The organism is Micromonospora sp. NPDC047707, assembly GCF_040704235.1.
Lineage (GTDB): Bacteria > Actinomycetota > Actinomycetes > Mycobacteriales > Micromonosporaceae > Micromonospora.
The window spans coordinates 110,730-222,065 of the sequence record NZ_JBEYSU010000006.1 but is presented as its reverse complement, the minus strand read 5'-3'; the positions used below and the strand labels follow the sequence as shown (position 1 = coordinate 222,065).

Genomic DNA, 111,336 nt, shown 5'->3' with positions numbered 1-111,336 from the left:
TGCACCGCCACGTGCAGGTACGGGCGGCGCAGGGTCAGCGTCACCTGCATCGGGGTGTGCGCGTGCCGGACCACGTTGCCGACCAGCTCACTGAGCACCAGCGACGCCGGCCCGGCCGCCCCCGGCACGTTCCACCGGGCGCACGCGTCCCCGACCAGCTCGCGGGCCAGTCGGCAGGCCTCCGCCACCGGCTCCAGCCGGGTGCGCAGCCGGGGCGCCACGGCCCGCCGGGCCTCGTGGGTCGCCTCGGCGCAGTCCTGCCGTACCGGCAGCACCCGGGCCAGGGTCGACTCGGCCAGCCACCTCGCCGCCTCCGGCGGCGGGGCGCACACCACCATCGGGACCGCCGGCCAGTCGGCCGCCCGGCGCGCGGTGGTGGCGAAGACCGACAGGGCCAGCCGGTCGCGGACGGTGACACCGGCCAGGTCGACCACCAGCGCGTCGGGCTGTGTGGACAGACACCGGTCCAGCACCGTACGCACCGCGCGCATGCTGCCCAGATCGAGACCGCCGTACAGCCGCACGACCGTCACCGGCGCCCAGTCGCGCACCTCACAGGTGATCCGGCTCGGCATGCGGCCCTCGCCTCCCGTCCGTCGGAACCTGCGAACTACCCGCGCCTGAGCAGGGCGAAACCGGACCGAGACCGGGGTCACCGGGCGCGTCGTTCACCGGCGGGCGCGGCGCGGGGCCAACGTGCCCAGCGCGACCATCCCGGCGCCGAGAACCAGGTGCAGCCAGTCGTCGGCGTTGTTCACCGGCAGGAAGTTCGCCGCGCTGCCGTGGTCCACCGCCAGGCCGTACAGCCACAGCACCAGGTAGATCGCCCCGCCGCCGACCAGGTACATCCGGGCGGTCGGGACCGACCGGGCCAGGACCAGCCCGGCCACACCGAACAGCAGGTGGACGAGGTTGTGCAGGACGGACACCTCGAAGACGCCGAGCAGCCGGGCCCCCGACTGGTGGCCCGCGATCCGGAGGTCGGCGAAGTTCTCGGTGACCCCGGGCACGAAGCCGAGCAGACCGCTGACCAGGAAGACCACGGCGATGGCGAAGGCGGCCCGGCGCACCGGCGGCTGGTCCTCGGCCGGGTTCCGCCGAGCGCGCGCGTGGGCGGGCGGGACCGTCACCGGTGGGCGGTACCCGTCACACCGGGGCCGAAACGCCCCTGGCCGCCCCCTGCGGTGGGGACGGCCGGGGGCGGCGCGTCAGGCGGGTTGCAGCCGGGGCGCGGTGGCGAGCTGGCGGACCTGCTCGTACAGGGCCACGTACCGCTGCGCCATCGTCGCCGGCGTGAACCGGGCGGCGGCCTCCCGGCGGCACTCACCCTCGTCGATCAGGCTCGCCGCGAGGAGCAGGTCCCCGAGTTCCTCCTCGTCGGTGGTGAGCAGCCCGGTACGGCCGTGGTCGATCAGCTCGGGCAGGCAGCCGCGGGCGGTCGACACCACCGGCGTGCCCAGGGCGAGGGACTCGACCACCGCCGTACCCCCCGGCTCCTCCCACCGCAGCGGGAAGAGCGCAACGCGGGCGCCGGCCAGCAGGTCGTCGCGTTCCTGCCCGGCCACCGTGCCGACCCAGCGGACCAGGTCGCCGTCGACGTGCGGGGCCACCTGCTCGAGGAAGAACCGCACGTCCGGGTTCTGCCGGGCCTCCTCGCCGGCCGCGGCCAGGTCCTCCGGCCGGTGGTACGGCCCGACCGGGCCGGCGAGCACCAGCGGGACCCCCACCCGCTGCGCCACCCGGGCGCCCAGATCCTGCCCCTTGCCGGGGTTGATCCGGCCCAGGACGACCGCGTAGTCGCCCTTCGGCGCGGCGGGCCGGCGGTCCGCGTCCACCGCGAGCGGCGTGGACAGGTGCACGTGCCCGACCGAGTGCTCCCGCAGCGCGCGCGGCGCCCGGGCCAGCTGCGAGGCGGACACGCCGTTGACCCGGACCCGGTCCCCGCCGTCGACGTTGCCGTACAGCTCGGGGTGCTTGGCCAGGTCCCAGTGGAGGGTGTGCAGCGCCGGTGGGGCGTCCGGCCCCATCGCGGTGAGCGTGGCCAGCCCGACCGCCTCCACGTGGTCGTGCACCAGATCGATGTCGTCGCGGGCGTGCAGCTCCCGCACCACGCCGTTCAGGTGCGCCTGGGAGATCCCGCAGACCTGGTTGTACGGGCGTTGCAGCGCGTGGAACTGCCCGTCGGGGAAGACGGAGAGCATCTCGTCGACCGGGAGGGTGCTGGTGCCGACCGAGGCGAGCACGACGCGGACGCCGAGCCGCCGCAGCTCCGGCACCAGGGTCGCGATGACGTTCTCGATGCCGCCGTAGCCGGGCGGGGGCACGGACAGCCAGGGGCCGGCGTTCATCAGGACGGTGAGGCTCATGCGCGGTCCCTCCCCTCGGCGGGGGTGTAGGGGCCCCGCGCTCCACCACCGACCGGGCGGTGCGCCCGGCTCGTCACGCCGCCGCCATCCGGCGCCGGGGGACCCGGTGCCGCAACTCGGCCAGGGGCGGACGTTCCTCGATGGACACGTCCGTGACGACGATCTCCCGGTCCAGGTTCGGAAGGGCCTCCGACCCGCCGCGCCGGAACTGGGTGAGCAGCTCCACGGGGAACGCCCCCGGCGCCGCCCACCCCCGGCGCTGGAGCCGGGACCAGGCGGTGAGCAGGATCTGCGCGGACATCCGGCCCAGGGCCGCGGTGTCCTGGTGCCGGTGCTTGCGTTCACCGAGATCGACCTGGGCGAGCGCGTCCAGGCCCACCAGGTCGAGCAGGTCGATGAGCATCGCCGTCTCGACCCCGTACCCGGAGACGAACGGCACCCGCTCCAGCACGTCCCGGCGACCGGCGTACTCACCGGCCAGCGGTTGTACGAAGCCGGCCAGCTCCGGCCAGAACAGGTTCAGCAGGGGGCGGGCCATCAGCTCGGTGACCCGGCCCCCGCCGTCGGCCTCCACACCGGTCTTTCCGACCAGGGGGCGGTGGTAGAAGCCCTTGACGAAGTCGACCGACGGGTCGGTGAGCAGCGGGCCGATCAGCCCGGTCACGAAGTGCGGACGGAACTCCCGCAGGTCGGCGTCGACGAACGCGACCACGTCGCCCTCGGCGGCCGCCAGCCCGGCCCAGAGCGCGTCGCCCTTGCCGGTGAGTCGCGGCAGGCCGCGGGTCATCGCGTCCTGGCTGACCACCTCGGCGCCGGCGGCCCGGGCGACCTGGGCCGTCCGGTCGGTGGACCGGGAGTCGACCACGATGAGCTCGTCGACCAGGGCCACCCGGTCCACGAGGTGCTCCCGGATCGTCGACACGATGGCACCGACCGTGGCCTCTTCGTTGCGGGCGGGCAGCACCACGCTGACCCGGGTGTCTCCCTTGGCGCGCAGCAGGCGCCGCGCCGGCCAGTCGGCGGCCGACGTCGTCCGGTAGGTGGCCCAGGCCTCCACCACCGGTGAGACGATCGTTTCCGAATTCCGCACAGGCACCCCCTGATCGTGGCGGAAAAACCGGTACTGGTTTTCCCACTACCTCCCTCGTGCTAACCGGATCATGCCTAACAGGATGATCACGCAAGTGCTGACGACGCGTTCCCGGGGGATGAACGTTTGATTGCGCCCACCCGGGGGGAGAGCTGGCGCGGGACACTGAAACGTCGTGGAGAGGCGTGATGAGATGCGCACGTGCCGGGTGGGACTGATCGGTGCCGGCGGGGTGGCACAGCGCCACGCCCGCGTGTTGAGCGGGTTCGACGACGCCGAGCTGCTCGGGGTGACCGACGTGGTGCCGTCCGCGGCCGCCGCCCTGGCCGGCACGTACGGCGTCCCGACCTTCACCGGCGTCGCCGACCTGCTGGCCGCCGGCCCGGACGCGGTGTACGTCTGCGTCCCGCCGTTCGCCCACGGGCCGGCGGAGGAGGCGGTGATCGCCGCCGGCGTGCCGATGTTCGTGGAGAAGCCGGTGGCGGTGGATCTCGGCACCGCCGAGCGGATCGCCGCCCTCGTCGCCGAGCGGGGCCTGCTCACCGGCGTCGGGCACCACTGGCGGTACCTGCCGGTCGTCGAGCAGGCCCGGGAGTTGCTCGCCGGACGTCCGGTGCGGATGGTCGCCGGGTCCTGGCTGGACAAGGTGCCCCCGGTGGCCTGGTGGTCGCGGCGCGACCACTCCGGCGGGCCGGTGGTCGAGCAGGCCGCGCACGTGCTGGACCTGGTCCGCGTCCTGGTCGGCGAGGTCACCGAGGTGACCGCGTACGGCAACGGCACGCCGCCGCCGGTCGACGGCGCCGACATCGACTCGGTGACCACCGCCGCGCTGCGCTTCGCCTGCGGCGCCGTCGGCACCCTCACCGCAGCCTGTGTGCTCGGCTGGAAGCACCGGGCCGGCCTGGAGATCCTCGCCGACGGGCTCGCCCTGGCGCTGACCGAGGACGGCCTGGTGGTCCGCGACGCCGACGGCGAGCGGGTGTTCGCCGCCGACCCGGACGCCGCCCGGGTGGCCGTGGACCGCGCGTTCGTGGACGCCGTCCGTGGCGTCGGCGACGACGTGCGCGTCCCGTACGCGGAGGCGCTCGGCACCCAGCGGCTCGCGGTCGCGGTGGCCGACTCCGCCCGCGCCGGCCGGACGGTGCGGCTGACCGCCCCGGACACCACGCCGACCCTGGTGGCCGGGGTGAGCGTCGATGCGTGACCGGATCGTGGCCGTCACCGCCCCCGGGCAGGTGGAACTGGTCGAACAGGACGCCGCCCCCCTGTCGGAGGGCACCTTCCGCGTGGAGACCCTCTACAGCGGCGTCTCCGCCGGCACGGAACTGAGCTTCGTCAAGGCCACCAACCCCTACCTGAACGTGACCTGGAACGCCGACCTCGGCCTGTTCGAGCCCGGTGCGGCGAGCACCCCGTACCCGGTGACCCGGCTCGGCTACATGCAGGTCGGGCGGGTGGTGGAGAGCGCCACCCCGGCCGTCGCCGTCGGCACCGTGGGCGCCATGACGTACGGCCACCGCACCGGCTACGTCGCCGACCCGGTCAAGGAGCGGTTCGTCCCGCTGCCCGACGACCTCGACCCGCTGCTCGGCGTGTACGTCGCCCACATGGGGCCGATCTGCGCCAACGGCATCCTGCACGCCGCCGCCGACGTGCACGGCACCGACGTGCGCTCGCTGGACGACGGGGTGCGCGGCCGGCGCGTCGCGGTGGTGGGCAGCGGCGTGGTGGCGCTGCTCACGGCGCTGTTCGCCAAGCGGCACGGCGCCGCTTCGGTGGTCGTGCTCGACCCGACGCCGCAGCGCCGGGCGGTCGCCGAGGCGCTGGGCCTGGAGACGCTCGACCCCGAGGCGGACGACCCGGCGGTGGTGCTGAAAACCCGGTGGGCGCACACCGCCGGGGACCGGGGCGCCGACGTGGTCTTCCAGTGCCGCGGCCAGGCCTGGGCGATGCAGCTCGCACTGCGCCTGCTCCGCCCGCAGGGCACCGTCATCGACCTGGCCTTCTACCAGGCCGGGGCGGACGCGGTCCGGTTCGGCGAGGAGTTCCACCACAACGGGCTGTCCCTGCGCTGCGCCCAGATCGGCCGGGTGCCCCGGGGGCTCGCCCCCACCTGGGACCGGGAGCGGCTGAGCGCGGAGACGATCGACCTGCTCCGCGCGTACGGCGAGGAGATCCGCAAGCACCTGGTCTCGGCGGTGGTGCCGTTCGACGAGGCGCCGGCGCTGCTGACCGATCTGGCCGACCGCCGCCGCCAGGAACTCCAGGTCGTCTTCACCTGCTGACCGACCCGACCCGCTCCGCTCCGCGATCGTGCACCCTCGGTCGCCGGTTCGGGCGCCGTGCGGCGTGTGCCGGGGCGGTAACCGCACGATCGCGGAGATTCGGGGACGGCGGCGACACCCGGGCGGGCGGGGACCCAAGAGATCGGTCCGGTCGCGTACCGTTGCCGCTCATGGGTGTGTCGCAACGGTTGAAGAGCAGGTTCCGCCGGTTCCTCCAGCGGCCCGGCACGACGGTGGAACTGGGGCCGCTGGAGAAGCTGCTGCCCGCCATCGAGGCGCGCGAGGAGGAGCTGCGGGCGCTCGACGACGCCGCGCTGACCGAGGCCGCCGGCAAGGCCGAGGGCTACGAGGAGATCTGCGCGGTCGGCCGGGAGGCCGCCCGCCGCGGGCTCGACCAGCGGCCGTACGACGTGCAGCTGCTCGGCGCGATGGCGCTGCTGTCCGGCAAGGTCGCCGAGATGGCGACCGGTGAGGGCAAGACCCTGACCGCCACGATCGCCGCATACGGGCACGTCCGGGTGGGCAACGGACCGGTGCACGTGCTCACCGTCAACGACTACCTGGCCCGCCGCGACGCCCAGTGGATGGAGCCGGTCTACACCCTGCTCGGCCTCACCGTCGGCTGGGTCAACGAGGCCTCCACGCCGCAGGAGCGGCGCGACGCCTACGCCTGCGACGTCACCTACGTCTCGGTGAGCGAGGCCGGCTTCGACTACCTGCGCGACCAGCTGGTCACCGACATCGACGACCGGGTGCAGCCGCCGCTGCGCACCGCGATCGTCGACGAGGCCGACTCGATCCTCATCGACGAGGCCCGGGTGCCGATGGTCCTCGCCGGTGCCGTCGCCGGCGAGCAGGACCCGGTGCACACCGCCGCCGCGCTCGTGCGCGGCCTGCGCAAGGGCAAGCACTACACCGTCGCGGAGGACGGCCGCAGTGTCGCCTTCACCGCCGCCGGCCTCGCCGCCGTGGAGGCCAAGCTCGGCATCGACCTGTACCACGAGGAGAACGTCGCCCAGCTCTCGGCGGTCAACGTGGCGCTGCACGCCCACGCCCTGCTGCACCGCGACGTGGACTACATCGTCCGCGACGGCACGGTCGAGCTGATCGACGAGATGCGCGGCCGGGTCGCCCAGCGGCGCCGCTGGCCCGACGGTCTCCAGGCGGCCGTGGAGGCCAAGGAGGGCCTGGACGCCACCGCCGAGGGGGAGGTGCTCGGCACGATCGCCGTCCAGGCGTACATCGGGCTCTACCCGACCGTCTGCGGGATGACCGCCACCGCCGTGCTGGTCGGTGACCAGCTCCGGGAGTTCTTCGGCCTGGAGGTGGCGGTGATCCCGCCGAACACCCCGTGCATCCGCGAGGACGAGTCGGACCGGATCTACGCGACCCGCGCCGAGAAGGAGGAGGCGCTGATCGACGAGATCCGGCGCAACCACGAGCGCGGGCGGCCGGTGCTGGTCGGCACCCTCGACGTCAAGGAGTCCGAGGGGCTGGCCGCCGGCCTGAACGCGGCCGGCGTGCCGTGTGTGGTCCTCAACGCCAAGAATGACGACGAGGAGGCGGCGATCATCGCCGAGGCCGGCGTCTACGGCGCGGTGACCGTCTCCACGCAGATGGCCGGCCGGGGTGTCGACATCCGCCTCGGCGGCAGCGACCAGGCCGACCGGGACCGGGTCGCCGAGCTGGGTGGCCTGTACGTGATGGGCAGCGGCCGGCACGACAGCCGCCGGGTCGACGACCAGCTGCGCGGGCGGGCCGGCCGGCAGGGCGACCCGGGTGGCTCCGTCTTCTTCGTCAGCCTGGAGGACGACCTCGTCGTCCGGCACGCCGGGGACACCGTGCCGGCGTCGCCCCGGATGAACGCCGACGGCCTGGTCACCGACCCGCAGGTCGACTACGCCGTCGAGCACGCCCAGCGGGTCGCCGAGGGCGTCAACCACGAGATCCACCGCAACACGTGGCGCTACAGCGTGGTGGTCGAGCAGCAGCGCAAGGCCCTCGCCGAGCGCCGTGAGCGGCTGCTGACCACCGACGTCGCGGCACTGATGCTGCTGGACAAGGTGCCCGACAAGGCCGGCGAGATGGACGAGGACCTGCTCGCCCGGGTCGCCCGGTCGATCGCCCTCTTCCATCTCGACCGGCTCTGGGCGGAGCACCTCGCCGAGCTGTCCGAGGTCCGCGAGGGCGTGCACCTGCGGGCCCTGGGCCGGCTGGACCCGCTCGACGAGTTCCACCGCGCCGCCGTGCCCGCGTTCAACGACCTGGTGCCGGAGATCGAGCGGCGCACCATCGAGACCTTCACCGAGACCGAGTTCGACGAGACCTGGGTGCCCGACGAGGCCAAGCTGGTCCGGCCGAGCGCCACCTGGACGTACCTGGTCCACGACAACCCGTTCGGCTCGGAGCTGGACCGGCTCATCGCCTCCGTGGGCCGCCGGCTCAGCTCCGGCTCCCGATAGTCGCGCCCTGGGTGCTCTTCCGGTGACGAGTGACACCGGAAGAGCACCCTTTTGCGCCGTTTCGACACCTGGCACCGGGGTAGTAGCCCGGGTCCGGGGAGAGTCGGGAGAGATCAGGACCATGGAACAGGGAACGGCCCCGGTGGGGCGCGCGGTGTCGCGCGCCGTCGCGACGGGGGCGGAAGACCGGTGAACCTCGAGATGCGGGAGCCGGTCGCGGAGACGCTCGGCGTACTGGAGACCGCCGCCCTGCTGCGGGAGCTGACCGCCGGACTGATCGGCGTCGACGACTTCGACGAGGCGCTGAACGTGCTGGTACGGATCGCTTGCGACGCGGTCGCGGGAGTCACCTGGTGCGGGTTCACCGCCCTGCGCGCCGGGGAACCGGCCGGCGTCGCGGCGTCCGACGCCCGGCTCGCCGGTCTGGACGACCTGCGCCACGGCCCGGACTCGCCGGCCATGGAGGCGATCCGGCGGCGGGAGATGGTGGTCTCCGAACACCTGGGCCGCGAGTCGCGCTGGCCGGACTGGACGGCGCGGGCCCGTGAGCTCGGCGTGCGCGGGGTGATCTCGGCCCAGGTCGACGTGGACGAGCAGGTGATCGGCTCGCTGAACCTCTACGCCGGCGCCACCGACGCGCTCACCCCCCGGCACCAGCTCATCGCCATGCTGATCGCCGAGCACGCGGGGCTGCTGCTCGCCGCCGTACGCGACCGGGCCCGCTCGGCCGCCGAGGCCGGCCAGTTGGACGCCACCGTGCTCGGCGACGGGGTCGTCGGCCAGGCGATCGGCGTGATCATGACCCAGCGGGGCTGCCGGGCCGAGGAGGCCCTGGGGGTGTTGCGCAGCGCCGCCACCTCGCTCGCGATCCCGCTGCGCGAGGTCGCCGAGCGGCTGGTGAGCACGGTCTCCCGCCCCCGGGAGAGCTGACCGCGTCGTTTCGCCCCGGGTGCGCCCGGGTAGCACCCTTGACTGGTGACGTGACGCGACCTGGGGAGAAGCGATGCAGAGCCGGCTGCGGGTGCAGGGGCACCCGATCCAACCGATGCTGGTGACGTTCCCGTTCGGGCTCTTCGTGAGCGCGACGGTGTTCGACCTGACCGACGTGATCGGGGGGCCGGCGTTCCTCGGTGAGGTGGGGTACTGGACGGCCGTGGCGGCGCTCGTCGCCGCCGCGCTGGCCACCGTCGCCGGCATGATCGACCTGTGGGACGTGCCGGGCGGGGGCACGCGCCGGACGGCCGCGACGTTCAACCTGGTCAACGCGGCGATGGCCGGCCTGTTCCTGATCGCCTGCCTGATCCGGGCGGACGCGCCGCAGCGGGGTGCCAGCGTCGTACTGCTCCTCACCGAGCTGGTCGCCCTCACCGTGGGTGGGTACGGCGTCTACCTGGGGGCTCGCCTGATCCGCCAGTTCGACGCCGGCCGTGCCGAGGCCACCACTCTCGACGCCCTGCACGGCGTCACCGGCTCCACCGTGGAGATCGTCCGTCCGCGGCCGTAGGCGGAATGGTCCGGGCACATCCGGACACCGCGATGCCGGCGGCACGGAGCCGGTCACCTGATCGGGTGGACGGACCGACGAACTTTGCCATGGCACCTGTCGGCTTCCAGGGATTCGGAGATCGTACGAGCCGGAGCCGAAGCCGGAGCCGGAACCGGAACCGGAGCGTTTGACTCCGTCTGAACCAACGGCAGGGGCGCCACCCTCGGCACGAGAAGGAGTGTCATGGCTAGGACCATTCTCATCACTGGTGCTGGCTCTGGCTTCGGAGAGGGCGCCGCCATCGGCCTGGCCAACGCCGGCCACGACGTCATCGCGACCGCTCAGATATCGCCACAGGTCGCCCAGCTACGGGACAAGGCCGAGGAGCTCAACCTCCAGAATCTGCGGGTCGAGAAACTCGATCTGCACGATCCCTATGACGTGGCGTACGCCCACACCTGGGACATCGACGTCCTGGTCAACAACGCTGCCGTCGGAGAGTGTGGACCGATCTCAGAAATTCCCCTGGACCTGGTCCGGCGTACCTTCGAGACCATCGTGTTCAAACCACTGGCCCTGACCCAGGGCTTCGTCAAGCGCTGGGTCGCTGAGAAAAAGGCCGCGAAGATCGTCTTCACCTCGTCGATGGGAGGCCTGTTCACCCCTCCCGGTTACGGGGCCTACACCTCGTCGAAGCACGCTCTCGAAGGCATTGCCGAGGCACTGCGTCAGGAGTTGGAGCCCTTCGGCATCAAGGTCCAGACGATCAACCCGGGTCCCTACCTCACCGGATTCAACGAGACGATGGCCGACACGCCGTTCCGCTGGCTCGACGACTCGAAGAACTTCACGAAGCGTGCGGACATGCGGGCGTTGTTCGACAGCATGCTCGGGAAACCGGAGGGCCGGCTCGACCCAGCGGAGCTCATCGACGCGATGGTCAGGATCGTGCCCTCGGATGAGGGAAAGTTCCGCAACGTGATCCCCCGGTCCGTCGAGGAGTTGGTGAAGAAGGATCAGGCCGAGAGGTGGCAGGCGCGCATCTGACCCGAGACACTCCAGCGGGTCATCCAGCGGGCGGGCACGGAACGACGCTTACGCCTGGTGAGCGTCGCCGTGGTGGGCGGCCAGGACGTCCTCGCCGAAGTCGCTCGCCGGGCGGCGGAGCACGGTGTGGGCGTGGTTGCCGTCGTCGGTGGTGTTGTCGTACTCGATCAGCAGGTCGTCGCCCTGCACCCGGTAGTAGTGGCGCTGCCCCGGACGGGTGGGCCCAGCCCACGCGAAGTGCAGCGGTGTGCCGGCGAGGCGGCGCGCCTCCCGGATCGCCAGCTCCGGCGGGAGCCGGTCCAGGTAGAGGGCGACGAGTTGGTCGAGCAGGGCCCGGCCGGTGGGACCGAGCCGGTCGGCCGGCACGCCGAGCGGCCCGACCGGGGCGTCGACCCGGGGCCGGGTGGCGCTGACGATGTCGGCGGGCGCCTCGTCGGCGACGATCGCCGCGGCCCGGCCGGCGGGGCCGATCGCGTCCAGGAGGGCCCGGCCGAGGTCCTCCTCGGGACCGAGGGGACGTGACACCGGGTGGCCGGCCCACCGGACGGCGGCCGGGTTCGCGCCGAAGAAGACGGGTGCGGGGGAGACCTGGTCGTCCACCACGGTCATGCTGACCGACAGGTGGTGCCCCTCGACCCGCCACGCCCACGCGTCGTCGCGGGCCGGGTCGCCGAAGACGGCCACCCAGTAGTCGTCGCTGTGCCGCCCGCGCCGCCACCCCTCGGCCCGGTCGAGCACCTCCTCGAGCGCGATGATCGCCATCGCCTGCGCGTACGCCGGCGGGCTCAGCGCCGTCGCCAGCAGCCGGTGGGCGGCCTTGCGGGCGGTGCGGTCGAGGTCGGCGAGGCACACGCCGGGCCGGGGGCGCGGCCGGTACTCCAGCCAGCGCCGCGCCGCGACGTCGTCGAACCGGTGCGCCGCGCCGCCCCGGGCGGGCCCGTCCAGGGCGGCGAGCAGCGCCGTGCCGGCGGTGCGCATCTGCTCGGGCAGCGGATCCTCCACCGCCCCTGTATACCGGGCGGCGCGGGCGCCCGCCGGCCGACCGGGCGACCCGTCCGGCCCGGCAGGTGCCCCTGCGAAGGATGGGATGCCGCCTCCCCGACGGGGCGCGCGTCCTCGTCGCTCACAGCTACTGAATCGTTCGGAAACCTAACCGGTCCGAGCCGTGCCTCGGCCCGTCGCGGTTGTCACACCCCCGGTACGCGGAGCGTCCAAATGGGAGCGCAACCAGGCCTCCGACCTCGGCATGAATCACGTTCGTCAACCACGCTCCGTGACCGCCTCCGGCGAATGTGAACCGGGTGGGCACCCCCCGTATCGGGTCATCTCGGCGACTCTGCTGTAATCATCAGGCCTCGTACGCAGAGCGAGCATTCGGCTCCGATGTGTTCGTCAATTGTCACATTCATGCAACGCAGCCGCCCCTTGACCCCCGCACGGGCGCCGGGAAGCATCGATGAAGCGGCGTCCCGGGCCGTGGGGATATACCCGGACCAGCCAAGGAGGACCATGTCGGTCAGCCCTGCTTCGTCGCGCGCCGGATGGCATACGTCCCAGCCGGCTGTTCCCGGTCGACCCCCGGGTGGCCAGCGCCGTCCCGCGAACACAGCCGCGCCGGTGCTCACGGTGACCCTGTCGATCCCGCTGGCCAACGAGGAGGCGCTCACACCACCGGCACGCCGGCTGCTGGAGGCCGCGCGGGAGCTGCTGGAGCGGGGCGAGGGCACCATCACCGCCGCCGGTTCCAACGGCGTCGAGCGCCGGCCCGACCCGGTCCCCGCCGGCCGGTCCCCGGGCCGCCAGCTCGCCCCGACCATCCCCACCCTGCACATCCTCGCCTCGTCCCGGTCGGTGCTGCGTGACGGCGAGCCCCTGCCGCTGACCCGCCTGGAGTTCGACCTGCTGCTGCACCTGGTCGCCCACCCCCGCCGGGTCTTCACGCGGCTCCAGCTGCTCAACGCCGTCTGGGGTTACGAGCACGCCGGCGTACGCACGGTGGACGTGCACGTCCGCCGGCTGCGCGGCAAGGTCGGCGTGGACGTCCCGCTGGTCACCACCGTCTACGGCGTCGGCTACCGGCTCGCCGACGACGCCCGGGTCACCATCGACCGCAGCGGCTGAGCGACCGTCCGGCCCGCGCCGCCCCCCGGCGCCGCGGCGGCCGACCGGGCACGATGGTCGGCGTGCGTGTCCGTCCGATCTCGCCCGAGCATCTCGTCACCGAGCTGGCCGACCGGCTCGCCGGCACTACCACGGCCGCCGGCCGGTTGCGGGTGGCCGTCGACGGCCCGCCGGCGGCCGATCCCGACGCCCTGGCCGGTGCGCTGGTCGACCCGCTGCGCGCCCGGGGCCGTCCGGTGCTGCACGTGCGGGCGGCGGACTTCCTGCGGCCGGCCTCGGTGCGACTCGAACAGGGCCGCACCAACCCCGACGCGTACTACGAGGGCTGGGTCGACGAGGCCGGGCTGCGCCGGGAGGTGCTCGACCCGGCCGGCCCGGACGGGTCGGGGCGGGTCCTGCCCTCGCTGTGGGACGCCGACGTCGACCGCGCCAGCCGCGCCGGGTACGTCGAACTGCCCGAGCGCGGCGTCGTCCTCGTCAGCGGGTCGCTGCTGCTCGGCGGTGGCCTGCCCTTCGACGTCACCGTGCACCTGGCGCTCTCCCCGGCCGCCCTGGACCGGCGCACCGGCCCGGAGCAGCGGTGGACGCTGCCGGCGTTCGCCCGCTACGCCGACGAGGTGGCCCCGGCCACGTTCGCCGACGTGGTCGTCCGGGTCGACGACCCCCGCCACCCCGCGCTGGTCGACGTGGCGGCGGGGCCGGTCTGAACGGCGCCGGCCCGGCGGACGCCGGGCCCGGAACGTCACGAACCGGCCCGGAGATCCGGCGAAGTCGCCGGTTTGATCCACCGGACCCCGGGGTATTCGCCCGGCTCACAGAGCACGGGTGATCCGCCCGCGCGGGCGACGACCATGCCGGGGCCGGTGGCCCCGGTGGACCGTGAGTTTCGGAGAAAGGCAGGCAGCGATGCTCGTCCACGACACGGTCGGCACGGGCCGATCCCAGGCGGAGGTCGACCAGATCCGGCAGTCCCTCCGGGCCCGCTACGACGAGCTCACGGCGGAGTACGAGCAGGCCGTGCTGGACAGCCAGGTCCTGCGCCTGGTCGAGGTGGGCGACACCGCGGGCGACGACCAGGCCGACAGCGGCACCAAGACGGCGGAGCGGGACACCGCGCAGTCGCTGCTGCGGACCATCCTGGACCGTCGGGCCCAGTACGAGCACGCCCTCACCCGGCTGGACGAGGGCACCTACGGGTTCTGCGAGGGCTGCTCGGCCCCGATCCCGGTGGAGCGGCTGGAGATCTTCCCCTCGGCCACGACCTGCGTGACGTGCAAGCAGACCCGGGAGCGCCGGGCGGCCTGACCTGCGGGTGTTGCCGGTCGGTCCCGGGCGCGGTGGACTGCACCCATGGGTGACATCAAGGTGGGCACCGCCTCCTGGACCGACCGTACGCTGCTGGACTCCGGCTGGTACCCGCAGACCGCGGACACCCCGGAGAAGCGCCTGGCGTACTACGCCAAGCAGTTCCCGCTCGTCGAGGTGGACGCCACCTACTACTCGCCCCCGGCCGAGCGGACCGCCCGGCTGTGGGCCGAGCGCACCCCGGCCGGCTTCACCTTCAACGTCAAGGCGTTCAGCCTGCTCACCGGCCACCCGACGAAGGTCAGCTCGCTCTACAAGGACCTGCGGCCGGAGACGGAGAAGCGGAACGTCTACCCGGACGACCTCGCGCCGCAGGCGTACGAGGAGGTCTGGACGCGCTTCCTCAGCGCCCTGGACCCGCTGGTCGAGGCGGGCAAGCTCGGCGCGCTGCTGTTCCAGTTCCCGCCCTGGTTCACCATCAAGCGGGACAACAAGCAGTACCTGCGCGAGGTGGCGGCGCGCTGCGCGCCCCTGCGCCCGGTCTTCGAGTTCCGGCACGCCTCCTGGTTCGACGGTGCCAACGCCGACGAGACCCTCGCCTTCCTGCGCGGGCACCGGCTGCCGTTCGTGTGCGTGGACATGCCGCAGGGGCACCGCTCGTCGGTGCCCCCGGTGCTCGCCGCCACCGCGGACCTCGCGGTGGTGCGCTTCCACGGGCACAGCGACAAGTGGACCAGCACCGACATCCACGAGAAGTTCGGTTACCGCTACTCCGACCGGGAGCTGCGCGACTGGGCGCCGAAGCTGCGTGAACTGGCCGGTGAGACCGAACGGACGCACGTCCTCATGAACAACTGCTACCGGGACTTTGCCCAGACCAACGCTAGTACGCTGCAAGGCCTACTGAGCAGCTAAAACGCTGATCGTTCGGCCGAACTGCCCACTAGCATGACGCTCCTAGTTCCGATAACGTACGCCCCATGACGTCACCAACGCAACATCCGCACCAGGATTTCGCGCTGCTCGGCGAGTCGTGGGAGCTGTCCCTGAACGCCGACGGGTACGCCGCCAACACACTGCGGGCGTACCCCAACGCGCTGCGGCAGCTGGCCGTGTGGCTGGCCGCCAGCCACCCCGGCGTCGGGCCGCTCGACGTCACCCGCGACCAGATCCGGGCGTGGATCGTCCACGTGCGCGACTCCAGCTCGACCGGCACCGCTCGGTCCTGGTTCGCCGGCGTCCGGCACTTCTTCCGCTGGCTGGTCGCCGAGGGCGAGACGGACCGCGACCCCACCGAGGGCATCCGGACGCCACCGCCGAACCAGCCGACCACGCCGGTGCTGCCGCTCGACGACGTGCGCGCGCTGCTGGGCACGTGCACCGGGAAGGACTTCACCGACCGGCGCGACGCCGCGATCATCTACGTGTTCCTCGACGGCGGGCTGCGCCTGGCCGAGGTGACCGGGTTGGCCGTCGACGACGTGCACCTCCGTGAGCGCGCCCTCGTCGTTCGCGGCAAGGGCAGCAACCGATCCGGGCCGCGGATCCGGCACGCGACCCTCAGCGTCAAGGGCACGCAGTCCCTCGACCGGTACCTACGCGAGCGGCGCCGGCACCCGCACGCCGAGCGGCCCGCGCTGTGGCTCGGCGCCCGCGGCCGGACCGAACTGTCCGCCGACGGCGTCGAGCGCGTGCTGCACCGCCGGGCGGCCGAGGCCGGCATCGGGCCGATTCACCCGCACGTGCTACGGCACACGTGGGCGTCGCAGGCCCGCGCGGCCGGGCTGTCCGAAGGCGACCTCATGGTGCTCGGCGGGTGGCGGTCGCGGCAGATGCTCGACCGGTACGGCGCGGCCGTCGCCGGCGAGCGTGCGGCCGAGGCGTACCGGCGCCTGGCGTTGGGAGATCGGCTGTGAGCTGGGCCGATGACGAGGAGTACCGGCGCTCACTGCGGCAGCCCGAGGACGAAGAGCTGGCCGAGGTGGCCGAGTATCGGCGAGCGAAGGGGGTCCGGTTCGTGGCGGACGTGACTGAGGACCTGCCAGCGCCGAACAACTCGGCGGCCCGGGACGCGCTCGAACCGATTCTGAGGATGAGGAAGGGGCTGGCCCGCACCCGCGTGCTGGACGTGGTGTGCCGGAGGGACCACCGTCTCGCCGAGGTCCTGCGTACTGCGAACGGCCTCGTCGTCCGCGGTGACGGCCCCGCCACCCAGCTCCAGGTCGAGCGGGTGGGGGGCGACTCGATCCCGGACCCCGACGGCGGCGGCTGGATGTCCAGCAGTTGGTCATACGACTGGCAGAAGACCGTCCGGGCGAGCCGGGCACGACAAATCTGCCTGTTCCTCGACGATCTGCTGGGTCGCACACAGTACGAGGGCCAGCGCGAGTACGTGGTCGCCCGGATCGTTGTGGTGCAATGCCGCTGCCGCGCGGCGCGGATTTCGGGGGAGTGGCTGAACGAGCAGATCGAGGCAGGGCGCCGTCGAGTGGTGTTCGAATAGCGTTCGAACGTCGTGCTAGATTGAAGATCCACGCTCGCGCACCCGGGAACTGCTGCGCGTTGTCGGATTGGGGCACCGGCCAGGACCGAAGAGGTCAGGTCAACTGTGCCCAGAGGACATTCTCGTCTCACCCCTGAGCAGCGGCGCATCCGAGCGCAGATCGCCGCCAACACCCGCTGGTCGAAGGAGGATCCGACCGCTGCTGCCGAGAAGGCGCAGGCCGGTCTCCTGGAGAAGTTCCGCCGTGAGGTAGACCCGAACAACGAGCTGCCCGAAGCCGAGCGTGAGCGTCGCGCCCAGGCGGCCCGGCGCGCCCACATGCAGCGCCTTGCCCTCGCCTCGTCGAAGGTGCGGGCCGCCAAGCGGGGTGGCGGTGACAGTGCAGCCGCATGAAGAAGCCCCCCGACCGGGCGGATCGGGGGGCCAGGAGACGGCCGGCGAGCACGTCACGACCACGGTACAGCAGCCCGACGCCACGGTCACGCGCCGCGGCGGCGACCCGGTCATCACCCGCCGGCGCAACGCCCGGGCCGTCGACGACTTCCTCGATCAGATGGGGTTCAGGCTCACCCCGGCCGACGTCCTCAGCCTGACCGTCCCGCCGCCCCTGCCCGACGTTGCAGCGTGCGGCGGACCGCACGCTGGCCCGTGCGACCACTGGCGCACCTGCACCGGCATGAGCCTAACCGTCGCCGAGCGGGACGCAGCCGGCGCCCAGCACCCATGGCGGCTGGTCGCGTGATCGACGCCCTGGCGATGGCCGCCCGGTACGCCCGGGACGGCTGGTCCGACGACGACGCCGCAGCGAAATTCGGCGTCGACGTCGGCCAGCTGCGCCGGCACCTCGCTGCGACGGTTGACGCCGCAGCGAGCACCGGGCAGGCAGGCGCCGCCCCCCAGCACAACGGCCACCGCCACGGAGACGCCGTCGCAACCGTGCTCGGAGAGGCCACGGTTGACGAAGAGCGGCACGCCCCCGCTGAGCTGTCGGTGGTGGCGACGCTGCCGGACGCATTCTGGTCAGCCCGGCCGCTCTTCGCCACCATTCGGCAGGCTGCCCACGCTGTGGGTCGCGGCGCGGACGGCGTGCTCGGCGCAGTCCTCGCCCGGGCCGCCGCCATGGCCAGCCATGAGCTGCGGTTCGACTTCGGGCTGGGGCCGGGCAGCCTGAACCTGTTCGTCAGCCTCGTCTCGCCGTCCGGCGGCGGCAAGTCCAGCTCCGCCGCCGTGGCCCGCCGACTCATTCGCACGCCGGCGTACCTGACGCCGGAGAGCTTCCCGGACGGCATCGGGATCGGCACCGGCGAGGGCCTGGCCGAGATCTACATGGGCATGGTCGAGCGGGAGACCGGCGAGATTCACAAGCGCGGTCCGCGCAAGGGCGATCCGGTGACGGAGAAGGTTCGTACGCAGGTGCGGCACAACGCGTTCTTCTTCATCGACGAGGGCGAGACGCTGTCGAAGATGATGCGGGAGCGTCAGGGCACCACGATCGGCGCCGCGATCCGGACCGCGTGGGTGGGGGACGCGCTCGGCCAGGCCAACGCACGGCAGGAGACGACCCGGTTCGTGCTCGCCGGCTCGTACTCGATGGGCATGGTGGTCGGGTATCAGCCGGAGGTCGCCCAGGCGCTGCTGGCCGACAGCGGGCCGGGCACGCCGCAGCGGTTCCTGTGGCTGGCCACCGTCGATCCGAGCATTCCGGACGACTGGCCCGACCAGCCTGAGCCGCTGAGCCTGCCGCTCGCGGACGTCTTCGGCCGGCCGGCCACGGGCACGATCGGCTGCCCGAAGGAGCTGCGCGCCGAGCTGCGTCGTGACGTGACGCTGTTCAACCGCGGCAGGATCGCGCGGACCGCGCTCGACGCCCACGTGGTGCTGATGCGTTGCAAGCTGGCCGCGCTGCTCGCGGTCCTGGACGACAGGATGCGGGCCACCGCCGAGGACTGGGAGCTGAGCGGGATCATCTGGGCGGCCTCGTGCGCGGTGCGGGACCGCCTCGTCGAGATCGGCCGGGAGCGGGCCGCCGAGGACGCCCAGCGCCGCCGGCAGGACTACGTCGAGCGGGAAGAGCTCGCGCACCTGGCCCGGGAGATGGCCCCGGCGAAGGTGGAGCGGGTGGCCCGGTTGTTGGCAGCGTGGATCCACGACGACGGCGCGGCGACCGTTGGCGCAGCCCGGCGCAAGCTGGCCAGCCGCGACCGGCCGCTGCTCGATGCCGCGCTCTCGCTCGCCCTCGCCAGGGGGCTGCTCGTGCAGGACGGCAGCGTACTGATGCCCGGCGATGCGAGGCCGGCATGAGTGCGGCGTGGACGGGCGGACGGATGTGGACATGTGGACGTGTCCACATGTCCCCCCGGTATTCCTATCTTGAAAGTCACCCCGTTCCCTTCTCTTCTCTATCTATATATGCAGGTCAGCGGGCAAATGTGGGTGTGGCTGCCTGCCTACTATTCGTCACTCCTTCCGCCGGCGTCCCCCCGTGATGTGGACAGCGTCCACATGTCCACATCACGCCCATCGATGGTATGGGCCTCAGAGACGACCCGGATTAGCCCCTTGACGAGTAGGAGGCAAGGACCGTGACTCACCACTGGCGCACGATCGACTTCCGGCCGGCCCCGCCCGGCTGGCACATCGTGCATCTCACCGACGAAGACCTCTACCGGCACGCGCTGCCCGGCTGGCTCATCCAGGAGGACGACGGCGGTGACCGCCGAGTCGTGATCGGCGGCGTCGACGAGGACGGCGAGGTGAGGCCGGCGTTGATCGGCCTGTGGAACGTCAGCGCCTGGTACGTCGCCGGCCCGGACGATCCGGACCCGACGCGGGAAGAGGTCGAGCAGGAGCGGGCCCGCCGGCGAGGCGAGGCGGCGAAGGCGGCCGAGCGCCGCAGTTCGGCGACGTGAACGACCTGCGCGACGTGGCCGACGCCGAGCGCGGCGACTGGCAGGCCCGCCTCGAGGCCGCCGTCGCCGAGACGCTGCGCCGCCGCGCCGAACGCCGACGCATCCGCGAAGAGCACCAGGCCGCGCGAACCGTCGGCCTCGTACACCGCAACCGCGCCCGCCTCGCCCGGGCCCGTACCGCACCGGGAGGTGCCACCATGCCCACCACCCCGAACACCGTCGGTGACGTGCTCACCGTCGACGTGTCGGACCTGCCCGACGCCGACCTGGCCAGCGTCGCCGGCGCGCTCGCCCGGGTCGCCGGGTTTCGCACCCTCAACACCGCGGCCGTGCTTATCCTCGGCCAGCTGGCCCAGCAGGCCCGCACCACCATCGAGGCCCGCCGCGACCGGAGCCGGCCATGACCGCGACCGATGGCGTGCCCGTGCTGATGTGCCACGTCGACGACGAAACACCGTGTGCGACTTGCCGGGGTGTCCTCGACAGCACCACCATCGTCGTGGGACTCAACGGCCGAGGGGCACTCTGCCACCAGTGCGTCGACGCCCTGCCCGGCGGGCCGGCGTTGCGCCGCCTCGCCGCCGGCCTCGAGCACATCGACAGCGCCGTCTTCGCCGTCCCGGAAACACTGCGGCCGGACCTGCTGGCCGTCGCCCACGACGTGCTCGAGCAGATCGCCGTGTGGCACCGCCCCCGGGAGGAGCCGGCCGCCGGCGGCGAGCAGTCGGCACGGCCGACCCCGGCGTGCTGCGTCGAGTCCGGGCACCCCGACGGCTGCCCCCAGCACGCCCAGGCCGTCGCGGTGCTTGACCCGCGCCGCGCCCGCCGGCGGCGCCGCCTCGACCCCGGCCCAGCGACGGCGCCACCGGACGGGCCGGACGCGGCATGAACCTCGATGACCAGTTCGCCGAGATGGCGCAGCTCGCCCACGCGGCGCGGCAGGTACTCGCCGCGGCGCAGCGACCCGACCTCGACCAGCTGATCGGCCCGATCCTCGACCAGATGGAGGCGATCGTCGCCCGGCGCGGCGGTGAACGGGAACTCGAACACGTCCTGGAAGACCTCAGGTTCGCGTGGACCGTGATCACGGGCGGAGCGATCACGTGACGGTCAACGTGGGGGCGCTGCACGCCGCGGCGATCGGCGTCGCGACGGAGCTGACGGTCGGCGAGTGCGACCTCGACATCGTCGCCGCCCTGGTCGCCGACGTGCCCGACGAGATCGGGTTCCGACTGATCCTGCTGATCAGCACGTTCATCGACATCTTCCACGCCGCCGGCCCGGAGGCGCTGCACGCCGCCGGCGTGCACGCCGCACGCCTTCAGCTGGAGGACGGCGGATGACGGGTGTGGTGCCGCCCGGATCGGTGCTGCTCGACCCTGCCGATACCGCCACCGCGGCGTGGGCGATCCGGGAGGCGATCCGGGCGTTGGCCGTCGCGGGGCAGCCGGCACCTGTGCGTCTGCTCGCCCTCGCGTCGACGCTGTCTGCGGCGGCTGCTGCTACCGCCAGCGCCGCTCGCACCGACCCGGAAGCCGCCGCAGGATCGGACGCAGACGTGGAGGTGGTGCCGGTGAGCGAAGCAGCCGAACTGCTCGGGCTGTCCGAGTCCCGCGTACGGCAGCTGATCGCCGGCGGCGACCTGCCCGCCCGCCGCGCCGGCCGGCGGCTGCTGCTCGTCGACCGGGCCGCCGCCGCTGCGCTCGCCGCCTCCCGCACCAGCGAAGGAGCCTGACCATGCCCACCCACTACCCGGACGGAACACCGATCGGCACGCCCACCCGCGGACAGGTACCCAGCCGCCCGCCCGCCCGTCCGACGGCCACACGCCCGGCCTCGCCGGCGACGCCCACCCCGCCGCCCCCGCCGCCGGCGCTCCTGGCTGCGCTGCACGGCCAGGTTGACCTCGCCGCGTACGCGATGGCCGCCGCGGCCGCGAAGCCGTGGCGCGACGGCGACCCGATCACCTGGGCGGTGGCCACCGGCCGGATCACCGTCGAGGGTGCCGAGAAGTGGCGCACGTACGTCCACGCGGACCCGGACGTCGGCCTGCCGGTCCTCGCCGCGCTGGAGCCGGTCCTCGACCCACGCCTGACCGCGATGGCCGCCGCGCTCACCACGAGCAGCGCCGACGAGGACGAGGTCGCCGAGTTCGACCACCTACAGCCGCCCGCCTGGCGCGTGCGGCAGCCCGAAGAGGAAGACGTCTCCGAGTTCGACCACCTGCACCCGCCACACCAGCGGCAGCGCCAGCCGCAAGACACCCTCGACGCCGAGCTGGCCGAGTTCGACGGCCTCTTCCCGCCGCACAAGCGGTACGGGGGCGAGCGGTTCGGCCTCACTGACGACGACTACCAGGCCCGCCTCGGCGGCCACTGACCCGGCGAGACCCCGACGATGATCCCCGCCAGTGTCGCCCCGTCGGCCGCGCCCGCTGCCGGGTCCTGGCCGCCTCCGCCGGCGCCGGGCGACCGGTACCGTGACGTCCCGGTCCGGGACGGCGACCGCGTAGAGCGCCGGCCGCTGCGGTCGGTGCGGTTGTGGGGCTGCGACGTCCTGGTCGACGAGGACGGCCGGGTGCGCTGCTACGGCTGTCACCGGCTCGTCGACCCTGCCGAGCTGCTGCCGAGTCCGAACCGGCGGCACGGCGTCGGTCTGCTGTGGGAGAGCGCACTGTGACCGACGACTACGCCACCGACGCCGTGGCCGGCTGGCCGCCCGCGCCGAGGCCACACGACACGTACCGCGACCTGCCGGTCAACGTCGACGGCCACCTGCGGATGCGGACCCTACGGAAGGTGCTGCTGTGGGGCGGCAAGGTCCACGTCGACGGCGCCGGCCGCGTCCACTGCCCCGGCTGCAACGAGCTGGTCGACGCCGTCGAGCTCGGTCAGCCCGGCAACCCGCACCGCGTCGGCCTGCCGTTCCGCGACGGCACCGCGGCCGTGCCCCCGGCCGCGTTCCTTCCCGTCGACCAGCTCGGCCCGCTGTTCGCCCGCATCGACGCCGCCCTCACCGACGGCTGCTCCATCGGGCAGGCCATGGAGTTCACCGGCACCAGCGAGGAACAGGTACGGCGGGTCAAGGCCATCCGCGACCGCAGGCAGGCACCACCGCCGAACAACCGGGCGCCGCAGCCGTGGGAAACCGGGTGGTGACCGTGGACGGCCAGGCGCCGCCGGTCGTCGACACGTACGCGCTGCGGCTCGGCGGCGGCCGGATCCTGCTCTCATCCCGGCAGGCGTGCCTCGACGTGCTGCGCTCCCTCCAGGCCGCCGTCTCCGCCGCCCACCGCACCGGCCTGCGCCCACCCCCGCGGATCATCGAACTGATCGCCGCCCTCGAGGCCGAACTGACCGACGCCGCTACCGCCAGCGGAAGCGCGGAAGTTCCCCGGGAGCCGGGCGTGCCACCGTCGGTGCTCCCAACCGAACCGGCGGACACGAAGGAAGCGGCCCGCATGCTCGGCGTCACGCCCCGCCAAGTCCGCAACATCAGCCACCGTCTCGACGGCCGCAAGGTCGGCGGGACATGGGTGTTCGACCGCGACCTGGTCGCCGCTGAGGCCGCCCGCCGGCGAGACAGAGACGAGGTACCCGCATGATCGTCCACCCGAGCCGGGGCCACGACCCCGAGATGCTGCGCCGCGTCATCGCCGCAGCCGCCAACCGTCCGCTGCCGCCCCGACGCCCGGCGACCGCCGCCGAGATCGCCGCCGCCGGCCGCGCCGCCGACGAAATCCCGCGCACCCCCGTCGACGCAGGCCCGCCGCCAGTGAGCCCGCCGCCAGTGAGGAGCCAACCTGTGAGCATCGACTTCGCGGCCATCAAGGCGGCCAACGCCGCCGTCTCCGCCGCCCCCGACGTACGGAAGATGGCCGACGGCCTGGGCGTCGACCTGCGCACCGTGCAGCCGCGGCCCGGCCAGACTGCCGTCGACATCGACGACGTCAAGGCCGCCTACGGTCGCCGCACCTCAGCCAGCCGGCGGGGCAACCCGACCCCGCCCAACGCCGCGGCGGCCGGCCCGTACACCGGCAGCGACGGCACCCTGCCGGCGTTCACCGCGTCCGGTCTCGACCCGAAGGTGCTGCGCCGGTACCCGGCGCCCGTCCGGCCGGCCATGGCCGCCGTGCCCAGCCTCGCCGAGGCCTACGCAATCGGCCAGCGGTACGTCGGTCTCACCGACGACGAGGCCCGCCAGCAGCTCGCCACCGACGCCAGCATCCCCACCGAGATCGCCTACGCCTGGACCGACCCCGACCACGTAGAGGCCGGCGGCGTCAGCGCATCGCAGACGTACCAGCCGGACACGACGTTCGCCAGCGCCGAGCAGATCCGCATCGACGGCGAGCACCGGCACCGGGCCCGGATGAAGGCGGAAGCGGAGGCGCGCGGCGACTTCTACACCTACCGGAACTGGTGACCAAGCGGTGGAAGGCGCGTCAACGTCACCCGAACCCCAGCCGGCCACGGCAACGGCGGGGTTGCACGCGGGAACGAAGCCGGGGAGCCGTCACCTCCTTTCCGCGGCCCTGATCCGAGCTGCGCGCCAGAACCGCACCGGCACCCGGGGGCCCGCGGCGGCCCAACGCCTCCGCCCGGGCCCCCACGCCGGCCCAACGCTCCGAAAAATCTGGACATCAAGGGCCCACCTGACCGCCGGGGTCAGGGTCTCTCTCCCCGGAACGGCCCCGGGCCCGTTTTTGATCACGCCGCCCGGTCCGTCCATCCATGCCACGGCCCTGGCCGGAAAAAAAATCCTGACCCCGGCGGTCAGGTGCGTGTCGAATGTCCGAATTTTCCTGGGGTTGGAGGGTCGGTGGCCGGGGCAGCCTCGGCCGGGTGGTCCGCCGGCGCCGACTGGTCCGGCTGGGCCGCGTCCGAAGGGTTGGTGACCGGGTGGCGGCGAGGGGTAAGAAGCTGTCGGACGCCTACCTGGAGCTGCGGGCGGACGACAGCAAGTTGTCCGGGGACGTCAAGGTCAAGGCGACGAAGGCGGCGAAGGGGTTCGGGGCGCAGCTGAACAACGCGCTGAAGGCGCTGAACCTCGACCCCGTCGACGTCAAGGCCTCCCCGGCGGAGGCCCTCGCGGCGATCGAAGCGACCCGGACCCGGCTGCGGCAGATGTCCGACGAGGCCGAGTCGGTGGAGATGCGGGTCCGCACGGAGCGGGCCCTGACGCAGCTGGAGCGGTTCCGCAAGCAGCTCGGCGCGGTCGCCGACGAGCCGGTGAAGGTGGAGGCGGACCCGTCGCCGGCGCGCCGGCAGATCGACCAGCTGCAGAAGCGGCTGACTGCGCTCGGGGTGGACCCGCCGGTGACGATCGACGCCGATCCGCAGGCCGCGTTGGCGGCGATCCGCCGCGTCGACCAGCAGCTCGAAGAGGTGTCCCGCAAGGCGACGTCCGTGCAGGTGCGGATGGATGTCGAGTCGGCCCGGGCTGATCTCGGCAAGCTACGCGAGCGGGTCACCGTGCTGGGCGAGGAGGGCGCGGAGGGGTTCAGCGCGCGGTTCGCCGCGCGGGTGGGTCCGCTGATCGCGTCGATGCCGCTGTCGGCTCCGATGGCCGCTGCGGTGGGTGCGGCTGGGTTGGCGGCGGCGCCGTCGCTGGCGGCGATCCTGTCCGGTGCGGTGGTCGGCGGGGCGGGCGCGGGTGGCATCGTCGGTGGTGCTGTGCTGGCGGCTCGGGATCCGCGGGTGAAGGCGGCCGGCGCGGAGCTGGGCGCGTTCGTGCTCGGTGATCTGGAGCGGCGGGCGTCGTCGTTCACGCCCGACGTGCTGGACGCGATCGAGGACATCCGGCGCGGCTGGATCAGCTTGGGTCCGGACCTGTCCCGGATTTTCGCGTCGTCGCGGTTCATCGACCCGCTGGTTGACGGGGCGGTCTCCGGCGGGCGGAAGCTGGTTGCTGGGCTGGCCGACGCGGTCGACGAGGCCGACCCGGTAATGGACGCGCTGGGGCGCAGTTTCGACGCGGTTGGCGACGCCGCCGGTGAGGCGTTCACGCAGCTGGCGCAGGACGCCGACGAGGGTGCGTCCGCCATCGATGACCTGACCATGGCCGTCACCCGGCTGATCCAGACGGCCAGCGCCATCACGCACGCCGGCGCCACCGTGAAGGGCTGGACGGAGGAGGTCGACAAGGCGGTCGATCGGGGCCGCTACTGGATCGAGGACAACTCGTACCTTGCGGAGGCGCTGGGCAAGGTTGGGGTCAAGTTGGACCTGACCGCGGATGGTTTCAAGGCGGGCACGCCGCAGGCCGAGGCGTACCGCAAGGCGACGTTGGGGACGGCGGAGGCCGCGGATTTCGCGACGTTGAAGGCGGCCGGCTACACCGATGCGCAGATCGCGGCGGCGGACGCGTCGGGCCGGTATCGGCAGCAGCTCGACGACGCCCGGGCGGCTGCGGAGCGGCTCGGCGGCGCGCACGGCATGGGCGCGCAGTCGATCGAGGAGTTCCGGCGGAAGCTGGAGGAGCTGAACACCTACATGTCGGGCAACATTTCGGCGAACCTGGCTGCTGAGCGGTCGCAGAACCGCTTGGAGGAGGCGATCGACCGGGCGGCCGATGCGGCGAAGCGCAACGGTGACGGCATCGACCGGAACATCCCGAAGCAGCGGGCCAATCGGGAGGCGCTTGTCGGTATCGCCGACGCGGCGTTGCAGGCCGCGGAGGACATCTACGCCAACACGAAGTCGCACGACCTGGCGGCGGTGGCCACCGAGCGCGGCCGGAAGAAGTTCTTGGAGACTGCGGCCGCGATGGGCGTCGAGAAGGGCGAGGCCAAGAAGCTGGCCGACCAGTTGTTCGGCATCCCGAAGGAAGTCGACACCCGCGCCGACTTCCACCCGGACAACGCCGGCGTGAAGGCGTGGAAGCAGACGCTGTCCGGCATCGACCGTGACATCTTCATTCGCGCCCACTTCGACCTGATCAACGACCGTGAGGTCGCCATGGCCCTGCGGCTGGGGCGGCTCGAGGACGGCGGTCCGGTCGAGGGCGAAGGGCCGAAGGGCAAGGACAGCACGCTGATCTACGCCGCTCCGGGCGAGCACATGCTGACCGCCGCCGAGGTGGACCGGATGGGCGGTCATCAGGCGGTGTTCGCGTTCCGGCGGCAGTTGATGACGGTCGGCTCCGCGGCGGCGGTCCCGGGCGCCGTCCCCCGGTACGCCGACGGCGGCCCGATCGGCTCGGCCAGCGTGCAACGGACGGCGATGCCGGGCTGGACGCCGCCGGTGTTCTACGGGGCGGGGCGGCAGGCAGCGTCGATGGAGGCGCTGTCGGCGAACCTCGGTGCGATGTTGGTGGAGATGCGCGCGCTGCGCCGGGACGTGCAGCAGGGGGCCGTGGCGACGGGCCGCGCGGTCGGCCGGGAGCTGACCGGGGCGACCGAGCACGCGCTGACCAAGGCCCGGCTGCGGTAGATGGACGAGGGGCCCGCCGGCGACTGCCCCGCCAGGCGGGCCCTCGGGATGCTGGGTGCCGAATCCGCCGCTGCGCGGCGGTTCACGGGCTTCGGTTGCCGGCACACTAGCGGCGCCGACCACGAAACGTGCCGACCCGAGGTACCGTCCGAAGTGGCGGGCCCGCCGGGTAGAGGCCGGCGCGTCCGCCACCCAGCCTCTACCTGGGGAGCGGTCATGACGGAACCTTCCTTCCCGCAGCGCATGAGACAGCTACGCCGTGATCGAGGCCTTTCCCTGCGCGACCTGGCGAAGCTGACCTTTCACGGCAAGACGTACCTGCACGAGCTGGAGAACGGGATCAAGCCACCGACCACGCAGGCCGCGCAGCGCGTCGACGACGCCCTCAACGCCGGCGGGGAGCTCGTCGCCCTGGCCGCGCTGCGCCCTACGATCCCGCGCCGTGACTTCGTCGCCGCCGCCGGCCTGGCCGCCGCGCTCCCGCACACCCTGCTCGCTCACGGCCGGCACGTCGGCGCGGCCACACCGGGCCGGCTGGCCGAGCGCACCGCCCGGCTGCGCCGCCTCGACAACTACCTCGGCGGCGCCGACACCCACCGCACGTACGCCGCTGAGGTGGAGTCCACGACCCGCCTCGTCCAGGACGGCTCCTACACCGAGGCGACCGGCCGGCATCTGCTGGCGGTGCTCGCCGAGCAGGCACAGTTGGCGGGTTGGGCGGCGTTCGACGCCGGGAACCACGGCGAGGCCGAGCGTCTGTACCGGGTCAGCCTCGCCGCCGCCGGCGACTGCGACGACCAGGCGCTGACGGGCAACGGGTTGGCGTTCCTGGCCTACCAGCAGCTGGCCCTCGGCCAGCTGGCCACGGCCACCGCCGCAGCCTCCTGCGACGCCGCCGGCACGTCTGTGACACCGGGAGTGCGGGCGTTGCTGCACCTGCGCGCCGCGTGGGCGTACGCGGTCGCCGGCGACGCGTCGGCCGCCGACCGGCACCTGGGCGCTGGCACCACCTGCCTCGCGGAGCATGACGACCGGCCCGAACCTGACTGGGTGTACTGGGTGGACCGGACCGAGGGCGAGATCATGACTGGCCGGTGCTGGACGGTGCTGCGCCGGCCGGTGCGGGCGATCCCGGTCCTGGAGGCGGCACTGGCTGGGTTCGACGACACGCACGCCCGGGACAAGGCCCTGTACCTGTCGTGGCTGGCGGACGCCTACCTGGACGCGAACGAAGTCGAGCAGTCGTGCGCCACGGCGGCGGCGGCCGTCCGCTTGGCCGGTGGCGTCGGGTCGGTCCGCCCGGGGCAACGCGTCGACGCGCTGCTTACGCGGATGGAGCCGCACCGGCAGATGGTGTGCGTCGCCGAGTTGCGGGCCCTTGTTGGTGAGGCGGTCACACGTCGGCGACTGTCCGAGTGATCCACGACAGGTAGCCGGGGGATCCGCGCAGGATCGGCACGGCGGTGACCTGCGGGTTGTCCCACGGGTGATCTTCACCCAGCCAGGATTCGATCGCGTCGTACAACTCGGCGGTCGTGTAGAAGATGACCTGCCACTCTTCGCCTTCGCCGAGTTCACCACGGTGCCAGAACACGCTGCCAACGGGTCCGACGACCTGGGCGCTGGCGGCGAGCCTGCCGGCCACGCCGGCGCGGGCCAGCTTCATCGCGTCGTCGCGGGACTGCACGGCCGTCGACACCTGCACGTAGTCGCTCACCCGCCACACCCTAGCGGCGCCTGCTGTCCGCGGACAGAGGCGGACACGTCGCGGACGACGGGTGTCTAGACCCTGATCAGTGGTCGCCGAAAGCTGGGGTGGACGGGGCCGGCGCCCATGCCGGCTCGGTGGATCTCGGGGAGGGCGACCCGATGGCGAGCACCATCCTCCGGCTGTGCCGGACGATCCTCGACTGGCCACCTGCCGCGCCGGGCCGGGCCGTGAAACCGGGGACGGGGCAGCGGATCCAGGAACGCGAGCACGCTGCCGCCCGGCGGCGGCTGCTGGAGCAGGCCCGCCGGAACACCGCCGAGTACCGGTACCCGAGGCGGACCTCGTGACCGCCCGACCGGCCCGCGCCGCCCGCGCCGCCGCGGTGCTCGACGAGCGCATCGACGGCGACGCTCACCAGCCGTCCCGGCCCGGCTGGGACTGCATGGGCTGCGGACAGGCGTGGCCGTGCGCCCCGGCGAAAGTCCGGCTGACCGAGGCGTACGGCCCGGACCGGGCTGGCCTCACCGTGTACATGGGCGCCCTCTACGCCCAGGCCCTCGACGAGCTGCGGCTGTTCCCGGCGTGGGAGCTGTACGGCCGGTTCGTCGTGTGGGCCCGCACCGCACGTCCGGTCGCCACCCGGGCGGCCGGCTGAACACCATCATGGAGAGCACCGTGGAGAAGCTGAAGTTCGTCCGCCCGAACCGTTGCGACAACAGCGGCCCGAACTGCCTGGAGGTCGCCATCACCGCCGACGGCGGCCGGGTCCTGCGCAGCTCGCAGCGGCCCGCGGAGCAGATCACCGTCGACGCCGACGAGTGGTCGGCGTTCGTCGGTTCGGTTCGCGCTGGCCAGACGTTCTGAGCATGGTGAAGCGGCCGGCCCCGGGCGAGGGGTCGGCCGCTTCCGTAGTTGTGGCCGGGCGCGCCGACGTTCGGCGCTGGCCGCCCAGGTGACCGCCGACACCTAACCTGATGCCGTGCTACCTCCCACCATGCTGGCGTACCTGGCGACGTGGCCGTGGCAGCTCGGCGATGTCGCCACATGGCTGTCCGCCTTCGCGAACGTCGCCACCGTGATCCTCGCGCTGGCGGCGGCGGTCGTCGGTTACCGCGTCTACAAGGTCGAGTCCGGGCGCGACGCCCGGGCCGAGCTGGACCGCCGCGAACGTGCTGCTGACGAGCGGCGCAGTCAGGCGGCGCTGGTGTCCGTCTGGTACGGGCGAAGCGACACGCCCATGCGCGACGTCGGCCCCTGGCCCATCTACGTCTGGGGCGGATGGATCGCCAACGCCTCCTACTCGCCGATCTACGACGTGCGGGTCGTCTTCCATCGGCCCGCCGTGGAAAACGTCACCCCCGGCGGCTCCTGGACGGGCGACGTGATCAAGGTCGTGCCGCCGCATCGAGGCGAGCTGTTCGTACGCATCGGTGATGAGGCGCCAGAGGACCTGACCGACAGCGAGGTGCAGAACGACTTGGACGTCAGCCTGGAGTTCCGTGACGCGGGCGGACGGTACTGGCTACGCGACCGGCACGGCTACCTTCACGAGCTGCCCGGCCCCGGGACGCAGGACGGTAGGGCCGGGCCGCGACGCTGACCGCCACCGGGCGGTTGGCAGATCAGACAGAACCGGGGCCACCGAACGGACGGGAACGCGCGCCGTGGCCCGCAACGGTCCGCGACGCATCGACGGCGGGGAGTACGGTGCCCGCCATGACCGAACCCGCCACCGCCACCCCGACACCGGCCCCGTCCCGGAACCGTCGCCTGCTGATCGCCGCCGGCGCGGCGGTCGCCGTCCTCATCATCGCCGCCGCGGCGTACCTGCTCGGGCGAGGCACCTCCGGCACCGAGCAAACCGCCACGGCATCGGCCACCAGCCCCACCGCGGCCGCCACGACCGGCCGGCCCGCCGCCATCGAGGTGGAGTGCACCAACATCGACCGCGCCCACAACGCGTGGGAGGGCCCGAGCCTCGCGACCACCGCCGCCGAGTTCGCCGACTTCAACGAGCTGGACGCGAAGATGGCGATGGACGACGGCAAGACCTATCTGGACGCGGTGAGCGGCTACACCGACCAGCCGTCGAAGGAACTGGCGACGGCGATCGCCCAGTACAACTACGAGCTGTCGCTGGTGAACGTCCAGGTGGTGATCGGAGACGGCGTCAGCGCCGAGCAGGCGTCCAAGACGGCGGACGCTGTCACCAAGGTCGTCCAGTCGTACAACGCATGGAAGGCCGCCACCTGCGGATGACCTGCGCGGCACGTTCGGCGGTCAACGTGAACGGGGGGCCCGTCGGCGGGGCTAGCGCGCCGACGGACCCCCCTGATCGCGCAGAAAGTCTGCGCGATTCGGCACCCAGGTGCCGAATTCTGCAAGCGTCTGCCGAATCCGTGAGCGGCTCACGGATTCGGCAGACGCAGGTGCGTAATCCGCCGCCCGGCGGCGGGTTTCAGCCGCCCGCCGCCTCGTTGAGATGCCGCCGCGCTGTCCGGGCGGACACCCCTGCCTGCCGCGCCACCTCAGCCACGCTGGCCGCCGGAGCAGCCTGCCGGGCGGCGAGCACCCGACCAGCCGCCGACGGACGTCCAGGACCGCTGGCCGGAGGGGTTTTGACCGCCCCACCGTCCGGGCTGTCCGCCCCGACGTCCGCCTGGCCGACCTCGGCGTGCCGGCCACCGCCGGACAGCATCTCCACCACCAGCAGCAGCGCCAGCGCCGGCCACGCCGAGATCACCCGCGCCACCGGATCCGGCGGAGCGGCGAGCACGTTCGCCACGATCGACGCCACCACCCCGACTACGAACGACACCCGGGCGGACAGCCGCGGCCGGCGGTCGGCCGCCCGGTCGTCGGCGGTGACCGCGCTCGCGACGATCAGCATCCCGTCGACGGACACCGGCAGCAGGTTCGCCAGCAACGGGCCCTGTCCGTGCTCGGCGGCCAGGTCCCGCATGTGGCTGTAGGACGCGATCGCGGCCACCCCGGCAACGACCGCCGCCGAGGCGACCCGCGCGGCCCGGGTGACGATCACGGCGTCCCTCCCGCCAACTCCTCGGACCGGCACGGCCCGCACCGGCCCGCCCGCTGGCCGCGATGCCGTGCGCACTGCCCATCCCGCACCGGCAGCGCCGCACCGGCCGCCGCTGCGGCGGCGGGCGCCGTAGGCGTGCCGGCGGCCACCTCGACGAGCAGGTGACCGCCCACCTCCAGCCGGCGGATGATCCGGCGCACGGTCCGCTCGTCGAGCCGGGCCTTGCGCGCGAGGGTGCCCAGCGACGGCCACGCATTGGCGCCGTCGTCGGCCGCGCAGTCAGCGATCGCGAGCAGCACCAGCCGCTCGGTGCCGCCGACCGGCGAGTGATCCCACACCCACGTCATGACGCGGACGCTCACGCATCACCATCCCGTCCGCGCAGCCACCGCTCCACCTGGTCGACGAGCTGCCCGCCGTCGACGTCGGCGAGCGGCGTCACGCCGGCCGCGTCCGCGACCTCGAGCAGACCGTCGGCCAAGTCCTCGCGGCCGGCTTCACGGCTCAGCTCGGCCAGCGGCCCCGGGTCGCCCTGCTCAGACGCCAGGATCGCGTCGATGATCCGCCGCAACTGCCGGTCGCGGTTCTCGCTCGCCTGCTGGGCGTCGGCCTGGCCGGCCTGGTAGCCGATGTCGAACGCGTCGTCGGTGGCCCGGTCGACATGCCGGCGGCCCGCGGTGCGGGACCGCTGGCCCGGCCGCCGTACGGCCGGCTGAGGCCGCCACCACCGCTCCCTGCGGCTCACCGGGCCACCTCCGCCTCGAAGGCGTCCAGCAGACGCCGCAAGGCGCTGCTGCGCCGCCGCGCCGCCCGCCAATGCCGGTTGGACTTCTCGTGCTCGCCGAAGCCGGCCCTCAGCCCGGCGCTGTGCTCCGACTCCGCCAACCGCATGGCCATCTTGTCGACGGCGCTGCGGAGCGTGGCCACACGCAACCGCCGCTCGTGTCGCCGGTCGGCGGCCGTCTGCCGGCTCACCACCGGCCCCCGTTCCGGCGACGCACGCTCTCGGTGATCAGCCGCATCCGGTTCGACAGCACGAACCCCTGCGACACCGACAGCAGCATCCGCACCGCCACCGGCTCGGCCGCGCCGGCGTCGCTGACGCTCGTGATCCGCACCTGCGGCAGGGCACCGTCGTCGAGGGCCTGGACCAGCGCGACGTCGACGATCGTCGCCTCCGGCCGGTTCGTGTCGATCTCGACCCGGTGGGAGCTGTGCTCGCCGCGCCGCTCGCAGCCGTGACGGTCACACCAGCGCGGGTGCTGGTCGTCGCCGGCGAGGTTGCCGGTAGGGAAGAGGTGGACGTGCCCGCACTGCCGCTCGACGTCGGGGGCGAGGGGCACCGGGTAGGCGTTGAAGCCAGCGGCCCGGAGCGCGGCGAGGGTGTCGGTGGCGTGGTCGGTGCAGACGTACGCGGCGGCGTCGAGCGAGCCGCCGTCACTGCCGTCGACGGCCGGCGAGTACACCTCGACGCGGACGCCGGCCGGACGTTCGCAGGTGGGCAGGGGGAACGGTACGGTGACCATGGGTCGCCTCCACTCAGGCGATCAAGTCCCCGGGCGGTGCTGTAATCACCGTTCCGGGGGCGACTTATCTGGGACTACGGACTGTGATGTCCGGTTGGGCGTGTCCCGATAAACATGCGGATGCCGCTGCTGTTTGATCTCCCCTTTCGCTGGTAAGCATGCCGCTAACCGCTTCACAGACAACTGCTACCGGGACTACGCGCAGACCAACGCCGCCACCCTCGCCCGGCTGCTCGACGCCGGATCATCCTGACCGGGTGAGCCGGCCTCACCCCGCGTGGCGGAAGCATGGTGGGTGCCTCGTGGTCGTCGGTCCGGCGACCGCGGATCCGACACGGAGGTGGCGTCATGACCACTCGGGTGGTGGCGGACCGGCGACATGGGGGCGTCCTGCACGTCGTCGGTGCGACCGGTGACAGCCGGCGGCCGCGGGCCGGCCGGGCCAGCCCGGTCCGGCAGTGGCGCGGTCCGGCGGGGCCGCCGCGGCGGGACGATGACGGACGGTGGGAGACCGACGTACGGGGGTGGAGAGATGGCTGAGCAGCTGCAGTCCGCGATCGACGCTTCGACGGAGAAGACGAACCTGATCCTCAAGGGCATCGAGAAGGAGTACGGCTGGCCGAAGGAGCAACGCAACCAGTCCTACTGCGCACTGCGTACAACGCTGCACCTGCTGCGCGACCGGCTGCCGGTGCAGGAGAGTGTGGAGTTCGCGGCGCAGTTGCCGTTGGTGCTCCGCGGGATCTACTTCGACGGCTGGAAGCCGATGGACGTGCCGGTCAAGCTGAACCGCGACGACTTCCTCCTCGAGTTCCGGAAACAGTTCACGTACGACATGGAGGGCAGCGCGGAGCACCTCGTCCAGGTGGTGCTGAACTCCCTGCGCCAGCACGTGACGAGCCCGGGGCAGTGGGACGACGTGAAGGACAACATGCCGAAGGACCTGGCCCGGATGATGCCCTGACCGTCGCACCCCGACGGCTCGCCCCGCACCGTGGGGCGGGCCGTTCGCGTCCGGCCCCGCGAGTCGCGGTACCGCCGGCCGGAGGTGCCGACCAGGATCATGCCGCCCCTACCAGAGGTCGAAGCGGAACACCTCGAAGGCGGCGCCGTAGCGGACGCCGAGGCGGGTGCCCACCGGGCGGTTCAGGCCCTCCAGGAACTCCTCGGCGTCGAAGCTGCCGTCGCCCAGCCCGGTCAGGTACACGTGGTGCGCGCGCAGCGACGCGACGCCCTTGTCGAAGGTGTCGGTGACGTCCACCCCGTGTGCGGCGAGGGGCGACGCCGCCGCCCACACCTGCCGCACGCCGTTCCACGGCTGCACCCCGTCGACCAGTTGCTCCGGGAAGACCCACCGGTTGCCGGCGTCCCGCACGGCGTCGAGCACCGCGCGGCCGGTCGCGATGTGGTCGGCCTGGTTCAGCGCGTACCCGCCGTCCCAGGTGTCCCGGAAGTTCGTGGTGAGCACGATCTCCGGGCGGTGCCGCCGGATCACGCCGGCCAGTTCCCGGCGCAGCGGCACCCCGTACTCCAGGATGCCGTCGGGCAGGCCGAGGAACTCGACCGTGTCGACCCCGACCAGGGCGGCGGACTCCCGCTGCTCGGCCTCCCGGACCGCCCGGGCGCGCTCCGGCGGCATCCCGTCGATGCCGGCCTCGCCACTGGTCACCAGGCAGTACGCGATCTGCTTGCCCTGACCGGTCCAGCGGGCGACGGCGGACGCGGCGCCGAACTCCAGGTCGTCGGGGTGGGCGACGATCGCCAGCGCCCGCTGCCACTGCTCGTCGAGCGGCTCCAGCGCCGGGACGTCGGTCGGGTCGGTCATCGGCACCTCCTCGGTCCGCACCATCCTGTCACCGTCGCCGCCCGCCCACTGCCCACGACGGGCGGGGCCGACCGGATACCGGTCCGGGGTGCGAACCGCGCGTGCCGGACACTCCGGACGTCTACCGTGTGGTTAGAGAAGATCGGGCGTGGGGTACCACCCGCTGCACGACGGACCCCGGCGCACGGCGGGGCGGCACATCCGAGGGAGCACCCATGGCACTCAACGACGACGACATGACGACCACCGGCGGTGGCGGCCTCGAGGGTCCCGCCGACGGCGGCGCCACCCCGGGCCACCAGGACGGTGGCGCCGACGGGGCCGCCGACCGGGGTGTCGAGCGGGGCGCCGACGAGGGCGCGGACCAGGGCGCCGAGGGGCCGGCCGACGGTGGCGCGACCCCGGGCCAGCAGGACGGTGGCGCCGACGGCGGCGCCGAGGGGCCGGCCGACGGTGGCGCGACCCCGGGCCACCAGGACGGCGGCGCCGACGGCAGCGCCTCCTGAGCGGCACGTCATGACGCACCTCGACCCGCCGGGCGGCCTCGGCCGCCCGGCGGTTCCGTCCACCGCCGTAGGGCCTGGGTCGACCCAGGCCCTGGCCCGCTGCGTCTCGGTCGAGCCGGCGAAGTTCGCCGCCGCCCACTGGGGACGCACCCCGCTGCTGTCCCGCGCCGACGAACTGCCCAGTCCGCACGGCTTCACCGACCTGCTCAGCCCCGCCGACGCCGACGAACTGCTCAGCCGGCGCGGTCTGCGTACCCCGTTCCTGCGGGTCGCCAAGGACGGCGCGCTCGTGGCGGCGGCGCGCTACACCGGCGGCGGCGGCGCGGGCGCCGAGATCGGCGACCAGGTCCTCGACGAGAAGATCCTCGACCTGTACGCCGGCGGTGCCACCCTGGTGCTCCAGGGCCTGCACCGCACCTGGCCCGCCGTGATCGACTTCGCCCGCGACCTCGGTCTCGCCGTGGGGCAGCCGTTGCAGGTCAACGCCTACCTGACCCCACCCGGCAGCCAGGGCTTCGCCACCCACTACGACACCCACGACGTCTTCGTGCTCCAGGTCGACGGACGCAAGCACTGGCGGATCCACCCGCCGGTGCTGCCCGACCCGCTGGAGAAGCAGCCGTGGGGCGGCCGCGCCGACGAGGTCTCCGCCACCGCGGACGGCCCACCCGCGCTCGACGTGGTGCTCGCCCCCGGCGACGCCCTCTACCTGCCGCGCGGCTGGCTGCACAGCGCGCAGGCGCAGGAGTCCAGCTCGCTGCACCTGACCGTCGGCGTCCGGGCGCTGACCCGGTACGCGCTCGTCGAGGAACTGCTCGCCCTCGCCGCCGAGGACCAGCGACTGCGGGCCACCCTCCCGTTCGGTGTCGACGTGTCCGATCCGGACGCGATCGAACCGGAGCTGACCGAGACCGTGGAGGCGCTGCGGGACTGGCTGCTGCGGGCCGACCCGGCGGCGGTGGCCGGCCGGCTGCGGCAGCGGGCCTGGCCGGCCGCCCGACCGGCCCCGATCCGGCCCCTCGCCCAGGCCGCCGCGCTCGACGCGCTGGGCCCGGACAGCCGCGTCACCCCGCGTCCCGGCCTGCGCTGGCAGCTCAACCCGGTGGGGGAGAAGGTGGCGCTGCGGGTGTTCGACCGCACGATCACCCTCCCCGGCACCTGCGAACCGGCCCTTCGGGCGCTGCTCGCCGGCGAGGTCACCCGCGTCGGTGACCTGCCCGGGCTGGACGACGACGCCGACCGGGTCACCCTCGTCCGCCGGCTCCTCCGCGAGGCGGTCGCCGTTCCGGCCTAGACGCCGGGACCCGCGTCACGGGGTCAGGGCCAGCAGCAGGACCGTCGTCACCAGGCCGGCGACGACGACCACCGCCGCCGGTCGGGGGCCGAGGACCGCGTGGCGGCGGTCGGCGAGCACCTTCGCCGGCACCAGGCCGGCCAGCGGCCCGAGCAGCGTCACCACCAGCGCAAGCACCGGCAGCCCGACCGCGAGGTCACCGCCGTACCGGTCGCCCGCCGCCCGCGCCGCGGTCCCCAGGGCGTACGCGACCAGCGCGCCCACCACCCCGCAGAGCGCCAGCAGCGGGTTCACCGAGCCCGGCAGCTCGCCGGGTTGCCCGGTACGGGCCAGCAGGTCCCGCACCGCGGCCAGCATCGGCACCGGGTCCCCGGTGGCACCCGCCACCGGGCCCGGCGGCCCGCCCACCCGGCGCGCCCCGATCCGGCCGCGCAGCTCCTGCCACAGCACCGTGGCCTCGGCGTCGACCCGCTCCTGCAGCTCGCGGGCCGCCGCGAGCTGCCGTTCGGCGCGGTGCACCTGGTCCCCGGCGTCGGCCACCGCCCGTCGCGCGGCGGCGCACTGCTGGTCGTACCAGGTGTGCGCCTCCGCGCGCTGCGCCGACACGCGCTCGATCAGCTCGGCGAGCCGCCGGACCTGCGCCGTGTACGACTCGCTCGTCACCGGTTCGTTCACCGCTCCGGCCCGTACGGGATGATGGTCTGACCGGTGCGGTGCACCGCACGGTCGAAGAAGAGGCCCCGCCACGGGCGGGGATACCAGTCCGGCCCGCCGGTGCCCGGGTACAGCGACGAGCCCAGCTCCCCGCCGTGGGCGTCCAGCGCCACCCACGCCCCGATCTGGTCGGTGCGCGCGGCCGGCCCGCCGAGGTCGGCGCGCATCCGCGCCACGCCCCGCCACCAGGCCAGCACGTGGGTACGCCGTTCCGGCCCGTCGTGCAGGATCCGGCGCAGCTGCTCCAACCCCGTCCGCCCGCCGACCCGGGTGGCGAGCGCGCCGGCCGCGGCGTCCACCGCGTACAGCAGCAGGTAGTGCGGGGTCCCGGCGGCGCCCGCGGGGCCCAGCCCGGCGGCGGTCTCGGCCATCAGCTCGGTCACGCTCTCCTCGTCGTACCAGGCGGCGTCGTCGGCCAGGTCCTCGTAGAGGGCCCGGGCGGCGGGGTCGGCGTCCGGGTCCAGGCAGGCGATGGAGAACCGCGCGGACCCGGGGCGGTGCTGGCGGGCGAGGGACCGCGCAGCGGCGTCCAGCACCGCGCACGCCTCGTCGACCCGGGTGCCGAGCACGGCCAGGTTACGGCCGGGCGCGCGGGGCAGTCGCAGCGCCGCCGAACGGGCCTGCACGTCGATGATCTCGCCGAGCAGTGCCACCGGCGCCCGCAGCGTGCCCGTCTCCGGGGCGGACAGCGCCCGGAAGTCCGGCGCGTCGGCCAGCCGGGGGATCGCGTCGCCGTCGAACAGCCGCGCCGGCGCGGCGTCCGGCGGGCGCATCCGCCACAGCCGGTGCTGCAGCTCGCTCCAGGTCTCCCAGTCGCTCGCCGACGGGATACGGGCGACCTCGTTCCCCTCGACCAGGCCCGACTCGGCGTTGACGACGGCGTGGTGGCGGGGCAGCGACTGCGCCGCGTCGTTGCGTTCGGCGAGGATCCGCAGCGCCTTCGGCAGGGCGATGCGCAGGGTGAACTGGGCGACCAGGGCGGGTCGCCCCCACAGCGCCTCGATGCCACGGACGTCCTGCGAGGCGAGCACCAGGTGGATGCCCTGGGAGCGGCCCCGCCGGGCCAGGTCCTCCAGCAGGTCGGCGGCCTCGCGGGCGACCGCGTCCCGGCCGGCCAGCAGCATCTGGAACTCGTCGACCACCGCGACGATCCGCGGCCAGTGCCCGGTCGGGTCGACCGCGCGCAGCTCCGCCAGCTTGGTGACCTCGTGCTTCTTCGCCGCGTCGGCGCGGCGGCGCAGCTCCTCGGCGAGGAAGCGCAGCAACGCGAGGCCGAACTCCCGGTCGGTGTTGACGTTGATGCCGACCAGCCGCATGTGCGGCAGCCAGCTCGGGTCGCGCCGGCCCTGCGCGAACCGGGCGAAGGACACCCCCTCCTTGAAGTCCAGCAGATAGAACTCCAGCTCGGCGGGGGAGTAGCGGGCGGCGAGCGCGCCGATCCAGGCGAAGATCAGGTTCGTCTTGCCGGTGCCGGACGGGCCGCCGATCAGGGCGTGCGGCGGGTAGTCGCCGAGGGTCAGCAGCACCGGCCGGCCGTGCGGGCCCTCGCCGATCGGCGCGGTCAGGCCGGTCGCCGAGTCCTCCCGCCACATCCGCTCCGGCGGCGGGAGCAGATCGGTGAAGGGTGTCGGCGCCGGACCGGCGTTGACCCGGGCGGCCACCTCGCGGCAGGTCTCGGTGACCAGGCTCGCCGGGGGCGGTGCGTCGAGGTCGACCGGCGGGGCGGCCGCCAGGTCGGCACGGCCCGGCTCCACGCGGATCCGGGTCACCGTGCCGTCCGGCGGCAGCGCCAGACCACGCACCACCAGGTGTACGCCGCACGCCGCGCCGGTGCGGACCACCCGGTCGAGCTGGCCGCGCTCGTGCCGGGACGGCTCCTCGCCGCCGAGCAGCACCGCCACCCGCCACGGCTCCGGCCGGCGTCCGGTGGCGGTGGCCAGCTCGCGCAGCGAGGCGTACTCACCGGCGAGCACCGTGGAGTTGATCCGGCGGATGTGCTCCACCAGGTCGTCGAGCAGCCGGCCCAGCCCGCCCGGGCCGACGGAGGTCAGCAGACCCGCCGTGCCGAGCGGGGCGAAGCCGGCCAGGCCGCCGCCCAGGTGTTCCGGGTCGTACGCGGTCAGCCGGACCGCGCCCGGCTCGGCGCGGCCGACCGCGCGCAGCAGCAGCGCCGACACCACGGCCTCGCTCGCCGCCCGGTCGTCCCCGGTCAGCTCGACGTGACCCGCGTCCAGCAGCGGCACCAGCGCAGGCACCGGGTCCGCGCCGGGCACGGCGAGCGTCCCCACGCGCAGCGCGCCCGGCGGCTCCGCCCGGCCGGCGGGGGTCGGCCGCCACCGCGCCCACTCGGCGGACGCGGCCCCGGGCGACTCCCGCCCCGCCGCCTCGGCCGCCCGGCGGGTCAGCTCGGCGATCCGGGCGGCGTGCCGGCCGTCGATCTCGGCGAGGCGGCGGTCCCGCTCCGCGCCGACCCGCTCCGGCACGGCCGCCGCGGCCCGCCGGACCCGGGCCAGCCGGTCCCGCTCTGCGGCGAGTTCCGTCTGCGCCGCGGCGACCCGGGTGCGGGTGGCGCCGAGGGCCTCGCCGAGCGTGCGCCGGACCCGGGCGGCGAGCTGCGTCCGCCGGTCAGCCATCGACGTCCCGTCGGATCGGCGTCCGCCAGGCGGGCGTGCCCGCCGGGCCGGGACGACCGGCCGCCGGTGGCGCGGTCCGCCGTACGTCGGCCGCCCGCTGCTGAGCGGCGGCGACCCGGGCCCGGGCGGCGGCAGCCTGCTCCCGGGCCGCCCCGGCGCGGCGCTCCCACTCGGCGTCGGCGGCCCGGTCGCGGTCCGCCGCGGTCCGCCGCCGGTCGTCGTCCGCCACGTCCCGCGCCCGCGCGTCCTCGGCCCGGCGCTCCCGCTCGTCGGTGGGCGGCAGCTCGCGGCCCAGTCGGTCGAGCAGGACGCCGGCGAGCACCCCGGCGGTGACCGCCGGGTCGGCCGCGTGCGGCCGCTCGCCGTCGCCGCGGCGCGGCGGGGGCATCCGGCAGACCCGGGTCAGCAGGGTGTCGAGCACCGGCGCCGGCAGCCCCGGCAGCAGGTCACGCACCCGCCCGTCCAGCTCGCGTCGCAGCCGGGGCAGGTCCTCCGCGCGTGGCGGGTGCCCGAGCAGCTCGCCGGCCAGCTCCCGCAGCAGCGGCGGCGCGACCGCCGCGACGCCGAGGCCCACGTCGGCGTGCGCGCGGCCCAGCTCGGCCCGCAGCCGGTCCCGGTCGCCCGAGCGCACCGCGCCGACGACGCGGCGCAGCAGCTCACCCGGGTCGGCGACGGTCCCGTCCGGACGGTCCGCCGACGCCGTGCCACCGCCGGTCAGCTCCGCCACCCGCGCCGCCCACCAGCGGGGCGCGGGCGCGTCGGCCGCCGGCTCGGGCGGGACCGCCACCGGCGGCGCCGCGTCGGGCGCGTCGTGCCTCGGCCGCCGCTGCTCCGGCGCCGGCCGTGGGGCGGGCGCGCCGTCGGGGGCCAGCCCGATGGCCGCCAGGTACGCCGACAACTGCTCCTGGGCGACGCGCAGCGCGTACCCGGCGGTCTCGGCGTGCTCGATCGCGCTGGACAGCTCCGGCACACCCATCGGGTCGGCCGACTCCTGGCGGACCCAGCGCAGCCGCTCGGCGGCCAGCCCGAACCGTTCGAGGGCCTGGGCGAGCTGGCCCAGCGGCAGGTCATCGACGGCGGCGCGCACCTGGGCGCCGAGATCCTCGACGATGGACACGGCGGCGCTCAGAGGGTCGCGACGTACAGCTGCGCCTGCTCGACCGCGACGAGCGTCGCGGCGAGGCACTCCTCCAACTCCTGGCCGGCCTGCGTCAGCGAGGCCTGCGCCGCCTCGACCGTCTCGTGACCGCTGCCCTCCAGCGCGCCGGCCAGGGTCTGCTGCGCCTCGGCCAGCCGCTCACCGGCCGCCTGTACGGCGCTCTGGCCGTCGCCGATCTGTTGGAGCGCGACATCGATGGCTGCCTTGAGCTCGGCGACGCTCGCCACGGCGGAACCTCCTGGGGGCGGGGGAGGTCTCCATTAGAGCCTATCGGCCGCGGGGAGAGAACATCCGCCCTGTCAGTGTTCCTTCCCTACTGACCGGTTGCCGCCCGGAAGCGCCGGGAGTCCGATTAATGGGACTCCCGGGGGTGGGCGTCGCGGTCGGTCAACCACCGCGGGCCGTACACCTCGGCGCCCCGCTCCCGCACGCGTTCCCGCAGCTCACGGTCGGCCGTGACGACCACCCGGCGGCGCTGCGGGGCCGCCGCGACCAGGTCGACCACGGCATCGTCGCCGGAGCGGTCCGCGGCCACCACCCGCACCCCCGGCACCGGCGCCACGTTCCGGGCCGCCCCCTCCACCACCAGCACCACCTCCACCGGCGGCGGAAGCTCCGGCGCGACGCCGGAGGCGGCCACCGGGACGAGGCTGTCGCGCAGCCGGGCGGTCGCCCCGGCCCGGTCCCGCCACCACCCGTTCGGTCGGGACCCGACCACGTTGGCGGCGTCCACGATCAGCAGCGGTGTCGCGTCCATGCCGCCAGCCTGCCACCCGCGGCGCGCGCGGCCCGCGCACCCCCGGCGTGGCACCCGGCGGCGTTTGTCCCGGCGACCGCCGGGTAGCCCCTGGCGACCGTGCCGCGCCCGAGCAGCGGAGGACAGAGATGATGGGACCCGGCGACTTCGGCTCCGACCCGTGGGACGAGTTCCTGGCCCGGTACTTCGGCCGGGGCGAGGGTGGGCGCCGACCCGCGCACCGGGTCGACATCACCCGGCTGATGACCGCCGACGCCCGGGAGATGCTCGCCGACGCGGCCCGGCGGGCGGCCCAGAAGCACAGCAACGACCTGGACACCGACCACCTGCTCTGGGCGGCCCTGCAACGCGAGCCGCTGCGCGACCTGGTCCGGCGGGCCGGCGCCGACCCGGACACCCTGCTCAACGCCCTCGGCGGGCGCGGCGACGGCGCGCCCCGCGGCGAGGTGCCGCCGAACCTCTCGCTCACCCCCGCCGCCAAGCGGGCGCTGCTCGACGCCCACCAGCTCTCCCGCGCCATGGGCGCCAACTACATCGGCCCCGAGCACATCCTCATGGCGTTGCCGCTGAACCCGGAGTCGCCGGCCGGGCGGATGCTCGCCGCCGGCCGCATCCAGCCCGAGTCCCTCCAGGCCGCCAACGCCGAGCGGGGGCCGATGGCCGGCCCGAAGCCCGACCGCGGCACCCCCACCCTCGACCAGTACGGCCAGGACCTCACCGACCTCGCCCGCAACGACCAGATCGACCCGGTGATCGGGCGGGCCGACGAGATCGAGCAGGCGGTGGAGATCCTCTCCCGCCGGACCAAGAACAACCCGGTGCTCATCGGCGAGGCCGGCGTCGGCAAGACCGCGATCGTCGAGGGCCTCGCCGAGCGGATCTGCGACGGCGACGTGCCGCAGACGCTGCTCGGCAAGCGGGTGATCCAGCTCGACCTCGCCGGCCTGGTCGCCGGCACCCGCTACCGGGGCGACTTCGAGGAGCGGCTGAAGAAGGTCATCGACGAGATCCGCGCGCACCGCGAGGAGCTGATCGTCTTCCTCGACGAGATCCACACCCTGGTCGGCGCGGGCGGCGCCGGCAGCGAGGGCGGCATGGACGCGTCCAACATGCTCAAGCCCGCGCTGGCCCGCGGCGAGCTGCGCGTGATCGGCGCGACCACACTGGACGAGTACCGGCGTAGCATCGAGAAGGACGCCGCGCTGGCCCGCCGCTTCCAGCCGGTCTTCGTGCCCGAGCCGAGCGTCGAGGACACCGTCGCCATCCTGCGCGGCCTGCGGGACCGCTACGAGGCGCACCACCAGGTCCGCTTCACCGACGAGGCCATCGTCGCCGCCGCCGAGCTCTCCGACCGGTACATCACCGACCGCTTCCTGCCGGACAAGGCGATCGACCTCATCGACCAGGCCGGCGCGCGGGTGCGCCTGCGCACCCGGACCCCCGCCTCCGACGTCCGCGAGCTGGAGCAGCAGCTCGACGAGGTACGCCGGGACAAGGAGCAGGCGGTCGCCGACGAGCAGTACGAGAAGGCGTCCACCCTGCGGGACCGGATCGCCGAGCTGGAGCAGGACATCCGCCGCGCCCGCGGCGACGAGGGGACCACCAACCACGTGCCGGAGGTCGGGCCGCGGGAGATCGCCGAGGTGGTGTCCCGCGCCACCGGCATCCCGGTCAGCCAGCTGACCGAGGAGGAGCGGGACCGGCTGCTGCGGCTGGAGGGCTACCTGCACGAGAAGGTCGTCGGCCAGGACGACGCGGTCGCCGCCGTCGCCGAGGCGGTGCGCCGCTCGCGTACCGGCCTGGCCGACCCGAACCGGCCGATGGGCAGCTTCCTGTTCCTCGGCCCGACCGGCGTCGGCAAGACGGAACTGGCGCGGGCGCTCGCCGAGGCGCTGTTCGGCGAGGCCGACCGGATGGTCCGGGTCGACATGAGCGAGTTCCAGGAGCGGCACACCGTCAGCCGGCTCGTCGGCGCCCCGCCCGGCTATGTCGGGTACGAGGAGGCCGGCCAGCTCACCGAGGCGGTGCGCCGCCGCCCGTACGCGGTGGTGCTGCTCGACGAGATCGAGAAGGCGCACCAGGACGTGTTCAACATCCTGCTCCAGGTGCTCGACGACGGGCGGCTCACCGACAGCCAGGGCCGTACGGTGAACTTCAAGAACACCGTGCTCATCATGACGAGCAACCTCGGTTCCGAGCTGATCACCGGCACCCAGCGGGCGGTCGGCTTCGGCGCCGGTGCGGAGGGCGGCGGGGAGAGCGACGAGCTACGGGAGCGGCTCATGCGCCGGCTCCAGGAGAACTTCCGGCCGGAGTTCCTCAACCGCATCGACGAGGTCATCATCTTCCGCCGCCTGGAGGCCGAGCAGCTGCGCCAGATCACCGGGCTGCTGCTGGAGGAGACCCGCCGTCGGCTGCACGCGCAGGACGTCCAGGTGGAGTTCACCACCGCCGGCATCGACTGGCTGGCCGAGCACGGCTACCAGCCGGAGTTCGGCGCCCGGCCGCTGCGCCGGGTCATCCAGCGGGAGGTGGACAACCAGCTCTCCCGGATGCTGCTGGAGTCGTCGGTGTCGCCCGGCCAGAAGGTCATCGTGGACGCCCGGGACGGGCAACTCACCATCGACGTCCGCGAGGGCGAGCGCGGCTACACCGCCGCCACGACCACGCATCCCCGATGAGCCGGAGGCGGGGGATGACCGAACCGGAGGAGAGCCGGGAAGACACCGAACCGGCGGAACCGATCGTGGCGCCACCCACGGCGAACCCCGCCCGGGTGCAGGTGCCGCCGGAGGGCCTGGGCCAGCAGGCTGACGAGCCGGACCCGGCGGCGTCCGACCGCCGCCGGCGAGAGGAGGGCTGATGGTACGGCAGCAGCGGGTCGAACCCGAGGTGGAGGAGCTCTGGGAGGCGTTCCACGAGCAGGTGAACGTGCCGTCCGAGCAGCTGCGGCAGTGGCTGCTCACCCGGGGCTCCGGCGAGGAGGCGTTCGGTCCGGACCCCGACCTCGACCTGCCGGAGCCCGGCCGGCACATCCTGCGTGTGCTGACCAAGCGCAAGGTGGACCTCACCCCGGACGACATCCAGACCATGCGCGACACGCTCGACCTGATCCAGGACCTGATGGACGCGAAACCACCCCGGGGCAACGCCGACGACGAGTGGCGGCACTCCCTCCTGGACCTGGGCCACGACGTGCTCGTGGAACGCTGAGCGGGCCGCCGGCGCAACCCGTCATGACGTTGTCGTCACGCCTGTCGTGACGACAACGTCATGATCACCGGGTCGGTCAGCGACCCTGGTCGGACTCCAGGCTGGCGATCGTCAGGCCCGCCGCGTCGGCGGCGGCCTCCCGGTCGGCCCGGGTGCGTTCCTCCCGGGTGAGCAGGTTGGCGTACTCGGTGACGTCGGCCGGGTCGGGCACCTCGGGCAGGCGTCGCAGGAACGCCTCCACGTCCTGCGCGGCGGCGGTGTGCGCGGCGGCCGCCCGACGCAGGATCTCGCGGTCGTCGGCGGCGGGGTACAGATCGGTCATGCCCGCCTGATACCCGGCGTCACGCCGTTCGCACCCCGGCGACCGGTCCGGCGGCCGCCGGACCCCGGGCCCCGAAGCCGGGATTGCGCAGCAGCCACGCCAGATAGGCCGGATGCGCCGCCAGCGAGTCGGTGTACGCGGCCAGCGCCGTCTCCAGCACCAGCTCGGCCACCCGGGCGGCCGGGGCGTCCGGGTGCCAGCCGAGCATCAGCCGCCACCGCAGCGGGATCCCCGCCAGCCGCCGGGTCACCAGGCCGGCGACCGGGCGGAAGGTGGCCTGGCACAGGGCGATCGCCTCGCCGGCGTCCACCAGGTCCAGACAGCCGCGCACGTCCGCCTCGTACACCTTGCGGGGGGTGAACCCGGCGCGGGCGCAGGCGGCGGCGAAGCAGTCGCCGAAGCAGCCGTCGCCCGGCGCGGCCACCCACTGCTCGTGGCGCAGATCCTCCAGCCGGATCTCGTCCCGGTCGGCCAGCGGATGCGGCTCCGGCAGCAGCACGTGCACCGGATCGATCGACACCTCCCGCCAGCACAGCCCGAACTCGCCCGACGGGGACGAGTCGCCGCACACACCGGTGAGCGCGAAGTCCAGCCGGCCGCCGGCGACGAGCTGGGCCAGCTCGTCCACCGACCACGAGGCGTACGTGGTGATCTGCGCGTGCGGTTGCTCGGCGGCGAGCCGGTGCACCAGCCGCCCGAGGATGGGGCTGTTGACCCCGCCGAACCGGTACCGGCGCGGCGCGTCCCCGGCGCCGGCCAGCCGGGCGGCCTCGTCCTGCAGGCCCTTCATCGCCGGCAGCAGCACCCGCGCCCGGGCGAGCACCAGCTCGCCCAGGGCGGTGGGGCGGGCGCCGCGCCGGTCGCGCTCGAACAGCGGCCCACCCAGGGTGCGCTCGATGCGCTGGAGCTGGGCGGTGAGCGCCGGCTGTGCCAGGCCGAGCGCCGAGGCCGCCTTGGTCACGCTGCCCGTCTCGGCGATCGCGCAGACCACCCGGAGGTGGCGGAGCTCCAGGTTCATAGACCGACGGTAGGGCGGCGTGGCGGCCGGGGGAAGGGTTCGGACGGATCAACGATTTGCGATGTGTGCAGGACCACTCACTCGGGTGTCCGCCCCGACAGATCGCCCAGGTACGTGGGCCGCCCGGTCACCGCGTCGCGCAGCTTGTCCACGACGCCGACGGCCGGCTCGACGATCCGGTTCCACGGCGGGGTGGCCGGGGTACCCGGATGGGGCCGGGTCGGCGCCGCCTCCTCGGCGATCTCCAGGCGGTTGCCCAGCCGGATCAGCTCCTCGGTGGTGGCCACCTCCCGCAGGCCCCGCACCAGCGCGCCCACCTCCTCGACGTGCCGGCGCACCCGCTCGGCGACGTCGGCGAGCCCGTCCGCCGTCAGCCCCTTGAGCGCCGCGAGCAGCACCCCGTCCGCCTCGATCACCCGGTCGACCCGCTCGGTGTCCGCGGGGCGGGCCGCCCGGACGGCCGGCAGCAGGTACTGCTCCTCGGCGGACAGGTGCCGGGACAGCGCCGCGGTGAGCACGTCCAGACCTCCCTCGGGGGCCGACCCCGGGTCGGGGTCGGTCAGCCGCCGCGCCAGCTCGCACAGCTGCCGGTGCTCCCCGTCGACGATGTCGGCGACGCTGCGCCCGCCCGGCCGGTAGTGATCGTCCTCGCCGGTGGGCGGCAGCGGGGGCAGGGGAACGGTCATGGTGCCCTCCCTCGGGCGCGGGTGCGGTCGCCGACGGCCGGTACCCCACCGCGGTGATCGCGAAACCGGCGCCCCCGTGCGACCCGGCGTGACCGGTCCGTCCCCGCACCGACGCGGCCGGGACGGGCGACGGGATCAGGCTGTGCGGCTGGTATGAAGAGGCAATGACGACCGACGCCGCCCCCGTCCACCCCTTGCCCACCGACGAGGTCGTCGACCTCTGCCGCGACCTGCTGCGCATCGACACCACCAACACCGGTGACAACGACACCAGCGCCGGTGAGCGCCGCGCCGCCGAGTACGTGGCGGAGAAGCTCGCCGAGGTCGGCGTGGAGTCGGTCCTCCACGAGTCGGCCCCGGGCCGGGCGAACGTGGTCGCCCGCATCCCCGGCGCCGACCCGGGCCGTCCCGCCCTGCTCGTGCACGGCCACCTCGACGTGGTGCCCGCCGACGCCGACGAGTGGTCGGTGCACCCGTTCTCCGGCGAGCAGCGCGACGGCTACCTGTGGGGCCGGGGCGCGATCGACATGAAGGACTTCGACGCGATGGTGCTCGCGGTGGTGCGGCACTGGCAGCGCACCGGCGTCCGCCCGCCCCGGGACATCGTGCTCGCGTACACCGCCGACGAGGAGGCCGGCAGCGACTACGGCGCGCACTTCCTGGTGGAGCGGCACGCGGACCTCTTCGAGGGCTGCACCGAGGCGATCGGTGAGGTCGGCGGCTTCTCGTACTCGATCGACGAGAACCGGCGGCTCTACCTGATCGAAACCGCCCAGAAGGGCATCGACTGGCTGCGCCTGCACGCGAAGGGCCGCCCCGGCCACGGCTCGATGGTGCACGACGACAACGCCGTCACGGCCCTCGCCGAAGCCGTCGCCCGGGTCGGCCGGCACCGCTTCCCGGTCGTCATGACCGACACGGTGCGCGCCTTCCTGGAGCAGGTGTCCGAGGTGCTCGGCATCGAGCTGGACCCGGACGACCCGGAGACCGCCATCGCCAAGCTCGGCCCGATCGCCAACATCATCGGCGCGACCATCCGCAACACCGCCAACCCGACCCGCCTCGCCGCCGGGTACAAGGACAACGTGATCCCGGGGCGGGCCACCGCCACCATCGACTGCCGCAGCCTCCCCGGCCAGTCCGAGCTGCTGGAGCAGCAGCTGCGCGAGCTGGTCGGCCCGGACATCGCCATCGAGTACGTCCAGCGCCAGCCGGCGCTGGAGACCACCTTCGACGGCGACCTGGTGGCGGCGATGTCCGCGGCGCTGCGCGCCGAGGACCCGGGAGCCCGGCCGGTGCCGTACATGCTCTCCGGCGGCACCGACGCGAAGGCGTTCTCGCAGCTCGGGATCCGCTGCTTCGGTTTCGCGCCGCTGCGGCTGCCGGCCGACCTGAACTTCTCCGCGCTGTTCCACGGCATCGACGAGCGGGTTCCGGTGGACGGGCTACAGTTCGGCGTGCGGGTTCTCGACCGGTTCCTCCGCACCTGCTGACCCGCGTCCGGTTCCCGGCGCGGTACCTCCCCGAACATCGAAGGGACTTCCACACATGACCGACCAGCACGGTGAGCTGGACGCCGCCCTCGAACGCGTCATCGAAGCGGCCCGCCACCACCTGGCCGCCGTACGCGCCGCGCAGGGCCGCATCGACGACGACGACGTCTGGCAGGCGTACGTGACCTTGAACAACGCGTCGTACGCCTACGACGAGCAACTCATGGACGCCTTCGGCGAGGTCACCCCGTGGGACGTGGAGTCGATCGACCCGGACGAGGCCGACAAGCGGTTCGCCGGCCTGGAAGGGGTCGAGCCGACCGACCCGCACCCGCAGGTCATCTCGGTGCGCCAGCGGCGCGACTACCGGGTGCCGAGCGTCTCCGCGCTCATCCGCGCCGCCGAGGCGGCCCGCCGCGCGGGCACCCCCGACGACGACGAGCCCGAGCCCGTCGAGGGCGTCGGCGAGGCCGTGCTGGAACTGCTCCAGAGCGGGGACGGCTCGCTCGCCGCGCTGGACGTGCCGGAGCTGGAGCCGCTCGACGGCGTCGTGATGGTCAGCGAGGTCAGCACCCCGGTCGACCTGGAGTCCTTCGACGACGACGACGCGGTCGGCCCGTTCCAGCCGGCCCCCGACGACCGACTCGTCGGCCGGCTCGACGAGCACCCGTTCCTGGAGCTCGACGACGAGGAGCACGACCACGCCCACTGACCACGCGTCACCTGACCGGCGCGCGACCGGTCAGGTGGCGACGCCCGGGGACCGGCCGGACGGCCCGGGCCCCGGGCGGGCCGGCCGCCGGCGACGGCCGGGTGGCCCGTCAGTACGACAGGCCCGGCTGCGGCTGGTTGATCCGGCGACGGCGCAACATCACCTGCCGCGTACCGTCCCGGAACAGCCGCACCCGGGCCAACTCCCAGCCGGAGAACTCCGCCTGGATCGCCAGCTGCGCCGCGGCGGTCAACCGGTCGACATTCGGCGGCAACCGCAGCGGCGCGTATTCGTAGTCCATGGGCCCTATGCTGCCCAGCCCGGCGGCCCGACGCCACCCCCCGGCGGGTGACCCGCGCCGCCCCGCCCGGCGGGCCGCCGGACGCGCGCCCGGCCGAGGTCAGGCGGTGGGGACGTTCGCCGCCAGCAGTGCGGTCAGGGCCGGCGCGGCCAGCGTGAGGGCGGCCGGGCCACCGGCGTCCACCGCCAACCCCCACCGCCCGTCCGGCCAGTCCGCGAACAGCTCGGCACAGGGGACGGCCACGAACGGCACCCCCGACCCGGCGAACGCGGTCAGCGCCTCCGGCGAGGTGAACACCGGAAGCAGCGGCGCCCCGTCGGCGTCGGTGACGACCGCCCAGGGAAAGCCCCGCTCCGGGGACGGCTCCGCCGTGAGCGGCACGCACACCACCGCCCCGGCGAGCACCGCCAGGAAACCGGCCAGGTCCCGGCGTCCGACGGCCGCCGCCAGGCGCTCCCGGACCGCCCCGTCCGCCGCCGGCCACCCGGGCCGCCCGCCACCTCCGCCGGCGGGCTTCCCGGCCACCGGCCCGGCGCCGGCGCTGCCGCCGTCCCGGCCCGCCGCGGGCGGCTCCCCGCCGCCCGCCGGCTCGCCGGGGACGTCGCGGCTCCCGTCGTCCCGGCCCGCAGCGGGCGACTCCCCGCCGCCCGCCGGTTCGGGACGCGCCCGGGAAGCGGCCGATGCTGCCACCCGGCAGGAGAGCGCGTCCGGGTCGTCGGTCAGCACCGCCGCCGCGGTCCGCAGCGCGAAGTCACTCCACCAGCGCACCGCGCGCGGGGTACGCGGCGTCTCGAACCACCAGCCGCCCCCCGCGCCGGGCGGCTGCCAGCCGAGGCCGGCCAGCCGTTGCGCGTCGTACCCCGGGCACACCCCGCGGACGGTGTCCCGCCGCACCATCAGGCGCAGCCGGCGGTCCCCGGCGGTGAGCTCCAGGTCGGTGTCCCGGTGGCACCGGACCAGCGTGTCGTGCAGCCGGGCGACCAGGTCGGGCCAGCCCGAGGTCATGCCGGCGGCCCCGGCAGCCGCCCGTCCAGGCGGCCGAGCCGCTCGATGGCCTCCTCCAGCCGGCGGCCCTGGGCGGAGAAGTCGCCGGGCTCGCCGAACAGGCCGCCCAGACCCGCGCCGAGCGTCGCCTCCAGCCCCTCGGTCCGGTCGGTGAGCTGCTCCGCCGCCGCCGAGCGGGCCTGCCGGTACGCGGCCAGCACCATCGCCGACAACTCCTCCGCGCCGGCGCGGAGCGCGGCGGGCGCGAAGGTCACGCCTTGCAGCTCGCCAGCGGCGTCCACTGTGGCCGTGACCAGGCCGGAGTCGTCCGTGGCGGTGCCACTGAGCTCGGCGAGGTCGTCCTGGAGCCCGGCGAACCGGCGTTGGATGTCGGCGATCCGTCCGGCGAGCGCGTCGAACGCGGACAGCGGGTCACTCATGCGAAACCTTCCCCCATTGCGGCACCGGCGGGGTGGCGCCCGACGGCCGCGTGATCGTATCTTCGGGACGCCGCGACGGGTGGGGGAGGACGATTTGGGGGACATCGACGTCGACGTGCAGGCGGTACGACGGTTGGCGGCGGCGGCGAAACAGGTGGCCGCGTCGCTCGGCGCGCTGGAAGGCCGGGTGGTGTCCGCGGGCGACCTGCCCGACGACGCGTTCGGCCACCTGCCCTTCGCCAGCGACATCCTCCGCGCCACGTACGCCGAGCAGGTCAGCGGCGGGACGGAGCTGTTCCGCTCCGGCCGCGACGCGTTCGACCGGGTCGGCGCCGCGCTGGGCTCGACGGCGGAGACGTACGAGCGCAACGAGCAGGACATCGACGCGGGCTTCCGCACGATCGGCGGCGGGATGGCCGGGTGAGCGGGCCCGCCGGCACCGCCGTCGAGCTGTGGAACGGCCTCGACAACGCCCTGTCCGGCGTGGACCGTGCCGTCGACGGTGTCTGCCGCACCCTGGCCTGGCCGCTGATCCAGCTCGTCGACCTCGTCGACGGCGAGCCGGCCGCGCTGCGCGCGAAGGCCACCGAGTGGGACGCGCTCGCCGTCGAGGTGCGCGAGCTGGCGATGGGCCACCGCGGTGTCCGCGAGGCCGAGCAGGCCGGCTGGCGCTCACCCGCCGGCGAGGCGTACGGCACGCGGCTGGCCGAGGTGGAGCAGCAGCTGCTGGACGTGGCCGAGCAGTTCGCCGCCACGGCCGAGTACCTGCGCGGCACCGCCGACGCCCTGCAGACCGTGCACGACGTGCTGGTCGACATCTGCGTCGAGTTCGTCAACTTCCTGCTGGTCACGCTGGTGACCGCGCTGCTGATGGCGCCGTTCACCGCCGGCGCGTCCTGGGCGGCGGGCCTGGCCCTCGGGGTCACCCGGGGCATGATCGCCCTCGCCCGGATGCTCAAGGTGATCCGGCCCCTCGCCGCCCACCTGCAGAAGGTCATCAAGCTGCTGCAACGGGTCCTGTACCACCTGCGCAAGCTGCGCAACCACCTGGACAAGCTGGTCGACAAGCAGAAGGCGCTGCGCACCGGCACGAAGTACGCCGACAAGCGGCGCGCCGCCGGCGAGGCCGACAAGTGGTTCCACAAGTTCCTCGACCCCACGAAGGGCACCTGGAAGCTCGGCAAGTCCGGGTCGCCGTTCGACATGAGCACCTTCGAGCGTCTCGGCGTGCTGCGGGCGCACGGCGTCGGCGACGGGGCGCGGATGATCGGCCGGGACTGGGCCACCAACCTGCCGTGGAACATCCCCAACTCGGTGGTGCACGGTGTCACCTGGGGCAGCGTCGCCGTGGTCAGCGGGCTCTCCGTGCCCGGCATGGACCAGGTCGGTGACCAGGTCGACCAGGCCGTGCGGGACGGCGCCGACTGGATCGACCAGAATGTCTTCGGGCAGCCGCCCGCGACGCAACCGGCCGGCCGGTGAGGGCCGATCGAGGAGGTACGGCGTGACCGGAGCACGAGGTCGACTCGGTCGGCTGACCGACGCGGTGCTCGGCGGCGCCCGGGCCGCCCGGGACAAGGCCCGCGAGCTGCGCGACGAGTTCCGCACCAGCGACGAACCGGAACGCGCCCTGGTCGCCCCGCTGGTACCCGACCAGGAGCTCCGCTACGTCGGCCTGGCGCCGGTCCGCACGCCGGAGACGCACCGGGCGGGCAGCCAGCTCGCCGACCGGGTCGGCACCGAGGTCGCCGAGGCCCTCGACCCGCGTGCCCTGTTCGGGCTGCTCAACATCGTCAACCCGGTGGCGTGGGTGGAGGCGGTGCTGGCGCCGGTCCGGATCGCCGCCGGCGTCCTGCTGCTGCCGGGCAGGGCCGCCGCGGTCGCCGCCGGCCTGCCCGAGTCGGCGGGCGACCAGCCGGGGCGTCCCGCCCCGTCGCAGCCCGCCGAGCCGCGTGAGCCACTGCCGCTGACCCCCGAGCAGGAGGCCTTCCGCACCCTGTTCCGGCTCAGCCGGTACCGCCCGCTGGCCGACCAGCTCGCCGAGATCGCCTACCGGCGGCGGTACGTCTTCAGCGGCGACCTCGCCACCCTCGCCGGCAGCCTGCTGCTGTTCCTGGAGCGCTACACCGGCACGCCACTCGCGGTGACCGACAGCCACCTGCTCCTGCTGCGGATGGGCCGCCGGCCCGACGAGGGGCGGCCGGACCGCCGCCGGCCGCAGGTGCTGTGGAGCGTGGAGCGGCGGCGGATCGCCCGGATCGACTCCGAGGGCGGTGCGCGGCTCATGCAGTTCCCGTCGACTGTCGTCTTCGACGACGGGTCGTGGATCCGCATCGTCAACCCGGCGACCCGGGACGACCAGTCGCGCTTCCTCGCCGCCGTCCGCGACACCCCCGGCGACCGTCCGACGCCCTGATCCCGGACCGGACGGCCACCGGCCCGGCCCCGCCCGACCGCGGCCCTCGGTTCGCGCCCTGCTCAGCCGTCGCGTTCCGGGTAGCCGACCTCGACCGCCGACACGTCGTCGAGCGCCGTCACGATCTCGTCCGGCAGGGTCATCCGCTCGACCTGGAGCGCGCCGAGCAGCTGGCCGACCGTGCGGGCGCCCAGGATCGGCGCGACCACGCCCGGCCGGTCGCGGACCCAGGCCAGCGCGACCTCCATCGGGGAGACCCCGAGGCCGCCCGCGGCGGTGGCGACCGCCTCCACGATGCTGGAGCACCGCGGCTCCAGGTAGGTGGCGACGAACCGTTCGAAGTGCGGCGACGCGGCCCGGGAGTCGGCGGGCCGGCCGTGCCGGTACTTGCCGGTGAGCACCCCCCGCCCGAGCGGCGACCAGGGCAGGACGCCCAGCCCGAGCGCCTCGCAGGCCGGCAGCACCTCCCGCTCGATGCCGCGTTCCAGCAACGAGTACTCCACCTGCGTGGCGACCACCGGGGCCCGGCCGGGCCAGGCGGTCTGCCACGCGGCGGCCCGGGCGGTCTGCCAGCCGGAGAAGTTCGACACGCCCACGTAGCGGACCCGCCCGCTGGCCACCGCGTGGTCCAGCGCGGCGAGGGTCTCCTCCAGCGGCGTGTCGGGGTCGTACCCGTGCACCTGGAACAGGTCGACGTGGTCGGTGCCGAGCCGGCGCAGCGAGGCGTCCAGCGTCCGCAGCAGGTGCCCGCGCGAGCCGTCGCGGCGCCGGCCGCTGCCCGGCCGCAGCCCCGCCTTGGTGGCGATCAGCAGTTCGTCGCGGGGGACCAGGGTGCCCAGGAGGGAGCCGATCACGGACTCGGCGTCGCCGTCGCCGTAGACGTCGGCGGTGTCGATCAGGTTGCCGCCCGCGTCGAGGTAGCTCTTCAGCTGGGCGGCCGCGTCGTCGGCGTCGGTGTCCCGGCCCCAGGTCATGGTGCCGAGCGCGAGCCGCGAAACCGCCAGCCCGCTTCGGCCGAGCGGTCGCTGTTGCATGCGTGAACCTTATTTCCAACGGGGGCCGCACCGATATCCTCGCTCCCGTCAAGTCTGCCGGCAGGTCCGTGGATCCGCTCGCCCGGGTCGCCGCGCGCCCTCCGTCGCCGCTCGCACCGGTTTTCCGTGAGCCGGTGATCGGGTGCGGCGGGGGCATTGCGTAACCTGATGCGACCTGTGGTGCGGATGGGGGAGGACTAGTGCGACTCGGGCTCAGCCTCGGATACCAGACGGCGTGGAGCACACCGGCCGACCACCTGGCCCTGGCCCAGGAGGCGGACCGGCTCGGCTACTCGGTGGTGTGGGCGGCGGAGGCCTACGGCTCCGACTCGCCGAGCATGCTCGCCTGGATGGCCGGCCAGACCCAGCGGATCGACGTGGGCAGCGCGGTGATGCAGATTCCCGCCCGGACGCCGGCGATGACCGCGATGACCGCGGCGACCATCGACGCGCTCTCCGGCGGCCGGTTCCGGCTGGGTCTGGGCGTGTCCGGGCCGCAGGTCTCCGAGGGCTGGCACGGCGTACGGTTCGGCAAGCCCCTGGCGCGGACCCGCGAGTTCGTCGACATCGTGAAGCTGGCGGTGGCCCGCAAGGAGGTCGCCTACGACGGCGAGTTCTACACCCTGCCGCTGCCCGACGGGCCGGGCAAGGCGCTGCGCCTGGGCTTCCACCCGCCCCGCGAGCACATCCCGATCTACCTGGCCGCCGTCGGTCCGAAGAACCTGGAGCTCGCCGGGGAGATCGCCGACGGCTGGCTTGCCGTCTTCTACGCGCCGGAGTTCGCCGAGGAGCAGCTCGCCAGCGTGCGGGCCGGCCGGGCGAAGGCCGGCAAGGAGCTGGCCGGGTTCGACGTGGTGCCGTCGGTGCCGGTGGTGGTCGGCGACGACATCGCGTCCTGCGCCGAGCTGGTCCGCTGGTACGCGGCCCTCTACGTGGGCGGCATGGGCAGCCGGCAGCAGAACTTCTACAACCAGCTCGCCACCCGGATGGGGTACGGCGACGCCGCCCGTGAGGTGCAGGACCTGTACCTGGCGAAGCGGCAGCGCGACGCCGCCGCGGCGGTGCCGATGGAGTTCATCGACCGCACCTCGCTGCTCGGCCCGAAGGAGCGCATCGCCGACCGGATGCGGGAGTACGCGGCAGCCGGTGTCACCACCCTGTCGGTGACGCTGTTCGCCGCCGACCGGGACAGCGGCGTGCAGACGCTGCGTACCGTCGCCGAGGCGCTGGACCTCTCGGGAGTCGGGGAGTGACCTGGGTCGAAGCCATCGTTCTGGGCATCGTCCAGGGGCTCACCGAGTTCCTGCCGGTCAGCTCCTCCGGGCACCTGCGGATCACGTCGGCGATCTTCTTCGAGCGGGACGCCGGCGCGTCGTTCACCGCGGTGACGCAGCTCGGCACCGAGGCGGCGGTGCTGATCTACTTCGCCAAGGACATCTGGCGGATCGCCCGGACGTGGGTGGTCGGCCTGTGGGACCGGTCGGTGCGTTCCAGCCTCGACTACCGGATGGCCTGGTACGTGATCGTCGGCTCGATCCCGATCGGCTTGTTCGGCTTCCTGTTCAAGGATCAGATCCGCACCGCCGGCCGGAACCTGTGGCTGGTCGCCACGACGCTGATCGTGTTCGCGTTCGTGCTGGCGTTCGCCGAGTACTGGGGCCGGCAGACCCGCACCCTGGAGAACTTCCGGATGAAGGACGGCATCGTGATGGGCTTCGCCCAGGCGATGGCGCTGATCCCGGGCGTCTCCCGCTCCGGTGGCACGCTCACCGCCGGCCTGCTGCTCAACCTGACCCGGGAGACGGCGGCCCGCTACTCGTTCCTGCTGGCCATCCCCGCCGTGGTCATGTCGGGCATCTTCAGCCTCGGGGACGTCTTCGAGCCCGCGGCGCCGGGCACCTCGGTGCCGAGCGGCGCGCAGATGGTGGTGGCGACGATCATCGCGTTCGCGGTGGGGTACGCGGCCATCGCCTGGCTGCTGCGCTACGTCGCGCACCACACCCTGTACGTCTTCGTGCTGTACCGGGTCGCCCTGGGCACGCTGGTGCTCGCCCTGCTGCTGACCGGCACGATCAGCGCCACCTGAGCCGCCCGCCCAGCGGGAGAGGTCTTGGCGGGTTTCGGCCCCGCGGAGGGCCGTTTCCTTCCCGAGATCTCCCGCCGGGCCGCGCCCCTCACCGGACGCGGCCACACCCCCGAGCCTGGCCGGCACGATCCCGCCCACCACACCGCCTAGGGTGGTCAGCGTGGCGACCCTTCTGCTTCTGCGACACGGCCGGACGACCGCGAACGCGGACGGCGGGCTGGCCGGCCGGCAGCCGGTCGAGCTGGACGAGACCGGCCGGGCGCAGGCCACAGCCGTCGGGGAGCGGCTCAGGCCGGTGCCGCTGGCGGCGGTGGTGACCAGCCCGCTGGTCCGCTGCCGGCAGACCCTCGAGCTGGCGCTGCCGGAGGCGACGCCGGTGGTGGAGGACGGGCTGATCGAGTGCGGGTACGGCAGCTGGGAGGGGCAGCCGCTGAAGAAGCTGGCGAAGGAGCCGCTGTGGCCCGTCGTCCAGCAGCATCCCAGCGCGGCGGTCTTCCCCGGGGGTGAGGCGATGGCCGCCATGGCGGCGCGGGCGGTCGCCTCGGTACGGGCCTGGGACGCCCGGGTGACCGCCGAGCACGGCGCCGAGGCGGTGTGGCTGGCCTGCACCCACGGCGATGTGATCAAGGCGATCGTGGCCGACGCGCTCGGCGTACACCTGGATCTCTTCCAGCGCATCGTCGCGGACCCGGCGTCGGTCACGGCGATCCGTTACACGCCGTTGCGGCCGTTCCTGGTCCGGCTCAACGACACCGGCGGCGACCTGGCGGCGCTGGTCCCGCCGCCGCGGAAGCGGCGCCGGCGGGCGCCGCGCGCAACCGACTCGGACGCGGCGGTCGGCGGGGGAGCGGGAACGACCGCGCGGTGACGGCCCGCCGGGGCGGCCGCGCACCGGGGACGCGCCCGAGCCCCTCGTGTGCTGCGCTGGGCGATTCGGGTCGGTGGGGTGCGCGCTGCGTGGGCGCGCCGGATAGGGTCGAGGCATGACCCACCAGGTGCACGCCTTCGAGCCGCCGGAGCGGTTCGTCGCCGGGACCGTCGGGCCGCCGGGGGATCGGACGTTCTTCCTCCAGGCGCGCGGCGGCGGCCGGCTGGTCAGCGTCGCGCTGGAGAAGGTCCAGGTCTCGCTGCTGGCCGAGAAGCTGGAGGAGCTGCTCTCCGAGGCGCAGCGCCGGTTCGGGGTGAAGGTTCCCGAGCCCAGCGCCACGCTCGGCGACAACGACCCGCTGGACACACCGGTCGACGAGGAGTTCCGGGTCGGCACGCTGGGGCTGGCCTTCGACGTCGACACCGAGACGGTGGTCATCGAGGCGATCGCCGTCGGCGAGACCGAGGCCGAGGTCGAGCTGGGCGAGCCGGACGACGAGGAGTCCGACGACGACGAGGAGCCGGACGACGACCTGGACCGGCTCCGGGTGCGGCTGACACCGGAGGCGACCCGGCAGTTCATCGAGCGCGCCCGGCGGGTGGTCAACGCCGGCCGTCCGCCCTGCCCGCTGTGCGGCCAGCCGCTCGACCCCGCGGGTCACCTCTGCCCGCGCCACAACGGTTACCACCGGTGACCTCGTCCGACCTGCAACCCCGCCAGGACGGCGACGCCGCGCTCCGGCTGCTCCGGGACGGCACGCTCGACCTGGAGGGCCGGCTGGTCGACGCGTCGAACACCACGCTGCGGGGCGTGCTGACCCTGGACGGGGTGACCGCCCGCTGTGTCTACAAACCGGTCCGGGGCGAGCGCCCGCTCTGGGACTTCCCCGACGGCACCCTCGCCGGCCGGGAGGTCGCCGCGTACCTGGTGTCCCGTGCCACCGGATGGGATCTGGTGCCGCCGACGGTGCTCCGGGACGGCCCGCTGGGCCCGGGTTCCTGCCAGCTCTGGATCGACGAGCCGGCCGAGGGTGAGCCGCTGGTCGGGTTCGTGCCGGTGGACGCGCTGCCGCCCCGCTGGTTCCCGATCGCGGCGGCCCGGGACGACGACGGCACCCCGTACGCCCTCGCGCACGCCGACGACCCGCGGCTGGCCCGCCTCGCCGTGCTCGACGCGGTGATCAACAACGGCGACCGGAAGGGCGGCCACGTGCTGCTCGACGCGGACGACCGGATCTACGGGGTGGACCACGGCGTGAGCTTCCACGTGGAGGAGAAGCTGCGGACGGTCCTGTGGGGCTGGGCGGGTCGCGAGCTGCCGCCGGACACGGTGGAGGTGCTCGACGCGCTCGCCGGCCGGGTCGCCGGTGACCTCGGCGAGGAGTTGGGCGAGCACCTCACCCTCGGCGAGGTCGCCGAACTGGCCGCCCGGATCGAGCGGCTGCGCGCCACCGGCCGGTTCCCGCAGCCGCCGCAGGACTGGCCGGCGGTGCCCTGGCCGCCCATGTGAGCGATGTCGCCTTGATCACCGGTGGCGCGGCCCGGGGCCGCCCGTCGGCTGGTTAGGCTGGCGGTCATGGAGTCTTGGGTGGGGCATGAGGTGCCACGGCTGCCCGGCAGGGGCGGCCCGCTGTCGTTGTTCGACTCGGCGCGGCAGGGCGCGGCGCCCAGCACCCCGACCGGCACGGGCACGATGTACGTCTGCGGCATCACCCCGTACGACGCCACCCACCTCGGCCACGCCGCCACCATGATCACTTTCGACCTGGTGCAGCGGCTGTGGCGGGACGCGGGGCTCGACGTCACGTATGTGCAGAACGTCACCGACATCGACGACCCGCTGCTGGAGCGCGCCGCCCGGGACGGCGAGGACTGGAAGGTCCTCGCGATGCGGGAGACCGCCCTGTTCCGGGAGGACATGGAGGCGCTGCGGATCATCCCGCCGGCGCACTACGTCGGGGCCGTGGAGTCGATCCCGGACATCGCCGAGAAGGTTCTCGTCCTGCTCAAGGAGGGTGCCGCGTACCGGCTGGACGACGGCACCGGCGACATCTACTTCGACATCTCCGCCGCGCCCCGCTTCGGGTACGAGTCCAACCTGACCCGGGAGCAGATGCTGGAGATCTTCCCCGAGCGCGGCGGCGACCCGGACCGGGCCGGCAAGCGCGACCCGCTCGACCCGCTGCTGTGGCGCGGCGCCCGGGAGGAGGAGCCGTCCTGGCCCGGCGGTGACCTGGGCCCGGGCCGTCCCGGCTGGCACATCGAGTGCGCGGTCATCGCGCTCAACCTGCTCGGCGACCGGATCGACGTGCAGGGCGGCGGCAACGACCTGATCTTCCCGCACCACGAGTGCTCCGCCGCGCACGCCGAGCGGCTGACCGGCGAGGCGCCGTTCGCCGGCCACTACGTGCACGCCGGCATGATCGGCCTGGACGGCGAGAAGATGTCGAAGTCCCGCGGCAACCTGGTCTTCGTGTCCCGGCTGCGGGCCGACAAGGTGGATCCGATGGCGGTCCGACTGGCCCTGATGAGCGGGCACTACCGCAGCGACCGGTCGTGGACCGACGACCTGCTCGCCGTCTCGCGGGAGCGGCTGGCCCGGTGGCGGCGGGCCGCCGCCGCGCCGTCCGGGCCGTCCGGCGCGGCCTTCCTGACCGGGGTACGCGAGCGCCTCGCCGACGATCTCGACACCTCCGGCGCGCTCGCTCTGGCCGACGGCTGGGCCGATCAGGCGCTCGCCGGCACCGGCGACGACCCGGCGGCCCCGGCCCTGTTCACGCAGACGGTGGACGCCCTCCTCGGCATCCGCCTGTAGCCGTCTGCGGGCCGGCCGCCCTCGCGCCGCCCGGGCCTCAGCCGAGGACCAGGCCGGGGTCCGGGTCCGGGTTCGGGGCGGGGACGCGGTACTCCTCGGTCAGCGTGGTGACCGGACCGGGCCAGGTCGCCTGGGCGACCTCGATCGGTCTGCGGCGCCCGTCGTAGGCGACGTGCAGCAGGTGCAGCACCGGTGTGTCGGGGCGGATCTGGAGGATCTCCGCCTCCTCCCGGCTGGGTTGGCGGGCGCTGATCGTGTCGGTGGCGGTGACGTACCGCCGGCCGGTCGCCTCCTCGGCCTCCTGGTAGAGCGGCCGGCCGAACGCCTCGGCCCGCTCCAGCGAGGTGCCGGCGGTGTCGGCGGGCAGGAACCAGGAGGCGCCGACCTCGACCGGGGAGTCCTCGGTGCGGACCAGGTGCCGGCGGCAGAGCAGGTCGGTGCCGTCGGCGACCCCGAACGCGTCGGCGACCTCGGGCGGGGCAGGGGCCCGGCCGACGGAGAGGAGCTGCTGCCGGTACCGGGCGGCCAGGTCGGTGTGGTAACCGCGGAAGCCGCCGTACCGGCCCCGGGAGAGGCGGTTGAGGCGGCGCCGGGTGCCGCGGACGTACGTACCCGAGCCGGGTTTGGTGATCAGGATGCCCTCGACGCGCAGCTGGTCGACGGCGCGCTGCACGGTCTGCTTCGCGACGCCGAACATCTCGGCGATGGCCGGGATGGACGGCAGCCGTTCGCCCGGCCCCCAGTCGCCGCGGCGCACCTGGGCCTTGAGCTGCGCGGCGATCTGCCGGTGCGGGAACTCGGCCGCGCCGGGATTGATCTGCATACCCGCCTCCTCGATCACAGCTAGGTTCCTAGGATGCCCTACGCGGTGTGAGCCGCGCCACCCGCTGTGCGGCCCGCCCGCCCCGACCAGGGGGAGCAGCGCGCAGACGAACCGGTGGCAGGCAACGAAACGGGCCCCGGAACGGATCCGGGGCCCGGTCAGCGGACGAGCGTCACCAGGAGCCGGCGGTGGGGCCGGCGGAACCGCCACGGCGGCGCAGGTACTTCTCGAACTCCTGGGCGATCTCGTCCCCGGTCAGCGGGGTGATGCCGGCGTCGCCGACCCGTTCCTCCAGCTCGCGGACGTACTCGCCGAGCTCGGCGTCCTGCTCGGCCGCGCTGCGCACCCGCTGCTCCCACTCGGCGGCCTCCTCCGCGAGGTCGGCCATCGGGACCGGCAGGTCGAGTACCTCCTCGACGCGGTGCAGCAGGGCGAGGGTGGCCTTCGGGCAGGGCGGGTTGTTGGCGTAGTGCGGCACGTGCACCCAGAACGACACCGCGTCCACCTCGGCGCGGGTGCACGCGTCGTGCAGCACCCCGACGATGCCGGTCGGGCCGTCGTAACGGGTGGGCGTGAGCTGGTAGCGCTGGGCGGCGTCCTTGTCGGAGGCGCTCCCGCTGATCGGCAACGGCCGGGTGTACGGCACGTCGGCCAGCAGCGCGCCGAGCAGGACCACCCGCTCGACCTCCAGGCTGTGGCAGATCTCCAGCACCTGCTCGCAGAAGGTGCGCCAGCGCATGCTGGGCTCGATGCCCCGGATCAGCACCACGTCCCGTTCGGTGCCGGCGGGGCTGGCGACCATGAAGCGGGTGGTCGGCCACTCCACCCGGCGGGTCTCCCCGTCCGACATGGTGATGGTGGGACGGCTGACCTGGAAGTCGTAGAAGTCCTCCGGGTCCAGCTCGGTGACCGGCCGGGCCTGCCACACCTGCTCCAGGTGCTCCACGGCCGCGGTCGACGCGTCGGCGGCGTCGTTCCAGCCCTCGAAGGCGGCGATGGCCACGGGGGACCGCAGCACCGGCAGTCCGTCGAACTCGGTCATGCCGTCACCTCGCCCTGCTCGTCGGGGACGGCGCCGGAGTGGTTTCCGGCCGGCCGCCCGCCGTGCACGGTGGTGTCGCTGTAGTCCCTCACGTCCGTCAGCCTACGTGTCGGGACCGGACCCGGCCCGTCGGCCGCGCCGGTCGTGCCCGCCGCCGGCCGGCCATACCGTAACGAACCGGTCCGGAGTGATCCCGGTGACAGAATGTGGGACCGGCGAGCCGGGTTCGACCACGCCGCGACCGGTCGCACTAACCTGAACCTGTGCGGATCTCTTTCCTCGACGCCCTGGCGGACCGGATCCTGATCGCCGACGGGGCGATGGGGACGATGCTGCACGCGGCGGACCTGACCCTCGACGACTTCGACGGCCTTGAGGGCTGCAACGAGATCCTCAACGTGACCAGGCCGGACGTCGTCCGCGGGGTGCACGAGGCGTACCTGGCCGCGGGCGCGGACTGCGTGGAGACCAACACCTTCGGCGCGAACCTGCCGAACCTCGCCGAGTACGGCATCGAGGGGCGCATCCGCGAGCTGTCCGAGGCGGGCGCCCGGCTGGCCCGCGAGGCCGCCGACGGGTACGCCACGCCGGAGCAGCCCCGTTTCGTCCTCGGCTCGATCGGCCCCGGCACGAAGCTGCCCACCCTCGGGCACGCCGCGTACGCGTCGCTGCGGGACGCGTACCAGGAGAACGCCGCCGGTCTGATCGCCGGGGGCTCGGACGCGCTGATCGTCGAGACCTGCCAGGACCTGCTCCAGGTCAAGGCGGCGGTGGTGGGCTCGAAGCGGGCGATGGTCGAGTTGGGCCGGCAGGTGCCGATCATCTGCCACGTCGCCGTGGAGACGACCGGCACGATGCTGCTGGGCAGCGAGATCGGCGCGGCGCTGACCGCGATCGAGCCGCTCGGTGTGGACCTGATCGGCCTGAACTGCTCGACCGGCCCGGCGGAGATGGGCGAGCACCTGCGCTACCTGTCGCAGCACGCGCGGGTCCCGCTGTCGGTGATGCCGAACGCCGGCCTGCCGGTGCTGACCTCCGAGGGCGCGTACTTCCCGCTGACCCCGGTCGAGATGGCCGACGCCCTGGAGCGTTTCGTCGCCGACTACGGCGTCTCGCTGGTCGGCGGCTGCTGCGGCAGCACCCCGGAGCACATCCGGGTCCTCGTGGAGCGGCTGCGTGGCCGTCCGCCGGTGGCCCGGGAGTCGCGGCCGGAGCCGGGCGTCTCGTCGATCTACCACCACGTGCCGTTCGCGCAGGACGCCAGCGTGCTGATGGTGGGGGAGCGGACCAACGCCAACGGCTCCAAGGCGTTCCGGGAAGCGATGATCGCCGGTGACTGGCAGGCGTGCGTGGAGATCGCCCGCGGCCAGGCCCGGGACGGCTCCCACCTGCTGGACCTCTGCGTCGACTACGTGGGTCGCGACGGCACGCGGGACATGCGGGAGCTGGCCGGCCGGTTCGCGACCGCCTCCACCCTGCCGATCATGCTCGACTCCACCGAGCCGGGGGTGGTCGAGGCCGGGTTGGAGATGCTCGGCGGCCGGTGCGTGGTCAACTCGGTGAACTTCGAGGACGGCGACGGCCCCGACTCCCGCTACGCGCGGGTGATGCCGGTCGTCAAGGAGCACGGGGCAGCCGTGGTCGCGCTGCTCATCGACGAGGAGGGCCAGGCCCGCACCCGGGAGTGGAAGGTCCGGGTCGCCTCGCGGCTGATCGAAGACCTGACCGGCCGCTGGGGGATGTCGCGGTCGGACATCCTCATCGACGCGCTGACCTTCCCGATCGCCACCGGTCAGGAGGAGACCCGCCGCGACGGCATCGAGACGATCGAGGCCATCCGGGAGATCGCCGCCCGGTACCCGGGGGTGAACTTCACGCTGGGCATCTCCAACGTCTCGTTCGGTCTCAACCCGGCGGCGCGGCAGGTGCTCAACTCGGTGTTCCTGCACGAGTGCGTGCAGGCCGGGCTCACCTCGGCGATCGTGCACGCCAGCAAGATCCTGCCGATGTCGAAGATCCCCGAGCAGCAGCGGGAGGTCGCGCTCGACCTGGTCTACGACCGGCGCCGCGAGGGGTACGACCCGGTGCAGCGCTTCATCGAGCTGTTCGAGGGTGTCGACGCCGCGTCGGCGCGCGCCAGTCGGGCGGAGGAGCTCGCGGCCCTGCCGCTGGACGAGCGGCTCAAGCGGCGGATCATCGACGGGGAGCGCAACGGCCTGGAGGCCGACCTGGACACGGCCATGGCCGAGGGCCGGTCGCCGCTGTCCATCATCAACGACATCCTGCTGGACGGGATGAAGGTCGTCGGTGAGCTGTTCGGCTCCGGCCAGATGCAGTTGCCGTTCGTGCTCCAGTCCGCCGAGGTGATGAAGACCGCGGTGGCCTACCTGGAACCGCACATGGAGAAGGCCGACGACGGCGGCAAGGGCCGCATCGTGCTCGCCACGGTGAAGGGCGACGTGCACGACATCGGCAAGAACCTGGTGGACATCATCCTGTCCAACAACGGCTACGAGGTGGTGAACATCGGCATCAAGCAGCCGATCAACGCCATCCTCGACGCCGCCGAGCAGCACCGCGCCGACGCGATCGGCATGTCCGGGCTGCTGGTCAAGAGCACGGTCATCATGAAGGAGAACCTGGTCGAGATGGCTTCGCGCGGGGTCGCGGAGCGGTGGCCGGTCCTGCTCGGCGGGGCGGCGCTGACCCGGGCGTACGTGGAGGACGACCTGCGGTCGATGTTCCCCGGGCAGGTGCACTACGCGCGGGACGCGTTCGAGGGGCTGTCCCTGATGGACCGGGTGATGGCGGCGAAGCGTGGTGGCGCGCCCGTGGTCGACGCGGAGCGGGAGGCCGCCCTCGCCGCCCGCCGGGCCCGCCGGGAGCGGCAGCGGGCCGTCGTCACCGAGTCGCTGCCCGAGCTGCACGACTCGTCGGTCCGATCCGACGTGGCGGTCGACGTGGAGGTGCCCAGCCCGCCGTTCCTCGGTACGCGGGTGGTCAAGGGCGTTCCGCTGGCCGACTACGCGGCGCTGCTCGACGAGCGGGCCACGTTCCTCGGTCAGTGGGGGCTGCGCGGCGCGCGGGGCGGGCAGGGGCCGTCCTACGAGGAGCTGGTGGAGACCGAGGGCCGGCCGCGGCTGCGCTACTGGCTGGACCGGCTGATCGCCGACCAGGTCCTCGAAGCGGCCGTCGTGTACGGCTACTTCCCGGCGTACTCCGAGGGCAACGACCTGGTGGTGCTGGACGAGAACGGCCACTCCGAGCGGGCCCGCTTCTCGTTCCCCCGGCAGCGGCAGGAGCGGCGGCTCTGCCTCGCGGACTTCTTCCGCCCGCGGGGCGACGAGTTGGACGTGGTGGCGTTGCAGCTGGTCACCGTCGGCCAGCCGATCAGCGAATACACGGCGAAGCTGTTCGCCCGCAACGAGTACCGCGACTACCTGGAGGTGCACGGCCTGTCCGTGCAGCTCACCGAGGCCCTCGCCGAGTACTGGCACCGGCGGGTCCGCGCCGAGCTGACCCTGCCCGGCGGGCGTACGGTGGCCGACGACGACCCGGCGGACCTGGCCGGGTTGCTGCGTACCGACTACCGCGGCTGCCGGTACGCGTTCGGCTACCCGGCCTGCCCCGACCTGGAGGACCGCGCCAAGATCGTGGACCTGCTGGGGGCGGAGCGGATCGGCGTGCAGCTGTCCGAGGAGTTCCAGCTCGTCCCGGAGCAGGCCACCGACGCGATCGTGGTCCACCACCCGGAGGCGAGCTACTTCAACGCCAAGTGACACCGCCACCCTCCCTGAACTGCGTCAACTCCTCCGGCTAGCTGCGCACGACCGGCAGTTGCGCCCAAGGCCTCTGCCTCGGTCACGTCGCTCCGCCAGGCTTGCGCCGGGCGGGGCTGATCGACGGACCGGCAGCCGTCAGTCGCACTGAGGGGCGTGCGGAGGCCGCTAGGCGACGGTTGGGCGATCTGGATGTCCGGTGCGTGGACGCGGGAGCGCACCGAAGGCGGTGTCACGACGTGGCGGGCGCCCGGCCGCACGATGCGGGTCTCGCCCGGAGCTCCGTGGCGGTGCGCCGACGGTGCCGACATCATCGCTTCGCTCGATGCCGAACTGCCGCCGAACCCTCGATAACTCGATCCAGCGCTGGTTGCGACCGTACGATGCGTCGGTGACCCAGCAGACGAAGCGTCACCGCCGCGCCCGGTGTTGGCGGCGCTGACGGTCCTGGTCGCGGGCTACCCCACGGCCGTAGCTTGTGGACGGTGGACCGACGCCGCTGGCGTCACCGCCGGCCTGATCGCCGCAGCCATTGCCGCCGGGTTGACATGAATAGGACCGTCGGGGATATTCCTAGCGGCATGCCGGCGTACGGGGCGGAGAAGGCGAAGCCTTGGAAATCCACCCGGACACCGGCCTCCGCGTCGTAGGTACGGACGAGGTTTGGACACATGATCAGTCGCACCGTCGATTTCGCCAAACACCACACTCCCAATTCCATGCGTATCGTGGCGCGACGGGCGCAGCTCGAAGCACGCAACGCCAAAGTGCGGCTCACCGTCCCAGTGGACACCCGATGCGAGTATGACAACGTTTATCACTGCACGGTGCGCAAGACGGGCAGCCAGTGGATAAAGGCCCTCTTCAGCGATCCCACGGTGTATCGCTACTCCGGTTTGTTGCCCTACGATCCGCGCTTCTACAAGCGCCGATCCCTGCCTGTCGTCCCGCCCGGGCGCGCGGCCCTGGCCCTCTTCCACTCCTACCCACGCTTCCAGGACATTGCGAAGCCCGGTACCTACCGCGCGTTCTTCGTGATCCGGGACCCGCGCGACATCGTCGTTTCCAGCTACTTCTCCCTTCGGAACTCCCACGCGCCGATGGGCGACATACCGCAGGCGCGGAAGATTCTGCAGGAGAAGCCGATGAAGGAAGGGCTGCTGTTCGTCATCAGTCGCCTCTCCGAGAGATACCTCTTCAAGCAGCTCCGGTCGTGGGCGGTTGCTCCGAGTTCCGAGACCTTCCGCCTGTTCCGGTATGAAGACCTGACCGGCGAGCGTCAGCTCGACGAGGTGGATCAGCTGATGCGGCACTGCGGGATCGCCCTGCCACCATCCGAACTGGAGGCCCTCGTCTCCCGCTACAGCTTCTCGAAGATGCGGAAGGACCGGCAGAGTCCGGGGCGGATCTCCCACTACCGGAAGGGTAAGGCCGGCGATTGGCGAAATCACTTCGATGACGAGATCCATGAGGCCTTCACCGCGGCGACGGGCGATCTCGTGGAGGTTCTTGGCTACCCTGCGCGTGACCGCTCTTCGTGAGCCGGCGCCGATGTGCGCGAGACGCCCTACAAGCGAGGGTCGCTACCAGCGGTCGCCCTTCTTCGGCCAGGTGGCCAACGCCGCCAGGACGGCACATGGAAACAGGCAGCCCAGCAGACAGCACAGCGGCATGGCGACCATCCAGAACAAGCCCTCCACGAGCTGGATGCTAGCGCTCGCTCAATGAGCTGCGGCGCCTACCCGCATGGGTGGTATCGCCGGTGCGGGCGGCGGAACCGTGACGCCCCGGCGCGGATCGTGCGCTTCGCACGCCGGCGTCGGGGCTCGTACGGCTGCGCTACACCGGGCGTCAATCGGACGTGACGTCGACGTGCTTGACGTCCGCCATGTAGCGCGCGGCGGCCGCGGCGGCCTGGTCCGGCGTGCTGCCCGCTTCGCGGGCGTGCATGTACGCGGCGTACCAGTCCCACCAGTCGTGCGGCGGCGCGGCCACCTCGAACGAGCCGTGACGATCGGCTGCCTCGTGCAGCAGCGTCGCGAGCGAGTCGATGTCCATGGTCAACCGTCCTGTTCCCGACCCGGTGGCCGGGTCGTGATCTCCTGTAGCAGCCAGCGTCGGGCGGGGGGCGTACTTCGCTCGGGTGGAGGATGGACGGTTCGTGGAGCTCAGCTCCCACCCTGACCTGGCAGCCATCCTGGCGCAGCTCGGCCTGATGCCCTGACGCCGGTACGGAGGCGGCGCCGCGGGCGCTGACGCCGGCCTCATCCGACGAGGACGAGCGCGTCGCCCTTCCGGCCCTCGACGCCCTCCGCCGTCCGCCTCGGCGCCCGGTTGGCGAAGTGGTCCGTCAGGGCCGAGCGGACCTGCGAGAGCACCGGGAGGTACGGCTCGTGGTCCGGGTCGGCCCGGTCGACGTCGACCGGGTCGAAGCCGGCCCAGCTGACGAAGGCGGTGAAGCTGACGTCGGGCACGGGAATCCGGGCCGGATGGGCCGCCAGCGGGTTGCCCTCCCCGTCGCAGAGCACCAGCTCGGTGCCGAAGCCCGCGCTCCACTCGACAATCTCGAGCGTCGGGTCTCCGGCGGGGTGCGGGCGGTCCAGTGAGATCTCGCGGGTATGCCTGTCCGCCTCGAAGGTCATGGAACGCCTGCCTCGGTTGCTGTCTGGTTTGTCCGGTTTATCAAGCCTCCGTCATCACCCGGTCCAACTCGCCGAGAAGTCCCCGCGTCACTCGTTCGAGGGACACCCCGGGACGCTGTGCGGCGGCCGGATGGTGGCCGGCAGGACCTCGGCGACGGGGGGTCAGCTCCCAGCGTCGGCCGGGAATTGTGGTCGCGGTGCTGCTGGCCGGCGCGGTGCTCGCGGCCGTCCACCACGCCGAGGTGGTCGCCCACAAAGGTGGGGGAGCCGTACGGGTCGCTGGTCCTCGCGGTGGCGGTGACCGTGATCGAGGTCGCCCTGATCGTCACGCGGGAACCTCGGCCTGTCACTGCTGCTCGGCGCGCTGCACCGCGATTTCCTCGCCGGCCGCGAGCCCGACCTCGCGCGGACACGGGCACACCAGGCCGTCAGGGGCGTCGACGAGGCCTGCGCCGAAGGGCTGGACTTCGCCGGCGAAGCCCTCGCCTCCCGCCTTCGCCTCGCTATCAGTGACCTGCTCCAAGCCGCCGGGACCCCGAAGGCGGAGGCGAACATCGAGGCGGGGTTGACCGCCGAGGCCAGCTGATGTGCGGACGCGGCGCTGCCGGCGTCTCGCGCGGTCGCCGGCCATCCGGGCGCGGCGCTGTCAGGGCGTGCGGCGGTCGGCGCGGGCGTGCAGGTAGCGCTGCTGCGCCAGGTTCGTCGACCGTTCCGCCGCCGACAGGTACGCCGCCCGCGCGGCGTCGCGGTCGCCGAGCATCTCCAGCAGGTGTGCGCGGACGGCCGGCAGCCTCGGGTCGTCGCCCAGCCGTCCCTGCGCGGCCAGCGCCTCCACCCGCGACAGCCCCTCCCGAGGGCCGCGGCTCATCGCCACCGCCACCGCGTGGTTCAGCGCCACCACCGGGCTGTCCGACATCCCCGTCAGCACCTCGTACAGGGCCGTGATCTGCGCCCAGTCGGTGTCGGCCGCGCTCGGCGCCTCGTCGTGCAGGGCGGCGATCGCGGCCTGCACCTGGTACGGCCCGACCGGCCCGCGGGGAAGCGCGGCACTGACCAGGGCGACACCCTCGGCGATCTGGTCGGCCCTCCACCGGCTACGGTCCTGCTCCGCCATCGGCACCAGCTCGCCGGCCGGGCCGACCCGCGCGGGCGCCCGCGCGTCGGTCAGCAGCATCAGCGCCAGCAACCCCGCCGCCTCCGGGTCGTCGGGCAGCAGCCGGTGCAGCAGGCGGGCCAGGCGGATCGCCTCGGCGCAGAGGTCGGTGCGCAGCAGAGCCGGCCCGGTCGTGGCCGCGTACCCCTCGTTGAAGATCAGGTAGAGCACGTGGCGGACGGCCGCGAGCAGGGCGTCCCGCTCGGGCCCGGCGGGCATCCGGAACGGCACACCGCTGTCGCGGATGCTCTGCTTCCCACGGCTGATCCGCCGGGTCATCGTGGCCTCCGGCACCAGGAACGCGCGGGCCACCTCGGCGGTGGTCAACCCACCCACCGCGCGCAGCGTCAGCGCGATCTGCGACGCCGGCGACAGCGCGGGATGGCAGCAGAGCAGGAGCAACACCAGCGTGTCGTCGCCGCCGGCGGCATCCGTGTCCGCGGCCGGTGCCAGCCGGTCGGCGGGCAGCACCCACCGCGCCACCGCGTCCTCGCGGCGCCGGCGCGCCTGCTCGCGGCGGAGCAGGTCGGTCAGCCGCCGCGCGGCCACCGTGACCAGCCAGGCCTTCGGATCATCGGGTACGCCGTCGTGCGGCCACCGCTCCGCGGCCGCGATCAGCGCCTCCTGGGTGGCGTCCTCGGCGGTGTCGAAATGACCGAACCGGCGGACCAGCGCGCCGAGGACCTGCGGCGCCAGGCTGCGCAGCAGGCCCTCGACGGGCTCGCCGGTCACCGCGCCCACCTCAACCGTCGAGATCCTCGATGCCCTCGGCGACCGGGCGGACGTCCACGTACTCGCCGGGGGCGTCCGGGTCCACGAACTGGGCGGCGATCTCGATCGCCCGGTCGAGGCTCGCGCAGTCGACCACGGTGAAACCGGCAAGCACCTCCTGCGTCTCCGGGTACGGACCGTCGGTCACCACCGGCACACCGCCGTCGAGCTGGACGCGGCGGGCGTGCGCGGGCGCGACCAGGCCCTGCGCGTCGACCAGCTCACCGGAGGCGACCAGCTTCTCGTGGACCGCCCCCATGTGGGCGTGCATCGCGGCGACCTGCTCGGCCGACATCGGCGGCCTGCCACCCGGCCGGCCGGCCATCGCGTCGTAGTCCTGCTGCGAGCCGTACAGCAGAATCATGTACTTCATGGTGTCTCTCCTCGCCCGACGCCGGTCGGCGCCGCTCACCAGAGACGTCGAAGCCGCCGCCGCCGACCGGACATCGGAGACGGTGGTCGCCGAGGGTACGGCACCACGGCCGCGACCGGTGCCGTCCGGCGCGGGTCGCTGAACCGTCCGGGCGCCCCCGGCGTAGATACCTGCGATCGGCATGACGCGCGTACCGCCGGGGTACAGCACGCCGCATCGCCGACGCCGGGGAGGGCGCAGTGACGACGCGGACGGGACGACGGCGCGGACCCTCGCTGGTGGGCCTGGCGGTGGCCCTGGTGGCCTCGGCCGGCTGCGTGGTGGGCGGAGCGTCCGAACCCGGGGGAGCGCCGCCGCCGGAACGGCCCGCATCGGGTACGCCCGGCGCGCAGTCCACCCGCGCCGACGGTACGACCAGCGTCGAGGAGTTCCAGCAGGACGTCGCCGACGCACGGAGCATCGCCGAACGGTACTGGTCGGCGCAGTTCCGCGCCTCGGGGCAGGCATTCCAACCGATCCGCCGCGTCCTCCCGTACCGCCGCAGCGGCGAAGTGAGCTGCGGTGGGCAGGAGATCCCCCGCAACAACGCGGTCTACTGCTCGGCCAGCGACTACATCGCGTACGACGTCAACTGGTCCTTCGGCGCGTTCCGCCAGATCGGCGACGCGTTCGTGTTCTACCTGCTCGGCCACGAGTACGCCCACGGCATCCAGACCCGCCTCGGCATCCGCTACAACTTCACCATCCAGCAGGAACTGCAGGCCGACTGCATGGCCGGCGCGTTCCTCGGCGACTCCGTACGGTCGGGGACGCTGCGCCTCGACGACGGTGACCTGGAGGAGTTCCGGGAAGGGCTGCTCGCCGTCGGCGACGACCCGAACCAGCCCTGGTTCGCCGAGGATTCCCACGGCACCGCCGAGCAGCGCACCGACGCGTTCTTCCGCGGCTACGAGAAGTCCCTGGACGCCTGCGACCTGACGTAGCGGCGGCACGGTGGGTGACGCCGCGGTGCCGGCCAGCGGCGTAGGTCACTGCAGCCGTGGACCGTCGGCGCCGGCCGGGCGAGGGCTGCAAGGATCAGCGGGTACGCCGACCTGTGAGGAGCCCCCACTGAGCAGCCACCACCCCGCCGCCGTGCTCTTCGACATGGACGGGACGCTGGTCGACAGCGAGAAGCTGTGGGACGTCGCGCTGCGGGAGCTGGCGGCCGAGTACGGCGGGGTCCTGTCCGCGCCGGCCCGCCTGGCGATGGTCGGCACCAGCATGGCCGCGTCGATGAGGATCCTCCACGACGACCTGGGCCAGCCGGAGCGCGACCCGGAGGCGAGCGCCGCGTGGATCAACGCCCGGATCCTGGAGTTGTTCCGCACCGGGCTGCGCTGGCGGCCGGGCGCGCTGGCCCTGCTGGGCGCCGTCCGTACGGCGGGCATCCCCACCGCCCTGGTCACCTCGAGCGGCCGGGCGCTCGTCGAGGTCGCGCTCGACACCCTCGGGCGGGACAGCTTCGACGCCGTGGTGTGCGGTGACGAGGTGGACGCCGCGAAGCCGCACCCGGAGCCCTACCTGACGGCGGCCCGGCTGCTGGACGTGCCGATCGAACGATGTGTGGCGATCGAGGACTCCCCGACCGGCGTCGCCAGTGCCCTCGCCGCCGGCGCGGCGGTGCTCGCGGTGCCGGCGGAGGCGCCGCTGGAGCCGCGCGACGGCGTACACCACCTGGAGAGCCTGACGGCCGCGGACCTGGAACTGCTCGCGGCGCTGCTCGGCGAACCGCCGGCCTGACGCGGCGGCCCGCGCCCGTCCACCGGACCGGACAGCAGGAAGGGCCCCCGCTCCATCGAACAGGCGGAGCAGGGGCCCTTCCTCGGTGTCTCAGTCGTGGGCGATGGCGCCCAGGACGTCGATGCGGGCGGCGCGGATGGCCGGCAGGACGGCGGCGACCACCCCGACGACGGCACCGAGGCCGAGCATCACGCCCATGTCGCCCCACGGCAGCACGAGGTCGGTGATGCCCTCGTCCCGCAGCGCCTCCACCACGGCGGCGCCCAGGCCGGTGCCGACGGCGATGCCGAGCAACGCCCCGAACACCGAGATCACCACCGCCTCCACGGTGATCATCCGCATGGTCTGGGCCCGGCGCAGGCCGATCGCCCGCAGCAGGCCCAGCTCGCGGGTGCGCTCCAGCACCGACAGCGCAAGCGTGTTGACGATGCCCAGCACCGCGATCACGATGGCCAGCGCCAGCAGGATCTGGATCATCCTGAGCAGCCCGTCGAGCTGACCGGTCTGCTGCTCGATGAACGCGTCCCGGTCGGCCACCGACACCTCCGGGCTGTCCGCCAGCAGCATCTCCACCTGCGGGAGCACATCGGCGCTCGCGGTGCCGGGGGAGAGCTGGATGAAGCCCATGATCGGCTGCGGGACGGTGAAGTCCCGCGTCGCCTCGACCGGCAGCGTCACCGGGTCGAGGAACTCGGCGCTCTGGTAGATGCCGCTGACCGTGTACGTCCGCGGTTCGCCCCGGGCCAGTTGGACCGGCACGGTGGACCCGACCGTGAGGTTGCGGGACTTCGCGACGTCCGAGCTGACCAGCATCTGGTCCGGCCCGAGCCGGCTGATGTCGCCGGCGGTGGCCTTGGCCTCGAAGATCGGGCCCAGCGCCGCCACGTCGCTGTTCGCGCCCACCCAGGTGCGCTCGTCGCCGACCTGGGCCATGTCGCCGTACGTGCCGTCGACGAGCGTCACCCCGGGGATCGCCTTGATCTTCTCCAGGACGGTGGGGTCGAAGCTCGGCGGCCGGGGGCCGCTCTGCGCTCCGGCGATCACCAACTCGGCGTTGATCGTGTCCTGGGCCAGCTTGCCGATGCTGCCCTTCGCCGAGTCGAGGATCACCGTGACCCCGGTGACCAGGGCGATGCCGACCATCAGCGCGGCGGCCGTGATCGCGGTGCGGCGCGGGTTGCGTCCGGAGTTCAGCCGGCCCAGCTTGCCCGGCACCGACCAGGAGAACAGCGCGCCGAGCAGGCTCACCACCGGCCGGCTGATCAGCGGCGTCAGCAGCGCCACCCCGATGAAGGCGAACAGCACACCGCCGAGGATGGTGGCGAGGGTGTTGTCGCCGGCGTGCCCACCCAGACCGACGAACAGCAGGGTGGCACCGATCGCGGTGACGGCCGAGCCGGCCACGGTGACCTTGGTGAGCGGCCGGTCCGGTGTCGCCACGTCCTGCATCGCGGCGATCGGCGGGATCCGCGACGCCCGCAGGGCCGGCAGCAGCGCCGCCACCACGGTGATGACCAGACCGACCCCGAACGCGCCGATCACGGCGGCGGCCGGTACGCCGATCCCGGCGAGGGTGAGCCCACCGGCGAGGTTGCCGAACAGGTACGCCAGCAGCGCGCCGATGCCGATGCCGGCGCCCAGGCCGAGCACCGAGGCGATCAGGCCGACCGCCACCGCCTCCAGGACCACCGAACCGATGATCTGCCGGCGACCGGCGCCGATGGCCCGCATCAACGCCAGCTCGCGGGTGCGCTGCGCCACGATGATCGAGAAAGTGTTGAGGATCAGGAACGTGCCGACCAGCAGCGCCACCGCGGCGAAGCCGAGCAGGATCCGGTTGAAGAAGGACAGGCCCTCCTTCAGCCCCGCGGACGCGTCGGCGGACAGCTGCTCACCGGTCTTCACCTCGTAGCCGGCGCCGAGAGCGGTCGCGACGTCGTCGCGCAGCTTCTCGGCCGACACGCCGTCGGCGGCGGTGACCGTGATGTTGGTGAACACGTCCGGCGCGCCGAGCATCAGCCGCTGCGACACCGGCGTCGTGAACATGACCTCGTTGACGCCGCCGATGGAGTCGCGGCCCCCGCTGTAGCCGAAGACGCCGACCAGGGTGAACTCCTGCTTCGGCTGAAGGGTCAGCACGCCGACCCGGTCGCCGACGGACACCCGGGCCGCCTTGGCCAGGGCGGCGTTGACGACGATCTCGTTGTCCGCGCGCGGCTCCCGGCCTTCGCGAAGCTGCACCAGGTCGCTCTCGCCGACCCAGTTCTCACCGAGCTGAGGCGGCCCGAACGAGGCGACGACCTTGCCGTTGCTGCCGATCAGCCGCGCGCCGTCGGCGGCCACGATCCCGGTGGCCTCGTCCACGCCGGGCACCGCCCGGACCCGCTCCACCGCCGAGGCCGGCACCGGCGCCGCCACCTGCTCGCCCTCGAACTCGCTCAGCTCCACCTTCGGCTTCGCGGCGACGTTGACGTCCACCCCCTCGTACGCGTCGGCGAAGACCGCGTCGAAGGACCGGCCGAGGGTGTCGGTGAGCACGAACGCGCCCGAGACGAACATGACGCCGAGCACCACCGCCAACCCGGACAGGATCAGCCGGAGCTTGCGCGCCAGCAGGCTCTTGAGGGTTGCCCGGAACATCAGTTGCCCACCTCGGCCGGGGTGTCCAGCTTCTTCATCGTGTCCAGCACCGTCTCCGCGGTGGGCTCGACCAGCTCGGACACGATCTGCCCGTCGGCGAGGAAGACCACCCGGTCGGCGTACGCGGCGGCCGTCGGGTCGTGGGTGACCATGACGATGGTCTGCCCGTACTCGCGCACCGAGCGGCGCAGGAAGCCCAGCACCTCCGCGCCGGCCCGGGAGTCGAGGTTGCCGGTCGGCTCGTCGGCGAAGATCACGTCGGGCCGGGCGACCAGCGCCCGCGCACACGCCACCCGCTGCTGCTGGCCGCCGGACAGCTGCGCCGGCCGGTGCCCCAGCCGGTCCCGCAGGCCCACCGTGTCGATCACGGTGTCGTACCAGGCCGGGTCCGGCTTGCGGCCGGCGATCGACAGCGGCAGCAGGATGTTCTCCTTGGCGGTCAGCGTCGGCAGCAGGTTGAACTGCTGGAAGATGAACCCGACCTTGTCGCGGCGCAGCTTGGTCAGCCCCGCGTCGCCGAGCCCGGTGACCGTGGTGTCGCCGATCGACACCGTGCCCCGGGTCACCGAGTCCAGCCCCGCCAGGCAGTGCATCAGCGTCGACTTGCCGGAGCCGGACGGGCCCATGATCGCGGTGAACCGGCCCCGCTCGAACTCGCAGCTGACCCCGCGCAGCGCGATCACCTGCGCCTCGCCGCTGCCGTACACCTTCCACACGTCGCTCGCGCGGGCCGCGGCCTGCGCCTGACGGCCTACCGTCGCGGTCACGTCATCTTCCTCTCGTCGTCCGAAACGCACCGCCCCCGCTGGTCCGGCGCGTAACCAATCTTCGGCGCTCTACGCCGCGGGTCCGTCCGACTCCGGGTGGAGCCGTGGCGGATTTCGGGCTGCGGGTGCCCCCGACCGCCACTCAGGGTTGCCCCTGATCCGGTGACCGGTCGAGCCGATTTCCCGGCGGTCGAGACCGATCCTGAACAGTGACGCCGCGTGAGGGTCAACCCCGCCGCGCCGTCGTGGGTCACGGTAGGTGGCGACCGCAACGTCGCCGTCCCGCCGGTGGACCCTCACCGGTACGCCGGTCACCCGCCCCCGGCGGACCGCCCGCTACGCGCGGGGACGAACCAGACCCGACTCGTACGCGAGCACCACCGCCTGCACCCGGTCCCGCAGACCGAGCTTGGTCAGCACGTGACCGACGTGCGTCTTGACGGTGGTCTCGCTGACCGACAGCGCCCGGGCGATCTCCGCGTTCGACAGGCCGCGGGCGACCTGCACCAGAACCTCGCGCTCCCGGTCGGTCAACGTGTCGAGCACCCGCGGCGGGGCCGCCGCCGGGTCGGGCAGCAGACCGGCGAACCGGTCCAGCAGCCGGCCGAGGATCCGCGGGGCGACCGCCGCGTCCCCGGCGGCGACCGCCCGGATCGCCGACACCAGGTCCGCCGCCGGCACATCCTTGGCCAGGAAGCCGCGCGCCCCCGCGCGCAGCGCGCCCACCACGTACTCGTCGAGGTCGAACGTGGTGAGGACCAGCACCCGCACCGGCAGCCGGGACTCGACGATGGCGCGGGTCGCGGACACCCCGTCCAGCCGCGGCATCCGCACGTCCATCAGCACCACGTCGGGCAGCAGCCGGCGGGACAGCTCCACCGCCTCCACGCCGTCGCCGGCCTCGGCGACGACGTCGAAGTCCTCCTCGGCGCCGAGCACCATCCGGAAACCGGTGCGCAGCAGCGGCTGGTCGTCGGCGATCAGGATGCGCACCGGCCGCCGGACCGCGGCCTGCCGCCCCGGGTCGGTGCCGGCGGCGCCGGAGGCCGTCACTCGTCCGCGCCCGGCGGCGCCGGACGGGACCGGGCGTCGCGCAGCGGGTCGGCGGCGGCCGCGGCGGCCGGGAACGGCGGCGGCGTGCCCCCGAAGCTGGGGCACAGCGCCTGGTGGTTGCACCAGTCGCACAGCCGGCTCGGTCGAGGGCGGAAGTCCTGCGCGGCGGTGGCCGCCTCGATCGCCCGCCACAGCGCCACCACCGTGCGCTCGAAGCGCACCAACTCGTCGGCGTCCGGCGCGTAGTCGCAGACCTCGCCGTCGCGCAGGTAGAGCAGGCGCAGCACCCGCGGCACCACCCCGCGGGTGCGCCACAGCACCAGGGCGTAGAACTTCAACTGGAACAGCGCCCGCGCCTCGAACGCCTCCCGCGGCGCGCCACCGGTCTTGTAGTCGACCACCCGCAGCGCGCCGTCCGGCGCCACGTCGAGGCGGTCCAGGTAGCCCCGGATGAGCAGTTCCTCGTCGACGACCGCGGAGATCAGGCTCTCCCGCTCGGCCGGCTCCAGCCGGCGCGGATCCTCCACCGCGAAGTAGCCCTCCAGCAGCGCCGCCGCCGACCGGAGGAACCCCGACCGGGCGGCCTCGTCGCCGTCGGCGAACAGACCGGCCAGCTCCGGCTGCTCGGTGACCAGCCGCTCCCACTGCGGGGCCACGAGGTCGCCGGCGGCGGCCGGAGTGCGCCCGGCCGCCGGCAGGTCGAACAGCCGCTCCAGCACCGCGTGGACCAGCGTGCCCCGCGCCTGCTCCACGCTGGGCCGCTCGGGCAGCCGGTCGATGCTGCGGAACCGGTAGAGCAGCGGGCAGGTCTTGAAATCCGCCGCGCGCGACGGGGACAGCGACGCCCGCACCGTGGCCGGCACCTCCGCCGGGAGCGGGGGCTGCTGCGTCGTCACCGGATCCGCCGTCATGTCCGGAAAGGGTAGGGCACCGGTCCGACACCGCCGCCGTCGCCGCTCCGGCACATGATCCGCGCCGCGTAGCATCGGGCCGGTGGAGCAGAAGACGCGACCGTCCCGCCGGCCGGACGGGCGCCTCGGGCTGACCGTCGGCCGGGTGTTCGGGGTGCCGCTGCACCTCAGCGCGTCGATGGTGCTGCTCGCGCTGGTCGTCACCGTGCTGTACGCGGAGTTCGCCCGCGACCAGCTGCAGCTGTCGCAGGCCGGCGGCTACCTCATCGGCCTCGGTTTCGTCGTCTCCCTGCTCGGCTCGGTGCTGCTGCACGAGCTCGGCCACGCCCTCACCGCCCGGCGGTACGGCATCGGCGTACGCGGAATCACCCTGGAACTGCTCGGCGGCTACACCGAGATGGACCGCGACGCCCCGTCGCCCCGGGTCGACCTGCTGGTGTCCCTGGCGGGGCCGGCCGTCTCCGCCGTGCTCGGCGCGGCCGCCGTCGCCGCCACCCTGGCCCTGCCCGACGGCACCCTGGTCAACCAGCTCGCCTTCCAGCTCGCGGTCAGCAACGTCATCGTCGCGGTGTTCAACATCCTGCCGGGGCTGCCGCTCGACGGCGGCCGGGCGCTGCGGGCCGCCGTGTGGGCGGTCACCCGGGACCGGCACCGGGGCACCGAGGTGGCCGGCTGGGTGGGGCGCGCCGTCGCCGTCGGCACCGCCGCGCTGGTCGCCCTGCTCACCCTCACCCGCCAGCTGGCGCCGCTCGCCCTGCCGTTGATGCTGCTGGTCGCGTTCACCCTGTGGCGGGGCGCCGGGCAGTCCATCCGGGTGGCCCGGGTCAGCCGGCGGTTCCCGCTCATCGACCTGTCCCGGCTGGCCCGGCCCGTCGTCACCGTCCCCACCGGCACGCCCCTCGCCGAGGCGCAGCGCCGCCGCGACGGCACCGACGCGGGCGCCGCGCTGCTCGTCACCGACTCCGCCGGCCGCCCGCTCGCCCTGGTCGACCCGGCCACCGCGGCGGCCGTACCGACGGAACGCCGTCCCTGGGTGGCGGTCGACACGGTCTCCCGCTCGCTGGCCGGCCTGCCGGCCATGCCGGTCGGCCTCGACGGGCACCAGGTGATGGAGACCGTCCAGCAGCACCCGGGCGCACAGTACGTGGTGACCTCAGGCGAAGATGTCGTCGGCATCCTGCACATCGTGGATCTGGCTCAGCTGCTCGAACCTCACCGGAAGATGAACACGTGACCGCAACTCCCTCCGCCGTACCCGCCGACCAGCACACCCCGACGCCGCCCCCGGTCCACCGCGGGCCGTTCCGGCCCGGCGACCGGGTGCAGCTGACCGACCCGAAGGGGCGGATGCACACGGTCACGCTGGAACCGGGCAAGGAGTTCCACACCCACCGCGGCATCCTCAAGCACGACGCCCTGATCGGCCAGCCGGACGGCAGCGTCGTCACCACCGCCGGCGGCGGCACCGCCTTCCTCGCCCTGCGGCCGCTGCTCGCCGACTACGTGCTGTCCATGCCCCGCGGCGCCCAGGTCATCTACCCGAAGGACTCCGCACAGATCGTCGCCATGGGCGACATCTTCCCCGGCGCCAAGGTGCTGGAGGCGGGCGCCGGTTCCGGCGCGCTCAGCTGCTCCCTGCTGCGCGCCGTCGGGCCCACCGGCGAACTGCACTCGTGGGAGCTGCGCGACGACTTCGCCCAGATCGCCCGGCGCAACGTCGAGGCCTTCTTCAACGGCCCGCACCCGGCCTGGCGGCTGCACGTCGGCGACGTCGCGACCAATCCCGAGACCGGCTTCGACCGGATCATCCTCGACATGCTGACCCCCTGGGAGACCCTCGACATGGTCGAGCGGGCCCTGCTGCCCGGCGGCGTGTTCATCGGGTACGTCGCCACCACCCCGCAGCTGTCCGAGCTGGTGGAGGCGCTGCGCGAGCGCGGCGGCTGGACCGAGCCGCGGGCGTGGGAGTCCCTGGTGCGGGACTGGCACGCCGAGGGCCTGGCGGTCCGCCCCGACCACCGCATGATCGCCCACACCGCGTTCCTGGTGTCCGCGCGTAAGCTCGCCCCCGGGGTCACCGCCCCGCCGCGCCGCCGCAAGCCCAGCAAGGGCACCGAGGCGTACGTCCAGCGCCGCACGGCACTGCGCGAGGCGGAGGCCGCCCGGGCCGCGGCCGCCGCCCAGGCCGCCGGAGCGGAGCCCCGCCAAGCGGAGACGGAGCAGCCGTGACGGCGGCGGCGGGCGGCTGGGAATGACGGAACGGACGCCGGTCGGTGCGGACCGGCGCGAGTGCGGGGAGGCGGTATGAGCCGGCCGGGCTTCGGCGGCGGCGACCTGCCGGCGGTGTTCCCGGACTGGTCGCCGTACCAGGACCTCGAGTCCGCCGCCCGGGCCTACCTGCGCGACCCGGACATCGCCCTCGAAGCGCTCGGCGGGGTGCTCCGCGGCGCCTCCGTGCTCGGGTTCACCCTGGAACGCTTCGTCAACGAGGTCAACGGCGTCTGGCAGGAGGTCGTCGTCTGCGACGGCAGCCGGCTGATCCTCTGGCACGGCGAGGACGTCCCGCCCGGCGAGGGCCCGCCCGGCTCGATGACGTCGTCGCTGCGGGTGGTGCCGGTCTCCTCGGTCACCGAGGTCGGCTGCCGGCGCCGCCTCACCCGCGACGAGGACGGCACGGTGCGCGTCGACAGCATCGACGTCTACCTGCTGCTGACGTCGCTGGACGAGTCGCCGGCCAGCGAGGAGGCGACCGGCGCGCCCCGGCACGACGCACTGCGCTTCGGCAAGACCCTCGACGACGGCGGAGCCGGGCAGATCGCCCGACTGGAGGAGTTCGCCCGGCTGGTCGCCTCGGTGGTCGGCCGGCCGATGCTCTGAGGCGTACCCCTCGGTCTGCGGTGACCCGGACCGGAGCGGACCCGGTCACCGCGGGCGCCGGCGTCAGTCCTCGGCGTCCGGGCCGGCCACCTCGACGCCGTCGCTGCCGCGCACGACGTGGATGCACTCGCCCGGGCACTCCTTCGCGGAGTCGATCACCTCGAGACGCAGGTGCTCCGGCACGTCCACCCGGCCGCCCGGGGCCTGCACCAGCTCACCGTCGGGACCCTTGACGTACGCAAGGCCGTCGATGTCGAACTCGAACACCTCCGGGGCGTACTGCACGCACAGCCCGTCGCCCGTGCACAGGTCCTGATCAACCCAGACCTGCAGCTGGTCGGTCGCGACCTCGGCCACCGGCGCACCCCCCATGTTCTCCCGTCCCACGCCTCGACGGTACCCGAACGCCCGGACCGGCCCCCGTGCCCACCCTTCGCGATCAAGGTTCGGTGACGAGGGCGTTGCGTGGGACCGAATCGGCCTCATAGCGGCTAGTGTTAGGTCAGAACGTTCAAGCCCCCCGGGGAGGTGGGACGTGGCACGCAGCGACGACGCGGACTCGCGCGCCGCACGGTGGGAGAAGGAGGCCCACGATCTCTCCACGCAGGTCGCGTTCCTTCAAGAGGAACTCGCTCTGGTGCGGCGCAAGTTGACCGAAAGCCCCCGACACGTCCGGCAGCTCGAAGAGCGGCTGGCGGCCACCCAGGCTCAGTTGGCGCGGCTGACCGAGAACAACGACCGGCTCGTGAGCACCCTCAAGGAGGCTCGCGCGCAGATCGTGACGCTCAAGGAGGAGATCGACCGCCTCGCCCAGCCGCCGAGTGGCTACGGGGTCTTCCTGGCGCGGCACGACGATGGCACGGTGGACGTGTTCACCGGTGGCCGCAAGCTCCGGGTGGCCGTCTCACCCTCACTCGACGTGGACGAGCTGCGCCGCGGGCAGGAAGTCCTGCTCAACGACGCCCTCAACATCGTCGACGCGTTCGGCTACGAGCGGGTCGGCGAGGTCGTGATGCTCAAGGAGGTGCTCGCCGGCCCCGGCGGCACCGCGGGCGACCGCGCCCTCGTGGTCTCCCACTCCGACGAGGAACGCATCGTGCACCTCGCGGAGACCCTGATCGGCACCTCGATCCGGGCCGGCGACTCGCTCATGATCGAGCCACGCTCGGCGTACGCGTACGAGCGGATCCCGAAGAGCGAGGTCGAGGAGCTGGTCCTGGAGGAGGTGCCCGACGTCGACTACACCGACATCGGCGGCCTCCACGCGCAGATCGAGCAGATCCGCGACGCGGTGGAACTGCCGTTCCTGCACGCCGACCTGTTCCGCGAGCACCAGCTCCGGCCGCCGAAGGGCATCCTGCTCTACGGTCCGCCCGGCTGCGGCAAGACGCTGATCGCCAAGGCGGTGGCCAACTCGCTGGCCAAGAAGATCGCCGAGCGGCGCGGCGAGGAGAAGCACACCAGCTTCTTCCTCAACATCAAGGGCCCGGAGCTGCTCAACAAGTACGTCGGCGAGACCGAGCGGCACATCCGGCTGATCTTCCAGCGGGCCCGGGAGAAGGCCGGCGAGGGCACGCCGGTCATCGTGTTCTTCGACGAGATGGACTCGGTGTTCCGCACCCGCGGCTCCGGTGTCTCCTCGGACGTGGAGAACACCATCGTCCCGCAGCTGCTCAGCGAGATCGACGGCGTCGAGGGCCTGGAGAACGTCATCGTCATCGGCGCCTCCAACCGGGAGGACATGATCGACCCGGCCATCCTGCGCCCCGGCCGGCTCGACGTGAAGATCAAGATCGAGCGGCCGGACGCCGAGGCGGCCAAGGACATCTTCTCCAAGTACATCCTCCCCGGCCTGCCCCTGCACCCGGACGACCTGGCCGAGCACGGCGGCGACCCTCAGGCCACCGTGGCGGCGATGATCGACGCGGTCGTCCTGCGGATGTACTCGGAGACCGAGGAGAACCGCTTCCTCGAGGTCACGTACGCCAACGGCGACAAGGAAGTCCTCTACTTCAAGGACTTCAACTCCGGCGCGATGATCCAGAACATCGTCGACCGGGGCAAGAAGATGGCCATCAAGGAGTTCCTCACCTCCGGTCGCAAGGGCCTGCGCCTGCAGCACCTCCTCGACGCCTGCGTCGACGAGTTCCGCGAGAACGAGGACCTGCCCAACACCACCAACCCCGACGACTGGGCCCGCATCTCCGGCAAGAAGGGCGAGCGGATCGTCTACATCCGCACGCTCGTCTCCGGCGGCAAGGGCGCCGAGGCGGGCCGGTCCATCGAGACCGCCAGCAACACCGGCCAGTACCTCTGACAACGGCACGACGAGGGCCCGGGGCGCGCGAGCATCCCGGGCCCTCAACCGTCACCGGGCGCGCCCACGCCGGACAGCCGCGTCACCATCGGTGGTGGCGCCGACTACGCTCGACTGCGGGACCGGTCGGGCGAGCGAAGCAGGTAGGTCGATGAGCGTAAGACGGATCATGGGCACCGAGGTCGAGTACGGCATCTCCGTGCCCGGCCAGGCCGGGGCCAACCCCATGGTCACCTCCTCCCAGGTGGTCAACGCCTATGGGGCACGCCCGGAACTCAACCGGGGCGGCCGGGCCCGCTGGGACTACGAGGAGGAGTCCCCGCTGCGTGACGCGCGCGGCTTCACCTACTCCGGCGCCGCGTACGACCCCGCCGAGGCCCTCGCCGACGAGGACCTCGGGCTGGCGAACGTGATACTCACCAACGGCGCGCGGCTCTACGTCGACCACGCACACCCCGAGTACTCCACCCCCGAGGTCACCAACCCTCGGGACCTGGTGCGCTGGGACAAGGCCGGCGAGCGGGTGATGGCCGAGGCCGCGCGCCGCGCCGCCACCATCCCCGGCACCCACCCCATCCACCTGTACAAGAACAACACCGACAACAAGGGCGCCAGCTACGGCGCCCACGAGAACTACCTGATGCGGCGGCAGACCCCGTTCGCCGACATCGTCGCGTACCTGACGCCGTTCTTCGTCACCCGGCAGATCTTCGCCGGCGCCGGCCGGGTGGGCATCGGGCAGGACGGCGGGCAGAGCGGCTTCCAGATCTCCCAGCGCGCCGACTTCTTCGAGGTCGAGGTGGGCCTGGAGACCACCCTCAAGCGGCCCATCATCAACACCCGGGACGAGCCGCACGCCGACGCCGACAAGTACCGGCGGCTGCACGTCATCATCGGCGACGCCAACCTGTCGGAGATCTCGACGTACCTGAAGGTCGGCACGACCGCGCTGATCCTCACCATGATCGAGGAGAAGGCGCTCGGCCCCGACCTCGGCATCGCCGACCCGGTCAGCGAACTGCGCGCGGTCAGCCACGACCCGTCGCTCACCCACCTCATGCGACTGCGCGACGGCCGGCGGCTCACCGCCCTCGACGTGCAGTGGGCCTACTACGAGCGGGTGCGTTCCTTCGTGGACGACCGGTACGGCGCCGACGTGGACGAGCAGACCGCCGACGTGCTCGCCCGCTGGGAGAGCGTCCTGGACCGGCTCGGCCGGGACGTCATGCTCTGCGCCGACGAACTCGACTGGGTGGCGAAGCTGCGGCTGCTGGAGGGCTACCGGGAGCGGGAGAAGCTCGGCTGGGGCTCCCACAAGCTGCAACTGGTCGACCTGCAGTATTCGGACGTCCGGCCGGAGAAGGGCCTCTACCACCGGCTGGTCTCCCGCGGCGCCATGAAGACCCTCCTGCCGGAGGAGGAGACGCGGACGGCGATGACCGAGCCGCCGGAGGACACCCGCGCCTACTTCCGGGGCCGTTGCCTCGCCCAGTACGCCTCCGAGGTCGTCGCCGCGAGCTGGGACTCGGTCATCTTCGACGTCGGCCGCGAGTCGCTGGTGCGGGTGCCGATGATGGAGCCGGAACGCGGCACCCGCAAGCACGTCGGCGCGTTGTTCGACCGCTGCGAGAGCGCGAAGGATCTGCTGGAGACCCTGACCGGCGGCTGAGCCGTCACCGCCGTGCTGCCCGAAAGCCCGTCGTGTGCCGCGAGCCGGCGCGCGACGGGCTTTTCGTCGCCTGCGCGAGGTAAGTTTCTCGCAGACGATCGTGGAGGAGGCAGCCATGGCCACTCGTGACAGCGGCGGGCAGTCGCAGACCGGGAAGTCCCGGCAGGGCGAGGAGATCGAGGACGTCGCGACCGAGGCGAACCCGGAGGTCGCCGAGCGGCACGCCGACATCACCGAGGACGTCGACGACCTGCTCGACGAGATCGACTCCGTCCTCGAAGAGAACGCAGAAGAGTTCGTGCGAGGTTACGTACAAAAGGGAGGCCAGTGATCATTTAGGGTAAATCGGACATGCCGCTTCCTTCGGATGATCAGGACGGGCGACGGCGCTGCCGTGACTGCGGGGAATGGAAGCCGCTCGCGGACTTCTGCGCGAGCAGCAAGCGCCCCAGCGGTCGCGGTAGCTACTGCAAGCCGTGCTTCAACCAACGCTCCAAGGCCAGCTATGCCAAGCGGGTGAAGGCGAAGCAGGGCCGAGATGTGAAACAGGCCCGGGAAGTCCCGGAAGGGCATCGCTTCTGCGCGGACTGTGGAACTGTCAAGCCCGTGGTCGACTTCCCCCGCAATCGATCGGACAGCTCGGGCTACGCCACCTACTGCAAGCCCTGTCACAACAGCCGCACCCGGGAGGTCAGGCAGCGGCTGTACGGCGGCAGCCGGGAGTACCACCTGCGGCGCCGCTACGGGGTCGGGCAGAAGGAGTTCGACGAGCTGCTCGCGGAGCAGGGCGGGGTCTGCGCCATCTGCGGCGTGGAAGATCCGCAACACCTGGACCACGATCATCGCACCGGATGGGTGCGCGGGATACTCTGCTTCAACTGCAACGGTGGTCTTGGCCAGTTCCGGGACAGTCCGGAGAGGCTGGCCAGGGCGATCACGTACCTGAGAGGAACCACGTGGCAGCGGGTTTTGATCCATCCGGGCGTCTTCCAGATGTGTTCACCAACGCGGGGACGTCCTCCTTCACAGCGTTCCTGAGCAAGGTGGCCCCCGAGATGCTGCCCGGTCGTCGGCCGCTGCCGCCGGGCATGGCCGCCGACCTGGCGCCGCACGCCACCACCATCGTGGCGATCTCGGCGGTCGGCGGCGTGGTGATGGCCGGCGACCGGCGCGCCACGATGGGCAACCTGATCGCCCAGCGGGACATCGAGAAGGTCCACCCGGCGGACGCGTACTCGCTGGTGGGCATCGCGGGCACCGCCGGCATCGGCATCGAGCTGATGCGACTGTTCCAGGTGGAGCTGGAGCACTACGAGAAGATCGAGGGCGCGATGCTCTCGCTCGACGGCAAGGCCAACCGGCTGGCGTCGATGATCCGCGGCAACCTGGGCGCCGCGATGCAGGGCCTGGCCGTGATCCCGCTGTTCGCGGGCTTCGACCTGGCCGCGACCGACCCGGCGAGGGCGGGCCGGATCTTCAGCTTCGACGTGACCGGCGGCCCGTACGAGGAGACCGGCTACGACGCGATCGGCTCGGGCTCGCTGTTCGCGCGGTCGGCGCTGAAGAAGCGGTTCCGGGCCGGGCTGTCGATCGACGACGCGGTCCGCCTGGCGGTGGAGGCGCTGTACGACGCGGCCGACGACGACACCGCGACCGGCGGCCCGGACCTGACCCGGCGGATCTACCCGGTGGTGATGACCGCGACGGCGGGGGGCACGCACCGGCTCACCGACGCCGAGACGGCGGCGATCGCCGAGAGCGTGGTCTCCGGCCGCATGGAGAACCCGGGCGGCTGAGGCCGTCCCACCCGACAGCAGTCCCCAGCACAGCGCCGTAAGGAGAACCGCCGCCGTGGCCATGCAGTTCTACGCCTCGCCCGAGCAGATCATGCGCGACCGCTCCGAGCTGGCCCGCAAGGGCATCGCCCGGGGGCGCAGCGCGGTGGTCCTGAGTTACGCCGGCGGGGTGCTCTTCGTCGCGGAGAACCTGTCCAGCGCCCTGCACAAGGTCAGCGAGATCTACGACCGGATCGGCTTCGCCGCCGTGGGCCGGTACAACGAGTTCGAGAACCTGCGGCGGGCCGGCGTCCGGATGGCCGACCTGAACGGTCTGAGCTACGACCGGCGGGACGTGACCGGCCGGGCGCTGGCGAACGCGTTCGCGCAGACCCTCGGTGCGATCTTCACGGAGCAGTCGAAGCCGTTCGAGGTGGAGATCTGCGTCGCCGAGGTCGGCACGACGCCGGAGGACGACGAGCTGTACCGGCTGACGTACGACGGCTCGGTCAACGACGAGCCGGGCCGGATGGCGATGGGCGGGCAGGCCGAGGCGATCACCGGCGTGCTGAAGTCGAACCACCGTCCGGACATGTCCCTGGGCGAGGCGGTGAAGGTGGCGGTGCAGGCGCTGGGCAGTGTCGGCGGTGAGGGCGGGGCGTCGCGCACGATCGCGGCCAACCAGCTGGAGGTGGCAGTCCTGGATCGCAGCCGGGTGGGGCGGACCTTCCGGCGGATCACCGGGGCCGCGCTGACCGCCCTGCTCGACGGCGGCAAGGCCGAGGAGCCGTCGGCGCGGCCGGAGACCCCGACGGTGCCGACTGAGGCGGCGCACAAGCCGACCACCTCCGCGGGTTCGGCCGACCTGGAGGGCCAGGAGCCGGAGCGCCCGGAGTCCTGAGCGTCGACGCGGCGGAGCGGCGGCCGGGTACGGCGCGCGCAGCCCGGCCCGGCGCGGTCCGCGCACAACCCGGCTGGCGTCGTCCGCGCGCAGCCCGGCGCGGTCGCGCAGGCCGCGTGTGCTCACGCCTTGACGAGCGGCTCCCACCAGGCCCGGTTGTCCCGGTACCAGTCGATGGTCGCGGCGAGCCCCGCGTCGAAGTCGACGGTGGGCGCCCAGCCGAGCTCGCGGCGGCTGGTGGTGGTGTCGAGTGCGTAGCGCCGGTCGTGGCCCTTGCGGTCGGGCACCGGCGTCACTCGGTCCCAGCCGGCGTCGAACGCGGCGAGCAGCCGCGCGGTGAGGTCGCGGTTGCGGAGTTCGGTGCCGCCGCCGAGGTGGTAGACGCCGCCGGGTCGGCCGGCCTGCTGGGCGCGGACGATGCCGTGGCAGTGGTCGTCGACGTGCAGCCAGTCGCGGACGTTGCCGCCGTCGCCGTACAGCGGCAGCGGGCGGCCGTCGAGGAGGTTGGTGACGAAGAGGGGAATCACCTTCTCCGGGTGCTGGTAGGGGCCGTAGGTGTTGGCGCCGCGGGTGATGACCACGTCGAGGCCGTGGGTGCGGTGGTAGGCGAGGGTGAGCAGGTCGGCGGCGGCCTTGGAGGCGGAGTACGGGGAGCTGGGGTCCAGCGGCGCGGACGGCGGCCAGCAGCCGTGGTCGATGGAGCCGTACACCTCGTCGGTGGAGACGTGCACGAACCGGCGGGTGCCGTGCCGCAGGGCGGCGTCGAGCAGGGTCTGGGTGCCGACGACGTTGGTGGTGACGAAGGGCGCCGCGCCGGTGATGGAGCGGTCCACGTGCGACTCGGCGGCGAGGTGGACGATCACGTCGTGCCCGGCGACGATGTCGTCGACGAGGTCGGGGTCGCGGACGTCGCCGTGGACGACGTGCAGCCGGGGGTCGTCGCGGACCGGGTCGAGGCTGCCGTCGGTGCCGGCGTACGTGAACGAGTCGAGCACGGTGACCCGGTCCGGCGGCAGGGTGGGCTCGGCGCCGTCGAGCAGGCGCCGCACGTACGCCGAGCCGATGAACCCGGCGCCGCCGGTGACGAGGATCCTCACGGTTCGCACCGTACCTCCGGCCGGGGGTGGCCCGGACGGAGCCGACGGACGCGGGCGGGCGCCGCGTGGGACGGGCGTGGCGAGCGCTGCCCATGTGGGGCGTCGGGCGGCTAATGTCTCATCATGGAGCGGCGAATCTTCGGCCTCGAGACCGAGTACGGTGTCACCTGCACCTATCGCGGGCAGCGCCGGCTTTCCCCCGACGAGGTCGCGCGGTACCTGTTCCGGCGGGTGGTGTCGTGGGGCCGGTCGAGCAACGTGTTCCTGCGCAACGGTGCCCGGTTGTACCTGGACGTGGGTTCGCACCCGGAGTACGCGACGCCGGAGTGCGACTCGGTGGTGGACCTGGTCGCGCACGACCGGGCCGGTGAGCGGATCCTGGAGGGGCTGCTCGTCGACGCGGAGAAGCGGCTGCACGACGAGGGCATCGCGGGCGAGATCTACCTGTTCAAGAACAACACCGACTCGGCCGGCAACTCGTACGGCTGCCACGAGAACTACCTGGTGTCGCGGCACGGTGAGTTCGGCCGGCTGGCCGACGTGCTGATCCCGTTCCTGGTGACCCGGCAGTTGATCTGCGGGGCGGGGAAGGTGCTGCAGACGCCGCGCGGGGCGGTGTACTGCCTGTCGCAGCGGGCGGAGCACATCTGGGAGGGTGTGTCCTCGGCGACCACCCGCAGTCGTCCGATCATCAACACGCGGGACGAGCCGCACGCGGACGCGGAGCGTTACCGGCGGCTGCACGTGATCGTCGGCGACTCGAACATGAACGAGGTCACCACGCTGCTTAAGGTCGGCACGGCGGACATCGTGCTGCGGATGATCGAGGCCGGCGTGGTGATGCGGGACCTGACGCTGGAGAACCCGATCCGGGCGATCCGCGAGGTGTCGCACGACATCACCGGGCGGCGGAAGGTGCGGCTGGCCTCCGGCAAGGAGGTCAGCGCGCTGGAGATCCAGCAGGAGTACCTGGCGAAGGCGACGGAGTTCGTGGAGCGGCGCGGCGGCGACCAGACCGCGAAGCGGGTGGTGGAGCTGTGGGGCCGGGTGCTGCGGGCGGTGGAGACCGGTGACCTGGAGCCGGTGGCCCGGGAGATCGACTGGGTGACGAAGCTGCGGCTGATCGAGCGTTACCAGCGCAAGCACGACCTGCCGCTGTCGCACCCGAGGGTGGCGCAGATGGACCTGGCGTACCACGACCTGCGCCGCGGTCGGGGCCTGTACGGTCTGCTGGAGCGGCGGGGCGAGGTGGACCGGGTGGCGACGGACCCGGAGATCTTCGAGGCGAAGGAGACGCCGCCGCAGACGACGCGGGCGCGGCTGCGGGGCGAGTTCATCCGGCACGCCCAGGAGAAGCGGCGGGACTTCACCGTCGACTGGGTGCACCTGAAGCTGAACGACCAGGCGCAGCGCACGGTGCTGTGCAAGGACCCGTTCCGGGCGTACGACGAGCGGGTGGAGCGGCTGATCGCCAGCATGTGACCGGTGGCGGGTCGGTGCGGGACGGTGTCCGTGGTCCCGGGCGGCCCGCCGGGTAGGCTGTCGGCGCCATGATGCCTACCGAACCGGCCGGTCCGGGCTCCGAGAAGCAGAGCTGGGCCGAGCGCCGCCGCCAGAAGATCCGCGAGGAGATCGAACGTAACCGTCGCGGGGAGTACACGGTGCCCACCTGGGTGCTGGCGCTCGCGCTGGCGTTGATCGTGGGTGCCTGGGTGGCGATCGTGGTCTTCGCCTGATTCGTCCTGCGGGCAACGACACTTCACCCGACAGGCGCCGGGCGCTCAGTCCAGCAGACCGGCGGCGTGGCGGCCGGCCGCGGCCGCGGCGAGGAAGTAGGCGCGGTCGGCGTCCAGGCCCCGGCCCATCGTGGACAGCGGCACCGGGCTCGCCCGCAGGGCGGCGTCGAGCCCGTCGACCGGCACCCGGACCACGTCGTGAAGGGCCGTGAGGGGCGCCAGCGCCGCGTCGACCGCGCCGGCCAGCGCCGGGTCGAGGCCGTCGGGCACGATCAGCTCCGCGCGGGCCAGGGCCACCCGGCCGTACGCGGTGAGGCTGTGGTGGGACACGCCGAGGTGCCGGGGTCGGGGGTCGGCGTCGGAGATGCGCAGCGACCCCACCGGCCGCCCGCCCAGCGCGGCGACCGCGTTCACCGCCTCGCCGACGGCGACGCCGGAGAATCCCCAGCGGGTGCCGGTACCGAGGTTGCCCGGACCCTGGGCGACGACCGCCACGTCCGCGCGCAGCACGTGCCGGGCGGCGAGCAGCCCGGTGTGCAGCGTGCTGGCCTCCAGGTCCCCGCCGAACGCCTGCCCGACGCTGACCGTGCCGGCCAGGCGGCCGCGCAGCCCGGCGAGGGTGCGGGAGAACCAGGCCGGCAGCGCGCCACCATCGGTGAGCAGGTACGCCACCCGGGCGTCGGGGGCGTCGGCGTGGATCCCGGCGAGGACCGCCGGTAGGGCGGAGTGCAGGTCGGCGGTGACCACCGGCAGCCCGGCCAGGTCGTCGGCGTCGGCCAGGACCGCCCGGTGCGGCGACGCCTCCTCGTCCACGCCGAGCAGGATCGGCTGCAACGGCGTGTAGCGGGCCTTGACCAGGTGGCCGGCGTCGCGGTTGTCGGCCGGTGCGGGCGGGTCCGGCGGCAGCCGGTCGGGCAGGGCCACGACGAGGGCGTACCCGCCGGTGCCGAGGCCCATCAGCAGCGCCCCGGCGTTGAGCAGCACGCGGTCGCCGACCTGCGGCCGGCCGACCAGGTCGGGGTACGCGAGGGCCCGCATCGCCGTGCCGTCGCCGAGCGCGACGTCCAGCTCGACCGCGCCGGTCCACTCGCGCCGCAGCGCCGTCACGGTTCCCGCCCGCCATCGCACCATGCGGTGGACGCTAGCGGTCACGGCCGGGGTGACCCGTGCCCGGGGTGGCGGTCGGGTCGGTGAAGGCGTCGCGGATCTCGGTCCCGCGCTCCGGTGCCGCCACGCGGTGACCCGGCTGCGGTCACACGTCGGGTGACGACCGTGACGCGCGACGCGTGGGGTACACGTGTTCGGCGTGCCGGCTGCTAGCGTCTACCGCGTGTCGCGGACCCGCACCGAACGCCTGGTCAACCTGGTGATCTGTCTGCTGTCCACGCGACGGTTCCTGACCGCCGCGCAGATCGCCGCGACCGTGCCCGGCTACGAGCACGATCCGCACGACGCGCGTGACCACGAGGCGTTCCAGCGCAAGTTCGAACGGGACAAGGCCGAGCTGCGTGAGCTGGGCGTCCCGCTGGAGACCGGGACGGCCAGCGCGTTCGACGTCGAGCCCGGCTACCGGATCGCCCGGCGGGAGTACGCGCTGCCCGACATCCCCCTCGAACCGGACGAGGCCGCGGCGGTGGGCATCGCCGCGCGGCTCTGGCAGCACGCGGGCCTGGCCGCCGCGGCCTCCTCGGGGCTGGCGAAGCTGCGCGCCGCCGGCGTCGACGTGGACCCGCAGGCCACCCTCGGGCTGGAGCCGATGGTGACGGTCGACCCGGCCTTCGCGCCGCTCACCGCCGCCGCGCGGGACCGCCGCGAGGTGAGCTTCGACTACCGCGTCCCGGACCGCGACGAGCCGTCCCGCCGCCGGCTGCAGCCGTGGGGTGTGGTCTGCTGGCGGGGCCGGTGGTACGTGGTCGGGCACGACCTGGACCGGGCGGCGACCCGCTGCTTCCGTCTCTCCCGGGTGGTGGGAGCGGTGCGGGTGACCGGCCGTCCGGGGGCGTTCGAGCCGCCGGCCCGGGTCGACCTGATCAGTCACGTCGCCCGCTGGTCCGGCCCGGTCGAGCGCACCGGCCGCGCCACGGTCCTCGCCGCCCCCGGCCGGGCCGCCGGGCTGCGCCGCTGGGCGGTCGACACGAGTTCCGGGCCGGACGGTGACCGGCTGGTCCTGCCGTACGCCGACCCGGACTTCCTCGCCAACCAGCTAGTCGGGTACGGGCCGGACGTGCGGGTGCTCGACCCGCCGGAGGTGCGGGAGGCGGTCATCCAGCGGCTGAAGGAGATCGCCGCCCGCCACGACGACCTCGCCGTCGCCGGGGGTGCGCGGTGACCCGGCCCGCCGCCCGCGGCGGCTCCCGCACGTCCGCCGACCGGCTGGCCCGGCTGCTCAACCTCGTTCCGTATCTGCTGGCCCGCCCGGGGATCGCGATCGCCGAGGCGGCCGCCGACCTGGGCGTCACCGAGCGGCAGCTGCGGGAGGACCTGGAGCTGCTCTGGGTGTGCGGGCTGCCCGGGTACGGCCCGGGTGACCTGATCGACATGGCGTTCGACGGCGACCGGGTGACGATCACCTACGACGCGGGGATCGACCGGCCGCTGCGGCTCACCCCGGACGAGGCCCTCGCCCTGGTCGTGGCGCTGCGGATGCTCGCCGAGACGCCGGGCGTGGCCAACCGGGAGGCCGTGGAGCGCGCCCTGGCCAAGATCGAGAACGCGGCGGGTGACCTGGTGGGCGCTCCGGTGGCCGTACGGCTGCCGGCCGACACCCGCAAGGTGGCGGAGCTGCGGGTGGCGGTGGAGAGCGGCCGGGCGCTGCGGATCACCTACTACACCGCCGCGCGGGACGAGACGACCGACCGGGTGGTCGACCCGTTGCGGATGCTGATGGTCGGTGGCCGGGGGTACGTGGAGGCGTGGTGCCGCCGGGCCGAGGGGATGCGCCTGTTCCGGGCCGACCGCATCGACGCGGTGACGCTGCTGGACGAGCCGGCCCGGGTGCCACCGCAGGCGCGCCCGCACGACCTCACCGAGGGCGTGTTCCGGCCCTCGCCGGACCTGCCGCTGGTCACCCTGCGGATCGGCCGCGGCGAGCGGTGGATCACCGAGTACTACCCGTGCGAGCGGGTCGAGGAGGGCGACGGGGACCAGTGGCTGGTGTCGCTGCGGGTCACCGACCTGGCCTGGGCGCGCCGGTTCGTGCTGGGCCTCGGCCCGGACGTCACCGTGGTCGCCCCGGCCGAGCTGGCCACCCAGGTGCACGCGGCGGCGGTCGCGGCCCTCGACGCGTACGCGACGCCACCGCCCCCGCGGGACCCTGCCGACCCGGCGGTGGCCGACCCGGCGGTGGCCGACCCGGCGGTGGCGGCCCCCACCCAGTAGGCTGGCCGCCGTGGTGACGTGGATCGTGGTCGCGCTGGTGCTGGTCCCGCTCGTGCTGTTCGGCCTGGCCGTCCGCCCGGTCGTGGCCCGGCTGCCCCGGCTGCGCCGCGCCGCTCTCGCCCTGCAGCGACGCGCCGGTGAGGCGGAGGCCCTCCAGGAGGCCGCCGAGGCTCTCCAGGCCCGGGCTGAGGCGCTGCAGGAGCGGCTGGACACCACGCAGCGCCGGCTCGCCGTGATCAAGGCGAAGCGCGGCGGCTGATCGATCTTTGTCGCTATCCTGCACGATTGCGCCCTGTTCCGCGCACGGATTGGCACGTTCCGGCGGTTGACGGGACATCGTGGGTTGGTCAAGACTTCACCGGGCCGGGACGATCCCTCACCGCCCGGCGGGTGGCAACGTCCCACGACGCACGTACGATGGGCTGCGGTACCACCCCTGCCCGACACAGAGCGACTGGAGCTTCCCATGGGTGCCCTCAAGCCGTGGCACATCGCCGTACTCGTGGTCGTGCTGATCCTGCTCTTCGGCGCGAAGCGGCTCCCCGACGCGGCCCGTTCGCTGGGCCGTTCGCTGCGGATCATCAAGGCCGAGACCAAGAGCCTGCAGGACGACGACCGCGACCTGGCCGAGAAGGCCGACGCGCAGGCCGGCTACCAGCCGCTGCCGCCGCAGGCGCACCAGGCGCCGCAGGCCCAGTACGGTCAGCAGGCCCAGTACGGTCAGCAGGCGCCCCACCAGGCCCCGCCGCAGCAGCCGGTCGTCGACCCGGTGCAGCGCGTCCGCGACCACTGACCGAAGGCCCCGACCACCGTGGCCTTCGCCCTGCGCAAACGCGGCCCGAGCAAGTTCGAGCGGGCCGCGGACGGCTCGATGACGCTGATCGAGCACATCCGTGAGCTGCGCAACCGGCTGTTCAGGGCGTCGCTGGCGATCCTGGTCGGCTTCGGCTTCGGCGTCTGGCTGGCCAAGCCGGCCCGCAAGCTGCTGGCAGAGCCGTACTGCAGCCTGCCCGGCAGCCGACTTGCCGACGGACGGTGCAACTTCGTTCAGCTCGGTCCGGCCGACCTGTTCCTGCTCGACCTGAAGATCGCGCTGTGGGTCGGGTTGATCGTGGCCGCACCGGTCTGGCTCTACCAGCTGTGGGCGTTCATCGCGCCCGGTCTGCACCGGCACGAGCGGCGCTACGCGTACGTCTTCACCGGGCTGGCGGCGCCGCTGTTCGCCGCCGGGGCGGTGCTGGCGTACTTCGTGACCGCGAAGGGCCTGGAGTTCCTGCTGCAGGTTTCGGGCGACGACATCAACACCACCCTCGACATCACCCGCTACATCTCCTTCGTCACGAACCTGATCCTGCTGTTCGGGGTGGCGTTCGAGTTCCCGCTCATCGTCCTGATGCTCAACTTCGTGGGCATCGCCAGCGCAAAGCGGCTGCTGAGCTGGTGGCGGGTGGCGGTGTTCGTCTTCTTCGCCTTCGCGGCGGTGGTGACTCCCACCCCGGACCCGTTCGGCATGACGGCGCTGGCCATCTGCCTGTGCGCGCTGTACTTCGCCGCGGTCGGCGTCGCGTTCCTCAACGACCGGCGCAAGGGACGCGGCAAGGAGGTCTACGCCGGCATCGGCGACGACGAGGTGTCGCCGCTGGAGTTCGACGCCGCGCCGGTCGAGGCGGGGCAGCGGGTCGAGGCGAGCGCCCCGATCGCCGCGCCGGAGCCGATCACGAAGCCGGCACCGGTCGACCGCCGCTACGACGACATGACCTGACCGCGCCGGCGGCACCGGTGACGACACGAGCCCCCGTCGGGGGCTCGTGTCGTTTTCGTCGGGGAGGGGCCGTGGTGCTCTCGACGTGTGCGCGGTGGGGCCTATAGCGCAGGAGTGCTCCGCCGTCAGCCATCAGTCGGCAATCCGTCACGAGGCATTCGCAAGCCGCCACCGGGTTATCAGGTCACTACGATGTGTCGACGTGCCCGACGAGGGAGGTCACCCACGTGCGTCGTTGGACGTTCCGCCCTCCGTCCGTCACCGCGCGGGCCGCACCCGCACCGCGGCGGCGCGGGCTGCCCGCCACCCGGATTGCCGCGCTGCTGGGTGCCGTCGCCGGGGCCTTCTTCCTGAGCGCGCTGCTCGGCGCCGACCCGGCCACCGCCGGGGACCGGACCGGCGCCACCCCGAACACCATCCCCACGCCGGCCGTCGTCACCCTGCTTGAACGAGCCGTGGACGCGGTCGACCCGCCCGGTCCACCTCCCGCACCGCGCGGAACCGGCAGACCGCCGATGGAGGCCGGCGAAGCGGACCGGGGCCGCGTCCTGACCTCGTCCGGCCGGCGGGGCCGGTCGCCCGGGCGCGCGGGCGTCGCCGGGGCCGACCCCGCGACGGCCACCGACCTTCTCGCCGCCCGGGCGGCCCGGGTGACACGGGGCATGCCCAGGGACCGGGACGACGCGCGCGGCCAGCGCCGGGGGGACGAGCGGAAGCGGGACCGGTCCGGGGCCGGCGCGGTGCCCGTGGCGGCGTCGGCCGTGGTACGGCCGGTGACCACGAAGGCGCGAGCCGTCCGGAAACCCGCGGTCACCGGAGGAACGACCGTCGTCGGACCGCTGGCGCGCACGGCCCGGTCCACGACGGCCGGCGTGCTGACCCGGGTCACCGGGGCGGTCGGCGTCGCCGTTCCGGTTCTCGCCACGAGTCCCGTCCACCCGGGAGAACCCTCGTCGCCTCGCGCCACCGTCCCGGACGCGCCGACTCCTGCCGCCGCGTCGGGTACGGTGCCGCCCGCCCTCCCGGGCCCGGCGCGGCCCGCCGCGGGGACGACCGGACCGGAGGGTGCCGCGCACCGTCCGCCGCGGGTCGCAGGGTCCCCGCTCGCCCCCGCACCGGCCTCGGACGGGGGGACGTGGTGCCCCGAGCCGTCCGGCGAGACGTCCGCCGGGACGGTGCCCCGCCCGGCGGCCCCGCCGCCCGGCGCGCCGACCGCTCCGGACGACGACTGCGCCACCACCACGGACGGCGGCGGCGGGCCGGCGTCCCCGCCGGCTGTCGCCGCGGAGCGCCCGACGCGAGCCGGTCGCGCGCCCGTACGCCCGTCGGTGGCGCCCGGTGACCGGCTCGCGGGAACGGACGCGCGGCCCGGCTGAGTCCCGGCGGACCCCCGCCCGTGCGGTCGTTGCGGCCCTCCGGCCGCTCCGCCCGGTGCGTGGCCGCTCAGGTCCCGTGACCGTCGTGACCGTCGGCGGGTCGCGGGACGGGACCCGGTTCGTCCGCGCGGCTGCCCGAGCGGTCCCGTCAACGGGACCAGCCCGTTGCCGCGCAACCCCGAGATCGGAGCTTGCGTTGATCCGCGTTGTCGTTTCGGAGGCGATGGGCCTGCTGCGCACCGCGCTGTGCGCCGCCCTGTCCAGTGAGGAGGACATCGAGGTCACCGCCGAGGTGACCGACGTGGCGGACCTGCCCGGCGTGGTACGCCGGCACCGGCCCGACGTGGTGCTCGTGGACCTGGCGCCGGACGTACCGGCGCCGGTCGAGGTCGTCGCCGAGATCACCGGGGTGGCACCCGACACGGCGGTGCTGGCCATGGACAGCCGGTGGAGCCCGGCCTCGGTCGGGGACCTGCTGGCGGCCGGCGCGCGGGGCCTGGTGGGCAAGGACACCCCGCTGCCGGCGCTGGTCGGTGCCGTCCGCGAGTTGGCGGCCGGGGGGAAGGTCATCGACGCGGCGGCTGCGGTGACGGCGCTGCATCCACCGTCCAGCCCGCTGACCCGTCGGGAGGTGGAGGTGCTGCGGGCAGCCGCGGAGGGGCTGCCGGTGAAGGAGATGGCTCGCCGGCTCTATCTGGCGCACGGCACGGTGCGCAACCACCTGTCGGCGATCATGCGGAAGACCGGCGCCCGGAACCGCATGGAGGCGGTGTGGCGGGCCCGGCGCGACGGCTGGATGTAGCGGTCCGGTCAGCGGTCCGGGCGGGACTGCCCGGACCGCGGCCCGCACCGTCCGGACGGGACGGTGCGGGCCCGCGTCACCGAGCGGCACCCGGCGGTACGTGTTTGAATGCTGACGGCCCGTGATCGACCAGACCGCGCTCGGGAGGCCCGGTGATCCGAACGCTGCTCGCGCTCGACGGTGCCCTGGTCCGGGGTGCGCTGTCACTCGTGATCGCCGCCGAGGAGGACATCAGCGTGGTGGCGGAGCTGGACCGGGGCGACGACATCTCACCGGCGGTCCACGCGCAGCGCCCCGATGTGGCGGTCGTCGACCTCGACCTCGCCACCGGGGCCGCCACGGTGGGGCAGTGCCCCCTGCTGGTGCTCGCCGACCGCCGCCGCGCGGCCAGCCTGCACCGGGTCCTCGTGCCGGGGCGGACCGTCGGCATCCTCGGCAGCGACGTCGCCCCGCAGCGGGTCGTGGACGGGATCCGGCGGCTGGCCCGGCGGGAGTCCGTCGTCGACGCCGACCTGGTGCTGGCCGCGCTCACCGCGGACAGCCCGCTGACCACCCGGGAGACCGAGATCCTGGACCTCACCGCGGCCGGGGCGCCGGTCGTGGAGGTCGCCCGGGCACTCGGCCTCGCCCCCGGGACCGTACGCAACCACCTCCGGCGGATCACCCGCAAGGCGGGCGCGCGGACCAGGGTGGAGGCGGTGCGGGTGGCCCGCGAGGCCGGCTGGATCTGACGGCGCTGGGGCGGGTCAGACCCGGCCCAGCGCGACGTCGGCTGCGGGCGCCACGTCCTCCCAGTGACCGACCAGTTCCCGGTAGGTGGGCGAGCGCCGCAGCAGGTCGCCGTGGGAGCCCACGAGCGGCCGGTCGCCGTCGAACACCAGCACCCGGCGGGCCCGGGTCGCCGAGCTGATCCGGTGCGCGACGACCACCAGGGTGCCGGGCCGACGGGCGAAGGCGTGTTCGACGGTCGCCTCCAGCGTCGGGTCCAGGTGGCACGTCGCCTCGTCGAGGATCACCAGCGGCGCCGGGGCGAGGTAGGCCCGGACCGCGGCGACGAGCTGCCGTTCCCCGGCGGACAGGGCGCCCGGGTCGATGTGCGCGGCGAGGCCGCCGAGGCGGGTGACCAGGGGACGGGCCCCGAGGGCGTCCACCGCGGCCGCCACGGTCGCCTGGTCCGCCTCCGGGTGGAGGTAACGGAGGTTCCCGGCCAGGGAACCGCTGCGGACGTACGCCTCCTGCGGCACCAGCACCCGCAGCCCGGCCAGCGCGCCGGGCGGCGTGCCGGCGACCGGCACGCCGGCCAGGTGCACCGCGCCGGACTCCGGCGGCACCAGGCCGGCGACCAGGGCGGCCAGGGTGGACTTGCCGGCGCCGCTCGGGCCCACCACCGCCAGGTGCTCGCCCGCGGCCACCGTGAGGCTGAAGTCCGCCAGGACGGGTCGGGCGTGCGGGCCGTACCGGAAGGTCAGGCCGCGTAGCCGGATCGCCGGCGGCGCGGCGGCGTCGACGACGGAGCACGGCGCCGGGTCGGGCCCGGCCGGGGTCCCGCCGGCGGCCGGCGGCGCGGGCGCCGACCGCGGCAGCGGGCAGGTGCGCAGGATGCGGTCCAGGGTGACCGCGTAGCGCAGGCCTCCGCCGCCGACGCCCTGCACCACCGCGTGCAGCGCGGGTTGCAGGCCGGTGGTGACATAGACCAGCGCACCCAGTACGGCGCCGGTGCTCAGCCCCTGCCGCACCAGCCAGGGAGCGGCCAGCACCAGCACCGCCACCGGCAGCCAGCCGCCCAACCCGAGGCTGAGGCTGCGCAGCGCCGCCATCCGGGCCAGCGTCCGTTCCGCCCCGGCCAGCGCGGTCACCCGCCGGTCCACCCCCGCCACGACCCGGTCCTGCGCGCCGCAGGCGACGACGTCGCGGTGACCGGCGAGCGCGGACGCCGCCGACCGGCCGAGTTCCTCGCCGGCGGTCACCTGGGCCCGCTGGTGTGCCACCATCGCCGGCAGCGCCGCCCCGAACACGGCCAGCCCGGCCACCAGCGGCACGGCCACCGCCGCGGCCAGCGGCGGCGCCAGGGCGAGCAGGCCGAGCAGGGCGGCGCCGGCGGTGAACAGGAACCCGCGGACCACCAGCACCAGCCCGCCGAAGGTGTCCCGGACGACCTCCACCTGGTGGGTGAGCCGGGCCACGGCGGCGCTGTCCGGCCGGCCGCCGGCCCGCGTGGCGTCGTGCAGGGCGGCGTCCACCACCCGGGCGGCCAACTCGTCGCGGAACGGCTCCACGACCGCGCCGAGGCTGCGGTACACCCGTCCGGTGGCGGCCGCGCCGACCAGCACCGCCACCGCGAGCCCGCCCAGCCAGGTCAGGCCGGTCGCGAACTGGCCGGCCAGGAAGCCGCGGTCGACGGCGCGGGCCACGAGCAGCCCGCCGAGCAGCGCCGGCAACGACTCGACCACCGACCAGGCGGCGAGCCGGCCCAGCGCCCGGCGTCGGGCGCGCAGCGCCGCCCAGGTCGTCCCCCGCACGCCGGAGCGGCTCACGGGGCGTCCCCGCCGGGTGCGAACACCGCCCGGTAGTCGGGGTCGGCCCACAGCCGCCGGTGCGGTGCCAGCGCACGGAGCCGGCCCCCGTCGAGCCAGGCGACCAGGTCGGCGGCCGCCGCCGTCCGCGCCCGGTGGGTCACCACGAGTCGGGTACGGCCGCCGCCGCCGTCCGCCACCGCCCGGGCGATCCGGTGTTCCGTGGCGGTGTCCAGGCTGGACGTCGCGTCGTCGAGGACGAGCAGCCGTTCGGCGGGGTACGCGCGGGCCAGCCCGAGCCGTTGCGCCTCGCCGCCGGACAGCGGCGCGTCCACCAGCCGGGTGCGGTACCCGTCGGGCAGCCGGGCGACCACGTCGGCGACCTGCGCCGCACGTGCCGCGGCGAGGACCGCCGCCGTGGCCGGGGCGCCGCCGTCGGGCGGTCGCGCCGACGCGCCGGGCAGGGCGAGCCCGATCGCGTCGTGCACCGTCTCGCCGACCAGGGCCGGACGGTCGAAGGCGTGCCCGACGGCCCGGCGCAGCGCGGCCCGGCGCAGCCGGCGCAGCGGCACCCCGTCGAGCAGCACCTCACCGGCGTCCGGGTCGTACAGCCTGCCGGCCACCGCCGCGAGGGTCGACTTGCCGGCGCCGGACGGCCCGACGACGGCCACCATGGCGCCGGCCGGGACGGTCAGGTCCACGCCGTCCAGGACGGGGCGTCCGTCCTCGGTACGCACGCGGACGTCCCGCAGGCGCAGTTCCCCGCGGCCGGGTGGCAGCGGGTCGGGGCCGTCGAGGCGTACCGGGTGGGCCAGCGGCTCGGCGATCCGGCCGGCCGCCGCGCGGCTGCGGACCAGCCGGTGCAGGGTGGCCAGCACCGCACCCAGCCCGGCACCGAGGGCCGCGTACTGCACCGCGGCGACCAGTTGGCCGGGGGTGAGCCACCCGGCGGTGAGCGCGTACCCGCCGGTGGCCACGACGGCCACCTGCAGCAGCGGCCCGACGGCGGCGGTGCGGGCGCTCGCCCTGGCCAGCAGCCGCCAGCCGAGCAGGCCGTACCCGTTCAGTTCGGGTAGGGCGGCCAGCACGCGGGCGCGTTCCCGGTCGACGGTGGCGGCTGCGGCGATGGTGCGGGCGCCGGTGAGCGCCTCCAACAGCCGGCCGGCGATCGCCCCCAGCACCCGCTGGTAGCCGGCGACGGCGGCGGAGGCGTCGGTGACGAAGGCGCGCATGAGGACCGTGAGCAGGGCCAGCCCGGCGAGCAGGGTGACACCGAGCAGCGGTTCGATGAGGGTGAGCGCCACCACGCTGCCGAGCGGGGGCAGGAGCGCGACCACGCCCAGCACCACCGCGGGGCCGGCCTGCCCGGCGTCCGCGGCCTGGGAGACGAGCCGGCCGACCAGGTCGCCCACCGGGTACCGGCGGACGGTGCGTACGTCGGCGGCGAACAGGTGGCGCAGCAGGCGCCGGCGCAGCAGCGCGGTGGCCCGGGCCGTGCCGTACCCGGTGCCGAGGTCCCCGACGGTGTCGGTGACCATCAGGACGGCGACCAGGCCGCAGGCCGCGGCCGGCCACCAGGCGGAGCGGTCTCCGCCGACGGCGGCGTCGACGGCGAGCCCCAGCGCGGCGGGGAGCGCCAGTTCGGCGGCGGCGCCGGTGAGCGCGACCGCCCCGAGCGCGACGGTCCACCCGCCGCCGTCGCGGACGACGCGGCGCAGCAGCCGGTCGGCGCCGGTCGGCGTCGTCCCCATCGGACCCTCCCTTTCGTACGTGCGGCCCTGGACGGGTACGTCTACCCGTCCAGGGCCTCGCGTGTCGACCTGGTCAGTTGCAGGTCGTGACGGACAGCGAGCTGTCGCCGCAGAGCAGCAGGCTCGCCCGGCTACCGCCACCGGTGCGGTCGGCGGGGGCCATCTCCAGGCCCTGGAGGTCGAGGAGCGCCATGTCGTGTCACCTCCTTCCCGTGCTGGTCGGTCGGGTCGGTCACCCTCGTGGTGACGAGGGGGTCTGGGGCACGCCCGTCAGGGGCGTGAGGAACGGCAGGGCCGCCGGTGCGTCGCGCCGCGCGGTGGCCAGCGCCAGCAGCACGCCGGCCGTGCCGGTGCCGAGGTCCATGGACAGGCGCAGCAACTGCTCGCCGGGGAACGCGGTGCCGTCCCGGAACGGCAGGGCGTGCCACGCGAGCCGTTCCACCTGGGCGTCCGTCTCGCGCCGCCGCTGGGGATCGTCGGGGTACGCCGCGAGGTAGGCGACGATGCCGGCTCGGCCGGCGAAGAGGCCCGACTGCGCGTAGAACGGGGACCGGGCGGCGCGGCGCACGCCGGCGCTGGCCTCGGCGAACCGCTCGTCGGCGCGGTGCCGCAGGAACTGGTCGAGCACGAGCCCGATGCCGACGCTGCCCTGCCCGAGGTAGGGCATGGTTCGCCAGCCCTCGTTGACCTCCAGCGCGCCGTCCGGCCGGACCACGCAGCGGCGCAGGTCCTGACGGAGGGCGGTCGCGGCGTGGTCCAGCAGGGCCGGGTCGCCGGTCAGCTCGTGGAGCCGCACCATCAGCAGCGCCGGCCCGGTCCGGCCGCGCAGCAGCCCGGCGTACGGGTGCCGCCCGCCGCTGACGGCCGGCCCGGGATCGTCGGCGAGCCGGTCGACGACCCGCTCGGCGGCCTGCCAGGCCGCGTCGCGCAGCGCCGGCTCGCCGGTGCGGCCGGCCAGTTCGGCGAGGTTGAGCGCGATCCCGGACAGGCCGCTCGCGAGGCTGTGGTCGAGGCCGGTCAGCGGCTCGCGGAGGCAGATGTCGAGCACGTCGAGCGCGTCCTGCCGGCGGCCGAGCAGTTCCAGGGCGTACGCGACGCCGTGCAGCCCGTCGTAGAAGCCGCACCGGGTACCGGGCGCGGGAGCCGTGGCCCGGCGGACCAGCCATCGCTCGTGGTCCGGCCGGCGTCCGGCGCCGCTGACGTGCAGCGCGTAGAGGACCCCGGCCGCGCCATGCGCCAGGTTGAGGCCGCCGCTGCGGAACTGCTCGATGTCGCCGGGGAAGAGTCGGTCGTCGCGGTCCGGTGTCGCGCTGGCGAGGACCGCCCGGGCGAGCCGGTGCCGGTGGGGCGCCTCGACGCCGACGGTGAGGTCCGGTGCGTCGTCGGTGGCGGCGGTGGGCCCGCCGAGGATCTCCGCGACCGCGGCGTCGAGGCGGTCCTTCGGCACCGGGAAGTGCGCGGCGATGACGTCGGCGAGGTGCGCTGCCTTGCCGGGCGCCAGGCGGACGAGTTGGGTCAGCGGCAGGAACAACGCCAGGTGCAGGCAGGCCAGGGCGTACCGGTCGACGGCCGGTCCGGTCCGGTCCCGGGGTGCGGCGAAGCCCTGGTTGCGCAGGCCCGGCCGGCGGTGCCCGTCGATCGGGGCGGCGACCTCGAAGTCGACCAGCGCGATCCGGTCGTCCGGGCGGACCATGACGTTGAACAGGTGCAGGTCGCCGTAGACGAGGCCGCGCTCGTGGATGGCCCGGAGCACCTCCTCGACCTGCCGGTGGACGTCCAGCGCCCACCGGGTGTAGTCGGCGCGGTCGGCGTCCGTGGCGTCGGCGTCGATCAGCGGGAACCGGTCGACCAGGACCTTGTTCAGCGGGCGGCCCTCGATGAACTCCAGGGCGAGGAACCGGTGCTCCCCGAGGGTGAACTCGTCGTGCACCCGGGGCACCTGTGGCAGGTCGGCGAGCCGGCGCAGCGCGTCGGCCTCCCGGGCCAGTCGGGCGACCGCGTCGGTGCCGTCGGCGTCCAGGCCGGCGTGCGGGCGGGCCTCCTTGAGCACCACCTGCGTGTCGGTACGCAGGTCACGGCCGACGTAGAGCCCGCCACCGTTGGAGAAGTGGATGACCTTCTCGATCCGGTACGGCACCTCGTCGGTGCTGGTGGCGTTGCGCGCGGCCAGGTGCGGGCCGAGGAACTCGGGCAGCGTCACCCAGGACGGCACGTGGAAGACGGGGTCCCGGCGGTCGGGGACGAGCGTGCCGGTGTCGTCCTCGATCGCGGGGACCACCTGACCGTCGGGGGAGTGGCAGTATCGGGCGGCGAAGCCGCCGTAGCGCACGTACACCGGGCCGGTGCCGTGGCGCAGGTCGCTGAGGATGTACGGGCCGGTTTCGCCGGCGAGCAGATCGTCGAGTTCCTTGCAGACGAGTTCCAGCTCCGCGTCGTCGCGGGGGTAGACGGTGACGAACTTGCCGCTGGCCGCGCGGGAGGCGTACTTGGAGTTGCGCAGCAGCAGGGTGCGTGGGCCGCGCAGGAACTTGAAGGACAGACCGCGCGGGACGCAGTAGTCCCACACGGTGTCGAGCACCCGCTCGGCGTTGGTCAGGGTCGCCGTCACGTGGATCTTCCAGCCCTGCTGTGGCAGCGTGCCGCCGTCCGGGGCGTAGATCAGCCAGTCGTCCAGCGACTCCGAACGCCAGCCGTCGGGCACGGGCCGTCGGGCCGCGGTGAAGGTGGGCTGCTCGACGGCGCTGCCGAGCGTGTCGTAGAACAGCCGGTCGGCGGCGCAGTAGCTGTCGTAACGATCGTCCACCGTGACCACTCCCTCCGCTGTTCGGCCGATCCCTCGGTTCTGCTGGCGGATATGAGTCTGTCCGTTCGGGGAATGGCGGATCCAGTGCGATCGGTCATGACGATGGATGCGTGCCGCACGGTCGGTCGTGACAAAAGTCAGATGCGCGTGGGACAGCGGCACGTACGCGCCAGTCACCGATCCCGGAAGCGGCGCCGGCCCGGCAGGCGACCCCCGTACGGCGATGCCCGGTCGGCCGGCCGGCCGGCGCGGAGGGCCCGCACCGGCGGGTACGGTGCTCGCCGTGACCGCAGCCGATCACCCATCCGCCGCCGACGGGCCCGTCGCCGTCCTCGCCAACCCCACCGCCGGCCGGGGACGCCACCGGGGGCTGCTGCCCCAGGTGCTGGAGCGGCTCGCGGCCGCCGGGCGGCCGGTGCGGGTGCTGGACGCGCGCAGCGCGGTGCAGGCGCAGGCGGCCTGTCACGAGGCGGTGGGGGAGGGGGCGTCGGCCCTGGTCGCGGTCGGCGGCGACGGCACCGTCCACCTGGCCCTGCAGGCGGTGGCCGGCACGTCCGTGCCGTTCGGCGCGGTGCCGGCGGGAACCGGCAACGACTTCGCCGTCGACACCGGCTTCCCGGCCGACCCGCTCGCGGCGGCCGACCTGATCGCGGCTGCGGTACGCGAGAGGCGGTCCCGCCCGGTCGATCTCGCCCGGATCGCCGCCGCCGACGGCACCCACCGCTGGTACGGGGCGGTGCTGGCGGCGGGCTTCGACGCGATCGTCAACGAGCGGGCCAACCGGATGCGCTGGCCGCGCGGCCCGCGCCGCTACGACCTGGCGATCCTGGTGGAACTGGCCCGGCTGCGGCCCCGCCGCTACACGCTGCGCCTGGACGGGGAGACCCACGAGACCGACGCCGTCCTGGTGGCCGTCGGCAACTGCCCCACGTACGGCGGCGGTATGCGGATCTGTCCCGCCGCCGACCCGACCGACGGGCTGCTCGACGTCGTGGTGGGCGGGCGGTTCGACCGGCGCACCCTCATGCGGGTGAAGCCACGCATCTACGAGGGCACACACGTCGAGCACCCGCTGGTGCGCAGCTACCGGGCGCGGACCGTGGAGGTGGCCGCGGAGGGCATCACCACGTACGCCGACGGCGAGCGGGCGATCGACCTTCCGGTGACCATCACCGCGGTGCCGGGTGCGGTGCGGCTGCTGCGCTGACCCGGACCGCGCCGACACTGGCCGCGATCACCAGGCCGATCGCCAGCACCTCGGCGACGGTCAACGCCTGCCGCAGCACCAGCCAGCCGGCCAGCGCGGCGATGGCCGGACCGAGGCTCATCAGCACGGCGAAGGTCGCGGTGGGCAGCCGGCGCAGGGCGAACAGCTCCATGGTGTACGGCACCACCGAGGAGAGCAGCGCGACCGTCCCGCCCAGCGCCAGCACCACCGGGTCCAGCAGTGCGGCACCGGCGTCGGCCACCCCGATCGGCAGGGTGAGCAGGGCGGCGACGGTCAGCGCCAGGGCCAGGCCGTCGGCGCCCGGGAAGCGGCGCCCGACCCGGGCGCTGAGCACGATGTAGGCCGCCCACATGGCGCCCGCGCCGAGCGCGAGAGCGGCGCCGACCGGGTCGAGCCGGTCGAAGCCGCCCTGGCCGAGCAGCGCCACCCCGGCGAGGGCGAGCAGCGCGCAGGCCCAGCTGGCCGCACGGCGGGCGGTGAACACCGACAGCGCCAGCGGGCCGAGCACCTCCAGGGTCACCGCCGGGCCCAGTGGGATGCGTTCGATGGCCTGGTAGAACAGCGAGTTCATGCCGGCCAGCGCCACACCGAACGCGGCGGCCGCCGCCCAGTCGCCCCGGCCGTGCCCGCGCAGTCGGGGCCGGCACACCGCCAGCAGCAGCACGGCGCCCACGGTCAGCCGCAGCGTCACCGCCCCGGCGACCCCCGAGCGGGGGAAGAGCAGGGCGGCGACGGCCGACCCGAACTGCACCGACAGCGCCCCGCCGAGCACCAGTCCCACCGGGCCGAGGCCGCCGCGCGGCCGGGTGGGGACGTGGCCGGGCGTCGGCCGGTCGGGGAGCAGCGTGTCGGTCACACCTCCGACGCTAGGAGCCGCCGGCGGCGTACGGAAATGCCGGTCCGGGTCTGCTTATGCTTCCAGGTCATGACCGTGGAGCTGCGTCACCTGTGGGCCTTCCTCGCCATCGCCGAGGAGGGCAGCATCACCCGCGCGGCGGTGCGGCTCCGGGTCACCCAGCCCGCGCTGTCCCGCACGCTGCGCCAGCTCGAAAACCACCTCGGCGTACGCCTGGTCGACCGCTCCACCCACCATCTGGAGCTCACGGCCGTGGGCCGGGCGTACCGCGACCGCGCCGCCGCGGCGGTGGCGGGCGTCGACGACGTGCTCGACCCGCTCCACGTCGGCGGCCGGCCGGTCCGGCTCGGGCACGCCTGGTCGGCGCTGGGCGAGCACACCGTCGCCCTGCTGCGCCGGTGGCGGACCGCGCACCCGGAGACACCGCTGGAGCTGCTGCGCATCGACGAGCGCAGCGCCGGCCTGGCCCAGGGCCGGGTCGACGTCGCCGTGCTGCGGCAGCCGGTCGACCTGCCCGGTGTGCGGGCGCTGCGGCTGCTCTCCGAACCGCGGCTCGCCACCGTGCCCGCGGACAGCCCGCTGGCCGGGCGGGCCAGCCTGACCCTGGCCGACCTGGTGGACCAGCCGATCGCGGTGAACGTCGAGACCGGCACCACCACGCTGGAGCTGTGGCCCGCCGGCCACGCTCCCACCGCCGTGGTCCAGGTCGCCAACACCGACGACTGGCTGGCGGCGATCAGCGCCGGCCGGGCCGTGGGAGTGACGACCTCGGCGACCGCCGCCATGTACCCCAGCCCGGCGGTGGCCTACCTGCCGTTGACGGACGCCCCGGAGGTGACCGTCCTGCTGGCCTGGCGCGAGCCGCCCGGCCACCCGGCCGTTCCCGACCTGGTGGCGCTCGCCGGGGAGACCGTGGGCGGGTGAGCGCCCGCCGGGGCCTCGGGCGATGCCGGCCCAGGGGCCAGCGGCCCGGTGCACCGCCGACGTCGACGCGGGCAGCAGCCCGGCTCCGGTCCGGCCGCCGCCGGCGCGGGCCTCAGCCGGGGCCGGCCAGGTCGAGCACCGCGCCGAGGCCGTTGCGGCGGCCGGCGTCGGCGGCCGGGAGCACCAGCACCGCACAGCCGGCGGCCACCGCGCCCGCGTCGGCCGGGGTGTCGCCGACCATCAGGGCGCGCTCCGGGTCGACGCCCAGCATCCCGCACGCCCGCAGGAAGATCCCCGGGTCGGGCTTGCACCGGCCCACCTCGTACGACAGGGCGAACGCGTCCACGAGGTCGGTGAGGTCCCAGGCGTCGAAGAGCGGCCGGATGTCGAACCCGATGTTGCTGACCACGCCCACCCGTACCCCGGCGGCCCGCAGCGCGGCCAGCGTGGGTGCGGTGTCCGGGTACGGCACCCAGCCCTCGGGCACCAGCAGCCGCTCGTAGAGCGCGTCGGCGAGCCCGTCGATGCCCGCGTCGACGGTCGCCGCGAGACCGGTGTACGCGCCACGGTGGGCGTGCGGGTACAGGTCCCGGTCGGCCCACAGCTCGGCCAGCGCGGGCGGCACCCGGGCCGGCAGCGGGCCGCCGGCCCGCCCGGCGGTGAGCAGCCGGTCGGCCAGCGCGGTCGCCCGGACCCGGTCCAGCGTCACCCCGCACGTCGAGGCCGCCGCGGTCACCCAGTCGCGGGCCTCCTCCACCTGGGCGAGGGTGCCGTGGAAGTCGAAGAGCACCCCGTCCAGGGGCCGGCGGGACGCCGCGCGGTCGTCGGCGCTGCCCGGGGCGGGTGTCTGGGCGGGTTCGGTACGGTCCGGCACGCCGTGCACCCTACCCATCGCCCCGGAGGGCCCCGGACCGGACGGCCTTGTCGGGTGTCCGGCGACGGCACGCACTAATCTTGGTCACATGTCGAGCCCCGCCGAGCGGTACGCCGCGGCGCGCCGCCGGGCCGCGCAGGCCACCCAGTTCCCCGCGCTGGGCGAGTTCGCCCTCGACCTGGGGTTCGACCTCGACGACTTCCAACGGGAGGCGTGTCAGGCGCTGGAGCGCGGCAGCGGCGTGCTGGTGTGCGCGCCCACCGGCGCCGGCAAGACCGTGGTGGGCGAGTTCGCCGTCCACCTGGCGCTGCGCGGCGGGCCGGCGGCGTCCGGCGGGGGCGCCGAGGGTCCCGCCCGGCGGAAGTGCTTCTACACCACGCCGATCAAGGCCCTGTCGAACCAGAAGTACCACGACCTGGTCGACCGCTACGGCGCCGAGCAGGTCGGGCTGCTCACCGGCGACAACGCCATCAACGGCGACGCGCCCGTGGTGGTGATGACCACCGAGGTCCTGCGCAACATGCTCTACGCCGGCTCGACCACCCTCGAGGGCCTGGCGTACGTGGTGATGGACGAGGTGCACTACCTCGCCGACCGGTTCCGTGGCGGCGTGTGGGAAGAGGTGATCATCCACCTGCCCGCCTCGGTCACCCTGGTCTCGCTGTCGGCGACGGTGTCCAACGCCGAGGAGTTCGCCGACTGGCTGGTGACCGTACGCGGTGAGACGGCGGTCGTGGTCAGCGAGCACCGGCCGGTGCCGCTGTGGCAGCACATGCTGGTCGGCAAGCGGATGTTCGACCTGTTCCACGACGCCGACGCCGCCCGCAAGCACGACGTGCACCCGGAGCTGCTGCGCTACACCCGGGACACGGTGCGCCGGCTCGAGCTCGGCGAGGGGCGCAGTGCCGGGCCGGGCGGGGGTCGCCGCGGGCCGCGCTGGCGGGGGCCGCTGCGCCCGGACATCGTCGACCGCCTCGACCGGGAGGGCCTGCTCCCGGCCATCCTGTTCATCTTCAGCCGGGCCGGCTGTGACGCCGCCGTGCAGCAGTGCCTCGCCGCCGGGCTGCGGCTCACCAACCCGGAGGAGCGGGCGGAGATCCGGCGGGTGGTCGAGAGCCGGGTCACCGCGATCCCCGGCGAGGACCTGTCGGTGCTCGGCTACTGGGAGTGGCTCGACGGGCTGGAGCGGGGCCTCGCGGCGCACCACGCCGGCATGCTGCCCGCGTTCAAGGAGGTCGTCGAGGAGCTGTTCGTCCGTGGCCTGGTGAAGGCGGTGTTCGCCACCGAGACACTCGCGCTGGGCATCAACATGCCGGCCCGGTGCGTGGTCCTGGAGCGGCTGGTGAAGTACAACGGCGAGGCGCACGTCGACCTCACGCCGGGGGAGTACACGCAGCTCACCGGGCGTGCCGGCCGTCGCGGTATCGACGTGGAGGGGCACGCCGTCGTGGTGTGGTCCCCGGAGACCGACCCCCGGCACGTGGCCGGTCTGGCGTCGACCCGCACGTACCCGCTGCGGTCCAGCTTCCGGCCGTCGTACAACATGGCGGTCAACCTGGTCGGGACGGTCGGCGCGGAGCCGGCGCGGGCGCTGCTCGAGTCGAGCTTCGCCCAGTTCCAGGCGGACCGGTCGGTGGTCGGCCTGGCGCGGCAGGTGCAGCGCAACACCGAGACCATCGAGGCGTACGGCGCGGAGGCGGCCTGCCACCACGGCGACTTCGACGAGTACTTCGCGTTGCGCGTGGCGATCGCCGACCGGGAGCGCGCCCTCGCGCGGCAGGGGCAGACCCAGCGCAAGGCGGCGGCGGTCGCGTCGCTGGAGCGGCTGCGGGTCGGCGACGTGATCCGGGTGCCGTCGGGCCGGCGGGCCGGCCTCGCGGTGGTGCTGGACCCGGCGACCGGCGGCTTCGGCGAGCCGCGCCCGCTGGTGCTCACCCAGGACCGGTGGGCCGGCCGGGTCAGCCCGGGCGACTTCACCACCCCCGCCGAGGTGCTGGCCCGCATCCGCGTCCCGAAGCACTTCAACCACCGCTCGCCGGCCGCGCGGCGGGACCTGGCCGCCGAGGTCAGCGGCACCGGCCTGGATCGGCACGCCGGCCGCCGGGGCGGCCGGTCCCGGCAGGCCACGGGGGACGACGACCGCCTCACCCAGCTCCGCGCCGAGCTGCGGCGGCACCCCTGCCACGCCTGTCCGGACCGGGAGGAACACGCCCGCTGGGCGGAGCGCCGCCGGCGGCTCGAGAAGGACACCGAGGAGCTTCGGCAGCGGGTGGCCGGTCGGACCGGGTCACTCGCCCGCACGTTCGACCGGATCGTCGCGCTGCTCACCGCCCGCGGGTACCTCGCCCCCGACGGGACGGTCACCGACGCGGGCCGGATGCTGGGCCGGATCTGGACGGAGG

The 111,336-nt window shown here is 73.8% G+C and carries 120 protein-coding genes and 1 pseudogene (2 of these 121 running past the window's edge); 77 read left to right on the top strand and 44 right to left on the bottom strand.

Features of this window, described 5'->3' with window-relative positions; all coding sequences use genetic code 11:
• The 4 genes from AB0873_RS09660 to AB0873_RS09645 all read right to left on the bottom strand — a co-directional run.
• Positions 1-575, bottom strand: partial view of an ATP-binding protein gene (locus tag AB0873_RS09660; RefSeq protein WP_155332343.1) — the 5' portion only. 154 nt of this gene lie to the left of the window's left edge; only the first 575 of its 729 coding nucleotides appear in the window; the start codon lies at positions 573-575; its stop codon lies beyond the left edge, outside the window.
• A 93-nt stretch (positions 576-668) separates the two neighbouring features.
• Positions 669-1,130 carry a DUF4383 domain-containing protein gene (locus AB0873_RS09655; protein ID WP_366599238.1) on the bottom strand — a complete coding sequence of 154 codons (462 nt, stop codon included), beginning with the start codon at positions 1,128-1,130 and terminating at the stop codon, positions 669-671.
• Positions 1,131-1,208: 78 nt separating this feature from the next.
• Positions 1,209-2,366: a glycosyltransferase gene (locus tag AB0873_RS09650; RefSeq protein ID WP_366599236.1), complete on the bottom strand. Its 1,158-nt coding sequence runs from the start codon at positions 2,364-2,366 to the stop codon at positions 1,209-1,211.
• Positions 2,367-2,439: 73 nt separating this feature from the next.
• Positions 2,440-3,423, bottom strand: a complete 984-nt coding sequence (locus AB0873_RS09645) for a glucosyl-3-phosphoglycerate synthase (protein ID WP_230689092.1) — start codon at positions 3,421-3,423, stop codon at positions 2,440-2,442.
• A 226-nt stretch (positions 3,424-3,649) separates the two neighbouring features.
• Between AB0873_RS09645 and AB0873_RS09640 the strand changes: the two genes are divergently transcribed.
• From AB0873_RS09640 to AB0873_RS09615, 6 genes are all read left to right on the top strand, one after another.
• Entirely contained in the window at positions 3,650-4,660 is a 1,011-nt protein-coding gene (locus AB0873_RS09640) for a Gfo/Idh/MocA family oxidoreductase (protein WP_366599313.1), read from the top strand.
• Positions 4,653-5,741 carry a zinc-binding dehydrogenase gene (locus AB0873_RS09635; protein WP_366599234.1) on the top strand — a complete coding sequence of 363 codons (1,089 nt, stop codon included), beginning with the start codon at positions 4,653-4,655 and terminating at the stop codon, positions 5,739-5,741. Before AB0873_RS09640 ends, AB0873_RS09635 begins: the two co-directional genes overlap by 8 nt.
• 170 nt (positions 5,742-5,911) lie before the next feature.
• Positions 5,912-8,203 (top strand): accessory Sec system translocase SecA2, encoded by a 2,292-nt coding sequence (gene secA2, locus AB0873_RS09630; protein WP_366599232.1) that lies wholly within the window; start codon positions 5,912-5,914, stop codon positions 8,201-8,203.
• Positions 8,204-8,392: 189 nt separating this feature from the next.
• On the top strand, positions 8,393-9,133 hold the full coding sequence (locus AB0873_RS09625; protein ID WP_366599230.1) for a GAF and ANTAR domain-containing protein: 741 nt from the start codon (positions 8,393-8,395) through the stop codon (positions 9,131-9,133).
• 73 nt (positions 9,134-9,206) lie between these two features.
• Positions 9,207-9,707 carry a DUF2231 domain-containing protein gene (locus tag AB0873_RS09620; protein ID WP_366599228.1) on the top strand — a complete coding sequence of 167 codons (501 nt, stop codon included), beginning with the start codon at positions 9,207-9,209 and terminating at the stop codon, positions 9,705-9,707.
• Between the two features lie 225 nt (positions 9,708-9,932).
• Positions 9,933-10,736 carry an SDR family oxidoreductase gene (locus AB0873_RS09615; RefSeq protein WP_366599226.1) on the top strand — a complete coding sequence of 268 codons (804 nt, stop codon included), beginning with the start codon at positions 9,933-9,935 and terminating at the stop codon, positions 10,734-10,736.
• A 48-nt stretch (positions 10,737-10,784) separates the two neighbouring features.
• Here the strand turns inward: AB0873_RS09615 and AB0873_RS09610 are convergent, their stop codons facing one another.
• Positions 10,785-11,738: a DUF3500 domain-containing protein gene (locus AB0873_RS09610; protein WP_366599224.1), complete on the bottom strand. Its 954-nt coding sequence runs from the start codon at positions 11,736-11,738 to the stop codon at positions 10,785-10,787.
• A gap of 507 nt (positions 11,739-12,245) precedes the next feature.
• On the opposite strand from AB0873_RS09610, the gene AB0873_RS09605 reads away from it, so the two are divergent.
• From AB0873_RS09605 to AB0873_RS09500, 22 genes are all read left to right on the top strand, one after another.
• Positions 12,246-12,857: a winged helix-turn-helix domain-containing protein gene (locus tag AB0873_RS09605; protein ID WP_155332333.1), complete on the top strand. Its 612-nt coding sequence runs from the start codon at positions 12,246-12,248 to the stop codon at positions 12,855-12,857.
• A 62-nt stretch (positions 12,858-12,919) separates the two neighbouring features.
• The gene (locus tag AB0873_RS09600) at positions 12,920-13,564 is read left to right on the top strand and encodes a uridine kinase (RefSeq protein ID WP_366599222.1); all 645 of its coding nucleotides are present in this window, start codon (positions 12,920-12,922) and stop codon (positions 13,562-13,564) included.
• Between the two features lie 199 nt (positions 13,565-13,763).
• Complete coding sequence (locus AB0873_RS09595; RefSeq protein ID WP_155332331.1) at positions 13,764-14,162, top strand: TraR/DksA C4-type zinc finger protein; 399 nt, start codon at positions 13,764-13,766, stop codon at positions 14,160-14,162.
• A 45-nt stretch (positions 14,163-14,207) separates the two neighbouring features.
• Positions 14,208-15,077, top strand: coding sequence for a DUF72 domain-containing protein (locus tag AB0873_RS09590; RefSeq protein WP_366599220.1), 870 nt, complete (start codon positions 14,208-14,210; stop codon positions 15,075-15,077).
• Positions 15,078-15,142: 65 nt separating this feature from the next.
• Complete coding sequence (locus tag AB0873_RS09585; protein WP_366599218.1) at positions 15,143-16,078, top strand: tyrosine-type recombinase/integrase; 936 nt, start codon at positions 15,143-15,145, stop codon at positions 16,076-16,078.
• Positions 16,075-16,665, top strand: coding sequence for a hypothetical protein (locus AB0873_RS09580; protein ID WP_366599216.1), 591 nt, complete (start codon positions 16,075-16,077; stop codon positions 16,663-16,665). Before AB0873_RS09585 ends, AB0873_RS09580 begins: the two co-directional genes overlap by 4 nt.
• Before the next feature lie 105 nt (positions 16,666-16,770).
• Complete coding sequence (locus AB0873_RS09575) at positions 16,771-17,058, top strand: hypothetical protein (RefSeq protein ID WP_366599214.1); 288 nt, start codon at positions 16,771-16,773, stop codon at positions 17,056-17,058.
• Entirely contained in the window at positions 17,045-17,407 is a 363-nt protein-coding gene (locus tag AB0873_RS09570) for a hypothetical protein (protein WP_366599212.1), read from the top strand. The genes AB0873_RS09575 and AB0873_RS09570 overlap by 14 nt, the downstream gene beginning before the upstream one ends.
• Positions 17,404-18,966 (top strand): hypothetical protein, encoded by a 1,563-nt coding sequence (locus AB0873_RS09565; RefSeq protein WP_366599210.1) that lies wholly within the window; start codon positions 17,404-17,406, stop codon positions 18,964-18,966. Before AB0873_RS09570 ends, AB0873_RS09565 begins: the two co-directional genes overlap by 4 nt.
• A 281-nt stretch (positions 18,967-19,247) precedes the next feature.
• Complete coding sequence (locus AB0873_RS09560) at positions 19,248-19,574, top strand: hypothetical protein (protein WP_366599208.1); 327 nt, start codon at positions 19,248-19,250, stop codon at positions 19,572-19,574.
• Positions 19,571-19,978, top strand: coding sequence for a hypothetical protein (locus AB0873_RS09555; protein WP_366599206.1), 408 nt, complete (start codon positions 19,571-19,573; stop codon positions 19,976-19,978). Before AB0873_RS09560 ends, AB0873_RS09555 begins: the two co-directional genes overlap by 4 nt.
• On the top strand, positions 19,975-20,463 hold the full coding sequence (locus AB0873_RS09550) for a hypothetical protein (RefSeq protein WP_366599204.1): 489 nt from the start codon (positions 19,975-19,977) through the stop codon (positions 20,461-20,463). Before AB0873_RS09555 ends, AB0873_RS09550 begins: the two co-directional genes overlap by 4 nt.
• A complete protein-coding gene (locus tag AB0873_RS09545) occupies positions 20,460-20,681 on the top strand; it encodes a hypothetical protein (protein ID WP_366599202.1) in 222 nt (73 codons plus the stop codon). The genes AB0873_RS09550 and AB0873_RS09545 overlap by 4 nt, the downstream gene beginning before the upstream one ends.
• The gene (locus AB0873_RS09540) at positions 20,678-20,917 is read left to right on the top strand and encodes a hypothetical protein (RefSeq protein ID WP_366599200.1); all 240 of its coding nucleotides are present in this window, start codon (positions 20,678-20,680) and stop codon (positions 20,915-20,917) included. Before AB0873_RS09545 ends, AB0873_RS09540 begins: the two co-directional genes overlap by 4 nt.
• Positions 20,914-21,309 (top strand): helix-turn-helix domain-containing protein, encoded by a 396-nt coding sequence (locus tag AB0873_RS09535; RefSeq protein WP_366599198.1) that lies wholly within the window; start codon positions 20,914-20,916, stop codon positions 21,307-21,309. Before AB0873_RS09540 ends, AB0873_RS09535 begins: the two co-directional genes overlap by 4 nt.
• A 2-nt stretch (positions 21,310-21,311) precedes the next feature.
• Positions 21,312-21,953, top strand: a complete 642-nt coding sequence (locus tag AB0873_RS09530) for a hypothetical protein (RefSeq protein WP_366599196.1) — start codon at positions 21,312-21,314, stop codon at positions 21,951-21,953.
• A gap of 18 nt (positions 21,954-21,971) precedes the next feature.
• A complete protein-coding gene (locus tag AB0873_RS09525; protein ID WP_366599194.1) occupies positions 21,972-22,253 on the top strand; it encodes a hypothetical protein in 282 nt (93 codons plus the stop codon).
• Positions 22,250-22,732 (top strand): hypothetical protein, encoded by a 483-nt coding sequence (locus AB0873_RS09520; protein ID WP_366599192.1) that lies wholly within the window; start codon positions 22,250-22,252, stop codon positions 22,730-22,732. Before AB0873_RS09525 ends, AB0873_RS09520 begins: the two co-directional genes overlap by 4 nt.
• Positions 22,726-23,178, top strand: coding sequence for a helix-turn-helix domain-containing protein (locus tag AB0873_RS09515; RefSeq protein ID WP_366599190.1), 453 nt, complete (start codon positions 22,726-22,728; stop codon positions 23,176-23,178). The genes AB0873_RS09520 and AB0873_RS09515 overlap by 7 nt, the downstream gene beginning before the upstream one ends.
• On the top strand, positions 23,175-23,999 hold the full coding sequence (locus tag AB0873_RS09510; RefSeq protein WP_366599188.1) for a hypothetical protein: 825 nt from the start codon (positions 23,175-23,177) through the stop codon (positions 23,997-23,999). The genes AB0873_RS09515 and AB0873_RS09510 overlap by 4 nt, the downstream gene beginning before the upstream one ends.
• 365 nt (positions 24,000-24,364) lie before the next feature.
• Positions 24,365-27,007: a hypothetical protein gene (locus AB0873_RS09505; RefSeq protein WP_366599186.1), complete on the top strand. Its 2,643-nt coding sequence runs from the start codon at positions 24,365-24,367 to the stop codon at positions 27,005-27,007.
• Positions 27,008-27,223: 216 nt separating this feature from the next.
• Positions 27,224-28,426, top strand: a complete 1,203-nt coding sequence (locus AB0873_RS09500; protein WP_366599184.1) for a helix-turn-helix transcriptional regulator — start codon at positions 27,224-27,226, stop codon at positions 28,424-28,426.
• On the opposite strand, the gene cutA is transcribed toward AB0873_RS09500, so the two are convergent.
• The gene (gene cutA / locus AB0873_RS09495; protein WP_366599182.1) at positions 28,401-28,733 is read right to left on the bottom strand and encodes a divalent-cation tolerance protein CutA; all 333 of its coding nucleotides are present in this window, start codon (positions 28,731-28,733) and stop codon (positions 28,401-28,403) included. The two genes, AB0873_RS09500 and cutA, sit on opposite strands and share 26 nt — an antisense overlap.
• 143 nt (positions 28,734-28,876) lie before the next feature.
• Here cutA and AB0873_RS09490 point away from each other — a divergent pair, with 143 nt between their 5' ends.
• From AB0873_RS09490 to AB0873_RS09470, 5 genes are all read left to right on the top strand, one after another.
• The gene (locus AB0873_RS09490; RefSeq protein WP_366599180.1) at positions 28,877-29,065 is read left to right on the top strand and encodes a hypothetical protein; all 189 of its coding nucleotides are present in this window, start codon (positions 28,877-28,879) and stop codon (positions 29,063-29,065) included.
• Positions 29,062-29,373, top strand: coding sequence for a hypothetical protein (locus AB0873_RS09485; RefSeq protein ID WP_366599178.1), 312 nt, complete (start codon positions 29,062-29,064; stop codon positions 29,371-29,373). Before AB0873_RS09490 ends, AB0873_RS09485 begins: the two co-directional genes overlap by 4 nt.
• A gap of 8 nt (positions 29,374-29,381) precedes the next feature.
• A complete protein-coding gene (locus tag AB0873_RS09480; protein ID WP_366599176.1) occupies positions 29,382-29,582 on the top strand; it encodes a DUF397 domain-containing protein in 201 nt (66 codons plus the stop codon).
• A gap of 115 nt (positions 29,583-29,697) precedes the next feature.
• Entirely contained in the window at positions 29,698-30,318 is a 621-nt protein-coding gene (locus AB0873_RS09475; RefSeq protein WP_366599174.1) for a hypothetical protein, read from the top strand.
• Positions 30,319-30,434: 116 nt separating this feature from the next.
• Positions 30,435-30,977: a hypothetical protein gene (locus tag AB0873_RS09470; RefSeq protein ID WP_366599172.1), complete on the top strand. Its 543-nt coding sequence runs from the start codon at positions 30,435-30,437 to the stop codon at positions 30,975-30,977.
• A gap of 199 nt (positions 30,978-31,176) precedes the next feature.
• Here the strand turns inward: AB0873_RS09470 and AB0873_RS09465 are convergent, their stop codons facing one another.
• From AB0873_RS09465 to AB0873_RS09445, 5 genes are read right to left on the bottom strand one after another with little or no spacing between them, the layout of a single operon-like run.
• Positions 31,177-31,758: a DUF2637 domain-containing protein gene (locus tag AB0873_RS09465; RefSeq protein WP_366599170.1), complete on the bottom strand. Its 582-nt coding sequence runs from the start codon at positions 31,756-31,758 to the stop codon at positions 31,177-31,179.
• Positions 31,755-32,120 carry a helix-turn-helix domain-containing protein gene (locus tag AB0873_RS09460; RefSeq protein WP_366599168.1) on the bottom strand — a complete coding sequence of 122 codons (366 nt, stop codon included), beginning with the start codon at positions 32,118-32,120 and terminating at the stop codon, positions 31,755-31,757. The genes AB0873_RS09465 and AB0873_RS09460 overlap by 4 nt, the downstream gene beginning before the upstream one ends.
• Positions 32,117-32,503, bottom strand: coding sequence for a hypothetical protein (locus tag AB0873_RS09455; protein WP_366599166.1), 387 nt, complete (start codon positions 32,501-32,503; stop codon positions 32,117-32,119). The genes AB0873_RS09460 and AB0873_RS09455 overlap by 4 nt, the downstream gene beginning before the upstream one ends.
• On the bottom strand, positions 32,500-32,733 hold the full coding sequence (locus AB0873_RS09450; RefSeq protein ID WP_366599164.1) for a hypothetical protein: 234 nt from the start codon (positions 32,731-32,733) through the stop codon (positions 32,500-32,502). Before AB0873_RS09450 ends, AB0873_RS09455 begins: the two co-directional genes overlap by 4 nt.
• Complete coding sequence (locus tag AB0873_RS09445; RefSeq protein ID WP_366599162.1) at positions 32,730-33,284, bottom strand: hypothetical protein; 555 nt, start codon at positions 33,282-33,284, stop codon at positions 32,730-32,732. The genes AB0873_RS09450 and AB0873_RS09445 overlap by 4 nt, the downstream gene beginning before the upstream one ends.
• 532 nt (positions 33,285-33,816) lie before the next feature.
• Between AB0873_RS09445 and AB0873_RS09440 the strand changes: the two genes are divergently transcribed.
• Entirely contained in the window at positions 33,817-34,248 is a 432-nt protein-coding gene (locus tag AB0873_RS09440; RefSeq protein WP_155332329.1) for a DUF2267 domain-containing protein, read from the top strand.
• Positions 34,249-34,356: 108 nt separating this feature from the next.
• On the opposite strand, the gene AB0873_RS09435 is transcribed toward AB0873_RS09440, so the two are convergent.
• Entirely contained in the window at positions 34,357-35,133 is a 777-nt protein-coding gene (locus tag AB0873_RS09435) for a PIG-L deacetylase family protein (RefSeq protein ID WP_366599160.1), read from the bottom strand.
• Positions 35,134-35,324: 191 nt separating this feature from the next.
• Here AB0873_RS09435 and AB0873_RS09430 point away from each other — a divergent pair, with 191 nt between their 5' ends.
• Entirely contained in the window at positions 35,325-35,615 is a 291-nt protein-coding gene (locus tag AB0873_RS09430; RefSeq protein WP_366599158.1) for a hypothetical protein, read from the top strand.
• 10 nt (positions 35,616-35,625) lie between these two features.
• Complete coding sequence (locus AB0873_RS09425) at positions 35,626-36,909, top strand: cupin domain-containing protein (RefSeq protein ID WP_366599156.1); 1,284 nt, start codon at positions 35,626-35,628, stop codon at positions 36,907-36,909.
• Between the two features lie 15 nt (positions 36,910-36,924).
• Here AB0873_RS09425 and AB0873_RS09420 read toward each other — a convergent pair whose 3' ends face one another.
• From AB0873_RS09420 to AB0873_RS09400, 5 genes are all read right to left on the bottom strand, one after another.
• Positions 36,925-37,584: a hypothetical protein gene (locus AB0873_RS09420; RefSeq protein ID WP_366599154.1), complete on the bottom strand. Its 660-nt coding sequence runs from the start codon at positions 37,582-37,584 to the stop codon at positions 36,925-36,927.
• Positions 37,581-40,256 (bottom strand): FtsK/SpoIIIE domain-containing protein, encoded by a 2,676-nt coding sequence (locus AB0873_RS09415; RefSeq protein WP_366599152.1) that lies wholly within the window; start codon positions 40,254-40,256, stop codon positions 37,581-37,583. Before AB0873_RS09415 ends, AB0873_RS09420 begins: the two co-directional genes overlap by 4 nt.
• On the bottom strand, positions 40,249-41,373 hold the full coding sequence (locus AB0873_RS09410) for a hypothetical protein (RefSeq protein ID WP_366599150.1): 1,125 nt from the start codon (positions 41,371-41,373) through the stop codon (positions 40,249-40,251). Before AB0873_RS09410 ends, AB0873_RS09415 begins: the two co-directional genes overlap by 8 nt.
• Positions 41,374-41,381: 8 nt before the next feature.
• Positions 41,382-41,642 carry a hypothetical protein gene (locus AB0873_RS09405; protein WP_155332322.1) on the bottom strand — a complete coding sequence of 87 codons (261 nt, stop codon included), beginning with the start codon at positions 41,640-41,642 and terminating at the stop codon, positions 41,382-41,384.
• Positions 41,643-41,767: 125 nt separating this feature from the next.
• A complete protein-coding gene (locus AB0873_RS09400) occupies positions 41,768-42,172 on the bottom strand; it encodes a hypothetical protein (RefSeq protein ID WP_366599148.1) in 405 nt (134 codons plus the stop codon).
• 128 nt (positions 42,173-42,300) lie between these two features.
• On the opposite strand from AB0873_RS09400, the gene AB0873_RS09395 reads away from it, so the two are divergent.
• Genes AB0873_RS09395 through AB0873_RS09385 form a run of 3 tightly spaced genes read left to right on the top strand, consistent with a single transcriptional unit; the run spans position 42,301 to position 45,385 of the window.
• Positions 42,301-44,853 (top strand): ATP-dependent Clp protease ATP-binding subunit, encoded by a 2,553-nt coding sequence (locus AB0873_RS09395; RefSeq protein WP_366599146.1) that lies wholly within the window; start codon positions 42,301-42,303, stop codon positions 44,851-44,853.
• A gap of 14 nt (positions 44,854-44,867) precedes the next feature.
• On the top strand, positions 44,868-45,035 hold the full coding sequence (locus AB0873_RS09390; protein ID WP_196255671.1) for a hypothetical protein: 168 nt from the start codon (positions 44,868-44,870) through the stop codon (positions 45,033-45,035).
• A complete protein-coding gene (locus tag AB0873_RS09385) occupies positions 45,035-45,385 on the top strand; it encodes a DUF3140 domain-containing protein (protein WP_366599144.1) in 351 nt (116 codons plus the stop codon). Before AB0873_RS09390 ends, AB0873_RS09385 begins: the two co-directional genes overlap by 1 nt.
• A 76-nt stretch (positions 45,386-45,461) precedes the next feature.
• Here the strand turns inward: AB0873_RS09385 and AB0873_RS09380 are convergent, their stop codons facing one another.
• The 3 genes from AB0873_RS09380 to AB0873_RS09370 form a co-directional block, all read right to left on the bottom strand.
• On the bottom strand, positions 45,462-45,707 hold the full coding sequence (locus AB0873_RS09380; RefSeq protein WP_155332317.1) for a hypothetical protein: 246 nt from the start codon (positions 45,705-45,707) through the stop codon (positions 45,462-45,464).
• Between the two features lie 19 nt (positions 45,708-45,726).
• Positions 45,727-46,725, bottom strand: coding sequence for a LysR family transcriptional regulator (locus tag AB0873_RS09375; RefSeq protein ID WP_366599142.1), 999 nt, complete (start codon positions 46,723-46,725; stop codon positions 45,727-45,729).
• Between the two features lie 77 nt (positions 46,726-46,802).
• A complete protein-coding gene (locus tag AB0873_RS09370) occupies positions 46,803-47,411 on the bottom strand; it encodes a hemerythrin domain-containing protein (protein ID WP_366599140.1) in 609 nt (202 codons plus the stop codon).
• Between the two features lie 164 nt (positions 47,412-47,575).
• Between AB0873_RS09370 and AB0873_RS09365 the strand changes: the two genes are divergently transcribed.
• Both AB0873_RS09365 and AB0873_RS09360 read left to right on the top strand, forming a co-directional pair.
• Positions 47,576-48,904, top strand: a complete 1,329-nt coding sequence (locus AB0873_RS09365; protein ID WP_366599138.1) for a M20/M25/M40 family metallo-hydrolase — start codon at positions 47,576-47,578, stop codon at positions 48,902-48,904.
• A gap of 55 nt (positions 48,905-48,959) precedes the next feature.
• Positions 48,960-49,616, top strand: a complete 657-nt coding sequence (locus AB0873_RS09360; protein ID WP_155332313.1) for a hypothetical protein — start codon at positions 48,960-48,962, stop codon at positions 49,614-49,616.
• A 109-nt stretch (positions 49,617-49,725) separates the two neighbouring features.
• Here AB0873_RS09360 and AB0873_RS09355 read toward each other — a convergent pair whose 3' ends face one another.
• The 3 genes from AB0873_RS09355 to AB0873_RS09345 all read right to left on the bottom strand — a co-directional run bounded on the left by AB0873_RS09355 (position 49,726) and on the right by AB0873_RS09345 (position 51,341).
• Entirely contained in the window at positions 49,726-49,917 is a 192-nt protein-coding gene (locus AB0873_RS09355) for a DUF5703 family protein (RefSeq protein WP_088993715.1), read from the bottom strand.
• 99 nt (positions 49,918-50,016) lie between these two features.
• The gene (locus tag AB0873_RS09350; RefSeq protein WP_366599137.1) at positions 50,017-50,922 is read right to left on the bottom strand and encodes an SseB family protein; all 906 of its coding nucleotides are present in this window, start codon (positions 50,920-50,922) and stop codon (positions 50,017-50,019) included.
• A complete protein-coding gene (locus AB0873_RS09345; protein ID WP_366599136.1) occupies positions 50,919-51,341 on the bottom strand; it encodes a YbaB/EbfC family nucleoid-associated protein in 423 nt (140 codons plus the stop codon). Before AB0873_RS09345 ends, AB0873_RS09350 begins: the two co-directional genes overlap by 4 nt.
• Positions 51,342-51,435: 94 nt before the next feature.
• Here AB0873_RS09345 and AB0873_RS09340 point away from each other — a divergent pair, with 94 nt between their 5' ends.
• Genes AB0873_RS09340 through AB0873_RS09330 form a run of 3 tightly spaced genes read left to right on the top strand, consistent with a single transcriptional unit; the run spans position 51,436 to position 53,757 of the window.
• A complete protein-coding gene (locus tag AB0873_RS09340; RefSeq protein WP_366599135.1) occupies positions 51,436-51,765 on the top strand; it encodes a hypothetical protein in 330 nt (109 codons plus the stop codon).
• Positions 51,762-52,823 (top strand): hypothetical protein, encoded by a 1,062-nt coding sequence (locus tag AB0873_RS09335; RefSeq protein ID WP_366599134.1) that lies wholly within the window; start codon positions 51,762-51,764, stop codon positions 52,821-52,823. The genes AB0873_RS09340 and AB0873_RS09335 overlap by 4 nt, the downstream gene beginning before the upstream one ends.
• A gap of 22 nt (positions 52,824-52,845) precedes the next feature.
• Positions 52,846-53,757, top strand: a complete 912-nt coding sequence (locus AB0873_RS09330; protein ID WP_366599133.1) for a hypothetical protein — start codon at positions 52,846-52,848, stop codon at positions 53,755-53,757.
• A gap of 62 nt (positions 53,758-53,819) precedes the next feature.
• On the opposite strand, the gene AB0873_RS09325 is transcribed toward AB0873_RS09330, so the two are convergent.
• Complete coding sequence (locus AB0873_RS09325; RefSeq protein WP_366599132.1) at positions 53,820-54,791, bottom strand: aldo/keto reductase; 972 nt, start codon at positions 54,789-54,791, stop codon at positions 53,820-53,822.
• 200 nt (positions 54,792-54,991) lie between these two features.
• Here AB0873_RS09325 and AB0873_RS09320 point away from each other — a divergent pair, with 200 nt between their 5' ends.
• The 6 genes from AB0873_RS09320 to mshC all read left to right on the top strand — a co-directional run bounded on the left by AB0873_RS09320 (position 54,992) and on the right by mshC (position 60,559).
• A complete protein-coding gene (locus AB0873_RS09320; protein WP_366599131.1) occupies positions 54,992-56,044 on the top strand; it encodes an LLM class F420-dependent oxidoreductase in 1,053 nt (350 codons plus the stop codon).
• Positions 56,041-56,877: an undecaprenyl-diphosphate phosphatase gene (locus AB0873_RS09315; protein ID WP_155332305.1), complete on the top strand. Its 837-nt coding sequence runs from the start codon at positions 56,041-56,043 to the stop codon at positions 56,875-56,877. Before AB0873_RS09320 ends, AB0873_RS09315 begins: the two co-directional genes overlap by 4 nt.
• Before the next feature lie 151 nt (positions 56,878-57,028).
• Positions 57,029-57,745 carry an MSMEG_4193 family putative phosphomutase gene (locus AB0873_RS09310; RefSeq protein ID WP_366599130.1) on the top strand — a complete coding sequence of 239 codons (717 nt, stop codon included), beginning with the start codon at positions 57,029-57,031 and terminating at the stop codon, positions 57,743-57,745.
• A 115-nt stretch (positions 57,746-57,860) separates the two neighbouring features.
• Positions 57,861-58,439, top strand: a complete 579-nt coding sequence (locus tag AB0873_RS09305) for a DUF3090 domain-containing protein (RefSeq protein ID WP_155332303.1) — start codon at positions 57,861-57,863, stop codon at positions 58,437-58,439.
• On the top strand, positions 58,436-59,254 hold the full coding sequence (locus AB0873_RS09300) for an SCO1664 family protein (protein WP_366599129.1): 819 nt from the start codon (positions 58,436-58,438) through the stop codon (positions 59,252-59,254). Before AB0873_RS09305 ends, AB0873_RS09300 begins: the two co-directional genes overlap by 4 nt.
• Before the next feature lie 66 nt (positions 59,255-59,320).
• The gene (gene mshC / locus AB0873_RS09295) at positions 59,321-60,559 is read left to right on the top strand and encodes a cysteine--1-D-myo-inosityl 2-amino-2-deoxy-alpha-D-glucopyranoside ligase (protein WP_366599128.1); all 1,239 of its coding nucleotides are present in this window, start codon (positions 59,321-59,323) and stop codon (positions 60,557-60,559) included.
• 37 nt (positions 60,560-60,596) lie between these two features.
• Here the strand turns inward: mshC and AB0873_RS09290 are convergent, their stop codons facing one another.
• Positions 60,597-61,382, bottom strand: coding sequence for a GntR family transcriptional regulator (locus AB0873_RS09290; protein ID WP_366599127.1), 786 nt, complete (start codon positions 61,380-61,382; stop codon positions 60,597-60,599).
• Positions 61,383-61,554: 172 nt separating this feature from the next.
• A complete protein-coding gene (locus tag AB0873_RS09285; protein ID WP_155332299.1) occupies positions 61,555-62,424 on the bottom strand; it encodes a PAC2 family protein in 870 nt (289 codons plus the stop codon).
• Between the two features lie 263 nt (positions 62,425-62,687).
• Between AB0873_RS09285 and metH the strand changes: the two genes are divergently transcribed.
• Positions 62,688-66,203 carry a methionine synthase gene (metH, locus tag AB0873_RS09280; protein WP_366599126.1) on the top strand — a complete coding sequence of 1,172 codons (3,516 nt, stop codon included), beginning with the start codon at positions 62,688-62,690 and terminating at the stop codon, positions 66,201-66,203.
• A gap of 671 nt (positions 66,204-66,874) precedes the next feature.
• On the top strand, positions 66,875-67,744 hold the full coding sequence (locus AB0873_RS09275) for a sulfotransferase domain-containing protein (RefSeq protein ID WP_155332297.1): 870 nt from the start codon (positions 66,875-66,877) through the stop codon (positions 67,742-67,744).
• Between the two features lie 310 nt (positions 67,745-68,054).
• Here AB0873_RS09275 and AB0873_RS09270 read toward each other — a convergent pair whose 3' ends face one another.
• Together AB0873_RS09270 and AB0873_RS09265 are read right to left on the bottom strand one after the other, a co-directional pair.
• Positions 68,055-68,261: a bleomycin resistance protein gene (locus tag AB0873_RS09270; RefSeq protein ID WP_366599125.1), complete on the bottom strand. Its 207-nt coding sequence runs from the start codon at positions 68,259-68,261 to the stop codon at positions 68,055-68,057.
• 206 nt (positions 68,262-68,467) lie between these two features.
• On the bottom strand, positions 68,468-68,845 hold the full coding sequence (locus tag AB0873_RS09265) for a hypothetical protein (protein ID WP_366599124.1): 378 nt from the start codon (positions 68,843-68,845) through the stop codon (positions 68,468-68,470).
• Between the two features lie 188 nt (positions 68,846-69,033).
• Here AB0873_RS09265 and AB0873_RS09260 point away from each other — a divergent pair.
• Positions 69,034-69,218, top strand: a pseudogene (locus AB0873_RS09260) (ionic transporter y4hA); the annotation flags it as partial.
• Here AB0873_RS09260 and AB0873_RS09255 read toward each other — a convergent pair.
• The 3 genes from AB0873_RS09255 to AB0873_RS09245 all read right to left on the bottom strand — a co-directional run bounded on the left by AB0873_RS09255 (position 69,192) and on the right by AB0873_RS09245 (position 71,142).
• Entirely contained in the window at positions 69,192-69,368 is a 177-nt protein-coding gene (locus AB0873_RS09255; RefSeq protein WP_366599318.1) for a hypothetical protein, read from the bottom strand. The pseudogene AB0873_RS09260 and the gene AB0873_RS09255 sit on opposite strands and share 27 nt — an antisense overlap.
• A 123-nt stretch (positions 69,369-69,491) precedes the next feature.
• On the bottom strand, positions 69,492-70,730 hold the full coding sequence (locus tag AB0873_RS09250) for a sigma-70 family RNA polymerase sigma factor (RefSeq protein ID WP_366599123.1): 1,239 nt from the start codon (positions 70,728-70,730) through the stop codon (positions 69,492-69,494).
• A 10-nt stretch (positions 70,731-70,740) separates the two neighbouring features.
• Positions 70,741-71,142, bottom strand: a complete 402-nt coding sequence (locus AB0873_RS09245) for a YciI family protein (protein WP_366599122.1) — start codon at positions 71,140-71,142, stop codon at positions 70,741-70,743.
• A gap of 239 nt (positions 71,143-71,381) precedes the next feature.
• Here AB0873_RS09245 and AB0873_RS09240 point away from each other — a divergent pair, with 239 nt between their 5' ends.
• Positions 71,382-72,125 carry a neutral zinc metallopeptidase gene (locus tag AB0873_RS09240; protein WP_366599121.1) on the top strand — a complete coding sequence of 248 codons (744 nt, stop codon included), beginning with the start codon at positions 71,382-71,384 and terminating at the stop codon, positions 72,123-72,125.
• A gap of 151 nt (positions 72,126-72,276) precedes the next feature.
• Complete coding sequence (locus AB0873_RS09235) at positions 72,277-72,924, top strand: HAD family phosphatase (protein ID WP_366599120.1); 648 nt, start codon at positions 72,277-72,279, stop codon at positions 72,922-72,924.
• A 90-nt stretch (positions 72,925-73,014) separates the two neighbouring features.
• Here AB0873_RS09235 and AB0873_RS09230 read toward each other — a convergent pair whose 3' ends face one another.
• The 4 genes from AB0873_RS09230 to AB0873_RS09215 all read right to left on the bottom strand — a co-directional run bounded on the left by AB0873_RS09230 (position 73,015) and on the right by AB0873_RS09215 (position 78,295).
• A complete protein-coding gene (locus AB0873_RS09230) occupies positions 73,015-75,564 on the bottom strand; it encodes an FtsX-like permease family protein (protein ID WP_366599119.1) in 2,550 nt (849 codons plus the stop codon).
• Entirely contained in the window at positions 75,564-76,331 is a 768-nt protein-coding gene (locus AB0873_RS09225) for an ABC transporter ATP-binding protein (protein WP_155332288.1), read from the bottom strand. The genes AB0873_RS09230 and AB0873_RS09225 overlap by 1 nt, the downstream gene beginning before the upstream one ends.
• A 336-nt stretch (positions 76,332-76,667) precedes the next feature.
• Positions 76,668-77,384 (bottom strand): response regulator transcription factor, encoded by a 717-nt coding sequence (locus AB0873_RS09220; RefSeq protein ID WP_366599118.1) that lies wholly within the window; start codon positions 77,382-77,384, stop codon positions 76,668-76,670.
• Entirely contained in the window at positions 77,381-78,295 is a 915-nt protein-coding gene (locus AB0873_RS09215; RefSeq protein ID WP_366599117.1) for a PD-(D/E)XK nuclease family protein, read from the bottom strand. Before AB0873_RS09215 ends, AB0873_RS09220 begins: the two co-directional genes overlap by 4 nt.
• A gap of 178 nt (positions 78,296-78,473) precedes the next feature.
• On the opposite strand from AB0873_RS09215, the gene AB0873_RS09210 reads away from it, so the two are divergent.
• From AB0873_RS09210 to AB0873_RS09200, 3 genes are all read left to right on the top strand, one after another.
• A complete protein-coding gene (locus AB0873_RS09210; protein WP_366599312.1) occupies positions 78,474-79,529 on the top strand; it encodes a M50 family metallopeptidase in 1,056 nt (351 codons plus the stop codon).
• Positions 79,526-80,524 (top strand): tRNA (adenine-N1)-methyltransferase, encoded by a 999-nt coding sequence (locus AB0873_RS09205; protein WP_155332285.1) that lies wholly within the window; start codon positions 79,526-79,528, stop codon positions 80,522-80,524. The genes AB0873_RS09210 and AB0873_RS09205 overlap by 4 nt, the downstream gene beginning before the upstream one ends.
• 75 nt (positions 80,525-80,599) lie before the next feature.
• Positions 80,600-81,172 carry a hypothetical protein gene (locus AB0873_RS09200; protein WP_366599116.1) on the top strand — a complete coding sequence of 191 codons (573 nt, stop codon included), beginning with the start codon at positions 80,600-80,602 and terminating at the stop codon, positions 81,170-81,172.
• A 63-nt stretch (positions 81,173-81,235) separates the two neighbouring features.
• Here AB0873_RS09200 and AB0873_RS09195 read toward each other — a convergent pair whose 3' ends face one another.
• A complete protein-coding gene (locus AB0873_RS09195) occupies positions 81,236-81,529 on the bottom strand; it encodes a ferredoxin (protein ID WP_155334257.1) in 294 nt (97 codons plus the stop codon).
• Between the two features lie 178 nt (positions 81,530-81,707).
• On the opposite strand from AB0873_RS09195, the gene arc reads away from it, so the two are divergent.
• The 6 genes from arc (at position 81,708) to prcA (ending at position 87,834) form a co-directional block, all read left to right on the top strand.
• Positions 81,708-83,489: a proteasome ATPase gene (arc, locus tag AB0873_RS09190; protein WP_155332283.1), complete on the top strand. Its 1,782-nt coding sequence runs from the start codon at positions 81,708-81,710 to the stop codon at positions 83,487-83,489.
• A gap of 151 nt (positions 83,490-83,640) precedes the next feature.
• A complete protein-coding gene (gene dop / locus AB0873_RS09185) occupies positions 83,641-85,158 on the top strand; it encodes a depupylase/deamidase Dop (protein WP_155332282.1) in 1,518 nt (505 codons plus the stop codon).
• A 115-nt stretch (positions 85,159-85,273) separates the two neighbouring features.
• Positions 85,274-85,489, top strand: coding sequence for a ubiquitin-like protein Pup (locus AB0873_RS09180; RefSeq protein ID WP_366599115.1), 216 nt, complete (start codon positions 85,274-85,276; stop codon positions 85,487-85,489).
• 20 nt (positions 85,490-85,509) lie between these two features.
• Complete coding sequence (locus tag AB0873_RS09175; protein ID WP_155332280.1) at positions 85,510-86,196, top strand: endonuclease VII domain-containing protein; 687 nt, start codon at positions 85,510-85,512, stop codon at positions 86,194-86,196.
• Entirely contained in the window at positions 86,115-86,954 is an 840-nt protein-coding gene (gene prcB / locus AB0873_RS09170) for a proteasome subunit beta (RefSeq protein ID WP_366599114.1), read from the top strand. Before AB0873_RS09175 ends, prcB begins: the two co-directional genes overlap by 82 nt.
• A 55-nt stretch (positions 86,955-87,009) precedes the next feature.
• Positions 87,010-87,834 carry a proteasome subunit alpha gene (gene prcA / locus AB0873_RS09165; protein ID WP_366599113.1) on the top strand — a complete coding sequence of 275 codons (825 nt, stop codon included), beginning with the start codon at positions 87,010-87,012 and terminating at the stop codon, positions 87,832-87,834.
• 122 nt (positions 87,835-87,956) lie between these two features.
• Here prcA and rfbB read toward each other — a convergent pair whose 3' ends face one another.
• On the bottom strand, positions 87,957-88,931 hold the full coding sequence (rfbB, locus tag AB0873_RS09160) for a dTDP-glucose 4,6-dehydratase (protein WP_366599112.1): 975 nt from the start codon (positions 88,929-88,931) through the stop codon (positions 87,957-87,959).
• Between the two features lie 123 nt (positions 88,932-89,054).
• Here rfbB and pafA point away from each other — a divergent pair, with 123 nt between their 5' ends.
• Entirely contained in the window at positions 89,055-90,413 is a 1,359-nt protein-coding gene (gene pafA / locus AB0873_RS09155) for a Pup--protein ligase (protein ID WP_088993761.1), read from the top strand.
• Positions 90,414-90,481: 68 nt separating this feature from the next.
• Complete coding sequence (locus AB0873_RS09150; RefSeq protein WP_155332275.1) at positions 90,482-90,667, top strand: hypothetical protein; 186 nt, start codon at positions 90,482-90,484, stop codon at positions 90,665-90,667.
• Positions 90,668-90,712: 45 nt separating this feature from the next.
• Here AB0873_RS09150 and AB0873_RS09145 read toward each other — a convergent pair whose 3' ends face one another.
• On the bottom strand, positions 90,713-91,798 hold the full coding sequence (locus AB0873_RS09145) for a DUF3866 family protein (RefSeq protein WP_366599111.1): 1,086 nt from the start codon (positions 91,796-91,798) through the stop codon (positions 90,713-90,715).
• 199 nt (positions 91,799-91,997) lie between these two features.
• Between AB0873_RS09145 and AB0873_RS09140 the strand changes: the two genes are divergently transcribed.
• The 8 genes from AB0873_RS09140 (at position 91,998) to AB0873_RS09105 (ending at position 98,716) form a co-directional block, all read left to right on the top strand.
• A complete protein-coding gene (locus AB0873_RS09140) occupies positions 91,998-92,996 on the top strand; it encodes a WYL domain-containing protein (RefSeq protein WP_366599110.1) in 999 nt (332 codons plus the stop codon).
• Positions 92,993-94,045, top strand: a complete 1,053-nt coding sequence (locus AB0873_RS09135; RefSeq protein WP_366599109.1) for a YafY family protein — start codon at positions 92,993-92,995, stop codon at positions 94,043-94,045. The genes AB0873_RS09140 and AB0873_RS09135 overlap by 4 nt, the downstream gene beginning before the upstream one ends.
• A gap of 10 nt (positions 94,046-94,055) precedes the next feature.
• Entirely contained in the window at positions 94,056-94,304 is a 249-nt protein-coding gene (locus tag AB0873_RS09130) for a hypothetical protein (RefSeq protein WP_155332271.1), read from the top strand.
• A 207-nt stretch (positions 94,305-94,511) separates the two neighbouring features.
• A complete protein-coding gene (tatA, locus tag AB0873_RS09125) occupies positions 94,512-94,838 on the top strand; it encodes a Sec-independent protein translocase subunit TatA (RefSeq protein ID WP_155332270.1) in 327 nt (108 codons plus the stop codon).
• An 18-nt stretch (positions 94,839-94,856) separates the two neighbouring features.
• Entirely contained in the window at positions 94,857-95,807 is a 951-nt protein-coding gene (gene tatC, locus AB0873_RS09120; RefSeq protein ID WP_366599108.1) for a twin-arginine translocase subunit TatC, read from the top strand.
• 227 nt (positions 95,808-96,034) lie between these two features.
• The gene (locus AB0873_RS09115; protein ID WP_366599107.1) at positions 96,035-97,183 is read left to right on the top strand and encodes a hypothetical protein; all 1,149 of its coding nucleotides are present in this window, start codon (positions 96,035-96,037) and stop codon (positions 97,181-97,183) included.
• A gap of 196 nt (positions 97,184-97,379) precedes the next feature.
• Positions 97,380-97,985, top strand: a complete 606-nt coding sequence (locus AB0873_RS09110) for a response regulator transcription factor (protein ID WP_366599106.1) — start codon at positions 97,380-97,382, stop codon at positions 97,983-97,985.
• Between the two features lie 152 nt (positions 97,986-98,137).
• A complete protein-coding gene (locus AB0873_RS09105; protein WP_366599105.1) occupies positions 98,138-98,716 on the top strand; it encodes a response regulator transcription factor in 579 nt (192 codons plus the stop codon).
• A 15-nt stretch (positions 98,717-98,731) separates the two neighbouring features.
• Here the strand turns inward: AB0873_RS09105 and AB0873_RS09100 are convergent, their stop codons facing one another.
• From AB0873_RS09100 to lanKC, 4 genes are all read right to left on the bottom strand, one after another.
• On the bottom strand, positions 98,732-100,519 hold the full coding sequence (locus tag AB0873_RS09100) for an ATP-binding cassette domain-containing protein (protein WP_366599104.1): 1,788 nt from the start codon (positions 100,517-100,519) through the stop codon (positions 98,732-98,734).
• Positions 100,516-102,249: an ABC transporter ATP-binding protein gene (locus AB0873_RS09095; protein WP_366599103.1), complete on the bottom strand. Its 1,734-nt coding sequence runs from the start codon at positions 102,247-102,249 to the stop codon at positions 100,516-100,518. Before AB0873_RS09095 ends, AB0873_RS09100 begins: the two co-directional genes overlap by 4 nt.
• A 73-nt stretch (positions 102,250-102,322) precedes the next feature.
• Positions 102,323-102,442 carry a SapB/AmfS family lanthipeptide gene (locus tag AB0873_RS09090; protein WP_013734295.1) on the bottom strand — a complete coding sequence of 40 codons (120 nt, stop codon included), beginning with the start codon at positions 102,440-102,442 and terminating at the stop codon, positions 102,323-102,325.
• A gap of 39 nt (positions 102,443-102,481) precedes the next feature.
• Positions 102,482-105,052: a class III lanthionine synthetase LanKC gene (lanKC, locus tag AB0873_RS09085; protein ID WP_366599102.1), complete on the bottom strand. Its 2,571-nt coding sequence runs from the start codon at positions 105,050-105,052 to the stop codon at positions 102,482-102,484.
• 283 nt (positions 105,053-105,335) lie between these two features.
• Here lanKC and AB0873_RS09080 point away from each other — a divergent pair, with 283 nt between their 5' ends.
• Positions 105,336-106,259: a diacylglycerol kinase gene (locus tag AB0873_RS09080; protein ID WP_366599101.1), complete on the top strand. Its 924-nt coding sequence runs from the start codon at positions 105,336-105,338 to the stop codon at positions 106,257-106,259.
• Here the strand turns inward: AB0873_RS09080 and AB0873_RS09075 are convergent.
• Positions 106,222-107,055, bottom strand: a complete 834-nt coding sequence (locus AB0873_RS09075; protein ID WP_230689091.1) for an EamA family transporter — start codon at positions 107,053-107,055, stop codon at positions 106,222-106,224. The genes AB0873_RS09080 and AB0873_RS09075 overlap by 38 nt on opposite strands.
• Before the next feature lie 150 nt (positions 107,056-107,205).
• On the opposite strand from AB0873_RS09075, the gene AB0873_RS09070 reads away from it, so the two are divergent.
• Complete coding sequence (locus tag AB0873_RS09070) at positions 107,206-108,060, top strand: LysR family transcriptional regulator (RefSeq protein WP_366599100.1); 855 nt, start codon at positions 107,206-107,208, stop codon at positions 108,058-108,060.
• A gap of 112 nt (positions 108,061-108,172) precedes the next feature.
• On the opposite strand, the gene AB0873_RS09065 is transcribed toward AB0873_RS09070, so the two are convergent.
• On the bottom strand, positions 108,173-108,934 hold the full coding sequence (locus AB0873_RS09065; protein ID WP_366599099.1) for an HAD-IA family hydrolase: 762 nt from the start codon (positions 108,932-108,934) through the stop codon (positions 108,173-108,175).
• Between the two features lie 88 nt (positions 108,935-109,022).
• Here AB0873_RS09065 and AB0873_RS09060 point away from each other — a divergent pair, with 88 nt between their 5' ends.
• Positions 109,023-111,336, top strand: the 5' portion of a protein-coding gene (locus AB0873_RS09060) for a DEAD/DEAH box helicase (protein ID WP_366599098.1). 479 nt of this gene lie beyond the right edge of the window; only the first 2,314 of its 2,793 coding nucleotides appear in the window; the start codon lies at positions 109,023-109,025; its stop codon lies beyond the right edge, outside the window.

What these genes read in the sequence shown, in the direction of transcription:
- AB0873_RS09650 (WP_366599236.1), bottom strand. Translation starts at nt 2,366, where the DNA reads ATGAGCCTCACCGTCCTGATGAACGCCGGCCCCTGGCTGTCCGTGCCC.
- AB0873_RS09640 (WP_366599313.1), top strand. Translation starts at nt 3,650, where the DNA reads ATGCGCACGTGCCGGGTGGGACTGATCGGTGCCGGCGGGGTGGCACAG.
- AB0873_RS09635 (WP_366599234.1), top strand. Translation starts at nt 4,653, where the DNA reads ATGCGTGACCGGATCGTGGCCGTCACCGCCCCCGGGCAGGTGGAACTG.
- secA2 (WP_366599232.1), top strand. Translation starts at nt 5,912, where the DNA reads ATGGGTGTGTCGCAACGGTTGAAGAGCAGGTTCCGCCGGTTCCTCCAG.
- AB0873_RS09620 (WP_366599228.1), top strand. Translation starts at nt 9,207, where the DNA reads ATGCAGAGCCGGCTGCGGGTGCAGGGGCACCCGATCCAACCGATGCTG.
- AB0873_RS09615 (WP_366599226.1), top strand. Translation starts at nt 9,933, where the DNA reads ATGGCTAGGACCATTCTCATCACTGGTGCTGGCTCTGGCTTCGGAGAG.
- AB0873_RS09605 (WP_155332333.1), top strand. Translation starts at nt 12,246, where the DNA reads ATGTCGGTCAGCCCTGCTTCGTCGCGCGCCGGATGGCATACGTCCCAG.
- AB0873_RS09595 (WP_155332331.1), top strand. Translation starts at nt 13,764, where the DNA reads ATGCTCGTCCACGACACGGTCGGCACGGGCCGATCCCAGGCGGAGGTC.
- AB0873_RS09590 (WP_366599220.1), top strand. Translation starts at nt 14,208, where the DNA reads ATGGGTGACATCAAGGTGGGCACCGCCTCCTGGACCGACCGTACGCTG.
- AB0873_RS09585 (WP_366599218.1), top strand. Translation starts at nt 15,143, where the DNA reads ATGACGTCACCAACGCAACATCCGCACCAGGATTTCGCGCTGCTCGGC.
- AB0873_RS09550 (WP_366599204.1), top strand. Translation starts at nt 19,975, where the DNA reads ATGACCGCGACCGATGGCGTGCCCGTGCTGATGTGCCACGTCGACGAC.
- AB0873_RS09545 (WP_366599202.1), top strand. Translation starts at nt 20,460, where the DNA reads ATGAACCTCGATGACCAGTTCGCCGAGATGGCGCAGCTCGCCCACGCG.
- AB0873_RS09535 (WP_366599198.1), top strand. Translation starts at nt 20,914, where the DNA reads ATGACGGGTGTGGTGCCGCCCGGATCGGTGCTGCTCGACCCTGCCGAT.
- AB0873_RS09530 (WP_366599196.1), top strand. Translation starts at nt 21,312, where the DNA reads ATGCCCACCCACTACCCGGACGGAACACCGATCGGCACGCCCACCCGC.
- AB0873_RS09525 (WP_366599194.1), top strand. Translation starts at nt 21,972, where the DNA reads ATGATCCCCGCCAGTGTCGCCCCGTCGGCCGCGCCCGCTGCCGGGTCC.
- AB0873_RS09510 (WP_366599188.1), top strand. Translation starts at nt 23,175, where the DNA reads ATGATCGTCCACCCGAGCCGGGGCCACGACCCCGAGATGCTGCGCCGC.
- AB0873_RS09505 (WP_366599186.1), top strand. Translation starts at nt 24,365, where the DNA reads ATGTCCGAATTTTCCTGGGGTTGGAGGGTCGGTGGCCGGGGCAGCCTC.
- AB0873_RS09500 (WP_366599184.1), top strand. Translation starts at nt 27,224, where the DNA reads ATGACGGAACCTTCCTTCCCGCAGCGCATGAGACAGCTACGCCGTGAT.
- AB0873_RS09490 (WP_366599180.1), top strand. Translation starts at nt 28,877, where the DNA reads ATGGCGAGCACCATCCTCCGGCTGTGCCGGACGATCCTCGACTGGCCA.
- AB0873_RS09480 (WP_366599176.1), top strand. Translation starts at nt 29,382, where the DNA reads ATGGAGAGCACCGTGGAGAAGCTGAAGTTCGTCCGCCCGAACCGTTGC.
- AB0873_RS09470 (WP_366599172.1), top strand. Translation starts at nt 30,435, where the DNA reads ATGACCGAACCCGCCACCGCCACCCCGACACCGGCCCCGTCCCGGAAC.
- AB0873_RS09445 (WP_366599162.1), bottom strand. Translation starts at nt 33,284, where the DNA reads ATGGTCACCGTACCGTTCCCCCTGCCCACCTGCGAACGTCCGGCCGGC.
- AB0873_RS09440 (WP_155332329.1), top strand. Translation starts at nt 33,817, where the DNA reads ATGGCTGAGCAGCTGCAGTCCGCGATCGACGCTTCGACGGAGAAGACG.
- AB0873_RS09435 (WP_366599160.1), bottom strand. Translation starts at nt 35,133, where the DNA reads ATGGTGCGGACCGAGGAGGTGCCGATGACCGACCCGACCGACGTCCCG.
- AB0873_RS09430 (WP_366599158.1), top strand. Translation starts at nt 35,325, where the DNA reads ATGGCACTCAACGACGACGACATGACGACCACCGGCGGTGGCGGCCTC.
- AB0873_RS09425 (WP_366599156.1), top strand. Translation starts at nt 35,626, where the DNA reads ATGACGCACCTCGACCCGCCGGGCGGCCTCGGCCGCCCGGCGGTTCCG.
- AB0873_RS09415 (WP_366599152.1), bottom strand. Translation starts at nt 40,256, where the DNA reads ATGGCTGACCGGCGGACGCAGCTCGCCGCCCGGGTCCGGCGCACGCTC.
- AB0873_RS09400 (WP_366599148.1), bottom strand. Translation starts at nt 42,172, where the DNA reads ATGGACGCGACACCGCTGCTGATCGTGGACGCCGCCAACGTGGTCGGG.
- AB0873_RS09395 (WP_366599146.1), top strand. Translation starts at nt 42,301, where the DNA reads ATGATGGGACCCGGCGACTTCGGCTCCGACCCGTGGGACGAGTTCCTG.
- AB0873_RS09390 (WP_196255671.1), top strand. Translation starts at nt 44,868, where the DNA reads ATGACCGAACCGGAGGAGAGCCGGGAAGACACCGAACCGGCGGAACCG.
- AB0873_RS09385 (WP_366599144.1), top strand. Translation starts at nt 45,035, where the DNA reads ATGGTACGGCAGCAGCGGGTCGAACCCGAGGTGGAGGAGCTCTGGGAG.
- AB0873_RS09380 (WP_155332317.1), bottom strand. Translation starts at nt 45,707, where the DNA reads ATGACCGATCTGTACCCCGCCGCCGACGACCGCGAGATCCTGCGTCGG.
- AB0873_RS09375 (WP_366599142.1), bottom strand. Translation starts at nt 46,725, where the DNA reads ATGAACCTGGAGCTCCGCCACCTCCGGGTGGTCTGCGCGATCGCCGAG.
- AB0873_RS09370 (WP_366599140.1), bottom strand. Translation starts at nt 47,411, where the DNA reads ATGACCGTTCCCCTGCCCCCGCTGCCGCCCACCGGCGAGGACGATCAC.
- AB0873_RS09365 (WP_366599138.1), top strand. Translation starts at nt 47,576, where the DNA reads ATGACGACCGACGCCGCCCCCGTCCACCCCTTGCCCACCGACGAGGTC.
- AB0873_RS09360 (WP_155332313.1), top strand. Translation starts at nt 48,960, where the DNA reads ATGACCGACCAGCACGGTGAGCTGGACGCCGCCCTCGAACGCGTCATC.
- AB0873_RS09355 (WP_088993715.1), bottom strand. Translation starts at nt 49,917, where the DNA reads ATGGACTACGAATACGCGCCGCTGCGGTTGCCGCCGAATGTCGACCGG.
- AB0873_RS09350 (WP_366599137.1), bottom strand. Translation starts at nt 50,922, where the DNA reads ATGACCTCGGGCTGGCCCGACCTGGTCGCCCGGCTGCACGACACGCTG.
- AB0873_RS09345 (WP_366599136.1), bottom strand. Translation starts at nt 51,341, where the DNA reads ATGAGTGACCCGCTGTCCGCGTTCGACGCGCTCGCCGGACGGATCGCC.
- AB0873_RS09325 (WP_366599132.1), bottom strand. Translation starts at nt 54,791, where the DNA reads ATGCAACAGCGACCGCTCGGCCGAAGCGGGCTGGCGGTTTCGCGGCTC.
- AB0873_RS09305 (WP_155332303.1), top strand. Translation starts at nt 57,861, where the DNA reads ATGACCCACCAGGTGCACGCCTTCGAGCCGCCGGAGCGGTTCGTCGCC.
- mshC (WP_366599128.1), top strand. Translation starts at nt 59,321, where the DNA reads ATGGAGTCTTGGGTGGGGCATGAGGTGCCACGGCTGCCCGGCAGGGGC.
- AB0873_RS09290 (WP_366599127.1), bottom strand. Translation starts at nt 61,382, where the DNA reads ATGCAGATCAATCCCGGCGCGGCCGAGTTCCCGCACCGGCAGATCGCC.
- AB0873_RS09285 (WP_155332299.1), bottom strand. Translation starts at nt 62,424, where the DNA reads ATGACCGAGTTCGACGGACTGCCGGTGCTGCGGTCCCCCGTGGCCATC.
- AB0873_RS09275 (WP_155332297.1), top strand. Translation starts at nt 66,875, where the DNA reads ATGATCAGTCGCACCGTCGATTTCGCCAAACACCACACTCCCAATTCC.
- AB0873_RS09270 (WP_366599125.1), bottom strand. Translation starts at nt 68,261, where the DNA reads ATGGACATCGACTCGCTCGCGACGCTGCTGCACGAGGCAGCCGATCGT.
- AB0873_RS09265 (WP_366599124.1), bottom strand. Translation starts at nt 68,845, where the DNA reads ATGACCTTCGAGGCGGACAGGCATACCCGCGAGATCTCACTGGACCGC.
- AB0873_RS09245 (WP_366599122.1), bottom strand. Translation starts at nt 71,142, where the DNA reads ATGAAGTACATGATTCTGCTGTACGGCTCGCAGCAGGACTACGACGCG.
- AB0873_RS09230 (WP_366599119.1), bottom strand. Translation starts at nt 75,564, where the DNA reads ATGTTCCGGGCAACCCTCAAGAGCCTGCTGGCGCGCAAGCTCCGGCTG.
- AB0873_RS09215 (WP_366599117.1), bottom strand. Translation starts at nt 78,295, where the DNA reads ATGACGGCGGATCCGGTGACGACGCAGCAGCCCCCGCTCCCGGCGGAG.
- AB0873_RS09210 (WP_366599312.1), top strand. Translation starts at nt 78,474, where the DNA reads ATGGTGCTGCTCGCGCTGGTCGTCACCGTGCTGTACGCGGAGTTCGCC.
- AB0873_RS09200 (WP_366599116.1), top strand. Translation starts at nt 80,600, where the DNA reads ATGAGCCGGCCGGGCTTCGGCGGCGGCGACCTGCCGGCGGTGTTCCCG.
- dop (WP_155332282.1), top strand. Translation starts at nt 83,641, where the DNA reads ATGAGCGTAAGACGGATCATGGGCACCGAGGTCGAGTACGGCATCTCC.
- AB0873_RS09180 (WP_366599115.1), top strand. Translation starts at nt 85,274, where the DNA reads ATGGCCACTCGTGACAGCGGCGGGCAGTCGCAGACCGGGAAGTCCCGG.
- AB0873_RS09175 (WP_155332280.1), top strand. Translation starts at nt 85,510, where the DNA reads ATGCCGCTTCCTTCGGATGATCAGGACGGGCGACGGCGCTGCCGTGAC.
- pafA (WP_088993761.1), top strand. Translation starts at nt 89,055, where the DNA reads ATGGAGCGGCGAATCTTCGGCCTCGAGACCGAGTACGGTGTCACCTGC.
- AB0873_RS09150 (WP_155332275.1), top strand. Translation starts at nt 90,482, where the DNA reads ATGATGCCTACCGAACCGGCCGGTCCGGGCTCCGAGAAGCAGAGCTGG.
- AB0873_RS09145 (WP_366599111.1), bottom strand. Translation starts at nt 91,798, where the DNA reads ATGGTGCGATGGCGGGCGGGAACCGTGACGGCGCTGCGGCGCGAGTGG.
- tatA (WP_155332270.1), top strand. Translation starts at nt 94,512, where the DNA reads ATGGGTGCCCTCAAGCCGTGGCACATCGCCGTACTCGTGGTCGTGCTG.
- AB0873_RS09095 (WP_366599103.1), bottom strand. Translation starts at nt 102,249, where the DNA reads ATGGGGACGACGCCGACCGGCGCCGACCGGCTGCTGCGCCGCGTCGTC.
- AB0873_RS09090 (WP_013734295.1), bottom strand. Translation starts at nt 102,442, where the DNA reads ATGGCGCTCCTCGACCTCCAGGGCCTGGAGATGGCCCCCGCCGACCGC.
- AB0873_RS09070 (WP_366599100.1), top strand. Translation starts at nt 107,206, where the DNA reads ATGACCGTGGAGCTGCGTCACCTGTGGGCCTTCCTCGCCATCGCCGAG.